The sequence below is a fragment of the Angustibacter speluncae genome (genome assembly GCF_054777815.1).
Genome location: NZ_BAAHAF010000054.1, coordinates 1 through 113,470 on the forward strand (window position 1 = coordinate 1; position 113,470 = coordinate 113,470).

General features: G+C 72.7%; 107 protein-coding genes, 1 tRNA gene and 2 pseudogenes. 81 read left to right on the plus strand and 29 right to left on the minus strand.

Annotation, left to right across the window (positions count from 1 at the left end; translation table 11 throughout):
* The 3 genes and pseudogenes from ACYVKY_RS06005 to holA all read left to right on the plus strand — a co-directional run.
* Positions 1–653, plus strand: a 653-nt coding sequence (locus ACYVKY_RS06005) for a helix-hairpin-helix domain-containing protein (protein WP_460434065.1), incomplete at its 5' end; no start/stop codon positions are given.
* Positions 654–1,339: 686 nt separating this feature from the next.
* A pseudogene (locus ACYVKY_RS06010) lies at positions 1,340–2,836 on the plus strand (ComEC/Rec2 family competence protein); the annotation flags it as partial.
* Positions 2,837–3,258: 422 nt separating this feature from the next.
* Complete coding sequence (holA, locus tag ACYVKY_RS06015; RefSeq protein ID WP_460434066.1) at positions 3,259–4,176, plus strand: DNA polymerase III subunit delta; 918 nt, start codon at positions 3,259–3,261, stop codon at positions 4,174–4,176.
* A gap of 83 nt (positions 4,177–4,259) precedes the next feature.
* Here the strand turns inward: holA and rpsT are convergent, their stop codons facing one another.
* The 5 genes from rpsT to ACYVKY_RS06040 all read right to left on the minus strand — a co-directional run bounded on the left by rpsT (position 4,260) and on the right by ACYVKY_RS06040 (position 7,761).
* Positions 4,260–4,520 carry a 30S ribosomal protein S20 gene (gene rpsT, locus ACYVKY_RS06020; protein WP_460434067.1) on the minus strand — a complete coding sequence of 87 codons (261 nt, stop codon included), beginning with the start codon at positions 4,518–4,520 and terminating at the stop codon, positions 4,260–4,262.
* A 205-nt stretch (positions 4,521–4,725) separates the two neighbouring features.
* On the minus strand, positions 4,726–5,301 hold the full coding sequence (locus ACYVKY_RS06025; RefSeq protein ID WP_460434068.1) for a type II toxin-antitoxin system PemK/MazF family toxin: 576 nt from the start codon (positions 5,299–5,301) through the stop codon (positions 4,726–4,728).
* A gap of 129 nt (positions 5,302–5,430) precedes the next feature.
* A complete protein-coding gene (locus ACYVKY_RS06030) occupies positions 5,431–5,682 on the minus strand; it encodes a type II toxin-antitoxin system antitoxin (protein WP_460434069.1) in 252 nt (83 codons plus the stop codon).
* 10 nt (positions 5,683–5,692) lie between these two features.
* Positions 5,693–6,673: an SPFH domain-containing protein gene (locus ACYVKY_RS06035; protein ID WP_460434070.1), complete on the minus strand. Its 981-nt coding sequence runs from the start codon at positions 6,671–6,673 to the stop codon at positions 5,693–5,695.
* Positions 6,674–6,759: 86 nt separating this feature from the next.
* The gene (locus ACYVKY_RS06040) at positions 6,760–7,761 is read right to left on the minus strand and encodes a phosphotransferase family protein (protein ID WP_460434071.1); all 1,002 of its coding nucleotides are present in this window, start codon (positions 7,759–7,761) and stop codon (positions 6,760–6,762) included.
* Positions 7,762–7,909: 148 nt separating this feature from the next.
* Between ACYVKY_RS06040 and lepA the strand changes: the two genes are divergently transcribed.
* From lepA to ACYVKY_RS06085, 9 genes are all read left to right on the plus strand, one after another.
* A complete protein-coding gene (gene lepA / locus ACYVKY_RS06045) occupies positions 7,910–9,763 on the plus strand; it encodes an elongation factor 4 (RefSeq protein ID WP_460434072.1) in 1,854 nt (617 codons plus the stop codon).
* A gap of 57 nt (positions 9,764–9,820) precedes the next feature.
* Entirely contained in the window at positions 9,821–12,718 is a 2,898-nt protein-coding gene (locus tag ACYVKY_RS06050; protein WP_460434073.1) for a Na+/H+ antiporter subunit A, read from the plus strand.
* Positions 12,718–13,161: an NADH-ubiquinone oxidoreductase chain 4L gene (locus tag ACYVKY_RS06055; RefSeq protein WP_460434074.1), complete on the plus strand. Its 444-nt coding sequence runs from the start codon at positions 12,718–12,720 to the stop codon at positions 13,159–13,161. Before ACYVKY_RS06050 ends, ACYVKY_RS06055 begins: the two co-directional genes overlap by 1 nt.
* On the plus strand, positions 13,158–14,849 hold the full coding sequence (locus tag ACYVKY_RS06060; RefSeq protein ID WP_460434075.1) for a monovalent cation/H+ antiporter subunit D: 1,692 nt from the start codon (positions 13,158–13,160) through the stop codon (positions 14,847–14,849). Before ACYVKY_RS06055 ends, ACYVKY_RS06060 begins: the two co-directional genes overlap by 4 nt.
* Before the next feature lie 10 nt (positions 14,850–14,859).
* Positions 14,860–15,468 (plus strand): Na+/H+ antiporter subunit E, encoded by a 609-nt coding sequence (locus tag ACYVKY_RS06065; RefSeq protein WP_460434076.1) that lies wholly within the window; start codon positions 14,860–14,862, stop codon positions 15,466–15,468.
* Entirely contained in the window at positions 15,465–15,752 is a 288-nt protein-coding gene (locus ACYVKY_RS06070) for a monovalent cation/H+ antiporter complex subunit F (protein ID WP_460434077.1), read from the plus strand. Before ACYVKY_RS06065 ends, ACYVKY_RS06070 begins: the two co-directional genes overlap by 4 nt.
* Positions 15,749–16,111 (plus strand): cation:proton antiporter, encoded by a 363-nt coding sequence (gene mnhG / locus ACYVKY_RS06075; RefSeq protein WP_460434078.1) that lies wholly within the window; start codon positions 15,749–15,751, stop codon positions 16,109–16,111. The genes ACYVKY_RS06070 and mnhG overlap by 4 nt, the downstream gene beginning before the upstream one ends.
* Before the next feature lie 93 nt (positions 16,112–16,204).
* Complete coding sequence (locus tag ACYVKY_RS06080) at positions 16,205–18,118, plus strand: AMP-dependent synthetase/ligase (protein ID WP_460434079.1); 1,914 nt, start codon at positions 16,205–16,207, stop codon at positions 18,116–18,118.
* Positions 18,115–18,786, plus strand: coding sequence for an MOSC domain-containing protein (locus ACYVKY_RS06085; protein WP_460434080.1), 672 nt, complete (start codon positions 18,115–18,117; stop codon positions 18,784–18,786). The genes ACYVKY_RS06080 and ACYVKY_RS06085 overlap by 4 nt, the downstream gene beginning before the upstream one ends.
* Before the next feature lie 108 nt (positions 18,787–18,894).
* Here ACYVKY_RS06085 and ACYVKY_RS06090 read toward each other — a convergent pair whose 3' ends face one another.
* The gene (locus tag ACYVKY_RS06090) at positions 18,895–19,467 is read right to left on the minus strand and encodes an NYN domain-containing protein (protein WP_460434081.1); all 573 of its coding nucleotides are present in this window, start codon (positions 19,465–19,467) and stop codon (positions 18,895–18,897) included.
* A gap of 49 nt (positions 19,468–19,516) precedes the next feature.
* Here ACYVKY_RS06090 and hemW point away from each other — a divergent pair, with 49 nt between their 5' ends.
* Positions 19,517–20,773, plus strand: coding sequence for a radical SAM family heme chaperone HemW (hemW, locus tag ACYVKY_RS06095; protein ID WP_460434082.1), 1,257 nt, complete (start codon positions 19,517–19,519; stop codon positions 20,771–20,773).
* Positions 20,774–20,775: 2 nt separating this feature from the next.
* On the opposite strand, the gene ACYVKY_RS06100 is transcribed toward hemW, so the two are convergent.
* Together ACYVKY_RS06100 and ACYVKY_RS06105 are read right to left on the minus strand one after the other, a co-directional pair.
* The gene (locus ACYVKY_RS06100; protein ID WP_460434083.1) at positions 20,776–21,348 is read right to left on the minus strand and encodes a DUF4870 domain-containing protein; all 573 of its coding nucleotides are present in this window, start codon (positions 21,346–21,348) and stop codon (positions 20,776–20,778) included.
* A gap of 74 nt (positions 21,349–21,422) precedes the next feature.
* Entirely contained in the window at positions 21,423–22,286 is an 864-nt protein-coding gene (locus ACYVKY_RS06105) for a DUF3097 domain-containing protein (RefSeq protein WP_460434084.1), read from the minus strand.
* Positions 22,287–22,378: 92 nt separating this feature from the next.
* On the opposite strand from ACYVKY_RS06105, the gene hrcA reads away from it, so the two are divergent.
* Entirely contained in the window at positions 22,379–23,398 is a 1,020-nt protein-coding gene (gene hrcA / locus ACYVKY_RS06110; RefSeq protein WP_460434085.1) for an HrcA family transcriptional regulator, read from the plus strand.
* Between the two features lie 9 nt (positions 23,399–23,407).
* Positions 23,408–24,523: a molecular chaperone DnaJ gene (dnaJ, locus tag ACYVKY_RS06115; protein ID WP_460434086.1), complete on the plus strand. Its 1,116-nt coding sequence runs from the start codon at positions 23,408–23,410 to the stop codon at positions 24,521–24,523.
* Between the two features lie 19 nt (positions 24,524–24,542).
* Here dnaJ and ACYVKY_RS06120 read toward each other — a convergent pair whose 3' ends face one another.
* Together ACYVKY_RS06120 and ACYVKY_RS06125 are read right to left on the minus strand one after the other, a co-directional pair.
* Positions 24,543–25,628: a Gmad2 immunoglobulin-like domain-containing protein gene (locus ACYVKY_RS06120; protein ID WP_460434087.1), complete on the minus strand. Its 1,086-nt coding sequence runs from the start codon at positions 25,626–25,628 to the stop codon at positions 24,543–24,545.
* Positions 25,625–26,164, minus strand: a complete 540-nt coding sequence (locus ACYVKY_RS06125; protein WP_460434088.1) for a SigE family RNA polymerase sigma factor — start codon at positions 26,162–26,164, stop codon at positions 25,625–25,627. Before ACYVKY_RS06125 ends, ACYVKY_RS06120 begins: the two co-directional genes overlap by 4 nt.
* Positions 26,165–26,289: 125 nt before the next feature.
* Here ACYVKY_RS06125 and ACYVKY_RS06130 point away from each other — a divergent pair, with 125 nt between their 5' ends.
* The 5 genes from ACYVKY_RS06130 (at position 26,290) to era (ending at position 30,524) form a co-directional block, all read left to right on the plus strand.
* On the plus strand, positions 26,290–26,631 hold the full coding sequence (locus ACYVKY_RS06130; RefSeq protein WP_460434089.1) for a histidine triad nucleotide-binding protein: 342 nt from the start codon (positions 26,290–26,292) through the stop codon (positions 26,629–26,631).
* 105 nt (positions 26,632–26,736) lie between these two features.
* Positions 26,737–27,825, plus strand: a complete 1,089-nt coding sequence (locus ACYVKY_RS06135; protein WP_460434090.1) for a PhoH family protein — start codon at positions 26,737–26,739, stop codon at positions 27,823–27,825.
* Positions 27,822–28,280, plus strand: coding sequence for an rRNA maturation RNAse YbeY (gene ybeY / locus ACYVKY_RS06140; RefSeq protein ID WP_460434091.1), 459 nt, complete (start codon positions 27,822–27,824; stop codon positions 28,278–28,280). The genes ACYVKY_RS06135 and ybeY overlap by 4 nt, the downstream gene beginning before the upstream one ends.
* 7 nt (positions 28,281–28,287) lie before the next feature.
* On the plus strand, positions 28,288–29,583 hold the full coding sequence (locus ACYVKY_RS06145) for a hemolysin family protein (protein ID WP_460434092.1): 1,296 nt from the start codon (positions 28,288–28,290) through the stop codon (positions 29,581–29,583).
* Between the two features lie 2 nt (positions 29,584–29,585).
* Positions 29,586–30,524 (plus strand): GTPase Era, encoded by a 939-nt coding sequence (gene era / locus ACYVKY_RS06150; RefSeq protein WP_460434093.1) that lies wholly within the window; start codon positions 29,586–29,588, stop codon positions 30,522–30,524.
* A gap of 257 nt (positions 30,525–30,781) precedes the next feature.
* Here era and ACYVKY_RS06155 read toward each other — a convergent pair whose 3' ends face one another.
* Positions 30,782–31,204, minus strand: a complete 423-nt coding sequence (locus ACYVKY_RS06155; RefSeq protein WP_460434094.1) for a nucleoside deaminase — start codon at positions 31,202–31,204, stop codon at positions 30,782–30,784.
* Entirely contained in the window at positions 31,201–32,079 is an 879-nt protein-coding gene (locus ACYVKY_RS06160) for a PhzF family phenazine biosynthesis protein (protein WP_460434095.1), read from the minus strand. The genes ACYVKY_RS06155 and ACYVKY_RS06160 overlap by 4 nt, the downstream gene beginning before the upstream one ends.
* Before the next feature lie 107 nt (positions 32,080–32,186).
* Here ACYVKY_RS06160 and ACYVKY_RS06165 point away from each other — a divergent pair, with 107 nt between their 5' ends.
* The 10 genes from ACYVKY_RS06165 (at position 32,187) to ACYVKY_RS06210 (ending at position 42,699) form a co-directional block, all read left to right on the plus strand.
* Positions 32,187–32,657, plus strand: a complete 471-nt coding sequence (locus ACYVKY_RS06165; protein ID WP_460434096.1) for a pyridoxamine 5'-phosphate oxidase family protein — start codon at positions 32,187–32,189, stop codon at positions 32,655–32,657.
* Positions 32,658–32,726: 69 nt separating this feature from the next.
* A complete protein-coding gene (locus ACYVKY_RS06170) occupies positions 32,727–33,758 on the plus strand; it encodes an aspartate-semialdehyde dehydrogenase (protein ID WP_460434097.1) in 1,032 nt (343 codons plus the stop codon).
* Positions 33,759–33,808: 50 nt separating this feature from the next.
* On the plus strand, positions 33,809–34,228 hold the full coding sequence (locus tag ACYVKY_RS06175) for a pyridoxamine 5'-phosphate oxidase family protein (protein ID WP_460434098.1): 420 nt from the start codon (positions 33,809–33,811) through the stop codon (positions 34,226–34,228).
* A gap of 226 nt (positions 34,229–34,454) precedes the next feature.
* Positions 34,455–35,735 (plus strand): M14 family zinc carboxypeptidase, encoded by a 1,281-nt coding sequence (locus ACYVKY_RS06180; protein WP_460434165.1) that lies wholly within the window; start codon positions 34,455–34,457, stop codon positions 35,733–35,735.
* 128 nt (positions 35,736–35,863) lie between these two features.
* On the plus strand, positions 35,864–36,604 hold the full coding sequence (locus tag ACYVKY_RS06185; RefSeq protein WP_460434099.1) for a class I SAM-dependent DNA methyltransferase: 741 nt from the start codon (positions 35,864–35,866) through the stop codon (positions 36,602–36,604).
* A gap of 317 nt (positions 36,605–36,921) precedes the next feature.
* A complete protein-coding gene (leuA, locus tag ACYVKY_RS06190; protein ID WP_460434166.1) occupies positions 36,922–38,625 on the plus strand; it encodes a 2-isopropylmalate synthase in 1,704 nt (567 codons plus the stop codon).
* Positions 38,626–38,811: 186 nt separating this feature from the next.
* The gene (locus ACYVKY_RS06195; RefSeq protein WP_460434100.1) at positions 38,812–40,380 is read left to right on the plus strand and encodes a GGDEF domain-containing protein; all 1,569 of its coding nucleotides are present in this window, start codon (positions 38,812–38,814) and stop codon (positions 40,378–40,380) included.
* Positions 40,381–40,460: 80 nt separating this feature from the next.
* Entirely contained in the window at positions 40,461–41,192 is a 732-nt protein-coding gene (recO, locus tag ACYVKY_RS06200; RefSeq protein ID WP_460434101.1) for a DNA repair protein RecO, read from the plus strand.
* Positions 41,193–41,209: 17 nt separating this feature from the next.
* On the plus strand, positions 41,210–42,010 hold the full coding sequence (locus ACYVKY_RS06205) for an isoprenyl transferase (protein WP_460434102.1): 801 nt from the start codon (positions 41,210–41,212) through the stop codon (positions 42,008–42,010).
* Between the two features lie 236 nt (positions 42,011–42,246).
* Positions 42,247–42,699, plus strand: a complete 453-nt coding sequence (locus tag ACYVKY_RS06210) for a DUF6069 family protein (protein ID WP_460434103.1) — start codon at positions 42,247–42,249, stop codon at positions 42,697–42,699.
* Between the two features lie 31 nt (positions 42,700–42,730).
* Here ACYVKY_RS06210 and ACYVKY_RS06215 read toward each other — a convergent pair whose 3' ends face one another.
* Genes ACYVKY_RS06215 through ACYVKY_RS06235 form a run of 5 tightly spaced genes read right to left on the minus strand, consistent with a single transcriptional unit; the run spans position 42,731 to position 46,259 of the window.
* On the minus strand, positions 42,731–43,144 hold the full coding sequence (locus tag ACYVKY_RS06215) for a Fur family transcriptional regulator (RefSeq protein WP_460434104.1): 414 nt from the start codon (positions 43,142–43,144) through the stop codon (positions 42,731–42,733).
* Entirely contained in the window at positions 43,141–44,142 is a 1,002-nt protein-coding gene (locus tag ACYVKY_RS06220) for a metal ABC transporter permease (RefSeq protein WP_460434105.1), read from the minus strand. Before ACYVKY_RS06220 ends, ACYVKY_RS06215 begins: the two co-directional genes overlap by 4 nt.
* Position 44,143: 1 nt before the next feature.
* Positions 44,144–44,953, minus strand: coding sequence for a metal ABC transporter ATP-binding protein (locus ACYVKY_RS06225; RefSeq protein WP_460434167.1), 810 nt, complete (start codon positions 44,951–44,953; stop codon positions 44,144–44,146).
* Between the two features lie 19 nt (positions 44,954–44,972).
* Entirely contained in the window at positions 44,973–45,944 is a 972-nt protein-coding gene (locus ACYVKY_RS06230; RefSeq protein ID WP_460434106.1) for a metal ABC transporter substrate-binding protein, read from the minus strand.
* A gap of 27 nt (positions 45,945–45,971) precedes the next feature.
* A complete protein-coding gene (locus ACYVKY_RS06235) occupies positions 45,972–46,259 on the minus strand; it encodes a hypothetical protein (RefSeq protein WP_460434107.1) in 288 nt (95 codons plus the stop codon).
* A gap of 14 nt (positions 46,260–46,273) precedes the next feature.
* On the opposite strand from ACYVKY_RS06235, the gene ACYVKY_RS06240 reads away from it, so the two are divergent.
* Genes ACYVKY_RS06240 through ACYVKY_RS06250 form a run of 3 tightly spaced genes read left to right on the plus strand, consistent with a single transcriptional unit; the run spans position 46,274 to position 49,051 of the window.
* Positions 46,274–46,624 carry an antibiotic biosynthesis monooxygenase family protein gene (locus tag ACYVKY_RS06240; RefSeq protein WP_460434108.1) on the plus strand — a complete coding sequence of 117 codons (351 nt, stop codon included), beginning with the start codon at positions 46,274–46,276 and terminating at the stop codon, positions 46,622–46,624.
* A gap of 59 nt (positions 46,625–46,683) precedes the next feature.
* The gene (locus ACYVKY_RS06245; protein ID WP_460434109.1) at positions 46,684–48,075 is read left to right on the plus strand and encodes a glycine--tRNA ligase; all 1,392 of its coding nucleotides are present in this window, start codon (positions 46,684–46,686) and stop codon (positions 48,073–48,075) included.
* A 10-nt stretch (positions 48,076–48,085) separates the two neighbouring features.
* A complete protein-coding gene (locus ACYVKY_RS06250; RefSeq protein WP_460434110.1) occupies positions 48,086–49,051 on the plus strand; it encodes a DMT family transporter in 966 nt (321 codons plus the stop codon).
* Here the strand turns inward: ACYVKY_RS06250 and ACYVKY_RS06255 are convergent.
* Positions 49,025–50,422, minus strand: coding sequence for a zinc-binding metallopeptidase family protein (locus ACYVKY_RS06255; RefSeq protein WP_460434111.1), 1,398 nt, complete (start codon positions 50,420–50,422; stop codon positions 49,025–49,027). The two genes, ACYVKY_RS06250 and ACYVKY_RS06255, sit on opposite strands and share 27 nt — an antisense overlap.
* A 119-nt stretch (positions 50,423–50,541) precedes the next feature.
* Positions 50,542–51,159: a GNAT family N-acetyltransferase gene (locus ACYVKY_RS06260; protein ID WP_460434112.1), complete on the minus strand. Its 618-nt coding sequence runs from the start codon at positions 51,157–51,159 to the stop codon at positions 50,542–50,544.
* Between the two features lie 74 nt (positions 51,160–51,233).
* On the opposite strand from ACYVKY_RS06260, the gene dusB reads away from it, so the two are divergent.
* The 6 genes from dusB to ACYVKY_RS06290 all read left to right on the plus strand — a co-directional run bounded on the left by dusB (position 51,234) and on the right by ACYVKY_RS06290 (position 56,867).
* Entirely contained in the window at positions 51,234–52,388 is a 1,155-nt protein-coding gene (dusB, locus tag ACYVKY_RS06265) for a tRNA dihydrouridine synthase DusB (protein ID WP_460434113.1), read from the plus strand.
* A complete protein-coding gene (locus tag ACYVKY_RS06270) occupies positions 52,389–52,982 on the plus strand; it encodes a YdcF family protein (protein WP_460434114.1) in 594 nt (197 codons plus the stop codon). It begins immediately after the preceding gene.
* Entirely contained in the window at positions 52,979–54,301 is a 1,323-nt protein-coding gene (locus ACYVKY_RS06275; RefSeq protein WP_460434115.1) for a deoxyguanosinetriphosphate triphosphohydrolase family protein, read from the plus strand. The genes ACYVKY_RS06270 and ACYVKY_RS06275 overlap by 4 nt, the downstream gene beginning before the upstream one ends.
* Positions 54,302–54,311: 10 nt before the next feature.
* On the plus strand, positions 54,312–56,228 hold the full coding sequence (dnaG, locus tag ACYVKY_RS06280; RefSeq protein WP_460434116.1) for a DNA primase: 1,917 nt from the start codon (positions 54,312–54,314) through the stop codon (positions 56,226–56,228).
* Entirely contained in the window at positions 56,228–56,719 is a 492-nt protein-coding gene (locus ACYVKY_RS06285) for a hypothetical protein (protein ID WP_460434117.1), read from the plus strand. The genes dnaG and ACYVKY_RS06285 overlap by 1 nt, the downstream gene beginning before the upstream one ends.
* Positions 56,720–56,794: 75 nt before the next feature.
* Positions 56,795–56,867: transfer RNA gene (locus ACYVKY_RS06290), tRNA-Asn, on the plus strand.
* 423 nt (positions 56,868–57,290) lie between these two features.
* On the opposite strand, the gene ACYVKY_RS06295 is transcribed toward ACYVKY_RS06290, so the two are convergent.
* On the minus strand, positions 57,291–58,169 hold the full coding sequence (locus ACYVKY_RS06295) for a helix-turn-helix transcriptional regulator (RefSeq protein ID WP_460434118.1): 879 nt from the start codon (positions 58,167–58,169) through the stop codon (positions 57,291–57,293).
* Between the two features lie 153 nt (positions 58,170–58,322).
* On the opposite strand from ACYVKY_RS06295, the gene ACYVKY_RS06300 reads away from it, so the two are divergent.
* Positions 58,323–59,210 carry an aldo-keto reductase family protein gene (locus ACYVKY_RS06300; protein ID WP_460434119.1) on the plus strand — a complete coding sequence of 296 codons (888 nt, stop codon included), beginning with the start codon at positions 58,323–58,325 and terminating at the stop codon, positions 59,208–59,210.
* A 103-nt stretch (positions 59,211–59,313) separates the two neighbouring features.
* Entirely contained in the window at positions 59,314–60,165 is an 852-nt protein-coding gene (locus ACYVKY_RS06305) for an aldo/keto reductase (RefSeq protein ID WP_460434168.1), read from the plus strand.
* A gap of 25 nt (positions 60,166–60,190) precedes the next feature.
* On the opposite strand, the gene ACYVKY_RS06310 is transcribed toward ACYVKY_RS06305, so the two are convergent.
* The 4 genes from ACYVKY_RS06310 to ACYVKY_RS06325 all read right to left on the minus strand — a co-directional run bounded on the left by ACYVKY_RS06310 (position 60,191) and on the right by ACYVKY_RS06325 (position 63,042).
* Complete coding sequence (locus ACYVKY_RS06310; protein WP_460434120.1) at positions 60,191–60,955, minus strand: SDR family NAD(P)-dependent oxidoreductase; 765 nt, start codon at positions 60,953–60,955, stop codon at positions 60,191–60,193.
* A gap of 61 nt (positions 60,956–61,016) precedes the next feature.
* On the minus strand, positions 61,017–61,592 hold the full coding sequence (locus ACYVKY_RS06315; RefSeq protein WP_460434121.1) for a cyclophilin-like fold protein: 576 nt from the start codon (positions 61,590–61,592) through the stop codon (positions 61,017–61,019).
* A complete protein-coding gene (locus tag ACYVKY_RS06320) occupies positions 61,589–61,996 on the minus strand; it encodes a cupin domain-containing protein (protein WP_460434122.1) in 408 nt (135 codons plus the stop codon). The genes ACYVKY_RS06315 and ACYVKY_RS06320 overlap by 4 nt, the downstream gene beginning before the upstream one ends.
* Positions 61,997–62,022: 26 nt before the next feature.
* Complete coding sequence (locus tag ACYVKY_RS06325) at positions 62,023–63,042, minus strand: zinc-dependent alcohol dehydrogenase family protein (RefSeq protein WP_460434169.1); 1,020 nt, start codon at positions 63,040–63,042, stop codon at positions 62,023–62,025.
* Positions 63,043–63,217: 175 nt separating this feature from the next.
* Here ACYVKY_RS06325 and ACYVKY_RS06330 point away from each other — a divergent pair, with 175 nt between their 5' ends.
* The 4 genes and pseudogenes from ACYVKY_RS06330 (at position 63,218) to ACYVKY_RS06345 (ending at position 66,218) form a co-directional block, all read left to right on the plus strand.
* Positions 63,218–63,589 carry a cyclophilin-like fold protein gene (locus ACYVKY_RS06330; protein ID WP_460434123.1) on the plus strand — a complete coding sequence of 124 codons (372 nt, stop codon included), beginning with the start codon at positions 63,218–63,220 and terminating at the stop codon, positions 63,587–63,589.
* Positions 63,589–64,317, plus strand: a complete 729-nt coding sequence (locus ACYVKY_RS06335) for a Rossmann-fold NAD(P)-binding domain-containing protein (RefSeq protein WP_460434124.1) — start codon at positions 63,589–63,591, stop codon at positions 64,315–64,317. Before ACYVKY_RS06330 ends, ACYVKY_RS06335 begins: the two co-directional genes overlap by 1 nt.
* A gap of 54 nt (positions 64,318–64,371) precedes the next feature.
* Positions 64,372–65,253, plus strand: a complete 882-nt coding sequence (locus ACYVKY_RS06340; RefSeq protein WP_460434125.1) for a helix-turn-helix transcriptional regulator — start codon at positions 64,372–64,374, stop codon at positions 65,251–65,253.
* Between the two features lie 35 nt (positions 65,254–65,288).
* Positions 65,289–66,218 (plus strand): annotated as a pseudogene (locus ACYVKY_RS06345) (aldo/keto reductase).
* Between the two features lie 784 nt (positions 66,219–67,002).
* Here ACYVKY_RS06345 and ACYVKY_RS06350 read toward each other — a convergent pair.
* Positions 67,003–67,659 carry a TetR/AcrR family transcriptional regulator gene (locus tag ACYVKY_RS06350; protein WP_460434126.1) on the minus strand — a complete coding sequence of 219 codons (657 nt, stop codon included), beginning with the start codon at positions 67,657–67,659 and terminating at the stop codon, positions 67,003–67,005.
* Between the two features lie 191 nt (positions 67,660–67,850).
* Here ACYVKY_RS06350 and ACYVKY_RS06355 point away from each other — a divergent pair, with 191 nt between their 5' ends.
* The 4 genes from ACYVKY_RS06355 to ACYVKY_RS06370 all read left to right on the plus strand — a co-directional run bounded on the left by ACYVKY_RS06355 (position 67,851) and on the right by ACYVKY_RS06370 (position 72,822).
* Positions 67,851–69,476: an AMP-binding protein gene (locus ACYVKY_RS06355; protein ID WP_460434127.1), complete on the plus strand. Its 1,626-nt coding sequence runs from the start codon at positions 67,851–67,853 to the stop codon at positions 69,474–69,476.
* Positions 69,473–70,252 (plus strand): enoyl-CoA hydratase/isomerase family protein, encoded by a 780-nt coding sequence (locus ACYVKY_RS06360; protein ID WP_460434128.1) that lies wholly within the window; start codon positions 69,473–69,475, stop codon positions 70,250–70,252. Before ACYVKY_RS06355 ends, ACYVKY_RS06360 begins: the two co-directional genes overlap by 4 nt.
* Positions 70,252–71,010, plus strand: a complete 759-nt coding sequence (locus tag ACYVKY_RS06365; RefSeq protein ID WP_460434129.1) for an SDR family oxidoreductase — start codon at positions 70,252–70,254, stop codon at positions 71,008–71,010. The genes ACYVKY_RS06360 and ACYVKY_RS06365 overlap by 1 nt, the downstream gene beginning before the upstream one ends.
* 111 nt (positions 71,011–71,121) lie before the next feature.
* The gene (locus tag ACYVKY_RS06370; RefSeq protein WP_460434170.1) at positions 71,122–72,822 is read left to right on the plus strand and encodes a CocE/NonD family hydrolase; all 1,701 of its coding nucleotides are present in this window, start codon (positions 71,122–71,124) and stop codon (positions 72,820–72,822) included.
* A 684-nt stretch (positions 72,823–73,506) separates the two neighbouring features.
* Here ACYVKY_RS06370 and budC read toward each other — a convergent pair.
* The gene (budC, locus tag ACYVKY_RS06375; RefSeq protein ID WP_460434130.1) at positions 73,507–74,280 is read right to left on the minus strand and encodes an SDR family NAD(P)-dependent oxidoreductase; all 774 of its coding nucleotides are present in this window, start codon (positions 74,278–74,280) and stop codon (positions 73,507–73,509) included.
* Between the two features lie 350 nt (positions 74,281–74,630).
* On the opposite strand from budC, the gene ACYVKY_RS06380 reads away from it, so the two are divergent.
* From ACYVKY_RS06380 to ACYVKY_RS06435, 12 genes are all read left to right on the plus strand, one after another.
* Entirely contained in the window at positions 74,631–76,364 is a 1,734-nt protein-coding gene (locus ACYVKY_RS06380) for a PEP-utilizing enzyme (protein WP_460434131.1), read from the plus strand.
* Positions 76,361–77,002 carry a GntR family transcriptional regulator gene (locus tag ACYVKY_RS06385; protein WP_460434132.1) on the plus strand — a complete coding sequence of 214 codons (642 nt, stop codon included), beginning with the start codon at positions 76,361–76,363 and terminating at the stop codon, positions 77,000–77,002. Before ACYVKY_RS06380 ends, ACYVKY_RS06385 begins: the two co-directional genes overlap by 4 nt.
* The gene (locus ACYVKY_RS06390) at positions 76,999–77,835 is read left to right on the plus strand and encodes a PEP/pyruvate-binding domain-containing protein (RefSeq protein WP_460434133.1); all 837 of its coding nucleotides are present in this window, start codon (positions 76,999–77,001) and stop codon (positions 77,833–77,835) included. Before ACYVKY_RS06385 ends, ACYVKY_RS06390 begins: the two co-directional genes overlap by 4 nt.
* Positions 77,836–77,849: 14 nt before the next feature.
* Complete coding sequence (locus ACYVKY_RS06395) at positions 77,850–78,692, plus strand: fumarylacetoacetate hydrolase family protein (RefSeq protein WP_460434134.1); 843 nt, start codon at positions 77,850–77,852, stop codon at positions 78,690–78,692.
* Positions 78,693–78,766: 74 nt separating this feature from the next.
* Positions 78,767–79,060, plus strand: coding sequence for a putative quinol monooxygenase (locus tag ACYVKY_RS06400; protein ID WP_460434135.1), 294 nt, complete (start codon positions 78,767–78,769; stop codon positions 79,058–79,060).
* Positions 79,053–79,721, plus strand: coding sequence for a histidine phosphatase family protein (locus tag ACYVKY_RS06405; RefSeq protein ID WP_460434136.1), 669 nt, complete (start codon positions 79,053–79,055; stop codon positions 79,719–79,721). The genes ACYVKY_RS06400 and ACYVKY_RS06405 overlap by 8 nt, the downstream gene beginning before the upstream one ends.
* A 7-nt stretch (positions 79,722–79,728) precedes the next feature.
* Positions 79,729–81,123: an NAD-dependent succinate-semialdehyde dehydrogenase gene (locus ACYVKY_RS06410; RefSeq protein ID WP_460434137.1), complete on the plus strand. Its 1,395-nt coding sequence runs from the start codon at positions 79,729–79,731 to the stop codon at positions 81,121–81,123.
* Between the two features lie 29 nt (positions 81,124–81,152).
* Positions 81,153–82,028 carry an MBL fold metallo-hydrolase gene (locus ACYVKY_RS06415; RefSeq protein WP_460434138.1) on the plus strand — a complete coding sequence of 292 codons (876 nt, stop codon included), beginning with the start codon at positions 81,153–81,155 and terminating at the stop codon, positions 82,026–82,028.
* A 12-nt stretch (positions 82,029–82,040) separates the two neighbouring features.
* Entirely contained in the window at positions 82,041–82,913 is an 873-nt protein-coding gene (locus ACYVKY_RS06420; RefSeq protein WP_460434139.1) for an FAD binding domain-containing protein, read from the plus strand.
* Positions 82,910–83,473: a (2Fe-2S)-binding protein gene (locus ACYVKY_RS06425; protein WP_460434140.1), complete on the plus strand. Its 564-nt coding sequence runs from the start codon at positions 82,910–82,912 to the stop codon at positions 83,471–83,473. Before ACYVKY_RS06420 ends, ACYVKY_RS06425 begins: the two co-directional genes overlap by 4 nt.
* A 41-nt stretch (positions 83,474–83,514) precedes the next feature.
* Positions 83,515–85,818: a xanthine dehydrogenase family protein molybdopterin-binding subunit gene (locus ACYVKY_RS06430; protein ID WP_460434141.1), complete on the plus strand. Its 2,304-nt coding sequence runs from the start codon at positions 83,515–83,517 to the stop codon at positions 85,816–85,818.
* A 767-nt stretch (positions 85,819–86,585) separates the two neighbouring features.
* Positions 86,586–87,575, plus strand: a complete 990-nt coding sequence (locus tag ACYVKY_RS06435; RefSeq protein ID WP_460434142.1) for an SDR family oxidoreductase — start codon at positions 86,586–86,588, stop codon at positions 87,573–87,575.
* 48 nt (positions 87,576–87,623) lie between these two features.
* Here the strand turns inward: ACYVKY_RS06435 and ACYVKY_RS06440 are convergent, their stop codons facing one another.
* Positions 87,624–88,346 carry an HAD-IA family hydrolase gene (locus ACYVKY_RS06440; protein ID WP_460434143.1) on the minus strand — a complete coding sequence of 241 codons (723 nt, stop codon included), beginning with the start codon at positions 88,344–88,346 and terminating at the stop codon, positions 87,624–87,626.
* A 264-nt stretch (positions 88,347–88,610) separates the two neighbouring features.
* Between ACYVKY_RS06440 and ACYVKY_RS06445 the strand changes: the two genes are divergently transcribed.
* The 11 genes from ACYVKY_RS06445 (at position 88,611) to ACYVKY_RS06495 (ending at position 101,178) form a co-directional block, all read left to right on the plus strand.
* On the plus strand, positions 88,611–89,597 hold the full coding sequence (locus ACYVKY_RS06445; RefSeq protein WP_460434144.1) for a LacI family DNA-binding transcriptional regulator: 987 nt from the start codon (positions 88,611–88,613) through the stop codon (positions 89,595–89,597).
* 23 nt (positions 89,598–89,620) lie between these two features.
* Entirely contained in the window at positions 89,621–91,099 is a 1,479-nt protein-coding gene (locus ACYVKY_RS06450) for an FGGY-family carbohydrate kinase (protein WP_460434145.1), read from the plus strand.
* Positions 91,096–92,733, plus strand: coding sequence for a fucose isomerase (locus ACYVKY_RS06455; RefSeq protein WP_460434146.1), 1,638 nt, complete (start codon positions 91,096–91,098; stop codon positions 92,731–92,733). The genes ACYVKY_RS06450 and ACYVKY_RS06455 overlap by 4 nt, the downstream gene beginning before the upstream one ends.
* A 23-nt stretch (positions 92,734–92,756) precedes the next feature.
* Complete coding sequence (locus tag ACYVKY_RS06460) at positions 92,757–93,737, plus strand: dihydrodipicolinate synthase family protein (protein ID WP_460434147.1); 981 nt, start codon at positions 92,757–92,759, stop codon at positions 93,735–93,737.
* Between the two features lie 271 nt (positions 93,738–94,008).
* The gene (locus tag ACYVKY_RS06465) at positions 94,009–95,298 is read left to right on the plus strand and encodes an ABC transporter substrate-binding protein (protein WP_460434148.1); all 1,290 of its coding nucleotides are present in this window, start codon (positions 94,009–94,011) and stop codon (positions 95,296–95,298) included.
* A gap of 77 nt (positions 95,299–95,375) precedes the next feature.
* Positions 95,376–96,323, plus strand: a complete 948-nt coding sequence (locus tag ACYVKY_RS06470; RefSeq protein ID WP_460434149.1) for a carbohydrate ABC transporter permease — start codon at positions 95,376–95,378, stop codon at positions 96,321–96,323.
* A complete protein-coding gene (locus ACYVKY_RS06475; protein ID WP_460434150.1) occupies positions 96,320–97,207 on the plus strand; it encodes a carbohydrate ABC transporter permease in 888 nt (295 codons plus the stop codon). Before ACYVKY_RS06470 ends, ACYVKY_RS06475 begins: the two co-directional genes overlap by 4 nt.
* Positions 97,207–98,145: a Gfo/Idh/MocA family protein gene (locus tag ACYVKY_RS06480; protein WP_460434151.1), complete on the plus strand. Its 939-nt coding sequence runs from the start codon at positions 97,207–97,209 to the stop codon at positions 98,143–98,145. Before ACYVKY_RS06475 ends, ACYVKY_RS06480 begins: the two co-directional genes overlap by 1 nt.
* Positions 98,142–99,239, plus strand: a complete 1,098-nt coding sequence (locus tag ACYVKY_RS06485; RefSeq protein WP_460434152.1) for a mandelate racemase/muconate lactonizing enzyme family protein — start codon at positions 98,142–98,144, stop codon at positions 99,237–99,239. The genes ACYVKY_RS06480 and ACYVKY_RS06485 overlap by 4 nt, the downstream gene beginning before the upstream one ends.
* Positions 99,236–100,066 carry a Rossmann-fold NAD(P)-binding domain-containing protein gene (locus tag ACYVKY_RS06490; RefSeq protein ID WP_460434153.1) on the plus strand — a complete coding sequence of 277 codons (831 nt, stop codon included), beginning with the start codon at positions 99,236–99,238 and terminating at the stop codon, positions 100,064–100,066. The genes ACYVKY_RS06485 and ACYVKY_RS06490 overlap by 4 nt, the downstream gene beginning before the upstream one ends.
* Entirely contained in the window at positions 100,060–101,178 is a 1,119-nt protein-coding gene (locus ACYVKY_RS06495) for a mandelate racemase/muconate lactonizing enzyme family protein (RefSeq protein ID WP_460434154.1), read from the plus strand. The genes ACYVKY_RS06490 and ACYVKY_RS06495 overlap by 7 nt, the downstream gene beginning before the upstream one ends.
* Before the next feature lie 49 nt (positions 101,179–101,227).
* On the opposite strand, the gene ACYVKY_RS06500 is transcribed toward ACYVKY_RS06495, so the two are convergent.
* Positions 101,228–102,466: a CaiB/BaiF CoA transferase family protein gene (locus ACYVKY_RS06500; RefSeq protein WP_460434155.1), complete on the minus strand. Its 1,239-nt coding sequence runs from the start codon at positions 102,464–102,466 to the stop codon at positions 101,228–101,230.
* Between the two features lie 217 nt (positions 102,467–102,683).
* Here ACYVKY_RS06500 and ACYVKY_RS06505 point away from each other — a divergent pair, with 217 nt between their 5' ends.
* Together ACYVKY_RS06505 and ACYVKY_RS06510 are read left to right on the plus strand one after the other, a co-directional pair.
* On the plus strand, positions 102,684–103,565 hold the full coding sequence (locus ACYVKY_RS06505) for a CoA transferase subunit A (RefSeq protein WP_460434156.1): 882 nt from the start codon (positions 102,684–102,686) through the stop codon (positions 103,563–103,565).
* Positions 103,566–103,576: 11 nt separating this feature from the next.
* Positions 103,577–104,404 (plus strand): CoA-transferase subunit beta, encoded by an 828-nt coding sequence (locus ACYVKY_RS06510; RefSeq protein WP_460434157.1) that lies wholly within the window; start codon positions 103,577–103,579, stop codon positions 104,402–104,404.
* A gap of 23 nt (positions 104,405–104,427) precedes the next feature.
* On the opposite strand, the gene ACYVKY_RS06515 is transcribed toward ACYVKY_RS06510, so the two are convergent.
* Positions 104,428–105,222 carry a DeoR/GlpR family DNA-binding transcription regulator gene (locus ACYVKY_RS06515; RefSeq protein WP_460434158.1) on the minus strand — a complete coding sequence of 265 codons (795 nt, stop codon included), beginning with the start codon at positions 105,220–105,222 and terminating at the stop codon, positions 104,428–104,430.
* A gap of 266 nt (positions 105,223–105,488) precedes the next feature.
* Between ACYVKY_RS06515 and ACYVKY_RS06520 the strand changes: the two genes are divergently transcribed.
* From ACYVKY_RS06520 to ACYVKY_RS06550, 7 genes are read left to right on the plus strand one after another with little or no spacing between them, the layout of a single operon-like run.
* The gene (locus ACYVKY_RS06520) at positions 105,489–106,421 is read left to right on the plus strand and encodes a 2-deoxy-5-keto-D-gluconate 6-phosphate aldolase domain-containing protein (RefSeq protein WP_460434159.1); all 933 of its coding nucleotides are present in this window, start codon (positions 105,489–105,491) and stop codon (positions 106,419–106,421) included.
* Between the two features lie 8 nt (positions 106,422–106,429).
* Complete coding sequence (locus ACYVKY_RS06525; RefSeq protein ID WP_460434171.1) at positions 106,430–107,809, plus strand: FGGY family carbohydrate kinase; 1,380 nt, start codon at positions 106,430–106,432, stop codon at positions 107,807–107,809.
* Complete coding sequence (locus ACYVKY_RS06530; RefSeq protein ID WP_460434160.1) at positions 107,806–108,600, plus strand: shikimate dehydrogenase family protein; 795 nt, start codon at positions 107,806–107,808, stop codon at positions 108,598–108,600. The genes ACYVKY_RS06525 and ACYVKY_RS06530 overlap by 4 nt, the downstream gene beginning before the upstream one ends.
* Entirely contained in the window at positions 108,597–109,556 is a 960-nt protein-coding gene (locus tag ACYVKY_RS06535; RefSeq protein WP_460434161.1) for a cyclase family protein, read from the plus strand. Before ACYVKY_RS06530 ends, ACYVKY_RS06535 begins: the two co-directional genes overlap by 4 nt.
* Before the next feature lie 46 nt (positions 109,557–109,602).
* Complete coding sequence (locus ACYVKY_RS06540; RefSeq protein ID WP_460434162.1) at positions 109,603–110,580, plus strand: alcohol dehydrogenase catalytic domain-containing protein; 978 nt, start codon at positions 109,603–109,605, stop codon at positions 110,578–110,580.
* A 30-nt stretch (positions 110,581–110,610) separates the two neighbouring features.
* Positions 110,611–112,047: an aldehyde dehydrogenase family protein gene (locus ACYVKY_RS06545; RefSeq protein ID WP_460434163.1), complete on the plus strand. Its 1,437-nt coding sequence runs from the start codon at positions 110,611–110,613 to the stop codon at positions 112,045–112,047.
* Positions 112,048–112,105: 58 nt separating this feature from the next.
* Positions 112,106–113,329 (plus strand): MFS transporter, encoded by a 1,224-nt coding sequence (locus ACYVKY_RS06550; protein WP_460434164.1) that lies wholly within the window; start codon positions 112,106–112,108, stop codon positions 113,327–113,329.
* The last annotated feature ends 141 nt before the right edge of the window (positions 113,330–113,470 follow it).

Genomic DNA, 113,470 nt, shown 5'->3' on the forward strand with positions numbered 1-113,470 from the left:
GGTGGCGTCCCTCGCCGGCCGCGGCCGCCGGCGCGGTCGCCGTGCTCGTGGTGCTCGCGGTCGCGCTGGCGCTGCGGGCGGGGGCGCTCGACCTGGTCGGCACGTCCGCTGTCCCCGACCGGCCGGCGGTCACCCGGGCCGGGGCCACGGGGGACCCGGCACCGTCGGCCGTGCCGTCGACCGCCCCGGCAGGTAGCGCGCCCGCCGCGGGCGGCGACGTCGTGGTGCACGTCGTCGGCGAGGTCGCCCGGCCCGGGCTGGTGCGGGTGCCGTCCGGCTCGCGGGTGGCCGACGCGGTGCAGCAGGCCGGGGGAGCCGGTCCGCTCGCGGACCTCACCCAGGTGAACCTCGCGCGACCGGTCGTCGACGGCGAGCAGGTCCGGCTGCCGCGGCAGGGCGAGACGGTGGTGGCGCCCGCGGCGCCGGCACCCGGGGCGCCGGCGACGGGCGGCGCGCCCGCCGGTCCGCTCGACCTCAACGCCGCCACCCTCGACCAGCTCGACGGCCTCGACGGCATCGGACCGGTGCTGGCGCAGCGGATCCTCGACTGGCGCACCGAGCACGGCCGGTTCTCCGCCGTCGACGAGCTGGGGGAGGTGGAGGGCATCGGCGACAAGCTGCTCGACCGGCTCCGCGACCAGGTGCGGGTGTGAGCGACCACCCGGCACCGCCGCCCGACCTGCGGCTGGTGCCCGCTGCCGGGGTCGCCTGGGCGGGTGCGGCGGCTGCCGTGGGGATCGACCCGGCGATCACCGGCATCGCCGGTGCGCTCGTCCTGGTCGCGGCCGCCGTGGTCGCGGGACCGGCCCGCGGGCGCTCCCGCTCGCGTCGGGCCACCGCGGTCGCGCTGGCGCTCGTCGTGCTGGGCGTCGTGCTCGCGCAGACGGCGGTGCGGGTGGCGGTCACGACCCACGGCCAGGTCGGCGAGCTCGTCCGGCAGGGCGCGAGCGTCGAGGCGGTGGTCGTCGTGCGCACCGACGCCGTCCGAGTCCGCCCCGACCCCGCCCGCCCGTGGCAGGACGAGGAGCGGTGGGTGGTGCGGGTGCTCGCCCGCGAGGTCGACGGCCGCGGAACGCGAGCGCCGTCCCGGGCGCCGCTGGTGGTGCTCGGCGGCGACGGCTGGGACGACGTGGCGCCTGACGAGACCCTGCGGGTGCGAGGGCGTCTGGCGCCCACCGACCGCGGCGACGCCGCGGTCGGGCTGCTGCTCGTCACCGGCCCGCCGGAGCGGCTCGCGCCGGCCGGCCCGGTCTGGGCCGCCGCGACCCGCGTGCGCGAGGGCCTGCGGACGGCGTGCGCGAGGCTGCCGCCGGACGCGCGCGGGCTGCTGCCCTCGCTCGTGGTCGGCGACACCTCGGGGCTGCCGGCCGACCTCGAGGACGACATGCGCACCACCGGGCTGACCCACCTGGCGGCCGTGAGCGGTGCGAACTTCACGCTGCTGTGCGGGGCCGCGGTGCTGGCCCTGACCGCCGCGGGGGCGCGGCGGCGCACCCGGGTCGCCGTGGCCGTGGCGGTCGCGCTCGGGTTCGTCGTGCTCGCGCGTCCCGAGCCGAGCGTGCTGCGCGCGGCGTGCATGGGGCTGGTCGGGCTCGCCGGGCTCGCGGGGTCGCGCCGCGCTGCCGGGGTCCCGGCGCTGTCGGTCGCGGTGGTCGTGCTCTGCGTGGTCGACCCGTGGTTGTCGCGCTCGGCCGGGTTCGCCCTGTCGGTGCTCGCCACCGGCGGGCTGCTGGTGCTGGCCGGCCCGTGGACACGCGCGCTCGAGCCGAGGGTGCCGCGCTGGCTGGCAGCCGCCCTCGCGGTCCCCCTCGCCGCCCAGGCGGTGTGCGCGCCGGTGACGGTACTGCTCGCGCCGCAGGTCTCGCTCGTGGCGGTGCCGGCCAACGTGCTCGTCGCACCCGCGGTCGCACCCGCGACGGTCGTCGGGGTGCTCGCCGCGGTGGTGGCGCCGGTCTGGCCGCAGGGGGCCGGGTGGCTCGCGTGGGTCGCCGGATGGCCGGTGCGGTGGGTCGCGGCGGTGGCGCGGACGGGTGCCGACGTCCCGCACGCCGCCGTGCCGTGGCCCGCCGGACCGGCGGGCGCCGTCCTGCTGGCGGCCCTCACCGTGGTCGTGCTGGTGGTGGCGACCCTGCTGCTGCGCCGGCCGGTGCGGCGGAGTCGGCTCCGGCTGCACCGCGTGGCCGCCCCGACCGCCGCCGGGGTCGCCGTCGTCGTGCTGGTCCAGGTGGGCGTCGCCGACCCGCTGCTCGGCCACCGGGCACCCGACCGGACGTGGCAGGTGGCCGCCTGCGACGTCGGCCAGGGTCAGGCCGTCGCCGTGCGCACCGGTGAGCGCTCGGCGCTGCTCGTCGACGCCGGTCCGGACGCCGAGCTCGTCGACCGCTGCCTGCGCCGGTTGGACGTCGAGGTGCTCGACCTGGTGGTGCTCACCCACTTCCACGCCGACCACGTCGACGGGCTCGCCGGCGCGGTGCGCGGTCGCGCGGTGGGCGCCGTCGCCGTCAGCCCGCTCGCGCTACCGGTGCGCGGGGTCGAGGCGTCGAAAGCCGCCGCGGCCGGGGCCGGTCTGCGGCTGCACGCCGTCGTCGCCGGGACGCGGTGGGTGCTGGGCCGCGACGTCGAGGTCGAGGTGCTGTGGCCGACGGCCGCGGCCGGCGCCCTGCACGACGACGGCGAGGAGGCCGTCAACGACGCCAGCGTCGTGCTGCACGTGCGCACCGGCGACGGGCTGTCGCTGCTCGCCACCGGCGACCTCGAGCCGCCGGGCCAGCGCGCCCTGCTGGCCGCGCTGGGCGGGCGTCCCGACCTGGTGCCCGTCGACGTCGTCACGGTCGCCCACCACGGGTCCGCCCACCAGCACCCGGCCCTGTACGACCTGGTCGCCGCCCGGGTGGCGCTGGTCAGCGCCGGCAGGGACAACGACTACGGCCACCCGGCGGCCTCCACGCTGGCCGACCTGGCGGCGACGGGGGCGCTCGTGCTGCGCACCGACACCGGCGGCGACCTGCTCGTCGGGGGCGGCGGCGCCTCGACCTGGGCGCGGGCCGGACGCTCGTCGGCGGCGTCCGCACGGGACGGCCCGCCCCGCCCGCCTCGCCCGACCGGACCGTCGGGGCGCCGTGGCAGGCTGTGCCCGTGCCCCCGTCCCGCCGCCGCGCCTCCTCCGGCGGGAGGTCGTGGCGCGAGGCCGCGCCCGCCCCCGTCGTCGTCGTCACGGGCGCCGAGCAGCTGCTGGCCTCGCGCGCGGTCGACCGGGTCGTGCACGCCGTCCGCGCCGCGGCCGCCGAGGGCGAGGCCGGCACCGCGGTCGAGGTCACCGAGCTGTCCGCCGAGGCGTACCAGCCGGGCTCGCTGGCGGTGCTGGCCAGCCCCTCGCTGTTCGAGGAGCCGCGGGTGGTGCTCGTGCGCGGCCTCGCCGAGGCCGACGACGCGCTGCAGCTCGACGTGCTCGCCTACCTCACCGACGTGCAGGACGACGTCGTGCTCGTGCTGCACCACGGCGGGGGGCCGAAGGCCAAGAAGGTGCTCGACACCGCGAAGGCGGCGCCCGGCGCCGTGTGGGTCGACTGCCCCGCGGTGAAGAACGACTCCGACCGGCTCGCGTTCGTCGCGGCCGAGTTCGCCGACCGGCGCCGCACCATCTCGACCCGGGCCGCCCAGCTGCTGGTCGAGGCGTACGGGTCCGACCTGGCCGAGCTGGCGTCCGCCTGCGCCGGCCTGCTCGACGACGTGGCCGGTGCGATCGACGTCGAGCACGTCCGGTCGGTCACCCAGGGGCGGGCCGAGGCCGACGGGTTCGAGGTCGCCGACGCCGTGGTCGCCCGCGACGCCGGCAAGGCCCTGCTGCTGCTGCGCCGGGCGCTCGACACCGGCGCCGACCCGATCCCGCTCGTGGCCGTCATCGCGATGAAGGTGCGCGCCATGGCCAAGGTCGCCGCCGCCGGACGGGGACCCGGTGCGGCCAAGGACCTGGGCATGGCGCCGTGGATGGTCGACCGCGCCCGCCGCGACCTCGCGGCGTGGAACGCGCCCGACCTCGCCGACGCCGTCGTCGCGCTGGCCGAGGCCGACACCGCGCTCAAGGGCGGCGTCATGGTCGGCCAGGTGAGCCGGGGCCGCACCGAGGACCGCGTCTACACGATCGAGCGGCTGGTGCTGCGGCTCACCCGCGGCTGACCGCCGCGACCCTCACCGGGCCAGGACGCGGACGACCCCCGCCACGCGGTGCGTGACGGGGGCCGGCCGGAGGTGCTGGGGGCTCAGAGCGAGCCGGCCACCTTGGCCATCGCCGACTTGCGGTTGGCGGCCTGGTTCTTGTGGATCACGCCCTTGCTGGCGGCCTTGTCGAGGCGGCGCGAGGCCTTCGCGAGCGCAGCGGCCGCGGCCTCCTTGTCGCCGGCCTTGGCGGCCTCGCGGAAGGCGCGGACGGCCGTCTTCAGCTCGGACTTGACCGCCTTGTTGCGCAGGCGCGCCTTCTCGTTGGTCTTGATCCGCTTGATCTGGGACTTGATGTTCGCCACGGGTGGTTCTCTCCACTGGTCTGGCTGCCGGACGCGCCGGCACGGTCGGGTGGGTCGGTGAGGGCTGCGTCACCGGACGCGGGACCCGTGGGGGAGGTCCGCAGCGTGGTGTCGCGGTGGAACTGGCGCCCGCACGACCAGCGGACACGCGTGGTCGAGGGTACCAGCCGGGGCACCGCGGACCCGAATCGGCGGAGCACGCCGGTCAGGTCCAGCCGTGCCGGTCCCGCAGGGCCGCCGCCACCTGCTCGAAGGTGCCGCGGTCCAGGCGTCCGCCCTCGCGCCGGATGCCGTCGGGGTCGAGGCGCAGCACGCGGTCGAGCCGGGCCTCGCTCGGGCGTCCGCGCGAGTCCCAGGCGCCCGTGCCGACGTCGATCCAGTCGCGGCCGTACCGGCGCTGCTGCGCCGCGTCCCGGTCGTGGTCCCTGCTGGTGAGCATGAGCGCCAGGACCCACCGGCCGTCGCGCCCGACGACGAGCGCGGGCCGGTCCTTGCCGCGGGAGTGGTCCTCCTCGAACGGCACCCAGCCCCACACCACCTCGCCCGGGTCGGCGTCGCCGTCGTCGTGCGGGTCGTACTCGACCCGTGCCGTCCCCGTGAAGTCGCCGGGGTAGGCACCGGTCGGCGCGGCGACGGTGCCGGAGGGTGCGCCGGCGCGGCGTCGCGAGGACGCCGGGCGCCGCGTCCCGCCGCCGGCGCGCTCGCGGACGGCGCCACGGGCCGCGGCCAGCAGCGCGTCGCCGACGGCGCGGGCGAGGGTGCGCACCCAGGGCCTGGTCACGCCCGCACCCTAACCAGCCGCCGACGAGCCCCGCCGAGTGTGAACCCGACGCGACGACACGCCGGCGTGTCCTGCGCGAGGCTCACACTCCGCCGGGAGGGCGACCGGCGGACGAGTCAGGCGACGGGGTCAGGCGGACGGTCGGCCGGGCCCTCGCGGCTCGCGCAGGCCGCGGGGGAGGCGCCCGGCGTCGGCCAGGGCCCGCCGGAGCAGGAACTCGAGCTGGCCGTTGACGCTGCGGACGTCGTCGGCCGCCCACCGGGCGAGCGCGGCGTGCACCGCCGGGTCGAGCCGCAGCAGCACGGCCTTGCGCTCGCGACCGGAGGGGGCGGGCTCGTCGTCCTCACCGGGGTCGTCGCGGGCGCCGCGACGCGGCGTCATGAGCGCGGGGTCACGAGTAGAGCGACCCGGTGTTCACGACCGGCGTCGCGCGCGACTCGCCGCACAGGACGACGAGCAGGTTGCTCACCATCGCGGCGCGGCGCTCCTCGTCGAGCTCGACGACCTGGCGCTCGGCCAGCCGCTCGAGCGCCATCTCGACCATGCCGACCGCGCCGTCGACGATGCGGGCGCGGGCGGCGACGACGGCCGCGGCCTGCTGGCGCTGCAGCATCGCCTGGGCGATCTCGGACGCATACGCGAGGTGGCTGATCCGCACCTCGACCACCTCGACGCCGGCGACGGCGGCCCGGGCGGCCACCTCGACGGCCAGCTCGTCGGCCACCACGTCGGTCGACCCGCGCAGCGAGGTGCCCTCGCCGTCGGTGTCGTAGGGGTGGTTGACGGCGACGTGCCGCAGCGCGGCCTCGGCCTGCACCTGGATGAACGCCAGGTAGTTCTCGACGGCGAACACCGACTTGGCGGTGTCGGCGACCTGCCAGACGACGATCGCCGCGACGTCGACCGGGTTGCCGTCGGCGTCGTTGACCTTGAGCCGCGCGGTCTCGAAGTTGTTCACCCGCACCGAGACGTTGCGGCGGGTGGTGAGCGGCGCCAGCAGCACCAGCCCGGTGCGCCGCACGGTGCCGACGTAGCGGCCGAAGAACTGCACCACCCGGGTCTGCCCCGGCTGCACGACCACCAGGCTGGCCAGCACCAGGACGCAGACCACCAGCAGCAGCACGCCCAGGACCGCGGCCAGCGCCGCGCCCGCGTCGGTGCCCTCGGACGAGCCCATCGTCGCCGCCGCCAGACCCAGCCAGCCGAGGACCAGCACCACGACGGCCAGCAACCCCCACCAGCCGCTCACCGACCAGGCGGCGCGCTCCTCGATCTCGACCCGGGTGCCCACGTGGCCCACGGGCGCGGGGCCCTCCTTCGTCGCGGTCGTCCCCTGCGGCCGCTGCACGCCGCTGCCCTGCTGCTCGCTCATGTCGCCCTCCCCGGTTCCGGCGCCCGTCCACCACGGGCACAGCAAAGTGATATCACATTGCTAGCGCGCCGCACCAGGGGCCGGCGTCAGACCCAGCGCCGCCGTTCGCCCAGCCAGTCGAGCAGCAACCGTCCCCAGCGGCGCTGGTGCACGCGCACGACCGCCGGCCCGCCGGGCCAGACCGGGCGGTCGGCGGACTGCAGCATGTACGCGGCCACCAGGGCGAGCCAGGCGTCCACCGCCTCCGGGTCGGCGTCGCGGGTCAGCGACGAGCGCCGCACCCACGCCTCGGCGTCGTGCCCGTCGGGTCGTGCGGTGGCGAGCACCGCCACCCAGTCGGTCCAGCCCGGTCCGGACATCACCCAGTTCCAGTCGACGAGCACGGCGCGGTCACCGTCGACCAGGACGTTGTCGGCGCGCACGTCGCCGTGCCCCGGCACGTCGCCGCGCAGCACGTCCGCGGCCACGTCGACGAGCGCCTGCAGCTCGTCCAGGCGCGAGCGCACCCAGGACGGCTGGCCGGACGTCAGTGGCAGCGACCCGTCGGCGAGCGAGCGGTACGTCGCGGTGAGCCCACCGGCGAGGAAGTGCTCGCCGACCTGCTCCGGCCACCGGTGCGCCAGCGGTCGCAGCGTCTCGCCGACCAGCTCGCAGGCGTCGTGCACGGCGGCGAGGTCGCGGTCGCTCCACGGCTGGGGGATGCGCCCCGGCAGCGCCTCGGTCACGAGCAGCTGCCACGGCTGGTCGTCGGCGACCCCGGCGGGCAGGTGCGCCGCCCCGAGCAGGGCGGGGGCGGGCGCACCCGCCGGCAGCGCCCGCAGCACGTCGGCCTCGGTCGCGTACGCCTCGACGAGGTGCGGGTTCGTCCCCGAGCCGGCCTTGGCGAAGACGCGCCGGCCGTCCGCGAGCCCGACGACGGCGGCGAAGCCGCCGGTGAACCCGCTGCCGGTCGGGGTCCCACCGTCCACGACGGGGGAGCCGGCGGCCTCGCCCACCGCGAGCCGCACCGCCTCGGGGAGCGAGGCCCAGGGCGGGCGCACGCACGTGCGCAGGTAGTCGACCTGCGGCAGGGGCTCCTCGTCGGTCACCGCACCAGGGTCGCCGCCGGGCCACCGGCCCGGCCACCGCGTTCCGCGTGGGACGATGGCCGCAGCCCCGCACGTCCCCGGGTCGTCCGCCACGGTCGTCCGAGCGGACGTCCGCCCGCCCCGAGCACCGAACGAGGTCACGCGCCCGATGTCCCCGCAGGCCCGCACCGCGCTGGTGCCCGCCGCCACGCCGCCGGCGCAGATCCGCAACTTCTGCATCATCGCCCACATCGACCACGGCAAGTCGACGCTGGCCGACCGGATGCTGCAGATCACCGGGGTCGTCGACGCCAGGGCGATGCGCGCGCAGTACCTCGACCGGATGGACATCGAGCGCGAGCGCGGCATCACGATCAAGTCGCAGGCCGTCCGGATGCCGTGGGAGGTCGACGGCACCACGCACGCGCTGAACATGATCGACACCCCGGGCCACGTCGACTTCACCTACGAGGTCTCGCGCTCGCTGGCCGCCTGCGAGGGCGCCGTGCTGCTCGTCGACGCCGCGCAGGGCATCGAGGCGCAGACCCTGGCGAACCTGTACCTCGCGATGGAGAACGACCTCGCGATCGTGCCGGTGCTGAACAAGATCGACCTGCCCGCCGCCCAGCCGGAGAAGTACGCCGACGAGCTCGCCGGCCTGATCGGCTGCGACCCCGAGGACGTGCTGCACACGTCCGGCAAGACCGGCGTCGGCGTGCCCGAGCTGCTCGACCGCATCGTGCAGGAGGTGCCGGCGCCCGTGGGCGACCCGGACGCCCCGGCCCGGGCGATGATCTTCGACTCGGTCTACGACACCTACCGCGGCGTGGTCACCTACGTGCGCGTGGTCGACGGCATGCTGCACCCGCGCGAGCGCATCGCGATGATGTCGACCAAGGCGCACCACGAGCTGCTCGAGATCGGCGTGAGTTCGCCCGAGCCCGAGCCCACCAAGGGCCTCGGCGTCGGCGAGGTCGGCTACCTCATCACCGGCGTCAAGGACGTGCGCCAGTCGCGCGTCGGCGACACCGTCACGAACGCGGCCAAGCCGGCGGCCGAGGACCTCGGCGGCTACCGCGACCCCAAGCCGATGGTGTTCTCCGGGCTGTTCCCGATCGACGGCTCCGACTACCCCGACCTGCGCGAGGCGCTCGACAAGCTCAAGCTCAACGACGCCGCGCTGGTCTACGAGCCGGAGACCTCGCTGGCGCTGGGCTTCGGCTTCCGCTGCGGCTTCCTCGGCCTGCTGCACCTCGAGATCGTCCGCGAGCGGCTCGAGCGCGAGTTCGGCCTCGACCTGATCTCGACCGCGCCGTCCGTGGTCTACGAGGTCACCCTCGACGACGGCACCGAGGTGGTCGTCACGAACCCGTCCGAGTACCCCGACGGCAAGGTGGGCGAGGTGCGCGAGCCGATCGTCCGCGCCACCGTGCTCGCCCCGTCCGAGTTCATCGGCACGATCATGGAGCTGTGCCAGTCGCGGCGCGGCTCGCTGCGGGGCATGGACTACCTGTCCGAGGAGCGCGTGGAGATGCGGTACACGCTGCCGCTCGCCGAGATCGTCTTCGACTTCTTCGACATGCTGAAGTCGCGCACGCGCGGCTACGCCTCGCTCGACTACGAGATGGACGGCGACCAGGTGGCCGACCTGGTGAAGGTCGACATCCTGCTGCAGGGCGAGCAGGTCGACGCCTTCAGCGCGATCGTGCACAAGGACAAGGCCTACTCCTACGGGACGATGATGGCCGGCAAGCTGCGCGAGCTGATCCCGCGGCAGCAGTTCGAGGTGCCCGTCCAGGCGGCGATCGGCTCGCGGGTGATCGCCCGCGAGACCATCCGCGCGATCCGCAAGGACGTGCTCGCCAAGTGCTACGGCGGTGACATCACCCGCAAGCGCAAGCTGCTCGAGAAGCAGAAGGAGGGCAAGAAGCGGATGAAGATGGTCGGCCGGGTCGAGGTGCCCCAGGAGGCCTTCATCGCCGCGCTCTCCTCCGACGACGCGGCGGGCGACAAGAAGAAGTAGTCCGCGCGACCACTAGACTGGGGGCTCGACCTCCCCCGACCGAGAGGCCGGCCCCCTGTGCTCCTGCTCGTCCTCGCCCACGTCGCGGCTGCCCTCGTGGCGCCGGCGCTCGTGCGGTGGCTCGGGCGGTGGTCCTTCCTCCCGCTGGCGCTCGCGCCGCTCGCGGCCACGGTCTGGGCGGTGGCGCAGACCGGCCGCGTGCTCGACGGCGAGACGGTCACCGAGGTGGTGCCGTGGGTCCCCGGGCTCGGGCTCGACCTCGCGCTGCGGCTCGGGACGCTGCAGTGGGTGATGGTGCTGGTGGTCGCCGGCGTCGGCGTCCTGGTGATGGCGTACTGCCCCTGGTACTTCACCGGCGACAAGCCGCTCACCGGGTTCGCCACCAGCTTCACCGCGTTCGTCGGCGCGATGCTCGGCCTCGTCCTGGCCGACGACCTGCTGGTGCTGTTCGTGTTCTGGGAGCTCACCACCATCTTCTCGTTCCTGCTGATCGGCTTCGAGCCGACCAAGCGGGCAGGACGGCTCGCCGCGCTGCAGGCGCTGGTGGTCACCACCCTGGGTGGGCTGGCGATGTTCGTCGGCATGCTGCTGCTCGGGCGCGAGGCCGGCACCTTCCGGGTCAGCGAGGTGCTGGCCGACCCGCCGACCGGCACCGCCACCACCGTCGCCGTCCTCCTGCTCCTGCTCGGCGCGATCAGCAAGTCGGCGCAGTTCCCGTTCCACTTCTGGCTGCCCGGCGCGATGGCCGCGCCCACGCCGGTCAGCGCCTACCTGCACGCGGCGTCGATGGTGAAGGCGGGCATCTACCTGGTGGCGCTGCTCGCGCCGGCCTTCGCGGTCGTGCCCGGGTGGCACCTGGTGCTGCTCACCCTCGGCGCGACCACGATGCTCGTCGGCGGTTGGCGGGCGCTGCGGCAGAACGACATCAAGCTCCTGCTCGCGTACGGCACCGTGAGCCAGCTCGGCTTCCTCATGACGGTCCTGGCGATCGGCAGCCGCACCGCGGCGCTCGCGGGCACCGCAGTGCTGCTCGCGCACGCGCTGTTCAAGGCCACCCTGTTCCTGGTCGTCGGCGTCGTCGACTCCGCCACCGGCACCCGCGACCTGCACAAGCTGTCCGGGCTCGGTCGACGGCTGCCGGTGCTCGCCGTCGCCGCGGCCGCCGCCGGCGCCTCGATGGCGGGCGTCCCCCCGCTGCTGGGCTTCGTCGGCAAGGAGACGGTCTGGTACGGGCTGCTCGAGCTGTCGCGGGGCGAGACCGCGGGCGTGCCCGCCTGGGCGGGCACCGCCGTGCTGGTCGCCCTCGTCGTCGGCTCGTGCCTGACCGCCGCCTACACCGCCCGGTTCCTGTGGGGGACGTTCGCCGTCAAGCCCGGGGTCGCCCCGACCGAGCTGCAGGAGGCGCCCCCGGCGCCGTTCTCGGCCGCGCCCGTCGTCCTCGCGGTGCTCGGCCTGGTGCTCGGCTTCGCCGGCTCGGCCCTGACCACGCTGCTGTCGCCGTACGCCGGGTCGCTGCCGTCCGGCGGGCACGAGGAGTACCTGGCCCTCTGGCACGGGCTCGGCGTCCCGCTGCTGCTGTCGGGGGTCAGCGTCGCGGTCGGCCTGCTGCTGTTCGTCGTCCGCGAACCGCTGTGCCGGTTCCAGGCGCGGGTCGCCGTCCCGGTCACCGCCGAGCAGGCCTACCGGCTCGCGGTGCGCGGCGTCGACCGCGCGGCCGTCGAGGTCACCGGCGCGTTCCAGCGCGGCTCGGTGTCGGTCTACCTCGCGGTCATCCTGACGGTCGTGCTGCTCGCACCCGGCGGCGCGCTGGTCGCGCAGCTGCTCGACGACAGCACGCCGCTGCGCGTCGTGGCCTGGGACCGCGCGGGTCAGCCGCTGGTCGTGCTGGTGGTCGCCGCGGCGGCGATCATGACCGCACGCTCGCGGCGGCGGCTGCGGGCCGTGGTGCTCGCGGGGGTCACCGGCTACGGCTGCGCCCTGCTGTTCCTGCTGCACGGCGCCCCCGACATCGCCCTCACCCAGGTGCTGGTCGAGACGGTCAGCCTGGTGGTGTTCGTGCTCGTGCTGCGGCGGCTGCCCGCCTACTTCACCGACCGGCCGCTGCGGGTCACCCGGTTCTGGCGGATGGGCCTGGCCGCCGGGGTCGGGCTCGCCGTCGCCGGCTTCGTGCTGGTCGCCGGCAGCGCCCGCACGGCGACGCCGATCTCGGCGGTCTTCCCCGAGGCGGCCTACGAGTTCGGGTACGGCCGCAACGTCGTCAACGTGACGCTCGTCGACATCCGCGCCTGGGACACCTTCGGCGAGATCTCCGTGCTGGTGGCCGCGGCCACCGGCGTGGCGAGCCTGATCTTCCTCGACACCCGCGGGTCCGGCATCCGCCGCGTGCACGAGATCCCGTACCCCGAGGGCGTCCAGAAGCAGCCGACGAGCCGCGGCCGGCGGGTCTGGCTGCCCGGACCCCGCACCCTGCGGCCGGACCGTCGCTCGATCGTGTTCGAGGTCGTCACCCGGCTGACCTTCCACACCGTGGTCGTCTTCTCGATCTACCTGCTGCTGGCCGGGCACAACCTGCCCGGCGGCGGCTTCGCGGCCGGCATGGTGATGGGCCTCGCGCTGATGATCCGCTACCTCGCCGGCGGACGGTACGAGCTCGACGAGGCCGCGCCCGTCGACGCCGGCGTGCTGATCGGCACCGGCCTGTTCGTCGCCGCGCTGGCGGGGCTCGGACCCACGGCGTTCGGCGGCCAGGTGCTGCAGACGGCCGACGTGTACGTCGACGTCCCGCTGCTCGGCGAGCTGCACCTGGTCTCGTCCGTCGGCTTCGACATCGGCGTCTACCTGGTCGTGGTCGGTCTGGTGCTCGACCTGCTGCGCACGTTCGGCGCCCGCCTCGACCGGCAGATCCTGCGGGCCGAGCGCGAGGCCGCCGCGCAGGGCGCGGGGGAGGAGGCCTGATGGACGTCAACCTCACGCTCGTCGTGGCCACCGGGGTGCTCGTCGCCTGCGGCGTGTACCTGCTGCTCGAGCGCAGCCTCACCCGCGTCCTGGTCGGGCTGGTCCTGATCGGCAACGGCGTGAACCTGGCCTTCCTGGCCGCGAGCGGCCCGGCGGGCGAGTCCGCGTTCTGGGGCTCGGCCGATCCGCAGGACATGGCCGACCCGCTCCCGCAGGCGCTCGTCCTCACCGCGATCGTCATCACCCTCGGCACGCTGGCGTTCCTGCTCGCGATGGCGCACCGCAGCTGGCAGCTGAACCAGCACGACGACGTGCAGGACGACGTCGAGGACGCCCGCATCCGCCGGCTCGCGCTCGACGACGCGACCTCCGACTCCTACGACCTCAACGACGGCGAGGACGGCGGCGACGACGACGAGCCGGGGGAGGAGGGTCGCCCGTGACCAGCCTCGTCCCGCTCCCGGTGCTGCTGCCGCTGCTCGGCACCGGCGCCACCCTGATGCTGTTCCGCCACCCGCGCGCGCAGCGGGCGGTCAGCGTCGTGGTGCTCGTGGCCGTCGTCGTGGTCGCCGCGATGCTGCTCGTGGCCGCCGACCGCGAGGGCCCGCAGGTGGTCTGGCTCGGCGGCTGGGACGAGCTCGGCATCTCGCTGGTCGCCGACCGGCTCGCCGCCCTGATGCTGCTGGTGTCGGCGGTCGTCACCCTCGCCGTGCTCCTCTACTCCGTCGGGCAGGGCGTCTCGGACGAGCAGGACGAGGCGCCGGTCTCCATCTACCACCCGACGTTCCTCACCCTGGTCGCCGGCGTCTCCAACGCGTTCCTCGCCGGCGACCTGTTCAACCTGTTCGTCAGCTTCGAGATGCTGCTGTTCGCGAGCTACGTGCTGCTCACCCTCGGGGGGACCGCCGCGCGGGTGCGGGCCGGCACGATCTACGTGGTCGTGAACGTGGTGTCGTCGATGCTGTTCCTGGTCGCGCTCGCCACCGTCTACGCCGCGGTCGGCACGCTGAACATGGCGCAGGTGGCCGAGCGGGTGGCCGACCTGCCGCCGTCGACCGCGCTGGTGCTGCAGCTGCTGCTGCTCGTGGTGTTCGCGATCAAGGCCGCCGTGTTCCCGCTGTCGCTGTGGCTGCCCGACAGCTACCCGACCGCGCCGGCGCCGGTGACGGCGGTGTTCGCGGGCCTGCTCACCAAGGTCGGCGTCTACGCGATCATCCGGCTGCAGACGCTGGTGTTCCCCGACAGCCCGCTCACCGACCTGCTGCTGTGGGCCGCGCTGCTGACGATGCTCATCGGGATCCTGGGCGCGATCGCGCAGTCGGACATCAAGCGCATGCTCTCGTTCACGCTGGTCAGCCACATCGGCTACATGGTGTTCGGCATCGGCCTGGCGACCGAGGCGGGCGTCTCGGGTGCCGTCTTCTACGTGGCGCACCACATCACCATCCAGACCGCGCTGTTCCTCGTCGTCGGGCTGATCGAGCGCCGGGGCGGCAGCACCTCGCTGCTGCGGCTCGGCGGGCTGGCCAGGCTCGCGCCCCTGCTCGGTCTGCTGTTCTTCGTGCCCGCGATGAACCTCGCCGGCATCCCGCCGATGTCGGGGTTCCTCGGCAAGGTGGGCCTGCTGCAGGCGGGCCTCGCGGACGGCTCGCCGCTGGCCCTCCTGCTCGTGGCCGGCGGCACGGTGACCAGCCTGCTCACCCTCTACGCCGTCGCGAAGACCTGGGCGCTGGCGTTCTGGCGCTCGCCCGAGCAGGCGCACGAGATGGCCGAGCTGGTGTCGGACGAGGACCCGCACGGGTCCGGCGAGCACGCCGCCGCGAGCCACCACCACGGCCACGTCCACGTGCAGGTCGGTGCCCTGTCGTTCGGCGCCAGCGAGGTCGAGGACGCCCGCCGGGTCGCCGACTCCGACGCCCCCGACCGCGACCTGCACCAGCTGCTCGAGGACGGCGCCCTGCCGACCCGCCTGCCCGCGCTGATGGTGGCGCCCGCCGCCGGCCTGGTGCTGGTGTCGCTGGCCATCACGCTGGTCGCCGGGCCGCTCGTCGGCTACACCGAGCGCGCCGCCCACGACCTGCTCGAGCGCACGCCGTACCTGGAGGCCGTCGACGCGAGGTGGTCGCCGTGAGGTGGGTCCCGTGAGCCCGTACACCCGCGTGACCCGCCGCGGTCAGGTGAAGCCCCGCCGCTACCAGGCGGTGCAGCTGCCGATGGTCGCGTGGCTGACCGCGGTGAGCTGGGTGCTGTGGGGCACCTACACCCCGCTGTCGCTGGTGGGCGGGCTGGTCGTGGCCGTCGGGGTGTGCGTGGTGCTGCCGCTGCCGCCGCTGCGCCTGGGCGTGCGCATCCGCCCGGTCGGCCTCGTCGTGCTCGTGTCGAGGTTCCTGCTCGACGTGCTCGTCGCGAGCGTGCAGGTCGCCCGCATCACGCTGGCGCCCCCGCGACCGCTGCGCAACGCGCTGGTCGGGGTGCGGCTGACCAGCGAGTCCGACATCGTCCTGACGGCCGTCGCCGAGATGGTGTCGCTGGTGCCCGGCACCGTCGTGGTCGAGGCGCACCGGGCGAGCCACACGCTGTACCTGCACGCCATCGACGCCCCCGACGAGGAGGCCGTGGTCGCGGTGCGCGAGCGGGTGCTCAGGCAGGAGCGGCGGCTGCTGCGCGCGGTCCGCACCCGCGAGCACCCGCGCGACGCCGCCGCGGACGCCGCCTCCGCCGCCGAGGCCTCGGACGGGAGGACCCCGTGACCGTCCTGGTCGGCACCGCCGCCGCGGTGCTCGCGGTCGCCGCGTTCCTGGTGCTCGCCCGGATGACGCTGGGGCCGACGATGCTCGACCGCGCCCTGTCCTTCGACGTGCTCATCGCCGTGGCGATCTGCGCCGTCGCGGTCGACGCGGCACTGCGCCGCACCGCCGAGAACCTGCCGCTGGTGCTCGTCGCGACCCTCCTCGGGTTCGTCGGGTCGGTCGCCATCGCCCGGTTCACCCCGGGCAGCGACGACGTCGAGGACGAGGAGGGCGAGGCCCTGTGAACGCCGTCCTCGACCTGGTGGGAGGCGCGCTCATCCTGCTCGGCGCGCTGCTGTCGCTGGTGGCGGCCGTGGGCCTGCTGCGCTTCCCCGACCTGCTCACGCGCATGCACTCCGCGTCCAAGCCGCAGGTGCTGGGGCTGATGCTCGTCGCCCTCGGGCTCGCGTGCGTGCTGCGCGACCTGTCGGCGAGCCTGCTGCTGCTGCTCACCGTCGTGGCGCAGATGGTGACCGCCCCGGTGTCGGGCCACATGCTCGGACGGGCGTCGTACCGCGCGGGCCAGGTGCGCACCGACCTGCTGGTGTCGGACGACCTGTCCGAGCACCTCGCGGGCGACGACGAGCACCGCGGCGCCCCGTAGGAGTTCGCAGGAACCTCCCCGCTGCGGGTGCTCGCCCCCCTAGGCTTGTCCGACCTCGGCGGACGGCCGAGGCCGACGAGGAGGTCGCCCCCGATGACCACGGCCGAGAGCCCCGCCCCCGCCGCCCCCGTGGGTGACCCGCGCTGCACGGCGCCGGCCCACGAGGCGGAGGCGCTGCGCCAGGCGCTGGCCGACGCACCCGCGTCGCTGGCCGCGATGTTCCTGGAGCGCGTCCAGCGCAGCGGGTCGTCCGAGGCGTTCCGCCGCCGCAACGTCAAGAAGGAGTGGGAGTCCTTCACCTGGACCCAGACCTCCGCGGCGGTCACCGAGATCGCGGCCGGGCTCATCTCGCTCGGCGTCCAGCCCGAGGACCGCGTCGCGATCGCGTCGAACACCCGGCTGGAGTGGATCCTGTCCGACCTCGGCGTGCTCTGCGCCGGTGCGGCCACCACCACGGTGTACCCGACGACCAGCACCGAGGACGTCCACCACATCCTCGGCGACTCCCAGTCCAAGGTCGTCATCGCCGAGGACACCTCGCAGCTGGCCAAGATCAACGCCTGCTGGGACGACCTGCCCGACCTGACCCACGTCGTGCTCATCCAGTCCGGCAGCCTGATCGCCGCGGGCACCGACGAGCGCGTCATCACCCTCGACACGCTGCGTCGCCAGGGCCGCCAGGCGATGGCCGCCAACCCGTCGATGGTCACCGACCGGGTCGCCGCCACCACCGGCGACCACCTCGCGACGCTCATGTACACCTCGGGCACCACCGGACGCCCGAAGGGCGTGCGGCTGACGCACGCGAACTGGGTCTACGAGGGCCTGGCGATCGAGGCCACCGACGTGCTCCGCGAGGACGACCTGCAGTACCTGTGGCTGCCGCTGTCGCACTCGTTCGGCAAGGTGCTGCTCACCGTCCAGCTGCGCATCGGGTTCGCCAGCGCCGTCGACGGCGACGTGACCGCCCTGGTCGAGAACCTCGCGATCATCAAGCCGACCTTCATGGCCGGTGCCCCGCGCATCTTCGAGAAGGTGTTCGCGAAGGTGACGGCCGGCGCGCACGCCGAGGGCGGCGCGAAGAAGGCGATCTTCAACCGCGCGATGGCCACCGGCCGCAAGGTCTCGCGGCTGCGCCTGCAGGGCAAGGAGCCGAGCGGCCTGCTCGCCACCGAGTACAAGTTCGCCGACAAGCTCGTCTACGCCAAGCTGCGCGAGCGCTTCGGCGGCCGCATCCGCTACTTCATCTCCGGCTCGGCCGCGCTGTCCAAGGACATCGGCGAGTGGTTCCACGCCGCGGGCATCACGGTGCTCGAGGGCTACGGCCTCACCGAGACCTCGGCCGGCACGTTCATCAACCGGCCGAGCACGCTGCAGTTCGGCACCGTCGGCCCGCCGTTCGCCGGCACCGCGGTCAAGCTCGACACCGACGGCGAGGTGCTGCTCAAGGGCCCCGGCGTCATGGACGGCTACCACAACCTGCCCGAGGACACCGCCGAGTGCTTCACCGCCGACGGCTGGTTCCGCACCGGCGACATCGGCGAGTTCACCGGTGACGGCCTGCTGCGCATCACCGACCGCAAGAAGGACCTGATCAAGACCTCGGGCGGCAAGTTCGTCGCGCCGCAGACGATCGAGTCGATGTTCAAGGCGACCTGCCCCTACGTCAGCAACATCGTCGTGCACGGCGAGGGCCGCAAGTTCGTCTCGGCCCTCATCACCCTCGACCCCGAGGCCGCGCAGGCCTGGGCGGCGCAGGTGCCCGAGCTCGGCGAGGGCAGGAGCTACGAGCAGATCGTCGGCTCGCCGGTAGCGCGCGAGATGGTGCAGGAGTACGTCGACCAGGTGAACGCCCGGCTCGGGCGCTGGGAGACGATCAAGCGCTTCGAGATCCTCAAGGCCGACCTGACCGTCGAGTCCGGCGACCTGACGCCGTCGATGAAGGTCAAGCGCCGCGTCGTCGAGGACAAGAACCGCGCCCTACTCGACTCGTTCTACAAGGAGTGACCGGGACGCAGCGGGTGACCGGGCGGCTGCTGGCCGTCTGCCGGGTGCACAGCCTGCACCTCGACCCGGGCGTGGTCGGGGTGACGGCGATCGACAAGCGTCCGCTCGACGAGCCGGTCGCGGTGCGCCGGCTCGGGCTGTACGGCGACGTCATCGCCGACCGCGAGCACCACGGCGGCCCGGACAAGGCGGTGTACGCGTACGCGCAGGAGTCCGCCGACCGCTGGGCCGGCGACCTCGGCGAGGACGTCCCGCCGGGGCGGTTCGGCGAGAACCTGCGCACCGCGGGGCTCGACGTCGACGGTGCCGAGGTCGGCGAGCGCTGGCAGGTCGGTGCCGAGGGCACCGGCCCGCTGCTCGAGGTGACGATGCCGCGCATCCCGTGCCAGACGTTCGGGCGCTGGCTCGGGCAGGAGCGCTGGGTGCGGCGGTTCACCGAGGGCGGGCTGCCCGGCGCCTACCTGCGGGTGGTGCGGCCCGGGCGGCTGGCGGCCGGTGACGCCGTCGACGTCGTGCACCGTCCCGGTCACGGGGTGAGCGTGGCGCGCTGGTTCACCGACCCCACGCCGGCCGACGCGCGCACCCTGGTCGAGGCCGACGAGGCGGGCGGCGTCGAGCTCGCCCCGGCGCTGCGGGCCTACGTCGACCGCGCCCTGACCCGCGCCTGACCTCGCGTCTGTCCGTTCACCACGTTCGGTTGGCGGCCTGCCACTCCACGTGGCGTGCACGCCACGTGGAGTGGCCGCTCACCAACTGAACGTGGTGAGCGGACGAGGTCAGAGGTAGCGCAGCGGGTCGAACTCGTCGATCGGGATGATCCGGACGCGCGGCAGCGGCGTGTTGAAGGCGGCGACGTCGCGCTCGAGGTCGAACACGTCGAGGCCCTCGGACGTCAGCCCGGCGAAGCCGGCGTTCATGAACTCGCGGAAGGCGAGCACGCCGACCCGGCGCTCGGTGCCGAGCAGCGCCTGCACCTGCGGCAGGAAGTCGCCGTCGTGGCTGGCGAGCAGGATGTCGCCGTCGCGGTCGGCCAGCGCCTCGAGCGTGCGCTGGATGCCGATGTCGACCACCTTCTGCCCGGGCGAGCCGGACAGCGGGATCGGCGTGTAGCTCATCGCGAGCAGCGCCTGCACGAACGACATCGGCAGCGTCTCGGAGTGGGCCGCCAGGAAGAACAGGCCCTTCACCGGCTGGCCGTAGCGGGTCTCGGCGAACTGGGCGACGCGCTCCCAGCGCGGCCGCTCGTCCGGGTTCGGGCGCCGCTGCAGCACGCTCGCACCCAGCGTCGCGTCGATGTTCTCGCCGTCGATCAGCAGGTACGTGTGCCGCCCGCCGGGCTGCTCGCTCATGCGCGTCACCCTAGTGGGGCCCGTCCGGACCGGTGGGAGACGATGGGACGTGCCCTCCGCCCTGCCCGACGGCGAACCCGTCCCGGACGACGGCGCCCTCCCGGCGTCCGCGGCCGAGGGCGCCGCCGACCGCGCGCTCGGGCTGTACCTGCACGTGCCGTTCTGCGCCACGCGCTGCGGCTACTGCGACTTCAACACCTACACCGCCCTCGAGCTCGGCCCGCCCGAGCTGCCGGGTGCCTCGGCCGCCGGGTTCGCGGCCACCGCCGCCGACGAGGTGCGGCTGGCCGCGCAGGTGCTCGAGCGGGCCGGGCTGCCCGCCCGCCCGGTCGCCACGGTCTTCGTCGGGGGCGGGACGCCGACGCTGCTGCCCTCGTCCGACCTGGTGGGGCTGCTCGACGTGACCCGCGCCGAGCTCGGGCTGGACGCCGGTGCCGAGGTGACCACCGAGGCGAACCCCGACTCCGTGACGCCGGACTCGCTCGCCGAGCTCGCCGCGGGTGGCTTCACCCGGGTCTCGTTCGGCGTGCAGTCGGTGGTGCCGTCGGTGCTGCGGACGCTGGACCGCACCCACGACCCCGAGCGGGTGCCGCAGGTGGTGGCGTGGGCCCGCGAGGCCGGCCTGCAGGTCAGCGTCGACCTCATCTACGGCACACCGGGGGAGACCGACGACGACTGGGCGCGCAGCCTGGCCGTGGCGACGGCGCTGGCCCCGGACCACGTCTCGGCCTACGCCCTGGTCGTCGAGGACGGCACCGCCCTGGCCGCCGCGGTGCGCCGCGGCCGCGTCGCCGCACCGGACCCCGACGTGCTCGCGACCCGCTACGAGCTGGCCGACGACGCGCTCTCCGCGGGCGGCCTGTCCTGGTACGAGGTGAGCAACTGGGCGCGTCGGGACGACGCCCGCTGCCGGCACAACCTCGGCTACTGGCGCGGGGACGACTGGTGGGGCGTCGGCCCCGGGGCGCACAGCCACGTCGGGGGAGTGCGGTGGTGGAACGTCAAGCACCCGGCGGCCTACGCGGGCCGCCTCGCCGCGGGGCGCTCGCCCGCGGCCGCGCGCGAGGTGCTCGACGCCGAGGCCCGCGAGGTCGAGGCCGTGCTGCTCGGCTCGCGCCTGCGCGAGGGGCTCGTCCGGGCGCTGCTGCCGGCGGCCCGCGCCGGCGAGGTGCCGTCGCTGCGCGCGGAGGGCCTGCTCGCCCCGGACGGGTGCGCAGACGGCTCGGCCGCGCCGGGTCGGCTGGTGCTGACCCGGCGCGGCCGGTTGCTCGCGGACCTGGTGGTCCGTCGTCTGCTGGGCTGGTGAGGTCAGCCGATCATGCGGATGTTGAACGGGTACCGGTAGTTCTCGCCGCGGTTGGCCGCGATGCCCGCCATGATCGCGAACACCAGGTGCACGACGTAGACGGCGAGCACCAGGATCGAGCCGAAGCCGAAGGTGATGAGCGCGAGGATCCACGTCACGACGTAGGCGATGATCAGCGTGATCTGGAAGTTCAGCGACTCGGCCGACTGCGTCTTCACGAACTGGCTGCGGTCCTTGTACATCAGGTACGTGACCAGCGGCGCGATCCAGCCGAGCAGGATCGTCCCGATGTGCGCGAGCATCGCCCAGGTGCGCTCGTCGGACGGGCTCATCGGGCCGCCGGCGCCGGGGCCGGGCGCGTAGCCGGGCTGCTGCCCGTAGCCCTGCTGCGGCTGCTGGCCGTACCCCTGCTGCGGCGGCTGCTGGCCGTAGGCCTGCTGCGGCTGCTGGCCGTAGCCCGGGGCGCCGCCCTGCGGCTGGCCGTAGGCCGGGGGAGCGCCCTGGGCGCCCGGGGGCGGGCCGGCGGGCTGCTGCGGCTTGTCGAACTGGGGCTGCTGCGGGGGCTGGTCGGTCATGGTTCCTCCGGTCGGGTGCTGCTGGGTCGGCGTGCGCCGTGGCGTCCCGGTTCCCCCCGGGGCTGGCGCACAGGCTACTGCTCGGTCGCGGGGGCGGTGACGAAGTCGATCAGCTCCTCCACACGGGACAGGAGCGCCGGGTCGAGGTCTGCGTACGTGCGGACGGTGCCGAGGATGCGCTTCCACCCGCGCGCCACGTCGGCCTGGTCGGCGTGCGGCCAGCCGAGGGCGTCCAGAGTGCCCTTCTTCCAGTCGGTCCCGCGCGGCACCACCGGCCAGCGCTCGAGGCCGAGCCGCTCGGGCCGCACCGCCTGCCAGACGTCGACGAACGGGTGGCCCACGACCAGGACGTGGGCCCGCCCGGGCGTGTCGGCCAGCGCCTGCTGCACGATGCGCGTCTCCTTCGAGCCCGCGACGAGGTGGTCGACCAGCACACCGACCCGCCGCCCCGGCGAGGGCGCGAAGTCGCGCAGCACCGCACCGAGGTCGTCGACGCCGTCGAGGGGCTCGACGACGACGCCCTCGACCCGCAGGTCGTCGCCCCACACCTGCTCGACCAGCTCGGCGTCGTGGCGTCCCTCGACCCAGATCCGCGACCCGCGCGCCACCCGGGCGCGCTGCCCGTGCACGGCGACCGAGCCGCTGGCGGTGCGGGTCGGACGGGCCGGGGCCGCCGGGCCGGTGGGGGCGACCAGCACGACCGGGCTGCCCTCGAGCAGGAAGCCGGCGCCGAGCGGGAAGGTGCGCCGGCGCCCGTGCCGGTCCTCGAGCGCCACGACGTGCATCCCGCCGCTGCGCTCGACCTGCACCACGGCGCCGCACCAGCCCGTCTCGGCGTCCTCGACCACCAGGCCGCGCGCGGCCTCGTGCTGCGGTGCGGCCTCGCGCCGGAAGGGCTGGGCGAGCACGTCGCTGCCGTAGCGGTCGTCGGGGCTCACCTCCCGCACGCTACCGGCGGAGGTCGTAGACTTGGCACTCCGACACCCCGAGTGCCAGACGCCGGGTGCCACACGTCCAGGACGGAGGCCGCATGAGCGAGGAACGCAAGCTGTCCGTGCTGCGGGCGATCGTCGAGGACTACGTCGAGACCCGCGAGCCGGTGGGGTCCAAGGCGCTGGTCGAGCGCCACGCCCTGGGCGTCTCGTCGGCGACGATCCGCAACGACATGGCCGCGCTGGAGGAGGAGGGGCTCATCGCCCAGCCGCACACCAGCGCCGGGCGCGTGCCCACCGACGCCGGCTACCGGCTGTTCGTCGACCGGCTCTCGCAGGTGAAGCCGCTGTCGCAGGCCGAGAAGCGGGCGATCAGCACCCTGCTCACCGACGCCGTCGACCTCGACGACGTGCTCGACCGCACGGTGCGGGCGCTGTCGACGCTGACCCGCCAGGTCGCGGTCGTGCAGTACCCCTCGCTGAGCCGCGCCAGCGTCCGGCACGTCGAGCTCGTCCCGCTGGCGCCCGGGCGCCTGCTGGTCGTGCTCATCACCGACTCCGGCCGGGTCGAGCAGCGCACGGTCGAGGTCGACCCGCAGGTCACCGACGAGCTGGTCGGCGAGCTGCGCGCCCGGCTCAACGCCGGCCTGGCCGGCAGGCCGCTCGCCGAGGTCGCGGTGCTGCTGCCGACCACCGCCGAGGCGTTCCGTCCCGAGGACCGCGACCTGGTGGCCTCGGTCGTCACCGCGCTGATGGACGCGCTGTCGTCCCAGCGCGAGGACCGCGTCGTGCTGGCCGGCACCGCGCACCTGGCGCGCTCGCCGCTGGACTTCAGCCAGTCGATCGGCCCCGTTCTCGAGGCGATCGAGGAGCAGGTGGTGCTGCTGCGCCTGCTCGGCGAGATGGCCGACGACCCCGCGAGCGGGGTCTCGGTGCGCATCGGCCACGAGATCCACCACCAGGGGCTGATCGAGACGTCCCTGGTCTCCAGCGGGTACGGCAGCGGAACACAGGTGGCACGCCTGGGCGTTCTCGGTCCGACCCGGATGGACTACCCGACCACGATGGCCGCCGTGCGCGCCGTCGCCCGCTACGTGTCCCGCATCATCGGAGGCTGATCCTCGACCGTGAGCGACCACTACGAGGTCCTCGGCGTCTCCCGCGACGCCACCCAGGAGGAGATCAAGAAGGCGTACCGCCGGCTCGCCCGCAAGCTGCACCCGGACGTGAACCCGGGTCCGGAGGCGGCCGAGCAGTTCAAGGACGTCTCGCGCGCCTACGACGTGCTGTCGAACCCCGAGAAGCGGCAGACCTACGACATCGGCGGCGACCCGAACGGCTCGGGCGGCGGCTTCGGCCCGGGCTTCGGTTTCAGCGACATCTTCGAGACCTTCTTCAACCAGGGGCAGTCGCGCGGCCCGGTGCCGCGCAGCCGTCCCGGCCAGCCGGCGCAGATCCGGCTCGACATCGACCTGCGCGAGGCCGTGTTCGGCTCCGAGCGCGAGATCAGCGTCGACACCGCGGTCGTGTGCGGCGTCTGCCAGGGCTCGTGCTGCCAGCCCGGCACCCACCCGTCGGCCTGCACCACCTGCGGCGGGCGCGGGCAGGTGCAGCGCGTCGCGCGGTCGTTCCTCGGCCAGGTCATGACGACCACGCCGTGCCCCACCTGCGGCGGCTACGGCACCGTCATCCCCTCGCCGTGCCTGGAGTGCTCCGGCGACGGCCGCGTCCGCACCCGCCGCACCCTGACGATCAAGGTGCCGCCGGGCGTCGGCACGGGCACCCGCATCCAGCTCGCGGGCCAGGGCGAGGTCGGCCCCGGCGGCGGCCCGGCCGGCGACCTGTACGTCGAGATCCGCGAGATGCGGCACGAGCTGTTCCACCGCGAGGGCGACGACCTGCACTGCACCGTCTCGGTCCCGATGACGGCGGCCGCGCTCGGCACCACGCTCGAGATCGAGACGCTCGACGGGCCGGAGAAGGTCGACCTCGCGCCCGGCACCCAGTCGGGCACCGTGCACCGGCTGCCCAGCTACGGCGTCACCGGCCTGCGCAGCGGCTCGCGCGGCGACCTGCACGTGCACGTCGACGTCACGACGCCCACGAAGCTCGACGAGCGGCAGGAGGAGCTGCTGCGCGAGCTGGCCTCCCTGCGCGGCGAGACGCGTCCGTCCGGGCGGCTCGCCAGCACCCACGGCGGCGGCGTGTTCGGCAAGCTGAAGGACCGGTTCGCCGGCCGCTGAGCACCCCCGGAGGCAGGGCTCAGCCGCCGACGGTGAAGGTGCGGGTCTGCTCGAACATCCGCGGCCCCTCCGGCGACTCGCCACCGGACTCGTCCGGCGCCCACACCGCGATCGTGTAGGTGCCGGGCGCGAGCTCGGGCGTGGTGATCTCGTACGGGGCGTACTCGGTCGAGCCGCCCATCGTGAAGCCGGTGCCGACGACCTCGGCGTCGTCGGTGGTGAGCTCCCAGCTCAGGGTCGCCTCGAACGACGTCGACACCCCGGTGACCGTGACGACGCCGGGGGCGACCTGCTGGCCCTCGGTGGGCGACTCGACCCACACCGGTGCCTGCACGTCCTGCTGCGGCGCCCGCGTCATCGCCCCGCCCAGCGCCACCGCGCCCCACGCGTCGTACGGCGCCCCGTCGACGAGGATCGTCACGGGCGCGTTCGACTGGGCGGCGGCCGTGGCCGTCCAGACGAGCTGCTGGATCGCCAGCTCGGCCTCGCGCGTGCCGACGCCGCCGCCGGCGAAGGCGTCCGCCGAGACGTCGATCAGGATGTTCTCGTCGGTCGTGACCTCCAGGCGCGACGGCGCGGACCAGGGTGTGCGGTAGTCGGGGTCGAGCGGACGCTCGCTCATCGCCGCCAGCACGGCCGTGCGGACGGTGCCCCCCTCGTCGGGGAGGGTGCGGAACTCGCGGTAGAGCCAGACGCTCGCCGTGCTGTCGCCGAGCCAGTACACCGGGACGCCCGTCAGCTCCGGCGCCGGCGGTGCCGACGTGGTGGTGGCCGACGGCGCGCTGGTCGTCGCCGACGGCGCGGGCGAGGTGCCGGTCGTGGCGGTCGTCGTCGCGGCGGCGGGGGGCGGGTCGTCGCCGCCGCCCAGCGCCACCACGCCGACCACGCAGGCGACCACGACGACGGGGGCCGCGGCGGCGAGCCACACCACGCCGCCCCGTCGTGCGCGCGGGTGCCGGTCGTCCGCGACCCGCTCGCGGATCGCGTCGTAGCCGTCGCCGGGTTCCACCATGTCGGCCTCCCTGGTCAGGGTCGCGCGCAGCAGCGCGGCGACCTCGTGGTCGTCGTCGTCGACGGGCGTCCGCGGCCCGGGCACGTCGTTCACGGCTGCACCTCCGTCAGCGCCACCCGCAGGGCGGCGAGCCCGCGGTGGGCGTGGGTCTTCACCGCGCCGCGGCTGATGCCGCACAGCTCGGCGATCTCGGCCTCGCTGGCGTCGGCGTGGTACCGGAGCACGAGCACCTCCTGCTGCCGCCGGGGGAGGCGCCGCAGCGCTGCCATCACCCGGGCGTCGTCGGCCGAGCGCGCGGCCAGGTCGTCGGGTCCAGCCGGCGCGGGTGGTGCCGGCTCGCGGTGCCTCTCCTCGACCTGCCGGTGCCGGTGCCACGACCGGGCGCCGTTCACGACGCTGGTGCGCAGGTAGCCGCCCGCCCGCTGCGGGTCGCGCAGGCCCGGCAGGTGCCGGTGGGTCGCCACGAACGCGTCCTGGACGACCTCCTCGGCGGCCGAGGTCGAGCCGAGCAGCAGCGCCGCGAGCCGCACCATCGGCCCCCAGTGGGTGGCGTAGAGCACCCGCAGCGCCTCGTCCGGGTCGTGGGGGAGGGCGTCGCGGCGCTCGTCCGCGTCCCTGCTCCTCGCCACCGTCCTCACCCCTCTCCCACGCGCGGCGGGGCCGGGAGGTTGACACCGCAGCGCGCCCAGCGTCCCGCACGCCGGGACGGGCGCCGCGCAGGCGCGGCCGTCCGCACTGGTCCTAGGGTCGGGGCATGAGCGAGGAGTGCCTGTTCTGCCGCATCGTCGCGGGCGAGGTCCCGGCCGACGTCGTCCGCCGCACCGAGCGCGTGCTGGCCTTCCGCGACGTCGACCCGAAGGCGCCGACGCACGTCCTGGTGATCCCGCTCGCCCACCACGCCGACGTCGGGGCGCTGGCCCGCGAGGACGGCGAGCTGCTCGCCGACCTGGGGCGCGTGGCCGCCGAGGTCGGGGAGGCGGAGTCGCCGGGCGGGTGGCGCCTGGTCTTCAACACCGGGGCCCAGGCGGGGCAGACGGTGTTCCACGTGCACGGCCACGTGCTGGGCGGCCGCGGATTGGGCTGGCCGCCGGGCTGACACCCCTCGGTAGACTGGAGCCCGGCCCCGACGCCCGTCGCGGCCGCGGCAGCCACCGCGACGCCGGTGGTCACGAGCGAGGAGCGAGCGGCACCCAGCCGGCCCATGACTGACGACACCACCTCGGCACCGCGCGACGGCGCGGCGGACGACGTCACCGGCCAGGCCGCCCCCGCGGCCGCGCGCAGCTCGCGCCACACGGTCGCCGTGCCGTCCAGCGTCCCGATGGTCTCCCTCCTCGGCAGCCGCGACGAGCTGCTCCGGGTGGTCGAGCGCGCCTTCCCGCGGGTCGACGTGCTGGTCCGCGGCAACGAGATCACCCTCGACGGGCCGGTCGGCGACGTCGCCCTCGTCGAGCGCCTGGTCGACGAGCTCGTCGCCGTGCTCGGCAGCGGCCAGCACCTCAGCCCCGACGCCGTCGAGCGCTCGATCGGCATGCTGCGCGCGTCGTCCGCCGAGCGCCCGGCCGACGTCCTCACCCTGAACGTGCTGTCGCACCGCGGCCGCACGATCCGGCCGAAGACGTTGAACCAGAAGCGGTACGTCGACGCCATCGACACCCACACCATCGTGTTCGGCATCGGCCCCGCGGGTACCGGCAAGACCTACCTCGCGATGGCCAAGGCCGTGCAGGCGCTGCAGGCCAAGCAGGTCAACCGCATCATCCTGACCCGGCCGGCGGTCGAGGCGGGCGAGCGGCTGGGCTTCCTGCCCGGCACGCTGACCGAGAAGATCGACCCCTACCTGCGGCCGCTGTACGACGCGCTGCACGACATGGTCGACCCCGACTCGATCCCGCGCCTGATGGCGTCCGGGACGATCGAGGTGGCGCCGCTCGCGTACATGCGCGGCCGCTCGCTCAACGACGCGTTCATCATCCTCGACGAGGCGCAGAACACCTCGCCCGAGCAGATGAAGATGTTCCTGACCCGGCTCGGGTTCGGCTCGAAGATGGTCGTCACCGGCGACGTCACGCAGGTCGACCTGCCCGGCGGCACGCAGTCCGGCCTGCGGGTGGTGCGCGAGATCCTCGACGACGTCGAGGACGTGTACTTCGCCAACCTCACCAGCACCGACGTCGTGCGCCACCGGCTGGTGAGCGACATCGTCGAGGCGTACGGGCGCTGGGACGCCCAGCGCTCGCGCGACGAGGCCCCGGCCCGACCGGTGCGCGGCCGGCCGCAGCGCCGATGAGCATCGAGGTCGACAACGAGTCCGGCGTCGCGGTCGACGAGCTCGAGATCGCCGCGCTGGCGCGGCACGTGCTCGACGCCATGCACGTGCACCCGCAGGCCGAGCTGTTCGTGCGGCTGGTCGACACCGACGCGATGAGCGACCTGCACGTGCGGTGGATGGACGAGGAGGGGCCCACCGACGTGCTGTCCTTCCCGATGGACGAGCTGCGTCCGGGCCGCGAGGGGGCGCCGAGCGACCCCGGGCTGCTCGGCGACGTGGTGGTCTGCCCGCAGGTGGCGGCCACGCAGGCCAAGGCCGCCGGGCACGCCACCGAGGAGGAGATCCTCCTGCTCACCACCCACGGCATCCTGCACCTGCTCGGCTACGACCACGCCGAGCCCGAGGAGGAGAAGGAGATGTTCGAGCTGCAGCGACGGCTCCTGCTCACCTTCCTCGGCACCCGCGCCGGCTGAGACCGCCGTGCCCGCAGGCCTGTTCGTCACCCTCGCGATCGTCCTGGTCGTGCTCGCCGGCGTGTTCGCGGCCGCCGAGACCGCGCTGGCGCGGGTCGGGCGCTCGGACGCCGCCCGGCTGGTCGGCGAAGGCCGCCGCGGTTCCGCGCCGCTCGCCGTCCTGGTCGAGGGCGGCGCGTCGTCGTTGAACGTCGCGATCTTCCTGCGCGTCACCTGCGAGGCGGCCGCCGCCGTGTGCGTCGCGCTCGCCGTCGACGCGTTCGTGCAGCGGTGGTGGGCGGTGCTGCTCGTGGCCACCGCCGTGATGGCCGCCGCCTCCTACGTCGTCGTCGGCGTCTCGCCGCGCACGATCGCCCGGCAGCAGCCCGAGCAGGTCGCGCTCGCGGTCGCGCCCACGCTGCGGGCCGGGGTGCGGCTGCTCGGTCCGGTCGCCCGCCTGCTCGTCGTGGTCGGCAACGTCGTCACGCCCGGCCGCGGCTTCCGGCACGGGCCGTTCGCGTCCGAGGACGAGCTGCGCGACCTTGTCGACCTGGCCAGCGAGTCGGACGCGATCGAGGCCGAGGAGCGGCGGATGATCCACTCCGTCTTCGAGCTGGGCGACACCATCGTCCGCGAGGTGATGGTGCCCCGCACCGACATGGTCACCGTGGAGCAGGCCACGGGGCTCGAGGACGCCATGCACCTGTTCCTGCGCTCCGGGTTCTCGCGCATCCCCGTGATCGGCGAGAGCACCGACGACCCGCTGGGGGTGCTCTACCTCAAGGACGTCGCGCGCCGCCTGCACTCCGGCCACCCCGAGAACGACGAGATGGCGGTCGAGCGCGCCATGCGTCCGGCCGTGTTCGTGCCCGAGAGCAAGACCGTCGACTCGCTGCTGCGCGAGATGCAGGGCGACGCCGCGCACGTCGCGCTCGTCGTCGACGAGTACGGCGGCATCGCCGGGCTGGTGACGATCGAGGACCTCGTGGAGGAGATCGTCGGCGAGATCGCCGACGAGTACGACCGCGACCCGCCGCAGGTCGAGGCGCTCGAGGAGGGCACCTACCGGCTCAGCGCGCGGCTGCCCATCGACGACCTCGCCGAGCTGTTCGACGTCGAGATCGACGAGGACGAGGTCGACTCCGTCGGCGGGCTGCTCGCCAAGGCGATCGGCCGGGTGCCGATCCCCGGCGCCACCACGACCGTGCACGGGGTCGTGCTCACGGCCGAGCGCACCGAGGGCCGCCGCAACCGCATCACCTCGGTGCTCGCCCACCGCGAGGCGCCCGAGACCCTGCACGACGACGCGCCGGGAGGCGACTGACCATGTCCGACAGCACGTTCCGCAGCGGGTTCGCCGCGCTGGTCGGACGCCCGAACGCCGGCAAGTCGACGCTGACCAACGCGCTGGTGGGCGACAAGGTCGCGATCACCTCGAGCCGGCCGCAGACGACGCGGCACACCATCCGCGGGATCGTGCACCGTCCCGACGCGCAGCTGGTGCTCGTCGACACCCCCGGGCTGCACCGCCCGCGCACGCTGCTCGGGGAGCGGCTGAACGCGCTCGTCGCCGAGACCCTGGCCGAGGTCGACCTGGTGGTGTTCTGCCTGCCCGCCGACCAGAAGGTCGGGCCCGGGGACCGGTTCGTGGCCTCGCAGCTCGCCGCGCTGCGCGAGGGCCCGGGCGGACGCCGGCGCGGGCCCAAGGTGGTCGCCGCCGTCACCAAGACCGACCTGGTCGACCGCGTCCGCACCGCCGAGCACCTGCTCGCCGTGCAGCAGCTCGGCGAGGCCTCCGGCGGGTGGGACGACATCGTGCCGGTCTCGGCGACGGCCGGTCACCAGGTCGACGTGCTGGTCGACGTGCTGCTCGGCCTGCTGCCGCAGGGCCCGCCGCTCTACCCCGAGGGCGAGCTCACCGACGAGCCCGAGCTCGTGATGGCGGGCGAGCTCGTCCGCGAGGCCGCGCTCGAGGGGCTCGGCGACGAGCTGCCGCACTCGCTCGCCGTCGTGGTCGAGGAGATGGTGCCGCGCGAGGGCCGCGACGACGGCATGCTCGACGTGCGCGTCAACCTGTTCGTGGAGCGCGACTCGCAGAAGGGCATCGTGATCGGCAAGGGCGGCACGCGCCTGCGCGAGGTGGGAACCACCGCGCGGCAGGGCATCTCGCGGCTGCTCGGCGTCCCGGTGTTCCTCGACCTGCACGTCAAGGTGGCCAAGGACTGGCAGCGCGACCCGAAGCAGCTGCGGCGCCTGGGCTTCTGACCCGTGCCCGTTTCGCTAGTTCAGTGTCGGAAGTGACACCGGAGTGGCGTCGCAACACGTGTGCCGTGCCAGGACGCCTCGCTCAGTGCAGGGCGACACCGGCGACGTGCAGCCCACGGTAGAGAGGGCGGCCCAGGCACGTCACCGCTCACCCCTGCGGACCACTGGACGAGGCAAGCTGGCGTGTCACGCCTGTCTTGATGCCACTCCGGTGTCACTTCCGACACTGAACTAGCGAAACGGACGGCGGCGGGCGGTCAGTGGCGGACGGCGGCGCTGCCCTCGTCGACGAGGTGGGGGCCGTCGCGGTGCAGCACCGTCCCGGGCGGGGACGGGCGCGCTGCGGCGAGGTCGGCCGACGACAGCGAGAAGACCACGCGGGTCAGGCCGACGCGCTCCATCGCCCACGAGCACATCGCGCAGGGCTCGCAGCTGGTGTACATCGTCACCTCGGCGACCTGCTCGGGCGCCAGGTGCCGTGCCGCCCACCGGGCCAGCTTGAGCTCGGGGTGCGCGCTGACGTCCGCGTCGGTGACGGTCGTGTTGGTGTCCTCGGCGAGCACCGTGCCGGCGGCGTCGACGAGCAGCGACCCGAACGGCGGGTTCCCGCTCGAGCTGGCCTGCACGGCCAGTGCGATCGCACGCCGCAGCAGGGCGGACGAGGTGTCGTCGAGGCTCACAGGAACAGCGTCCCCTCGGCCACGAGCACGCCGCTCCCGGACAGCTCGACGACGTCGCCGGCGACCCGCACCCGCAGCGTGCTCGCCCGCCCGCTCGCCACGCCCTGCAGCACCTGCACGGCGCCGTCGGCCGGCGCACGCCCGTCGCGGACGAGCAGCGCCGCCAGCGGCCCGGCGGCGGTGCCGGTCGCGGGGTCCTCGGCGATGCCCACGGTGGGGTTGAAGAACCGGGCGTAGGCGTGCGCGCCGTCGTCGCCGGGCTCGGTGCTGAAGACGTAGCAGCCCTCGGCGCCGGCCGCCGCCAGCACCGCGAGCAGCCGGGGCGTGTCGGGCACGGCCGCGTCGACGTCGCGGCGCGTGCGCACCTCCACCAGCAGGTGCTCGGCGCCGGTCCAGACCACCTCCGCGTCGGCCGGTGCCAGGTCGTCGACGTCGAGGCCGAGCGAGGCCGCCAGGGCAGGACGGTCGTCGGCCCGACCGAGGAACCGCGGCGCGGACTGGCGCATCGTGACCAGCGCGGGTGCGCCGTCCGGCCGGGTGACGGTCACCGGCAGCACGTCGTCGCCGATCTGCTGATGGAAGTCGCTGCGCTCCGGGTCGAGGCCGCCGGCGGTGGCCAACCAGATCCACGCGCCCATCGCGTTGTGCCCGGCGCCCAGCACCTCGACGCCGCCGGGGGTGAACGACCGCAGCCGCACGTCCGCGCCGTCGGCGCTGGGCGCGACCAGGAACGTCGTCTCGGACTGGTTCAGCTCGCGGGCCACGGCGGCCATCTGCTCGGTCGTCAGGCCGTCGGCCGACGGCACGAGGGGGAGCGGGTTGCCGGTGAGCGGCAGGTCGGCGAACACGTCGACCCACACGAAGCGCACGTCCACGACCGCGACGCTAGCGGTCGGCCGGCCCGCACGGCACCGATGAGTCGGGCGGTCGGCGCGCGTCCACCCTCGGACCACGACGGAGCACGACGGCCCCGGAGGCGACGATGGCGGCGCGGCAGGGCGCGACGACGACCGAGGTGCAGGACGAGGCGCGCCGGGTGCTGGCCACCAACCGGTACCTGACGCTGGCCACGGCCGACGCCGACGGGCGTCCGTGGGCGACGCCGCTGTGGTTCGCCACCGGCGACGGGCGGACGTTCTTCTGGCTCTCGCGCCCGGGCGCGCGGCACTCGCGCCACCTCGTCGCCCGTCCGTCGGTCGGGCTCACGGTCTTCGACTCGACGGCCGCCTTCGGCGAGGCCGCCGCGCTGTACGCCGAGGCCGCGGCCGAGGAGGTCCCGGAGCCCGACCGCGCGGCCGCGCTCGAGGTCGTCGCCGCCCGCGGGCGCGAGCACGGCCTCGGCGCCTGGGACGAGGACCGGGTCACCGGGACGGCGCCGTTCCGGCTCTACCGCGCCCGCGCCACGCGGGTCTTCGTGCTGGACGACCGGGACGGCCGGGTCGAGGTGCACTGAGGGCAGGGCGCGACCGTCCGCGGACCGGACGCGACCGCCCACCTGCTGGGACGGACGTAGGATCGGGGCATGCGCGTCGGAGTGTTCGGAGCCACCGGTCAGGTCGGGACGGTCATGCGCCGTCTGCTCGAGGAGCGGGACTTCCCGGTCACCGAGATCAGGTTCTTCGCCAGCGCCAGGTCGGCCGGCACGACGCTGCCGTGGAAGGGCACCGACGTCGTGGTCGAGGACTCCGCGACCGCCGACTTCAGCGGGCTCGAGCTGGCGCTGTTCAGCAACGGCAAGAAGGCCTCGCTCGAGCTCGCGCCCAAGGTCGCGGCGGCCGGCGCCGTCGTGGTCGACAACTCCAGCGCCTGGCGGATGGACCCCAAGGTCCCGCTCGTGGTGTCCGAGGTGAACGCGGCCGACCTCGACGACCTGCCCAAGGGCATCGTGGCGAACCCGAACTGCACCACGATGGCCGCGATGCCGGTGCTGAAGCCGCTGCACGACCGCGCCACCCTCACCCGCCTCGTGGTCGCCACCTACCAGGCCGTCTCGGGCACCGGCGGCGCCGGTGTCGACGAGCTCGACCGGCAGGCCAAGGCGGGAGCGGCCGAGGGGCCGGCCCTGGTGCACCACGGCTCGGCCGTCGACCTCGGCGCGCCGCAGGTGTACGCGGAGCCGATCGCCTTCAACGTCCTGCCGCTCGCCGGCTCGGTCGTCGACGACGGCAGCGGCGAGACCGACGAGGAGCAGAAGCTGCGCAACGAGTCGCGCAAGATCCTGCACGCGCCCGACCTGCTCGTCGCCGGCACCTGCGTCCGCGTCCCGGTGTTCACCGGCCACAGCCTCGCGATCCACGCCGAGTTCGCCGAGCCGATCTCGCCCGAGGACGCCACGAAGCTGCTGCAGGACGCCCCGGGCGTGGAGCTCGACGAGGTGCCCACGCCGCTCAAGGCGGCGGGCGCCGACCCGTCGTTCGTCGGCCGCATCCGCGCCGACCGGTCCGCGCCCGAGGGTCGCGGCCTGGTGCTGTTCGTCTCCAACGACAACCTGCGCAAGGGGGCGGCGCTGAACGCCGTGCAGGTGGCCGAGGAGCTCGTCCGCCGCCGCGCCTGATCGCCCGCTCGACCTGCACGCTGTCGCACCCCACCCGTAGCGTCCGGGACATGGCACTCGAACGCGACGACGCGCACGCCCTGCTCGCCGAGCCGTTGGTGGCGGTGATCGCCGTCGAGGAGGCGGGCAGGCCGCCGCTGGCCGTCCCGATCTGGTACGCCTACGAGCCCGGCGGCGACGTGTGGGTCATCACCGAGCGCGAGTCGCTCAAGGCGCGCGCCCTGCGCGCCGCCCGCACCTGCACGCTCGTGGTCGACGAGGTGCAGCCGCGCACGCGGTACGTCTCGGTCGCGTGCGACCTCCTCGACGAGCGCCCGGCGACGCCGGACGACGGCCGCGCCATGGCCGAGCGCTACCTGCCGCCGGAGGCCGTCGAGGGGTACCTCGAGTTCGCGGGGGCGAACATCGGCGCCGAGGTGGTGCTGACCCTGCGCCCCACCCACTGGCGCTCGGCCGACCTCACCGTCTGAGGTCGTCCCAGATCGTCGGTTGCGCACTCTTGTCCGGTTTGCTCCCAGCCTGATAGGAATTGTTCACCGGGCGGTGCCTCCCAGGGCGCCGGCAGCTGCACCGACCTCCGCGCCCAGCGGGGGTCCCCCTCACGACTCGGAGGAACCGCAGTTGCGTCCCACCCTGCCCTCGTCCCGACGACGCCCCGCGCTCGTCCTCGCCGTCGGGTCCGCCCTCACCGCGTCCCTGCTGGTCGGGGGCAGCGCCGTCGGCGCCACCGCCCCGGCGCCGGCCGACCTGCCCGCCTCGTCCACCGCGCTCGACCGGCCGCAGGCCGGTGACAGCGCCTTCCTGGCCGCCGCCCCCACGTGCAGCGAGACCCCGCGCGAGCTGCCGATCACCGAGTTCACCGACCACGCCGAGCTCGGGGCCGAGCTGCAGCGCATCGAGCGCGTGTCCGACGGCGTCGTCGACGTCGAGCAGGCCGGGCGCAGCAACCGCGGCCGCGAGATCTGGACGGCCCGCGTCGGCACCGGCCCCAAGGCGGTGCTCATCACCTCGGAGATCCACGGCAACGAGAAGACCGGCACCGACGCGATCCTCGACCTGCTCGACTGGGTCGGCACGTCCGACTCGCGCAAGGCGCAGCAGTGGCGCGACGAGCTCACGATCGTCGCCATCCCGAAGATGAACCCGGACGGTGCCGAGCTCGACCGCCGCGGCAACGACCAGACCTGGGCCGAGGTGCAGGCCCGGCACCCGCAGCTGCGGGGCGCCGAGCCGGCGTGGAACTACTACGACACCCCGCGCACCGGCGACGACTACGCCGCCGCACCCGGGTTCGACACCAACCGCGACTACCACCCCGACCTCGGGTACGTGCCGCAGGCGGAGGACTTCCCGGGCACCTCGGCCGACTACGGCTGGTACATCACGCCGGAGGCCTCGCTCGTGCGCGACGTGTACCAGGGCCTGACCGCGGAGTTCGGGGAGGTCGACACCTACGTCGACCTGCACCACCAGGGCGCCTGCTACGTCATGCCCGACGACCCGGACGAGTTCGTGACGCTGTCGATCTCGGGCAAGTTCGTGGCCGACCCGGCCACCAAGCCCGAGTACGCGGAGTACGCCGACCGCTACGACCTCGAGTACAGCAAGCAGCTCAACGTCGCGGTGAACCAGGCGCTGCAGGCCAAGGCGTCGCAGCGCCCGATCTTCGGCAACGTCACGCTGTACCCGCAGGACATCGACCTGCCCGGCACCGGCCTCGGGGCGTTCGCGCTGAACGGTTCCGGCGCGGTGCTGTTCGAGGTGCGCGGCCAGACCCAGACGCTCGGCCAGCAGTACCGGGCGGTGCTCACCAGGTCGGTCTACATCGGCCTCGACGGCATGCTCAGCTCGATCGCGTCCGGGCGGGTCGCCGACCTCGACCCGACCGAGTACGACGCCATCCCGCTGCGCGGGCCGAACATCGGCGCCGGTGAGGACGAGGACGCCCAGGTGCTGCGCGAGCAGCGCGCCGGCTGACCTCCACCCCCGTCCGACGGGCGGCGCGCCTCAGGCCCGGCCTGCGGCGCGCCGCTCGCGGCTGCTGGGCCGCCTCCTCCTGGCAACGCGCGCGACGCGACCGCATCCGCGTGGCTAGCGTCGGTGACGTGCCCGACGCGACCTTCGACGACCCGCGCCTCGCGGCGCTCTACGACCCGCTCGACCCCGACCGCAGCGACCTCGACGCGTACGCCGCGCTCGCGGACGAGCTGGGCGCCCGGTCGGTGCTCGACATCGGTTGCGGCACGGGCGTCTTCGCGATCCTGCTTGCCGAGCTGGGGCTGGCCGTCACCGGCGTCGACCCGGCCGGCGCCTCCGTCGACGTCGCCCGGCGCAAGCCCGGTGCCGACGGTGTGACCTGGGTGGTGGGGGAGGCCCGGGCCGCGCTGCCGCTGCAGGTCGACCTGGTGACGATGACGGCCAACGTCGCCCAGGTCTTCACCACCGACGACGCCTGGCGCGAGGTGCTCGCCGCCGCCCACGACGCGCTGCGTCCGGGCGGGCACCTGGCGTTCGAGACCCGCGTCGTCGGGCGGCGCGCGTGGGAGGGCTGGACCCGTGAGGCGAGCGACGACGTCACCGACGTCGCCGGCGTGGGTCCGGTGCGCACCTGGCACGAGGTCGTCCGCACCGAGGAGACCCCGGACGGCCTGCTCGTCACGTTCGACGCGATGAACGTGCTGCCGGACGGCACCGAGCTGGCCTCGTCGTCGACGCTGCGGTTCCCCACCCGCGAGCAGGTCGAGACCTCCCTCGCCGCAACGGGGTTCGAGCTCGTCGAGATCCGCGACGCCCCGGACCGCCCCGGCCTCGAGTGGGTGTTCGTCGCGCGCCGTCCCGCGGGCTGACCACACAGTCCGGCATCCGGGACGGCGGCACCGCCCGTGGACCGCGGCCGGGGACGTGGTTAGGCTGCTGCTGTGCGCGGACGCCTCCTCCTCGGCTGCCGCGGCGAGGGTCGCTGACCGACCGGTCCCCTCGTCGCGGAGTGCTCACCTGCCCGGTCGCCCCTGACGAGCCAGGAAGGCCCATCGTGAGCACCACCCCCGTCACCCCCAGCACCAAGCAGGCCGTCGCCCGCACCACCGGCGACCCGGTGCCGGCGCCGATCGAGGCGCAGCGCGGCAGCACCTACTGGACCGGCGCCCCGCAGCGTCCGTCGTCGATGCCCGCGCACCGGTACCTGCCGTTCCACGAGCAGATCGCCGTCGACCTGCCCGACCGCACCTGGCCCGCGAAGCGGATCGAGCAGGCGCCGCGCTGGTGCGCGGTCGACCTGCGCGATGGCAACCAGGCGCTGATCGACCCGATGAACGCCTCGCGCAAGCTGGCGTTCTTCCAGCTGCTCGTCGAGATGGGCTACAAGGAGATCGAGGTCGGCTTCCCGGCCGCGAGCCAGACCGACTTCGACTTCGTCCGGCAGCTGATCGAGGGCGACCTGATCCCCGACGACGTGCGCATCCAGGTGCTGACCCAGTGCCGCGAGCACCTGATCGACCGCACCTTCGAGTCACTGGTCGGCGCCAAGCAGGCGATCCTGCACTTCTACAACTCCACGTCGGTGCTGCAGCGCCGCGTGGTGTTCGGCATGGACCGCGACGGCATCGCCGACATCGCCACGTCGGGTGCGCGGTTCGCGATGAAGTACGCCGAGATCCACACGCCGCAGACCGAGATCCACTGGCAGTACTCGCCGGAGAGCTACACCGGCACCGAGCTCGAGTTCGCCGCCGAGGTGTGCGGCAAGGTCGCCGACGTCATCGACCCCACGCCCGACCGGCCGCTGATCGTGAACCTGCCGGCCACGGTCGAGATGGCGACGCCGAACGTCTACGCCGACTCGATCGAGTGGATGCACCGCAACCTGCCCCGGCGCGACTCGATGGTGCTGAGCCTGCACCCGCACAACGACCGGGGCACGGGCGTCGCGGCGGCCGAGCTGGGCTACCTGGCCGGTGCCGACCGCATCGAGGGCTGCCTGTTCGGCAACGGAGAGCGCACCGGCAACGTCTGCCTGGTGACGCTGGGGCTGAACCTGCTGAGCCAGGGCATCGACCCGCAGATCGACTTCTCCGACATCGACGAGGTGCGCCGCACCGTCGAGTACTGCAACCAGCTGCCGGTGCCCGAGCGGCACCCGTACGGCGGCGACCTGGTCTTCACCGCGTTCTCGGGCTCGCACCAGGACGCCATCAACAAGGGCTTCGTGCACCTGGAGGCCGACGCCGCCGAGGCCGGTGTGCCGGTCGACGAGTTCACCTGGCAGGTGCCGTACCTGCCGATCGACCCCAAGGACGTCGGCCGCAGCTACGAGGCGGTCATCCGGGTCAACAGCCAGTCCGGCAAGGGCGGCGTCGCGTACCTGATGAAGACCGAGCACCAGCTCGACCTGCCGCGCCGGCTGCAGATCGAGTTCAGCGGGGTCGTGCAGCACCGCTCCGACGACCAGGGCGGCGAGGTGTCGTCCGAGGAGCTGTGGAAGGTCTTCGCCGACGAGTACCTGCCGTCGACCGACCCCCAGGGCGGCTGGGGCCGGCTGTCGCTGCGCGGCACCCGCTCGACGAGCCAGGTCGACGGCGCCGACCGGCTCGAGGTCGACCTGGTCGACCGGGGGGTGGAGCGCACGCTGCAGGGCATCGGCAACGGCCCGATCGCGGCGTTCGTCGACGTCCTCGACTCGCTCGGGGTGCGGGTGCGGGTGCTCGACTACGCCGAGCACGCCCTGGGCGCGGGCGGCGACGCGCGCGCCGCGTCGTTCGTCGAGTGCGAGATCGGCGACCGGGTGCTGTGGGGCGTCGGCATCGACCACAACATCGTCACCGCCTCGCTCAAGGCGGTCGTCTCGGCGGTGAACCGCAGCAGCAGGTGAGGGGGCCACCGGGGCGGGTGCGGCGCCCGGGCGGTTCCTGCCACCCTGCGCAGGATCGTCCGGGATCCGCTCACCCGGTCGGACGCACCACGGGGGTCGGGTGCCGTCGATGCCACGGTGCGTGACGCGTCCGCGTGCGACACTTCGGACGGTAACCGGCACCCCGAGCAGGCCCCAGGAGCGAGCATGACGTCGACGTCGACGGCCCTGTGCCTCGTCGACGAGTTCGGCCCGTTCGACCTGCTCACCGACTGGGCGCACGGCCTCTACCTCGAGGGACGCCACGAGGAGGCGGTGCGCGCCGGCCGCGAGGCGCTGGCGATGGTCTCGTTGACCGACGACCAGATCTCGCCGCTCTACCTGCACTACATCATCGGCACGTCCCTGCACGAGCTCGGCCAGAGCGTCGAGGCGACGCTGAACGCCCAGCTGCTGCTCGCGCGGATCGACCCCGAGCGCCAGCCGTACTGGCGGGCGAAGGGGCTGTCGCTGCTGGCCGAGGCGTACATCCGCGAGGGCGAGATGGACCGCGCGATGGACGCCCTCGCCGAGGCCAGCGCGCTGCTGCACCGCTTCCCCTCGAACGCCTACAACCACATGTCGGCGAGCATGGCGGTCGCCCTGGCGATGCGGGCGATGTACGTCTACCGCGAGGCCGACGCGCTGCTGGTGGCGAGCATCGGCACCACCGCGGCCTCCATGAACCTGCTCGTGCTCGACGAGGCCTGCCAGTCGCTCCTGTACTGGGCCGCCAGCTGCGAGCTGGTCGGTCGCGACGCCGAGGCGCGCGGCCTCTACGTCGAGGCGCTCTCGCGCTGCCTCGCCACGCTGCGGTCGGCCCGCTCCCTCGACGAGCCCTTCATGGTGCTGCGCTCGCAGATCGTCGAGGCGTTCGTGCTGGAGCGGCTCGGGCACGGCGAGGTCGCCGCCGCCACCCTCACCCGCCTGCTCGCCGAGCACGACGTCCGCGACGAGGTGATCGACGGCCATCTGGCCCGCATCGCCCTCGCCCGGGTGCTCGCGACCCAGGGCCGCACCCAGGAGGCGCAGACCCACCTGCGGGCGGCGATCCGGTTCGCCGAGCGCGCCGCCCGCGACGTCTGGGCCGCGACCGCGGTGCTCGTGCAGGTCGAGGTCGACCGCATCGAGCACGGCGACCACCCGGGGCTCGACCGCACGGCCCGGGTCGCGCGGGAGTCGATCCTGCGGCTTTGGCGCGACCGGGAGAGCCGGTTCGCCGACATCCAGGCGCGCAGCCGGGTGGCCGAGCTGCTGCAGCAGACCGAGCGGATGGGCCAGGAGGTGCTCGAGGACCCCCTCACCGGCCTCGGCAACCGGCGGCGGCTGGTCGACGCCATCGCCGGCCGCACCGACGTGATCTCGGCGATCTTCGTCGACCTCGACCGGTTCAAGGACACCAACGACACCTACGGCCACGCCGTGGGCGACCGGGTGCTGCTGACCGTGGCCGACCTGCTGCGCACGAGCACCCGCTCGCAGGACGTCGTGATCCGCTACGGCGGCGACGAGTTCATCGTCCTGGTCGACTCCGACCCGGTGGCCGCGCACGCCGTCGCCGACCGCGTGCACCTGGCCGTGCAGCAGCACGACTGGGAGCAGCACCACCCGGGCCTGCAGGTGACGGTGTCGGTCGGCGTCGCCACCTCCCAGCGCGCCGACGCCGTGCTCGCCGCCGCCGACAAGGCGCTCTACTCGGCCAAGAGCCAGGGCCGCGACCAGGTCGTCCTGCTCTGATCCGCGTCCTGCGCTGATCCCGCGCGTCCCACGCACGCGTCCTCCACGGCGCGGTCGCGCGGCTGGGGGATGATGGACCGGTGAGCACCTTCCGGGACGACGCCGTCGTCCTGCGCACCCACAAGCTGGGTGAGGCCGACCGCATCATCACGCTGCTCACCCGCCACCACGGACGCGTCCGCGCGGTCGCCAAGGGCGTGCGGCGCACGTCGAGCCGGTTCGGGTCGCGGCTCGAGCCGTTCATGCTCGTCGACGTGCTGCTGTGGCAGGGCCGCAACCTCGACATCGTCAACCAGGTCGACGTCACCGGGCCGTACGGCGCGACGATCGCGTCCGACTACCGCCGGTACACCGCCGCGACGGCGATGGTCGAGACCGCCGAGCGGATGACCGAGAACGAGCGCGAGCCGGCGACCCAGCAGTTCCTGCTGCTCGTCGGCGGCCTGCGCACGCTGGCCTCGTCCGAGCACGACCCGGCGATGGTGCTCGACGCCTTCCTGCTGCGGTCGCTGTCGGTGGCGGGCTGGGCGCCGTCGTTCCGCGACTGCGCCCGCTGCGGGCTGCCCGGCCCGCACCGGGCGTTCAACGTCGCGAGCGGCGGCGTGGTGTGCGCGGGGTGCCGTCCGCCCGGGTCGGCCTCGCCCGCGCCCGAGACGCTGGACCTGCTCGCCGCGCTGCTCAGCGGCGACTGGGAGGTCGCCGACGCCAGCGACCCGCGGCACCGCCGCGAGGGCAGCGGGCTCGTCGCGGCCTACCTGCAGTGGCACCTCGAGCGCGGCGTCCGGTCGCTGCAGCACGTGGAGCGCGCGTGAGCCCCCGCCGGCGGAAGGTGGTAGCCGCACCGCGACGCGAGCCGGTCGCGCCGCCGCCGCACCCCACCGGCATCCGGCCCCCGGAGATCGCCGCCGACCAGCTGCCCGGGCACGTCGCCGTCGTCATGGACGGCAACGGCCGCTGGGCCAACCGCCGCGGCCTGCCCCGCACCGCCGGGCACGAGGCGGGGGAGCAGGCCCTGTTCGACCTGGTGGCCGGGGCGATCGAGGTCGGCGTCCCGTACCTGTCGGTGTACGCCTTCTCGACCGAGAACTGGAAGCGGTCGCCCGAGGAGGTCAAGTTCCTCATGGGCTACAACCGCGACGTGCTGCGCCGACGCCGTGACCAGCTGCACGAGTGGGGCGTGCGGGTGCGGTGGGCCGGACGCCGTCCGCGGCTGTGGTCGTCGGTGGTGAGCGAGCTCGCGATCGCCGAGGAGCAGACCCGCGACAACGGCGTGATGACGCTGACGCTGTGCGTCAACTACGGCGGACGTGCCGAGATCGCCGACGCCGCAAGGGAGATCGCCCGTCAGGCCGCCGCCGGCACCCTCGACCCCGACCGCGTCGACGAGCGCACGGTGGCCCGGTTCCTCGACGAGCCGGACATGCCCGACGTCGACCTGTTCCTGCGCTCGTCGGGGGAGCAGCGCATCTCCAACTTCCTGCTGTGGCAGTCGGCCTACGCCGAGCTCGCGTTCGTCGACACCCTCTGGCCGGACGTCGACCGCCGGCACCTGTGGGACGCCCTGCTCGCCTACGCGGGCCGCGAGCGGCGCTACGGCGGCGCCGTCGACGCCCCCACCGCGGCGGGCTGACCGCGCCCACCTCCCCGAATCGTCCGAGACCCGGCGTCCGGAGGACGGTTCCGGCCCCGACTCCCGGACGATCCGGGCCAGGGGGGCGGCCGTGACGGCCGGGTGACGCCCGTCGTGCGGGCGTCCTGAGACGACCTGACGAGGTCGTGACGGGTTGATGACACCCGTTGAGGTGCAGCCGGTCCTGTGCTGACGTGGAGAGGGTCACCAGCCTCGAGCAGGAAGGACGCCACGCCATGAGCGCGACCCTCGACCACACCGCCGGTGCAGCAGCGCAGGCCACCGCCGATCCCGAGCTGCCCTCGGTCGCGAAGGCGGCGACCTGGGCGCTCGGCGCGTGCCTGGTCGTCCCGATGGCGCTGTTCGCCGCGGCCTCGTTCGCCGGCACCCCCCTCGACGTCGTCCGCTCGGACGGCCGCGAAGTGACCGTCACGTCGGGCACCGTCGGCGTGACCGTCCTGCTCGCCGTCGGCGCCGGCACCCTGCTGCTGGCGACGGTCGGACGCCGGAGCCGCCGCGCCTGGCTCGGGGTCGCCGCGGCCGGCGCCGTCGTCGGGATCGCGTCGACCGCGGCCCCGCTCACCAGCACCGCCGCGCCGGTCACGACGGCTCTGCTGGTCGCGATGCACGTGCTGTGCGGCCTGGTCTGGACGACCGTCCTGGTCTCGCTGCTGCGCCGCGCAGGCTGAGTGCGCGGACCGGAGCCCGGCCGACCGCCCGCTAGGACGCGCCGCGGGCGCGGCAGTCGGCGCAGAGGCCGAAGACCTCGACCTGGTGCTCGACGTCGCTGAAGCCGTGCTGCTCGGCGACCTGCGCGGCCCACCGCTCGACCGGACGGTCCTCGACCTCGACGGTGAGACCGCAGGAGCGGCAGACCAGGTGGTGGTGGTGCCGCGGGGTGCGGCAGCGGCGGTAGACGGCCTCACCGTCCTCGGTGCGCAGCACGTCGACGTCGCCGTCGGAGGCCATGCCCTGCAGCGTCCGGTAGACCGTGGCCAGCCCGATGCCGGTGCCGCCCTCGCGCAGGGTGGCGTGGATGTCCTGGGCGCTGCGGAAGGTGTCCTGCTCGTCGAGCAGGTCGAGCACCGCCGCGCGCTGCTTGGTGGGCCGACGGGCCGGCCGGGTCTCGGTCACGCCCGTTCTCTCTCGCTGGTCACGGGGACATCCTGCCCGTGCTGGTGCTCGTGGTAGTGCCCGACGTGCGCGGCGTGGCGGTGGCCGTCGTGCAGGTAGTCGACGTGGTCGCCGTGCGGGACGGCCGGGTGGCCGCACTCCTCGCCGTGCTCGTGCGGGTGGTAGTCGACGCGTGGCGCGAGGCGACGGGCGAGCCGCGCGCGCACCTGCACCACGACGACCGCGACGAGGAACACCGCGATCGCCAGCAGCACGATCGTGCCGCCGGACGGCGTGTCGGCGTAGTACGACAGCGTCGCCCCGCCCACACCCGACAGCACCCCGACCACCACGGCGACGAGCACGGTGCCGCGGAAGGTGCGCGAGACCTGCTGCGCCACCGCGTTCGGCACGATCATCAGGGCGCTGACCAGCAGCAGCCCGACGACCCGCATCGCCACCACGACGGTGACGGCGGTGAGCACGGCCAGCAGCAGGTTCATCGCCAGCACGGGCAGGCCGGCGGCCCGCGCGTACTCCTCGTCGTTGCTGACGGCGAACAGCCGCTGGCCGAGCACCGCGACGCAGCCGAGCACGACGACCGCGAGCACCGCGAACGCCACCAGGTCGGACGGCGAGGTCGTCGTCAGCGAGCCGAACAGGAAGGCGGTGAGGTTGTTGGCCGAGCCGCCGGAGGACCGGCTGATGAGCACGACGCCGCCGGCGATGCCGCCGTAGAACAGCACCGCGAGCGCGACGTCGCCGCTGGTGCGGCCGGTGCGCCGCAGCAGCTCGACGAGCACCGCGCCGGCGACGGTCGCGACGAGCGCCGTCCAGACCGGGCTGGTGCCGGTGAGCAGGCCGACGGCGACCCCGGTGAGGGCGACGTGCCCCATGCCGTCGCCGACGAGCGCCAGGCGCCGCTGCACCAGGAACGTGCCGACGGCCGGGGCGGTCAGCCCGACGAGCAGCGCGGCCAGCAGGGCCCGCTGCATGAACTCGTACGACAGCAGCTCCACGTCAGCGCGTCCTCGGCTCGGCGACCCAGCCCGGGGCGTGGTCGTGGTGGTGCTCGTCGAGGTGGTGGGCGTGGTCGTGCACGTGCAGCAGGTGCTCGGCGAGGGGGCCGTCGTGGGTGACGCGCCCCTCGTCGAGCACGACGCAGCGGTCGAGCACCGGTGCGAGCGGCCCGATCTCGTGGGTCACGACGAGCAGCGTCACCTGCCGGTCGGCGAGCGCGCCGAGGGCGCGGGCGAGCGCCACCTGCTGCGAGGCGTCGACCCCGGCGGTGGGCTCGTCCATGACGAGCACCTCGGGCTCGGCAGCGAGCGCGCGGGCGACCAGCACGCGACGCTGCTGCCCGCCGGACAGCTCGGCCACGTTGCACCCGGCGCGGTCGGCGAGGCCGACCACCTCGAGCGCGCGCTCGACCGCGTCGCGGTCGGCCGGTCGCGAAGGACGCCACCACCGGCGGCGGGCCAGGCGCCCGGACGTCACGACCTCGCGCACGGACGACGGCACCGGGCCGCCGACGGTGTGCCGCTGCGGGACGTACCCGACCCGCCAGCGCTGGGTGAACCGGGCCAGGGGGACACCGAACAGCTCGACCGAGCCCGCCTGCGCGTCGGCGAGCCCCAGCAGCCCCTTCACCAGGGTGGTCTTGCCCGACCCGTTGGCCCCGAGCAGCGCGACGGCCTCGCCGGCGTGCACGTCGAGGTCGAGGTCGCGCACGACCCGCGACCCGCCGTAGCCGATCGCGGCGTGGCGGGCGCGCAGCACGGGGGCGCCGTCGACGGTGTGCACGTCGCCATCATCGCGCCTCGCGAGCAGGTCGGTCACCGGCGGACCCTCACGAGCAGCCGAGGCCCGTCTGCAGGCTCGCCAGGTTGGCGTCCATGACCTCGAGGTAGTCGGCGCCCGCGCTCTGGTCGTTCAGTCCCTCGATCGGGTCGAGCACCGCGGTGCCGGCACCGGTCTCGGCGGCGACGACCTCGGCGACCTCGGGGCTGACCAGGGTCTCGGTGAAGATCGTGGTCACCCCGTGCTCGCGGACGAACTCGGTGACCGACGTCAGCTGGCCCGGGCTGGGCTCCTGCTCCGGCGAGATACCGGTGACGCCGACCTGGTGCAGGTCGTAGCGGTCGGCCAGGTAGGCGAACGCGGTGTGCGCCGTGACCAGCTCGCGCGAGGTGCACTGCGCCAGGCCGTCGGCGAACCGCGCGTCCAGGTCCTCCAGGTCGGTGCGCAGGGCGGCCGCCCGCTCGGTGAACGCGTCCGCCTGCTCGGGCGAGCGCTCGGCCAGGGAGGCCGCGAGGGTGTCGGCCGCGTCGGCGAGCCGGGTCGGGTCGAGCCAGAAGTGCGGGTCCTCGTCGCCGTGGTCGTGGCCCTCGTGGCCCTCCTCGCCCTCGTGGCCCTCCTCGCCCTCGTGCGCGTGCTCGCCCTCCTCGGCGGCGAGCAGGTCGACGTCGGCGGTCAGGTCGAGCACGCCGGCGGGGTCGCGCTCAGCGGCCGCGTCGTCCAGCGCCGGCTGCAGGCCGGGGACGACGAGCACGAGGTCGGCGTCGACCACCTGGCCCACGTCGCGCGGGGCGAGCTCGAGGTCGTGCGGCTCCGCGCCGGGCGGCGTCAGGTTCACCACGTCGACGGCGTCGCCGCCCACGCGCTCGGCGACGAACTGCAGCGGGTACGCGCCCACGACCACGGACAGGCCGTCGCCGCCGTCGGCCGAGGCGGAGCCGCAGGCGGCCAGGCCCGTGCCGCCCAGGGCGAGCAGGAGGGCGGCGGCGAGCGGGCGGGACCGGAGCAGGGGGGAGCGCGTCACCCCGTCAGCATCAGTTGAGAACGATTGTCATGTCAAATCGAGCCGGGCCGCGACGGTGGCCGCGAGCAGCCCCAGGACCAGGATCCGCAGCGCGCGCCCGGGCACGGTCAACCGGTGCCACGTGGCCAGGGTGAGCGCGGCGAGGGCCACCACGACCAGCCCGAGCAGCAGGGCCGACACCCAGCCGTCCAGCAGCAGGCCCGCGAGCGTGGCCACGCCGACCGCGGCCACGACGAGGGCCATCTGCACGCGCGAGGGACCGCGCGGGGCGGAGGGTCCGGGTGCGGGGGAGGCGGGTCGGCCGGGACGGGGCATGGCAGCATCCTGCCGTGCCGACGTCCGACCGCTTCGTGGTGGTGAACCGCTACCGCGTCGAGCCCGCCGACCGCGCCGAGTTCCTGGCGCTCGCCGACCCCGCCCTGCGCGCGCTCGCCGCGCGCGAAGGCTTCGTGTCGGGGGAGGTGGCGGCCAACGTCGACGACCCCGACCTGCTCGCGATGCTGACCCGCTGGCGCGACGTCGGCTCCTACCGCCGCGCGCTGTCGCACCACGAGGTGAAGGCCACGGCGGTCCCGCTCATGTACCGCTGCGTCGACGAGCCCGGCGCCTACGAGGTCGTGCTCGACGTCCGGGACGGCGAGGTCGTCGCCCACGCGAGCGACCGCGCCGACGAGCACTGACCGGCGACCACTAGCCTGGGACGCTCGCCCGCCGACACCCAGCCGGATGGAGATCCACCGTGGCCGCACCGTCCCGTCTCGACACCGTCATCAGCCTCTGCAAGCGCCGGGGGTTCGTGTTCCAGAGCGGTGAGATCTACGGCGGGACGCGCTCCGCGTGGGACTACGGCCCCCTCGGCGTCGAGCTGAAGGAGAACATCAAGCGGCAGTGGTGGCGCACCGTCGTCACCGGCCGCGACGACGTGGTCGGCCTCGACTCCGCGATCATCCTGCCGCGCCAGGTGTGGGTCGCCTCCGGCCACGTCGGCGCGTTCACCGACCCGCTCACCGAGTGCACCTCGTGCCACAAGCGGTTCCGCGCCGACCACCTGCAGGAGGGTGTGGCGGAGAAGAAGGGGATCGAGAACCCCGACGAGGTCGAGCTCTCGACCATCGCGTGCCCCAACTGCGGCACCCGCGGCCAGTGGACCGAGCCGCGCGACTTCGAGATGATGCTGAAGACCTACCTCGGCCCGGTCGAGGACGAGTCGGGCCTGCACTTCCTGCGGCCCGAGACCGCCCAGGGCATCTTCGTGAACTTCAAGAACGTCGAGGCCAGCGCGCGCAAGAAGCCGCCGTTCGGCATCGGCCAGATCGGCAAGTCGTTCCGCAACGAGATCACGCCGGGCAACTTCATCTTCCGCACCCGCGAGTTCGAGCAGATGGAGATGGAGTTCTTCGTCGAGCCCGGTACCGACGAGACCTGGCACCAGTACTGGATCGACGAGCGCACGAGCTGGTACACCGACCTCGGTATCGCGCGCGAGAACCTGCGGCACTTCGAGCACCCGCAGGAGAAGCTGTCGCACTACTCCAAGCGCACCGTCGACATCGAGTACCGGTTCGGCTTCCAGGGCTCGGAGTGGGGCGAGCTCGAGGGCATCGCCAACCGCACCGACTTCGATCTCGGCACCCACTCCCAGCACTCGGGCACCGACCTGAGCTACTTCGACCAGGCGAAGAACGAGCGCTGGACGCCGTACGTCATCGAGCCCGCAGGTGGTGTGACCCGTTCGCTCATGGCCTTCCTCGTCGAGGCCTACACCGAGGACGAGGCGCCGAACGCCAAGGGCGTGATGGAGAAGCGGATCGTGCTGAAGCTCGACCACCGGCTGGCCCCGGTGAAGGCCGCCGTCCTCCCGCTCTCGCGGCACGCCGACCTCTCGCCCAAGGCGCGCGACCTCGCGGCCGCACTGCGGCGCAGTTGGAACGTCGACTTCGACGACGCCGGTGCGATCGGCCGCCGCTACCGGCGCCAGGACGAGATCGGCACGCCGTTCTGCATCACCGTCGACTTCGACACCCTCGACGACGACGCCGTCACCGTGCGCGAGCGCGACTCGATGACCCAGGAGCGCGTGGCGCTCGGCCAGGTGGAGGGCTACCTGGCGCAGCGCCTCCTCGGCTGCTGACGGCGCACACGTGGTCCGGTCGCAGCCGGGGCCCGCGTGGGTCGTCCCGGTGCTGTTCGCCGCCCTGGGCGTGCTGTGGGGCATCCCGTACCTGCTGATCAAGGTCGCCGTCGGCGAGCTCGAGCCGGCGGCGATGGTGCTCGGGCGCACGGCGACGGCGGCCGCCGTGATGGTGCCGCTGGCGCTGTGGCGCGGCGAGCTGGTGCCCGTGCTGCGGCGCTGGCGCCCGGTGGTGGCGTTCGCCCTGGTCGAGATCACGGTGCCGTGGCTGCTGCTCGCCCGGGCCGAGGTGCACCTGTCGAGCTCGCTCACCGGCCTGCTGCTCGCGGGGGTGCCCGTCGCCGGGGTCGTGCTGGGCCTGGTGCTGCGCACGTCCGAGCGGCTCGGTCCGGTCGCGCTCGGCGGCATCGCGCTCGGGCTGGTGGGTGTCGCGCTCCTGGTCGGGGTCGACGTCGGGGTGCTCGGCGGCGGTGGGCGCGAGCAGTTCGTGGCGGTGGCCGAGGTGGGCCTGGTGGCGGTGCTCTACGCGGTCGGGCCGGTGATCATGGTCCGCTCGATGAGCGACCTGCCGTCGGTCGGCGTCATCGCGGTGGCGCTGCTCGTCGCGACCACCGTGGTCGCGGTGCCCGGGGTGCTCGTCGCGCCGTCGTCGCTGCCGTCGGCGCCGGTCGTGCTGTCGGTGGTCGCCCAGGCGCTGCTGTGCACCGTGCTGGCGTTCCTGCTGCTGTTCGCGCTGGTCGCCCGGGTGGGGGCGGTGCGCGCGACCCTCATCACCTACCTGAACCCGGCCGTCGCCGTGCTCGCCGGGGTGCTCGTGCTCGGCGAGGCCCTCACCTGGGCGACCGTCGCCGGGTTCGTCCTCGTCCTCGCGGGCTCGGCGCTCGCCTCCCAGCGGCGCCCGGTGCCTCCGCCGGACGCCGCCGTGGTGGCGGACGCCGTGCCCGAGGCCTCAGCCGGCGAGCTGCGCGACCGCTGAGCCGACGATCTCCATGCTCACCTGCAGCCGCTCGGCGCTGATGTTCTTCGCGATGGTGTCTTCGGGCGAGTGGTACGGCGGCTCCAGCAGCGCCGGGCTGGCCTCGCCGCGCCAGGAGAAGTTGCCGCTGGCGATGCCGACCTCCTGGAACGACTGGTGGTCGCTCGCGCCGCGCGTGGTCACCGGGCTCACGTCGTAGCCGAGCCGGCCCGCCACCTCGCCCACCGTGCTCGTGACCACGTTGTCGACGCCGTCGAAGGACAGCCGCCAGTAGGTGACGGCCGGGTCCCACGAGGTGGCGACCATGTCGTTGTTCACGACGCCGACGATGCGGTCGCGCTCGGCTTGCGGCAGCTGCGCGACGTGGTACCGGCTGCCGATCAGGCCCTGCTCCTCGCTGCCCCAGAGCATCACGCGCATCGTGCTGGTCGCCGACTTCAGCGGCCGCAGCACGCGCGCCAGCTCGAGGCACAGAGCCGTCCCGGAGCCGTCGTCGTTGGCGCCGGGTGCGCCGATCACCGAGTCGTAGTGGGCGCAGAAGCCGACCACGGGGGCGTTCGGCTGCGGGCGGCCCTGCGGGCCGCGCTCGCCGATCACGTTGCGGCTGGTCAGGTTCCGGTGCGCCGTGGTCGAGACCGTCACGGTGTGCGGACGGACGGCGATGCCCTCGCGCAGCCGCTGCTTCTGCACCTGGGCGACGCCCACGACCGGGACGGCGACCGCGACGGTCAGCGTCGGCGACGAGGCCGAGGTGCGGCGCGGGAACACCGAGTCGGTGCGCAGCAGGACGACCGCGGCGGCGCCGGCGGCCACGACGGCCTGCACGCGCGCGGTGCGGCCCGGCACGTCGCCCGGGTCGTCGACCAGGACGACGGCACCCGGTGCCGCGGCCACCCAGGCGCCGGCCGGGTCGGCAGCGCCGGCGTCGACGAGCGCGCCGGTGACGGTGGTGTCGAGCGCACCCTGGGGCGAGGCGCCGACCTGCCAGCAGACGTCGTCCCCGAGGGACGGCGTGGCGGCCAGCTCGCCGAGGAACTTGTCGGCGACGGGGAACGGCTCGAGCCGCACCGTCCAGCCGAACCGGTCGAGCTGGCCGGCGATGTAATCGGCGGCGCGCGACTCCGAGTCGGTGCCGCCGATGCGCGGGCCGATGTCCTCGCTGAGGATCCGGATGTGCTCGATCGCCCGGCCGATCCGGATGCGCTCGACGACCTGCTGGTCGAGCGGGTTCAGGGCGGCGGTGCGCGCGGTGCCGGGCCGGCGGCCGTCGACCGCCCAGGCGGGCATCGGCAGCAGCGCCGCGGCGCCGGTGCCGGCCAGGGCGGCGAGCGCGCCACGGCGGGAGAGGGGGGACGAGGTGGGAGTGGTCACGGGTGGGTCCTCCGCTGGGTGACCGGCCGTCGGGGTCGGGCGGTCGGTCACCGGATCCCATCACCCGGGACGCCCGGTCCACAAGCATCTGTCCTGGTTCGGGCAGTGTGCGCCGCTCGTCACGACCTGGCAGGCACCTCGATCGCCATCACGCAGTTCTTCAGGCCCTTCGGCCGGACGTACGCGAAGCCGAGCCGCTCGTAGAGCCGGCGCGTGCCGTTGTAGAGGAACGAGGCCGACATCTTCTTCGTCTGCTCGGTGAGGTCGTGCGGGTACGACTCGACCAGGCCGCCGCCCTGCCGGGCGATCAGGTCGAGCGCTCCCCGGATCGCGGTCTCGGTGACGCCCTGCCGGCGGTAGCGCCGGTCGACGAACACGCAGGTGATGCGCCAGTCGGGGTCGCGGTCCTTCTCGGCGTCGTACTGCTTGCGGTGGTGCAGGTTCGGCAGCTCGGCCGGCGGTCCGAACTGCGCCCAGGCGACCGCCTCGTCGCCGTCCAGCACGAGCGCCGCGTGGGCCCGACCCTGCTCGACGAACCGGCGCTTGGACTCGCGGCTGCCTTCGGCGCCTGGGCCGCGCTCGGGGTCGTCGGGGTGGAACCAGGTGCACCAGCACCCGCCGAAGATGCCGCCGTGCCGCTCGACCAGCGCGTCGAAGGCCGGCCAGGTGGAGGTGTCGAGCGGGCGGACCTCGAGGGTGGCGTCGTCGACGGCCACGCGGTCCCTGGGCGGGGTCATGGGGCCACCGTAGGAGCGCACCCGGACGATCGGCGTCCGGATCGGATTCGGGTCCGGCGCGGGCGGCTGCGAGAATGCCTCCCGTGACCCAGCCGCTGCGGATCGGACCGCACACCGCCGCGATGCCGGTGGTGCTCGCGCCGATGGCCGGCATCACGAACCAGGCGTTCCGCGCGCTGTGCCGCCAGTTCGGGCCCGGCGGGATCTACGTGAGCGAGATGGTCACCTCGCGCGCCCTGGTCGAGCGGACGCCGGAGTCGATGCGGCTGATCCGGCACGACGCCGACGAGTCGCCGCGCAGCGTCCAGCTCTACGGGGTCGACCCGGCGACGGTGGGGGCGGCGGTGCGGATGCTCGTCGACGAGGACCGCGCCGACCACGTCGACCTGAACTTCGGCTGCCCGGTCGCCAAGGTGACCCGCAAGGGCGGGGGAGCGGCGCTGCCGTGGAAGACCGAGCTGTTCCGCGGGGTCGTGCGCGAGGCCGTGCGGGCCGCGTCGCCGGCGGGGGTGCCGGTCACGGTGAAGATGCGCAAGGGCATCGACGCCGACCACCTCACCTACCTCGACGCGGGGCGCATCGCGCAGGACGAGGGCGCGTCCGCCGTCGCCCTGCACGCCCGCACCGCCGAGGAGTACTACGGCGGCGAGGCCGACTGGTCGGCCGTCGCCAGGCTGAAGGAGGTCGTCACCGACGTGCCCGTGCTCGGCAACGGCGACATCTGGTCGGCCGACGACGCGGTGCGGATGGTGCGCGAGACCGGGTGCGACGGCGTCGTCGTCGGCCGCGGCTGCCTCGGCCGGCCGTGGCTGTTCGCCGACCTGCTCGCCGCGTTCGCCGGTGACGCGACCCGGTTCCGGCCCACGCTCGGCCAGGTGTCGGCGGTGCTGGTGCGGCACGCCCGGCTGCTGGTCGACCACTACGGCGACGAGCTGCGGGCACTGCGCGACCTGCGCAAGCACATGACCTGGTACCTGAAGGGCTACCCGGCCGGATCCGAGCTGCGGGCGCGGCTGGGCATGGTCGAGTCGCTCACCGAGCTCGACGACCTCGTCGGCCGGCTCGACCTCGACGTGCCGTACCCGGGCGTGGCGGCGGAAGGCCCCCGCGGGCGCACCGTCGGCGCCAAGCGCGTCGCGCTGCCCGACGGCTGGCTCGACGGCCGCGCGCTCAGCGGCGCCTCGGCCGCGGTCGTGCGCGAGGCCGAGCTGTCCGTGAGCGGTGGCTGAGTGAGGACGCTGGGCCGGCTGGTCGGTCGCCTGGTGTGGCTCGTCGTGCTGGTGCTCGTGGTCGTCGTCGCGGTCACCGCCGTACGCGTCGTGCTCGCGGGCCGTGACGACGGGGCGCGGGCGAGCGACGTGCTCGTCGTCCTCGGTGCCGCCCAGCTCGACTGCGAGCCCGGCCCGGTGCTCACCGACCGGCTCGAGCACGCGCTCGCGCTCTACCAGGACGGCGTCGCGCCGGTCGTCGTGACGACCGGTGGGAACCGGCCCGGCGACCGCTGCACCGAGGCGGGTGCCGGGCGCGAGTGGCTGGCCGCGCGGGGGGTGCCGCAGGACGCGCTCGTCGCCGTCGAGTCCGGCGACGACACCGTCACCAGCCTCGAGGACACCGTCGTCGTGCTCGACGAGCGCGGCTGGCGCTCGGCGGTCGTGGTCACCGACGGACCGCACGTGCTGCGCTCGCGGACGATGCTCGCCGACCTCGGCATCGACACCGTGGCCTCGCCCGCCCCCGGCGAGCGGGACGGCTGGCACGAGACGCGGTACGTCGCCCGCGAGACGCTCGCGTACCTGAGCTACCAGCTGGGACGGCTGCGATGACGCCCGCGACGGAGGGGTACGGCGACGCCGACCGCGAGCGGTGGGTCGACGAGCCTCCGAAGCGCACGGCGAGAGGCGATTTCGCACGCGACCGCGCTCGCCTGCTGCACTCGTCGGCGCTGAGGCGGCTGGGTGGCAAGACCCAGGTGGTCGGCCCCGGCAGCGACGACTTCGCCCGCACCCGGCTCACCCACAGCCTCGAGGTGGCGCAGGTCGGGCGCGAGCTGGCGTCCGAGCTGGGCTGCGACCCGGACGTCGTCGACACGGCGTGCCTGGCGCACGACCTGGGGCACCCCCCGTTCGGGCACAACGGCGAGACCGCTCTCGACCTGGTGATGGCCGACCACGGCGGGTTCGAGGGCAACGCCCAGACGCTGCGCCTGCTCACCCGGCTCGAGCCGAAGGTGCACCACCCGTCCGGCGCTCGCAGCGCCGGGCTGAACCTCACCCGGGCGAGCCTGGACGCCGCGACGAAGTACCCGTGGCGGCGCGGTGAGCACCCCTCGGGCGCAGCGAAGTTCGGCGTCTACGACGACGACCTCGAGGTGTTCGGCTGGCTGCGCACCGGTGCAGACGACGGCCGCCGGTGCGTCGAGGCGCAGGTCATGGACCTGGCCGACGACGTCGCGTACAGCGTCCACGACGTCGAGGACGCCGTCGTAGGTGGCTGGCTCGACCCGTCGCTGCTCGACGACGCGGGCGTGGTGCGGGAGGTCGCCGAGGTGGTGGCCGGCTGGTACCTGCCGGGAGCGGGCGCCGACGACGTCGCGACGGCCCTGGTCCGGCTGCGGACGGGCACGCCGTGGGTGGGCGGCTTCGACGGCAGCCGCCGCTCGCTCGCGGCCTGGAAGGACCTCACCAGCCAGCTCATCGGCCGGTTCAGCCGGGCGGTCGAAGGGGCGACGCGGGAGCGCTTCGGCGGGGGCGCGCTGACGCGGTACGCCGCCGAGGTCGTGGTGCCCGAGGCCACCGAGGTCGAGATCGCGACGCTCAAGGGCGTGGCCGCGCACTTCGTGATGACGCGCGACCTGCGCGGCCCCGAGTACGACCTGCAGCGCGCGGTGCTCACCGGGCTCGTGGGCGGGCTCGCCGAGGCGGGACCGGACGCCCTCGAGCCCGCGTTCGCCGACGACCTGCGGGTCGCGCGGGACGCCGGGGACGACAGCCTGGCGCTCCGGGCAGTGGTCGACCAGGTCGCGAGCCTCACCGACGCCCGCGCGGTCTGGTGGGCGCGCTCGCTGGGGGTCGCCGCCGCGGCCGAGCTGGAGGCGAAGCGTGGGCGGGACGTCCCCGCCTCCGGTGTCGGGCGCACGACGTAGGCTCGGGCTCGTGCCGGGCCGGATCCGCAAGGAGGACATCGACGCCGTGCGCGAGCGCGTGCGCATCGACGAGGTGGTCGGCGAGCACGTCACCCTGAAGTCCGCCGGGCTCGGGTCGCTCAAGGGGCTGTGCCCCTTCCACGACGAGCGCACGCCGTCGTTCCAGGTGCGGCCGCAGGTGGGCTTCTACCACTGCTTCGGGTGCGGCGAGGGCGGCGACGTCATCAAGTTCCTGATGACGCTCGAGCACCTGTCGTTCGTCGAGACGGTCGAGCGGCTGGCCGCCCGGGTCGGCTTCCAGCTCACCTACGAGGAGGGCACGGGACCCGACCGCGCAGAGACCGGACGACGGCAGCGGCTGCTCGACGCGAACGCCGCCGCCGAGGTGTTCTTCCGCGAGCAGCTCACCTCGCCCGAGGCGGTGACCGGCCGCGCGTTCCTCCACGAGCGCGGCTTCGACCAGGCCGCGGCGCAGCAGTTCGGCGTCGGCTACGCGCCGAAGGGGTGGGGTGCGCTGCAGGCGCACCTGCGCGGCCGTGGGTTCCGCGACGACGAGCTCGTCACCGCGGGGCTGCTGTCCACCGGCAACCGCGGCGCGTACGACCGGTTCCGCGGCCGGCTGATCTGGCCGATCCGCGACATCACCGGCGCCACGGTCGGTTTCGGCGCACGCAAGCTGTACGACGACGACCAGGGCCCGAAGTACCTCAACACCCCGCAGACGCCGGTCTACAACAAGAGCGCGGTGCTCTACGGCATCGACCTCGCCAAGCGCGAGATCGCGAAGGCCAAGCAGGTCGTGGTGGTCGAGGGCTACACCGACGTGATGGCGATGCACCTGTCGGGTGTGCCCACCGCGGTGGCCACCTGCGGCACCGCGTTCGGCGCCGACCACATCAAGATCGTCCGCCGCCTGCTCGTCGACGACGATGCCTTCACCGGCGAGGTCGTCTTCACCTTCGACGGCGACGCCGCCGGCCAGAAGGCCGCGCTGCGCGCCTTCCAGGAGGACCAGCGGTTCGTGGCCCAGACGTTCGTGGCCGTCGAGTCGTCGGGCATGGACCCGTGCGAGCTGCGGGTGGCGAAGGGGCCCGACGCCGTGCAGGCGCTGGTGCGCGGGCGCGAGCCGCTGTTCGAGTTCGCGATCCGCTCCAGCCTCAAGCAGTTCGACCTCGACCACGTCGAGGGACGCGTGCAGGGCCTGCGCGCCGCCGCGCCGGTCGTCGCGCAGATCCGCGACCACTCGCTGCGGCCCGAGTACGCGCGGCGCCTCGCCGGCTGGCTCGGCATGGACGTCGACGAGGTGCGCCGGCAGGTGGCCGCGGCCGTGAGCCGCGCGGGTAAGGACGGCGGGCAGCCCGACCGCCGCGACGCCCTGCGCGACGACCGGCGCGACGACCGGCCCGAGGACCGCGACGCAGGTGGTCCGCCGCCGCAGACCGGTCCGCCGCCGCTGCCCGCGCCCGACCTGCGCGACCCGGCGGTCGTGGCCGAGCGGCAGCTGCTGCAGGTGCTGCTGCAGTACCCCGGCGACGTCGACGCCGAGCAGGTCGCCGCGATCGAGGGCGTGGCCTTCACCGCGCCCGCGCACCGCGTCCTCTTCGACGCCGTGCGGGCGTGCGGAGGGCCGCAGGCGGCCGGGTCCGACTGGGCGTCCGTGCTGTCGGAGGCCGTGCCCGACTCGCTGCGCCCGCTGGTGGGGCAGCTGCTGGTCGCCCCGCTGCCGGTGTCGAAGCCCGAGCAGGTGCGGGTGGTGGCGTCCGGGCTGGTGAAGGACGCCCGCAAACGAGAGCTGTTGCGCGCCAAGGCCGATCTGTACTCGCGCCTCCAGCGGGCCGAGGCCGGCGGCGACGCCGCGACGATGGCCGAGGTGAACGCGCAGCTGATGGAGCTGCAGCGCACCGAGCACGAGCTGCGGACGTCCTGATGGGTCTGTTCTCGCGCCGGCCCACCACCCGGCTGCCGCTCGACAGGGGCGAGCGGGTGCTGGCGGTCGCCGAGGTGGGGGAGACCTCGCAGGTGGTCGCCACCAGCGCCCGGCTCGCGGTGCTCACCGACGACGACACCTGGCAGCGGCGGTGGGTCGAGGTCGACGCCGCGTCGTGGCGCGACGAGGAGCGCGAGCTCGAGGTGCGCGACGTCGCCGGCGGCGGCACGACCCTGCACTTGCCCGATGACGAGCACCTCGTGCTCGCCCGGGTGGTGCGCGAGCGGGTGCAGGCGACCCTCGTGACCTGGACCGCGGTGCCGGTGCCGGGCGGCCAGGTGAAGGTGGCGGTCCGCAAGGACGGGGACCGGCTCGTGCTGCAGGAGGTGCCCGGCGCCCGCGCCGACGCCTCGGGCGACGAGGCGAGGGCCGCCGTGCGGCGAGCCCGGCGGGAGCTGGCGGCCTCGGTCGGCCTGGTCGACGCCGACTGACCCCGGCGTGCCGCGGAACCTGGTCACGAGCACCGCTCCTGCTTTGCTACGCTTTCCGGGCCCGCGAGGGCGCCATCCCGCGTAGCTCAATTGGCAGAGCATCCGACTGTTAATCGGACGGTTATTGGTTCGAGTCCAATCGCGGGAGCACTGTCTGACCTGCGGGTATGCCTCTTGGGCATACCCGCTTCGTCGTTCGTTATGTCGGGTGCGCTCACGGTGCGCTCACCCCGGAACCCAAATCATCGTCCGCGTGCTGCCGGGACGTGCTGTCCGACGTCATCGCGTGCGTTCGCTCGCGCTGTGGCGCGTGTCCTGGTCGTCGTGAGGGGACTCGCGTCGTGCTGGGCCGTATCGGATCGTGCCGGCTCATGCCTGGTGGTGCGGGCGACGACGACCATCCGATTTCGCGTCGGATGTTGTTCAGGGGGCGTTGCTTGTCTGCCACGACCTCACGACATTGCGGCGTGTTCCGCGGATCTGGACGACTCGGCCTCACTCCTGCGACCGCGAGCCGTCCGCCGCATCGACGAGGCGGAGCGATCCCGGCCGGAACAGTTCGCTGACGGGATCAGCGCGACTCTGTGGCCGCCGCGGGCGCCGGCGGGTGCGTGGTGGCCGCCCAGCTCGCCAGCACGCGCAGCTTCTCGGTGGCCGGCGTGTCCGGTTCTGCGGTGTAGACGGTGAGGGTCTGGCCGCGCTCGGCGGGCAGCTCGAGCGCGTCGAAGAACAGCAGGATGTCCCCGACGACGGGGTGCGTGAAGCGCTTGCTGCCCTGCTGGTGCAGCCGGACGTCGTGGCGTCCCCACCGGACGCGGAACTCGTCGCTGCGGGTGGCGAGCTCGCCGATCAGCTGGCTCAGCGACCTGTTCGACGGGTCGCGTCCGGCCTCGGTGCGCAGCAGGGCAACCGCACCGTCGACCACGGTCTCCCACTCGGGGTAGAAGTCACGGGCGCGGGGGTCGAAGAAGGCGAACAACGCGAGGTTCGCGGGACGCTGTCCGCCGTCGAGCGCGGGGGAGTACAGGGCGTGGCCCAGCGCGTTCGTCGCCAGGACGTCCAACCGGCCGCTCACTACGAGCGCCGGCGCCTCGGTCATCGAGTCCAGTACCCGCTGGATGCTGGGCCGCACGCTCGAGCGGGCGGGCTTGCGCGGGCTCTTGTCGGATCGGGCGGTGCGGGCGAGGTCGAACAGGTGGGAGGACTCGGCGTCGTCGAGGTGCAGTGCACGCCTCAGTGCGTCCAGGACGATGTCGGACACGCCGCTGGTGCTGCCCCGCTCGAGTCGGGTGAGGTACTCGACCGACAGGCCGGCCAGGACCGCGACTTCCTGGCGGCGCAGGCCCGGCACCCGACGGTTGGTGCCGTACGACGTGAGCCCTGCCTGTTCGGGTGTGATCCGCGCGCGCCTGCTCGCGAGGAACTCACCCAGCTCCTTCCGGCTGTCCATGCCGTCCAGCGTAGGTGCGGGGCACCGGACCTGGGGGGCCCTGCTGGTACCACCCTCGGCCGGGACTCCCACCTGACGCCCGATCCGCGTTCGATGGGTGCTGAGGCATCCCGCCGACCGGCGGTGCAGGCCGAAGCACACGAGAGGATCGGCATGACGCAGACGACCATCACCCTGAACAACGGTGTGACCATGCCCGCCGTGGGCCTGGGGGTGCTGCAGAGCGAGGGTGACCATGCGACCACGGCGGTGTCGACCGCGCTGCGCTCCGGTTACCGGCTCGTCGACACCGCGGCGGCGTACTTCAACGAGCGCGAGGTCGGTCAGGGCATCAGCGACTGCGGCGTCGACCGCGCCGAGCTGTTCCTCACCACCAAGCTGTGGATGACCGACTACGGCTTCGACAGCGCACTTCGGGCGTTCGACACCAGCACCGCCAAGCTCGGCGTCGACTACGTCGACCTCTACCTGCTGCACTGGCCCTGGCCCGCGGACTTCGACCGCACGGTCGCCGCCTACCGGGCAGCGGAGCGTCTGCTCGCTGAACGTCGCGTGCGTGCCATCGGCGTGGCGAACTTCAAGCCCGCACACCTCCGCGCGCTCGCGGACCGGACCGATGTCGTCCCGGCTGTGAACCAGGTCGAGCTGCACCCGAACTTCCAGCAGGCCGGCCAGCTCGCAGCGCACCGTGAGCTGGGCATCCACACCCAGGCGTGGTCACCGATCGGCGGGGTCTACGGCTGGGCCGGTGAGAACGGCGCGGTGCCACCCCTGCAGAACGAGACGGTGCTCGCGGTGGCGCGCGCGCACGAGAGGACGCCGGCGCAGGTCATCCTGCGCTGGCACCTGCAGGAGGGCCGCAGCGTGGTCCCGAAGTCGGTGCGGCCCGAGCGGATCGTCGAGAACGCCCAGGTTTTCGACTTCGAGCTGGACGCCGACCAGATGCGGGCCCTGACCGACCTCGACACCGGCAAGCGCGGAGCGGTCGACCCGGACGTCGTGACGCCCGAGGTCATCGACCTCAGCATCGACGCCGCCTGAGCGTGGCCGACCACAGCGAGCCGCGCGCCGCGATCCCGCGCCATCACCTCACCCCCTGGGAGACACCGTGAACCAGCCCCTCACCCTCAACAACGGCGTCCAGATGCCCGTCATCGGCCTCGGCGTGTTCCAGAGCGCCCCGGAGGAGACCGCGACCGCCGTCGAGATCGCCCTCGCGGCCGGCTACCGGCACGTCGACACCGCCGCGGGCTACGGCAACGAGCGGGAGGTCGGCGAGGGCATCCGTCGCTCGGGCCTCGACCGCGACGACGTCTTCGTCGAGACGAAGGTCTGGGTCAGCGACTACGGCCACGACGAGACGCTGCACGCGTTCACCAAGAGCGCGACCAAGCTCGGTCTCTCGCACATCGACCTGCTGATCCTGCACCAGCCGATGCCGCAGCACTTCGAGCGCACCATCGCGGCCTACCAGGCCCTGGAACGGCTCCTGGCGGACGGCAAGGTACGAGCGATCGGCGTCAGCAACTTCATGCCCCACCACCTCGCCGCCCTCCGGGAGGAGACCGACGTGGTGCCGGCGGTCAACCAGGTGGAGCTGCATCCCTACTTCTCCCAGCCGGCGGTGCAGGAGGCCGACGCCGCCCTCGGCATCCTCACGCAGGCGTGGTCGCCGATCGGCGGCATCACCTTCTACCCGGGTTGGGGCGAGGACCGCAGGAGCGTCCTGGAGGACCCCGTGATCGGGGACGTCGCCCGGTCACACGGCAGGACGCCCGCGCAGGTGATGCTGCGGTGGCACCTCCAGCGGGGGCGGTCCGTGATCCCCAAGTCCACGAACCCGGTCCGGATCGCCCAGAACCTCGACGTCTTCGACTTCGACCTGGAGGCCGACGAGCTCGCGCGCATCGACGTTCTCGACCGGGGCGTGCGGGGCGGCCCCGATCCCGACGCGGTCGATCCCTCGACGTGGGACGTGCAGATCTCCGAGCCCTGAACCCCGTGCGAGTCGCCTGTCGGGCTCACTGCGCGGTGTGACCGCCGTCGACGGGCAGGGCCACGCCGGTGACGTAGCTGGCGGCGTCGCTGGCGAGCCACAGGACGGCGGCAGCGATCTCCTCGGGCCGGCCGAGGCGGCGCAGGGCGACGCCGGCGGCCGCGGCATTCCGGTCGAGCTCACCGCGCGCGGCCATCTGGTCGACCATCGGGGTTTCGACGGTACCAGGGCAGACGGCGTTGACGCGGATCCCGAGCGGGCCGTACTGCAGCGCCACGCTCTTGGTCTGGCCGATGACGCCGTGCTTGGTGGCGTGGTAGGTCGCTCGGCCGTCACCGCCGACGAGCCCGCCGAGCGAGGAGCAGTTGACGATCGCGCCCGATCCCTGCCGGCGCATCTGCACCAGCTCGTGCTTCATCGCAGCCCACATGCCGCGCAGGTTGACGGCGACGATGCGGTCGAACGCCTCGGCGGTCTCGTCGGCGGAGTCGACCGGCGGCATCATGATGCCGGCGTTGTTGAAGGCCATGTCGAGCCGACCGAAGGCCTCGACCGTCTGCCGCACAGCGGCTTCGACATGGGCCTCGTCGCTGACGTCGCAGCCGATCCCGATCACGCGGCCGTGCCGGCCGTCGATCTCGTCGGCGAGCGCCCGGGCGCCCTCCCCGTCGAGGTCGAGCACGGCGACGGCAGCGCCGGCCGCGGCGAAGGCGCGGACGGTGGCGGCTCCGATACCGGTGCTGCCGCCGGTGACGAGGGCGACCCTGCCGGAGAAGTCATAGGTGAGCATCGTGGTTCGTGGCCTCTCGGTCGGTGACGGGTGGGAGGTGCGTGCGGTGGTGGGTGCGGTGTCAGGGGACGACGTCGACGGTGACCCGCTCGCCCTCGAGCAGGGCGAGCTGGTCCCGGTCGGCCTGGTACGTGCCCAGGTGCAGTGTGGCGTCGGAGTAGTCGACGCCGCTGGTGTCGTAGTAGAAGCCGAGGTTGCCCCAGGGGGTGAAGTAAATGAGGTCTCCGTCCTCGGGGTCGGACCCTGCGGTGCCCTCGTAGGCCAGTTCACGGGGTAGGTAGGCGATCTTCTCCGCGCCGGCGTACTCCTCCACTCCGAGCTCCAGCGGCAGCATCGACAGGAAGTCGCGCGTCGCGGGGCTGTCCTCGCCGATGGTGACGTCGACGCTGGTGCGCTCGGAGGTGAACCGCACGACCGTCCCGACGACCTGGTCAGGCGAGGCATCCGCCGTCGAGGTCGGCGCGGGGACCGAGGTCGTGGGCGGGGCGGCGACGGGCGACGTCGACGGTGCCGCCGGCTTGCTACCTGAGGTGACGGCCGCCGGCTCGGTGCCGCCGGCGCATCCGGCGAGACCAACGATCAGGGCGGCGGCGGCCGCCCGCAGCCCGAGCCGACGGACCGCACCGGGAGTCCTCATGCCTCACCCCCTGCGGTGTACTCCTCGTTCGTGACGTGCCGCAGCCAGGTGACGACCTCGCCGTCGTCGTCGGCCTGCTGCATCGCGACGTGCGCCATGAACCGGTCGGGGGTGGCGCCGTGCCAGTGCTCCTCGCCGGATGCGATGTGCACGACGTCGCCGGGTCGGATCTCACGGACGCCGTCCGCCCTCGTGGCGACCAGCCCGATGCCGTCGGTGACGTAGAGGGTCTGGCCCTTGGGGTGGGTGTGCCACGCGGTGCGGGCGCCGGGCGCGAACCGCACGTGGGCGCAACCGACCGCGGAGTCGTCGTCGGGGGTGCGGATGCCGTCGACGAGCACGGTGCCGGTGAAGTTGTCGGCCGGGCCCGGCGTCGTCTGCCCGCTGCTGGTCGTGAGTCGCACTGTTGTTCCTCGTCTCTCGTGATCGGTCAGTGGGTGAGTAGGACCTTGGTGGCGCGGCGCTCGTCCATGGCGCGGTAGCCCTCGGCGGCGTCCTCGAGGGGGAGGGTGAGGTCGAAGACCCTGCCGGGGTCGATCTCGCGGTCCCAGATGCGCCGGATCAGGTCGGGCAGGAACCGGCGGACGGGTGCGGGGCCGCCGTGCAGGTGCACGCCGGAGAAGAACAGCTCCTGGCCGTCGAGCGAGACGTCGTGGGAGACGCCGACGAAGCCGACGTGGCCGCCGGCGCGGGTGGCCTGGATCGCCTGCGTCATCGCCTCCTGCGTGCCGACGGCCTCGATGGTGCTGTGGGCGCCGAGGCCGTCGGTGAGCTCCTTGATGCGGGCCACGCCCGCCTCGCCGCGCTCCTCGACGACGTCGGTGGCGCCGTAGTGGAGGGCCAGGGCCTGCCGGTCGGCGTGGCGGCTCATCGCGATGATCCGCTCCGCACCGAGCTCGCGGGCGGCCAGGATCCCCAGCAGCCCCACCGCGCCGTCACCGACGACGGCGACCGCCTTGCCGGGCCCGACCTCGGCGGCGACGGCGGCGAACCAGCCGGTGCCCAGGACGTCGGACGCCGCGAGCAGCGACGGGACCAGGTCGGGGTCGGGGTGCCCTGGCGTGGCCACGAGGGTGCCGTCGGCGAGCGGGACGCGGACGTACTCGGACTGGGCGCCGGTGGCGGCGCCGGGCTGGCGGTTCACGCAGTGCGTCTGGTAGCCGGAACGGCAGATCTCGCAGGTGTTGTCGGAGGCGAAGAACGAGCCGACGACGAAGTCGCCGACCTGCACCGTGCTGACGTCGGCGCCGATCTCGGTGACGACGCCGACGTACTCGTGGCCCATCGGCTGGTCCTCGACGGGCTCGGCGCCGCGGTAGGGCCACAGGTCGGATCCGCAGATGCACGAGGCGCTCAGGCGCACGATCGCGTCGGTGGGCTCGACGACGGTGGGGATCTCGCGGTCCTCGACGCGGACGTCGCCCGGGGCGTGCATGACGACCCCGCGCATGGCGGACGGGCGGGGCTCGGTGGTGGTGTCGGTGGTCATGGCACCACCCTGCGCGGGTCGCGCGCGCCCCGGAAGTCCCTGCCGTGGGGTGTACCAGCAGGGCACCCCTCGGCGTTCGGACACCGCCTACCGTCGTGATCGGAGCCCGGAGGTCGGGCGGGATGTGGGGTGGGTCGTGGTCGCGGTGCGATTCGTGTCGGTGCTCGACCGACCCGGCGACTTCGGTGGGACGCTGGACGAGGACGACCCGGTCGCAGCGGCAGTCGCCGCGCGGTTGCCGCTGCGGCTGAGCCTGCGCGACCACGGCGGCGTCGAGAAACTGTCCGTCCTCGACCCGCCGCTGGTGGTGCCGGGTGCACAGCGCAGCGACTCACCCGGTCCCGGCGACATCGGCTACTACGCGCCGGGACGATGCCTGGTGCTCTACCACGGTCACGTCGGCAGCTGGCCCGGGCTGTACCGGGTCGGCCGGTTCGACCTCGACCCGTCCCTGCTCGCCCAGGTCGAGGACGGCACCGTCCTCGACCTGACCCACGGGCGGTCCTGATGGCGCGGGTGCTGGTGACCGGCGCGGCGAGCGGGCTCGGGCTCAACGCCGCCACCGACCTGGCCGCGCAGGGCCACGACGTGGTCGTCCACGTCCGCGACCGGTCGCGGCGCCCCTCTGACCCTCCGGGGCTCAGGTGGGCGGACGTGGTCACCGGCGACCTGTCCGACCTCGACCAGGTCGCCGACCTCGCGCGTCAGGCGGACGCGTCGGGCCCGTTCGACGCCGTCATCCACAACGCCGGGGTGATGGAGCCGCACGACGTCGCCACCGTGAACGTGCTCGCCCCGTACCTGCTGGTCGCGTCGAGTGCGCCGCCCGGACGGCTGGTGTTCCTGAGCAGCGGGATGCACCGCGGCGGGTCGACCGACGTGCGCCGGCTGGCCTCGGGTGCAGCGACCTACTCCGACACCAAGCTATGGGTCACCGCCCTCAGCCGCGAGCTCGCTGAGCGCAGGCCCGGCACCGCCAGCCACGCCGTCGACCCCGGTTGGGTGCCGACCCGGATGGGCGGGCCCGGCGCCCCCGACGACCTGCGGGCCGGCCACCGGACCCAGGTGCGGCTGGCCGTCGGTACCGACCTCGACCCGGCCACCGGCGGCTGCTGGTACCACCAGCGCACCCAACGGCCCCACTCGGCGGTCGAGGACGTGGCGTTCCGTACCGAGCTCGTCGACGAGCTCGCCCGGCTGACCGGCGTCACGCTCGAGGCGTTCGTCGCGGCGTGAGGGGTGCCACCGCAGGGAACCCCAGGCCACGGGACCGCGACCTACGCTGAGCGCGTGGACAACCGAGCCGAGGTGCGCGAGTTCCTGATGACCCGTCGTGCCCGCCTCACGCCCGAGGCGGCTGGCATCGTCGGGGGAGCGAACCGGCGGGTGCCCGGGCTGCGACGCAGCGAGGCCGCCCAGCTGGCCGGCGTGAGCGTGGAGTACTACGCCAAGCTCGAGCGCGGCGCGATCGCCGGTGCCTCCTCGTCGGTCCTCGACGCCGTCGCGACCGCGCTGCAGCTCGACGACACCGAGCGGGCGCACCTGCTCGACCTGGCCCGCGCGGCCGACGGCATCCCCACCTCGGGACGGTCCCGCCGCCGCACCTCGCGTCCGACCCCACCGCGTCCGAGCCTGCAGTGGGCGCTGTCGGCCGTCACCGACGGCATCGCGTTCGTCCGCGACCCCCGGCAGAACCTGCTGGCCGTCAACGACCTCGGCCGCGCCTTCTACTCGCCGGTGATCGGCGACGGAGGACGCACGCCGAACCTGGCTCGGTTCCAGTTCCTCGACCCGGTCGCTCGCGACTTCTACCCGGACTGGGACCGGTTCGCCGAGATGTGCGTCGCCGTCATCCGCGCCGAGGCCGGACGCGACCCGCACGACCGCGGCATCCAGGACCTGGTGGGCGAGCTCTCCACCCGCAGCGACACCTTCCGCACCCTCTGGGCGCGCCACGACGTGCGCACCCACGGTGCCGGCACCAAGCGGTTCCACCACCCCGTCGCCGGTGAGCTCGTCCTCGCCTACGAGGAGCTCGCCGTCACCGCCGAACCCGGCAACGTCCTGCTGGTCTACACCGCCGAACCCGGCTCACCCTCCGCTGAGCGCTTGCGCCTGCTGGGATCCTGGGGCGCCGAGCGGCAACCCGCCGGGGTCCCGGTGGTGGGCTGATGCGCTACGCCAGGCTCGGTCAGACGGACCTCGAGGTGTCCCGGATCTGCCTGGGCACAGCGACTTTCGGGGTCGCACCGCTCGCCCGGGACGCCGAGCGGATGGTCGGCGCCGCGATCGACCTCGGCATCACCTTCGTCGACACCGCGGACGTGTACGGGCACATGCCGACCTTCGACCGGCCGGGCGCGCCACCGGCGGCGCAGCGGGAGCCGGCAGAGCTGATCCTCGGCCGGGCCCTGCGCGGTCGTCGCGACCAGGTGGTCGTCGCCACCAAGTCGGGCGAACCCACCGGTCCCGGACCGGACGAGCGCGGCCTGACGCGTCGCCGCGTGGTGGCCCAGGCCGAGGAGAGCCTGCGCCGCCTGGGCACCGACCGCATCGACGTCTACTACGCACACACCCCCGACGCCACCACCCCGCTCGAGGAGACCCTCCTCGCCTACGACGACCTGGTGCGGGCGGGCAAGGTGCGGCACGTGGCCCTGTCCAACCACCCGGCGTGGCAGGTGGCGCACGCCCTGTGATCGCCGACACCACCCACCGTCCTGCACCCGTCTGCGTGCAGGTGAAGTACAACCTGGTCGACCGGACCGCAGCGCGAGCTGGTGCCCGCCTGCACGCGTCTCGGGCTCTCGGTCATCCCCTTCGCGCCGCTGCACGGTTGGTTGCTGGCCGGCGCCCCGGGACTGCGAGGGGTCAAGGGCGATGCGAGATTCGGAGGGGCCGGCTTCACCGACGCGGAGCGCGGAGTCGGTGAGGCCGTCCAGGGTCTGGCGGACCGGTGGGGCCTCGCCGCTCCCCAGGTGTCGCTGGCGTGGCTGCTGTCACGGCCGGCGGTCGCCTCGGTGATCGTCGGTGCCGAGAACCTCGAGGAGCTCAGCGCCAACGCCTCTGCCGCCGACGTGGCACTCGAGGCGGCCCAGATGGATGCCGTGTCGACGCTCAGCGCGGGCGGCGTCTAGCGTCAGCACGACGCGACAGCAGTGACGTCGGGACGGCAAGGAGATCGTTCTGCGACCCTGCTCTTCGCGGCCTGGCAGCCAGTTGCTGCATGACCCGAGGCGCTCACGGTGCGCTCACGGAAGTCCCGGCACGACCCGGTAAAAGGCGGAGGAGGCGACACGCCCCGGACAGTGTTTCCGCAGGTCACGGCCTTACGCGGCTCTCGACGGTACGAGCCGGACGGTCTGCGTGTTGGCTGTCAATCGGACGGTTACTGGTTCGAGTCCAGTCGCGGGAGCCCGTCTGAACTGCAGGAATGCTCCGTCGGCCATCGCTGGCGGGGTTTCCTTATGTCGTGTGCGCTAACACGTGCTCACATCCGGCCGTCCCGCGCGCCCGTCGGGCGTGCCGCGCCGTGTCATCTGGTGCCGTCGCGTGCAGCCATTCGACGTTGGCCAGCGTCCCGGTGGGTGGGTCATGTGCTTAGTCGTGGTGGCAGGTGCCGGGCGGTGCCGGGACTCCGCATCGCGTGCGGCCGACGACCGTCCGATTTCGCGTCGGGTGCACGTGAGGGGCCGGCGAGCGACACGCGGTCACCACTTCCTCGACCGTGTTCGCGATCGCCGGCCCGCCCTGACGTCTGGCCAGGAGGTGGCAAGACCCAGCTACTCCTCGACCGCATGCTCGTCGCCGCTGGGCTCCCGACGGAGGAGGACCCCGGACGGGTCTGGGCCAGCCACGCGACGAAGTAGAAGGGACGACGACGCGCGGGGCCGCGCCGCAACGGCAGGTCGTCAGGATCCGTCAGGGATCGGGCGCCGTCGGTCCCGCTGCCAGGCCGTGCATGAGAAGGTCGGCCATCTCGGTGTAGGCCTGTCCCGCGCTGAGTCCGGTCGGGCTCAGCAGGGCGCCGGATTGGATGCCCTGGATCGCCAGTGCCACCAGCTGTCCGGCGAACGTGCCGTCGACCGCGCGCATGGTGCCGGTCTGGACGCCGGCGTCGATAAGCTCTCGTACACGGCGGGCTGCGGCGTCGGAGTTGGTGGCGTAGACGATGGCGGTCGGGGCGTAGCCGACCATGTCGGCGTAGAAGGCGGGGGAGCACCGACCCATCGCGGTGCCGACCCCTGCGAGGTAGGTGGAGATCCGGCGCCGTGGGTCGTCCACGGCCGCCACGGCCCGTTCGACCTGCTCGGTGGACTGCTTGAAGAAGCGCTTGGTCAGGGCGATGACGAGCTGCTCCTTGCTGCCCGCGACGCTGTAGAGAGTCGCTTTCGAGCAGTGCAGGCGACGAGCCATGTCGTCGACGGTGAGTGCGGTGAAGCCCTCGAGCAGCACCAGGTCCTCCAAGGACGACAGCAGTTCTGCGCGTCGCTCCTGGTCCACTCGACGTCGGCGCACCGAGGTCCCCGGCCCCCCGTGGGGTGGCCGGGGCCTGACCGAGCCGCCCGCGGTCACCATGGCCTCCCTCATCGGTGCGTCACCGGGACACGGTAGCGAGCAATCGGCACTTCATCCTGCGGCTCGCTGTCCAGCAGGGTATTGACATGGGTACGAACGTACTGCGTATCGTACCCATAACATCGAGTTGCCGAGCGTCCACCGAGGAGCGTCCAGTGCCGTCATCTGCGCCACCGTCCAACGACGCCGCCGTGGCGGCTCGTGTCCTCGAGCTCCGCGACCGGTTCGCCGACCTGACTGCCGACGTCGCAGCGCTGGTGTGCGACGACCACCCCGCCGCCGGCGTCGCGCTCACTGTCGTCGGCCAGGACCTCACCCCCACCGTGCTGACGTACGGCGAGCTCGCCGAGCGTTCCACCCGCCTCGCCCGCGCCCTCTCAGACCTCGGGGTGGGTCGCGGCGACCGGGTGGCGTCGCTCATGGACAAGAGCGTCGACCTCGTGGTGCTGATCGTGGCGACCTGGCGACTGGGCGCCGTGTACGTGCCGCTGTTCACCGCGTTCGCCCCGCAGTCGATCGCTATGCGCCTGGAAGGATCCGGCTGTCACGTCGTCGTCGTCGACCCCGGCCAGCGTGACAAGCTCGTCCCCGGTCCGGACCTGGCGGAGGACGCCCAGCGCCGGATCCTCGTCACAGGCCATGGCGCACCCGAGCACCCTGGCGATCTGCTGCTCACCGAGGTGATCGGTGCCGCGTCGTCGGAGCCGCTGCCCCGGGTGGCCGTCGGCGGGGACGGCCCGCTGGTGCACATGTTCACGTCGGGGACGACGGGCAAGCCCAAGGGTGTGGTGCATCCGGTGGCCTACCTGGCCGGCTGGCAGGTCTATCTCGAGCTCGCGCTCGGGGTCACCGAGGAGAGCACCTACTGGTGCGCTGCCGACCCCGGGTGGGCGTACGGCCTGTACTCGGCGATCGCCGCGCCGCTGACGGCCGGGGTGGCGACCATGTTGGTGTCCGGCGGGTTCTCCGTCGAAGGCACCTGGAAGGTGCTGTCCGACCACCGGGTCACCGACTTCACCGCCGCACCCACCGTCTACCGCGCGCTGCGCTCGTCCTCGGTGCCCGTTCCTGCGGGTCTCACTCTCGCGCGGCTCTCGAGCGCCGGCGAGCCATTGACCCCCGAGGTCAACGAGTGGGCCGGTGCCGCGCTCGGCCTGCAGGTCCACGACCACTTCGGTCAGACCGAGGTCGGCATGGTGCTGGCCAACTGCCACCACCCTGACCTAGCACGGCCAATGAAGGCAGGCTCGATGGGCCGCGCCATCCCCGGCTGGGAGCTCACGGTGCTGGCTGAGGAGTCGGACGAGCCGGCAGGTCCAGGGGTGCTCGGGCGGGTGGCCGTGGAGGTCGCGGCGAGCCCGGCGATGACCTTCACCGAGTACCAGACGCCGGGGCAGGCCGACTCCCGGTTCACGGCCGACCGCCGCTGGTACCTCACCGGGGACGCCAGCCGGGTCGACGCCGACGGCGACTTCTTCTTCTCCTCGCGCGACGACGACGTCATCATCATGGCCGGCTACCGGATCGGGCCGTTCGAGATCGAGTCGGTGCTGTCCCAGCACCCTGCCGTCGCGGAGTGCTGTGTGGTCGCGGCCCCCGACGAGGTCCGGGGTGAGGTCATCGAGGCGCACGTGGTGCTGCGGGACGGTGTCGCCGGCGGTCCTGAGCTCGTGGTGGAGCTGCAGCAGCTAGTCAAGACCCGCTACGCCGCGCACGCCTACCCCCGCACGGTGCACTTCCGCGACGCGTTGCCCAAGACCCCCAGCGGGAAGGTTCAGCGGTACCTGCTGCGCAACCGTCGAGCCACCACCTCATGACCGCGTCACCCGTGCTCGTGGAGCAGCGCGGCGAGGTCCGGTGGTTGACGCTGAACCGGCCGGCCCGGCGCAACGCGCTGGACGGTCCGCTCATCGCCGCCCTCGACGAGCAGGTGACCGCCGCTGACGCCGACCCGCACACCGCGGTCGTCGCGGTCGCCGGGGCCGGCCCGAGCTTCTGCGCCGGGGGGGACTTCCACCAGTTCCTCGCGCTGGACCGTGATGGCACCCACCCCGTCCGGTTCCTCGAGGCGGTGTCGCGTTGCTTCACGCGCATCACCACCGCAACCACGCCGTGGGTCGCCGTCCTGCACGGGCACGCCGTCGCAGGCGGGCTCGAACTGGCCTTGGCGTGCGACCTGGTGGTCGCCGCGGACACCACCCTCATCGGCGACGGGCACCTGCGCCACGGGCTGCTGCCCGCCGCCGGGTCCAGCGTCCGGCTGCCCGCCGCCGTCGGCCACGCCTTGGCCCGCCGCCTGCTGCTCACCGGCGAGCTGCTCCCCGCCACCGCCTTCACAGCCAGCGGCTGGCTGGACCAGGTCGTGCCCCGAGCCGAGCTGGAGGACACCGCGATGCGGGTCTGCCGGCAGCTCGCCGCCACCGCCGGCCCCGCCCAGTCCGCCCTCAAGGGCCTTCTGCGCGAGATCGCCGGCACCGGGCCGGAGGTCGCGCTGCGGGCCGAGCTCGACGCGTTCGCCTCCAACTGGAGCACCCAACCGGTCAGCGCGGCCCTGGAGGCGTTCCTGACCCCCAGCACTCCCGGAGGACCGTGATGACGGCGCGCTACGAAGGCAGAGTGGTCGCCGTCACCGGGGCCGCCCAGGGACTCGGTCTGGCGATGGCGCAGCGGTTCGCTGCGGAGGGCGCCACGGTCGTCCTGGCCGATGTCAGCGAGCAGGCACTCGCCATCGCCGGACAGGGCATCCGGAAACAGGGCGTCACGGTCCGCACCGACGTCCTCGACGTCACCTCCTCGGCCGGCGTCGACGCCTGGGTCGTCGCGGTACAGGCCGACACCGGCGGTATCGACGTGCTGATCAACAACGCCGGCATCATCCGGGACAACCGCATCGAGGACATCACCGACGAGGACTGGCGTGCGGTCCTGGACGTCAGCCTCGGCGGCTCGTTCTACTGCGCCCGCGCCGTCTTCCCCGGGATGAAGGAGCGCGGCTACGGCCGGATCGTCAGCTTCTCCTCCATGTCGTGGCGGGGGAACTTCGGCCAGTCCAACTACGTCGCTGCCAAGGCCGGCATCGTCGGCCTCACCCGCACCCTGGCTCTGGAAGGCGCCCGGCACGGCATCACCGCCAACGCCATCGCCCCCGGCCTCATCGAGACGCCGATGCTGGACTCGATGAACGGCCCCGCCCGGGACAAGCTCACCGCCAAGATCCCGATGCGCCACACCGGCCGGCCGGCCGACATCGCTGAAGCCGCAACGTTCCTCGCCTCCGAAGCCGCCGGCTACATCACCGGCGTCGTCCTCGACGTCGACGGCGGCATCTCGATCGGCTCTTCCATCCGCTGATCAACCCCCAGCACTGCCGGCACGAGAACGGTCCCGACACACCCCCAGTCGCACCAGTGATTCTCAACGAGGAGAGACCTGATGACTTATGTCTACGAGCGCAACGTCCCCATGACCACACGGGACGGGGTGACCCTGCGCGCCAACGTCTGGCGCCCACTGGAAGGGAAGGCACCCACACTTCTGGTCCGCCATCCTTACGACAAGGAAAGCGCCCAGATGGCCGGCGGCCCGACCAGCTCGGTCCCCTCCCTCCTGTCGTTCGTGAACGCCGGCTACGCGGTGGTCGTCCAGGACGCTCGTGGCGCCTTCCAATCCGATGGCGATTTCACTCCGAAGGTGAACGAGATCGCCGACGGGGAAGACGTCATGGCGTGGCTGGCCCAGCAGGACTGGTACGACGGCGCTGTCGGCGCCTACGGCGCCTCGTACTTGGGCATGACTCAATTCGCCCTCGCCCTCGGTAGCAACCAGGGCCTGAAGGCGATCGCGCCCACCGAGACGTCGGCCAACTGGTACTCAGGACTCTGGTACTCCCAGGGCGGCGCGCTCTGCCTCAGCCTGATGACCTTCTGGAACGCCTTGATGTTCGCGAACGCCGAGCAGCGGTCTCTCCAGCGTGGCGAGACGTCCGACCCCGCGACGCTGATGCGCATCGGCGGAGCCATGCTCGACCTGATGGCGCTCAACGACCCGACCCCGGTGGCGTCACGACCGGTGCTAGGCACCGGTCGCTGGCTCGACGACTGGCTGGCTCACCCCGACTTCGACGACTACTGGAAGGCCCAGGACTGGTCCAGGCGGCTCAGCGAGATCACGGTGCCGGTGCTGGAGATCGGCGGCTGGTACGACCTCAAGGTGCACGAGCAGGCCGCCGACTTCGTCCGCATCCGAACCTCCGCCGGTTCCGAGGACGCCCGGGATCGGTCCCGGCTGGTCATCGGCCCCTGGGACCACATCAACCTCACCGGCCAGTACCCCGACCGTTACTTCGGAATGCTCGCTGCCGAGGACCTGGGGCCCGTGCACATCCAGTTCTTCGACCAGCACCTCAAGGACGCGCCCCCTGCAACACCGGCCCCCCGGGTGCGCATCTTCGTGATGGGCATCGACCAGTGGCGTGACGAGACCGACTGGCCCCTGCCCGACACCCAGTACACCGACTACCACCTGACCAGCGGCGGTTCCGCCAACACCCGGGACGGTGACGGCAGCCTGCAGCGGGACGCCCCAGGCACCCAAAGCAGCGACGAGTTCCGGTACGACCCCCGGGACCCGCTGCCGACCGCCGGAGGCGCGCTGCTGCCGCCGCTCCCGGGTCTGGTGGGCCCGGTCGACCAGCGCGTGGTCGACGGGCGCGCCGACGTCCTCTGCTACACCGGCCCGGTCCTCACCGATCCCGTGGAGGTCACCGGGTTCGTCGAGCTGAAGGTGTTCGTCTCGGCCAGCACCGTGGACACCGACATCACGGCCAAGCTCGTCGACGTGTTCCCCGACGGCCGTGCGATCAACCTGTGCGACGGCATCCTCCGGCTGCGCTACCGCAACAGCCTGTCCGAGCCTGAGCTCATGACACCTGGGGAGGTGTACGAGGTGACCGTGCCGATGTCGGTGACCTCGAACGTGTTCCTGCCCGGCCACCGGATCCGCCTCGACGTGTCGGGCAGCAACTTCCCGCACTACGACCGCAACTCCAACACCGGCGGGCTCATCTCCTCCGAGGCACTGGAGGACATGGTCGTCGCCGACACCACCATCCACCACGGTGGTGCCCGGCCCAGCCGGCTGGTGCTCCCGGTCATCGACCGCTGACCGCCGCTCGCCGCCCCTCGCGGGTCCTGCTCCCACGCGCGGACCCGCGGGAGGCGATGGGGGAGGTGCAGCAACGGGCCCCAGATGTCTGGCAGTTGTCGGCTCGAGGAACGCGGCGGATGGTCGGTATGGCTCATGCGCTCACAGTGCGCTCACGGCAGTCCTGGTACGAACCCGTAGAAGGCGGCGGGGGTGACACGCTCCGGACGGTGTTTCCGCAGGTCACGGCCCTGAGTGACCCATAGCGGCACGTGCCGGACGGTTCGCGTGCTGGCTGTTAATCGGACGGTTATTGGTTCGAGTCCAATCGCGGGAGCCCGTTCTGACCTGCAGGTATGCACCTCAGGCATACCCCTACCGACCGCCATGACGTCAAGTGCGCTCACATGCGCTAACGAACGACGTTCGCCCGGCAGCCCGTACACGTGTCGGGTCATGCCATCTCATGCCGAATTGAACCGATGAGTTCGCCGCCGCCGCCGCTCGCCATGTGGCTCGCGGTACGTGATGGGGCGCCTCGTGTCGCTTCGTGCCAGACGGCTACACGTCGTTCGGGCGGTGGCCGTCCGATTTCGCGTCGGATGCCGTTCAGAGCGTGGTGTCTTCTGACCACGACATCGTTCGGTGCGAGGCGGCCCCGCCCGCACGGGTGCGAGCGGACGGTTCGTCGAGGACGCTGGCAGGTCAGCCGTGCGGCTGGCCGGTGGACGCACTGGTGCCGCCGTCCACCGGCAGCACGACGCCGGTCACGTACCGGGCCGCTTCACTGGCTAGAAACAGCACGGCCGGGGCGATGTCCTCGGGCCGACCCGGCCGTCCGAGTGCGATTCGGTCGAGGAAGGGGGCCAGCGACTTCTCGTCGCGGCCCATGTCCGCGGTCATCTCGGTGAGGGTGAAGGCCGGTGCGACCGCGTTCACGCGCACGCCGTCCGAGCCCCAGTCCAGGGCGAGAGAGCGGACGAAGTTGGATACGGCGGCCTTGGTGGCGTTGTAGGCGGCCTGGCCCCAGTCCCCGCGGTCCCCGGACACCGAGGACACGGCGACCAGGTTGCCGCCGGAGGCAGCCAGGTGCGGCAGTGCCGCCTTGGCCAGGTGGAAGAACGCGTCGACGTTCGTGGCGCGCATGGCCTCCCAGTCGTCGTCCTCGAGCTTGGTGATCGGGCCCGAGGTGTGCACGCCTGCGTTGCTGACCACGACGTCGATGCGTCCGAACCGCTCGACGACGTCGGCGATCACCCGGCGGACCTGGGAGCCGTCGGAGAGGTCCGCCGGCAGGGCCATCGTCCGGTCGGCGGGGTGGTCTCGGAGAGCCTGCTCGAGCCGTTCGCGACGGCGTCCTGTGATGGCCACGCTGGCGCCGGCCTGCAGGAAGGCGGCGGTGATCGCACCTCCGATGCCCGAGCCGCCACCGGTGACCAGGACGACGGCGTCGGTGAAGTCGAATCGCGCCTTCTTCATCTGAGTGCTTCCTGTTCAGGGGCCGGGGCGTGCGGGGGAGGAGTCGACGGGTGACCGTGTGGGCGCGTCTGCGGCGGCCCGGCACGCCTGTCGGCAAGGACGTGGCGGTCTGCTCGACAGAGCCTGCCCGCTCGTCCGCGTCCGTGCCCGCCAGGAGGGTGGCAAGGCACCTGCAGGACGTTCACCCACCACGGAAGGGAGCTAGCGCCTGTATCTCCTTCAGGTCGACGACGAGGGGGACGGTGTGCCGGCGGCGCGCCGCGGTTCGGAGGGGTTGACAGCGCCCCACCTTCACTAGATTATCGATAATCTAGTGCCGCAGCGAGGCGGCCAGGGTCGAGGAGGATCCGATGGGCCAGACGACGATCGCCACCTTCTTCGGTGACGACGAGTTCCCGGTCGAGTTCGAGGACGGGCAGCGCGAGCTGCTGTGGGTGCACGACGACCTGCACATCCCGAACCCCGTCTCGCCGATGTACGCCGACATCGGCGGCTGGTGGCTCAAGTGCGACTACATGTTCCGCCGGTTCGGAACTCCGTTCGCCTCGGACTGGATCTCCAAGATCATCAACGGCTACGTCTACACCGCGGCCATCCCGGCCGAGCCCGGGCTGAGCGCCGAGACCTCGGAGTACGGCGCCCGGTACACCCCCCGCACGCCGATCGACGAGAGCTACCCGGCCGAGATCGGCGGCTACCTGGGCTGGACGCTGCCGTACTACGCCGAGAACTTCCTGCACTGGTGGCGCGAGCGTCTGGTGCCCGAGATGACCCGCAACTTCGAGCGGTTCGACGGCTACGACTACGACGGCGCGTCGCTCGTCGAGCTCGCCGTCCTGCTCGAGGACGCCATCGACATGCACGACCGGCACTGGTCCATCCACTGGGTGCTGAACTTCGCCCAGTTCTCCTCCACGATGGGACTGAACGCCGTCATCGCCGAGGCCAAGGGCGAGGGCGACCACAGCGCTCTCATGGGTCGGCTGCAGTCATCCACGACCAACCGCAACTGGGACTCCATCGAGGAGCTGTGGAAGATCAAGGAGAACATCAAGGCCGACCCCGACGGCGCCGTCGCCGCCGCGTTCCGCAAGCCCACCGCCGCTGACGTCGTCAGGGAGCTCGAGTCCACCGACGCCGGCCGCGCCTTCCTCGCCGAGGACATCGAGGGCTACTCGAAGGAGTTCGGTTACAAGTCCATGTACGCCCACGAGTTCTCGTTCAAGACCTGGCGCGAGAACCCCGCGCCGATCATCGAGGGTGTGCGCGGGTACCTGGAGGCGGACTACGACTACCCGGCCGAGATCGCCGCTGTCGCCGAGGACCTCGAGGCGGCCAAGGCAGAGGTGCTCGCGGGCGTCGCCGACGGCGAGGTCAAGGACCGCCTGGTGCAGGCGCTCGACCTGAGCCTGCGGATGAACCCGCTGACGCCCGACCACCACTTCTACATCGACCAGGGCACCAACGCCCGCGTCCGGCTGGTCCTCGTCGCCATCGGCCGCAAGTTGGTCGAGCAGGGCAGGCTCGGTGACCCCGAGGACGTCATGTACCTGCGGTACAACGAGCTGCGGGTGCTCATGGCCGGCAGCAACTCCTTCGACGCGGAGGACCTGGTCGGCGACCGCCGGGACGAGCGCGAGACCGCCTACGAGCTGCGGCCCCGCGACTGGGTCGGCACTGCGACCGAGGAGAACGTCGCGTTCCCGTACCTGTCGCTGTGGGCCTTCCCCGAGAAGCTGCACCGCAAGCCCTCGACCACCGAGGGCGAGGTGCACGGCCTGGCGGCGTCGGTCGGGGTCGTGGAGGGCACCGCCCGGGTCGTGCTCTCGCCGGAGCAGTTCCAGGAGGTCCAGGCCGACGAGATCATCGTGTGCCGCATGACGAGCCCGGCCTGGGTCGTGCTCTTCACCAAGATCGGCGGTCTGGTCACCGACGCCGGCGGCATGGCCTCTCACCCGGCCGTGGTCTCGCGGGAGTTCGGCATCCCGGCCGTGGTCGGCACCTCCGACGCGACCCGGCGGATCAAGACCGGCGACCGCGTCCGCGTCAACGGCGCCACCGGCGTGGTGCAGGTGCTGACGTGACGCTCGAGCGCACGGTCATGCGCGAGCAGATCCGCGACCTGATCATCGAGCGCATCCTCGACGGCACCTACAAGCCCGGCGACCGCATCGTCGAGCTCCAGCTCGTCAACGAGCTCGGCGTCAGCCAGGCACCGGTCCGCGAGGCGCTGCGCGACCTGGAGGCGATGCGCTTCGTGGAGTCGCAGCCCTACAGGGGTGCCCGCGTACGGGCGGTGTCGATGGACGAGCTGGCACAGACGTACCCCGTGCGGGCGGTGCTGGAGGAGCTCGCGGGTCGACTGGCAGCACCGCTGGCAGGTCCGGAGCTGATCAGCCAGCTGGAGGTCGAGGTCCAGGGCATGCGACGGGCCGCTCGCGGCCGCGACCAGCACGGCCTGCTCGTGCACGACGCGCGCTTCCACGAGCTGATCGTGGAGGCGGCGGCGAACGAGGTGCTGCTCGACACGTGGAGCGGGCTGCGGATCGAGGCCTTCACGCTGGTGAGCGTGGTGACCTCCCACCTGGACCTGTCGGCGATCGCCGCCACGCACGTGCCGATCCTGGACGCGCTCCGCAGCCGCGACGCCGAGCTCACCGGCAAGGTGCTGCGGGAGCACATCACCTCGTTCGGCGACCTGCTCACCGGAGGACAGCCATGACCGACCAGCCCGGCACGCAGCCGGTCGTCCTGGCGTTCGACGACGAGCGCTGCCGCGACGTCGACCTCACCGGAGGCAAGGGCGCCAGCCTGGCCGGCATGACCCAGGACGGGCTACCCGTACCGCCCGGATTCGTCATCACCGCCGCCGCGTTCCGTGACGCGGTGGACTCGGACGCCCTGCTGCAGCACATCAAGGCGCAGGACCTCGAGGCCGCCCGAGCCGTCGTCAAGGCCTCCCAGCCACCGGCCGAGGCCATCACCGAGGCCTACCGCGCGCTGCCCGCGGGCCCTGTGGCCGTGCGGTCCTCGGCCTGCGCCGAGGACAGCGAGGACGCCTCGTACGCCGGGCAGCAGGAGACGTACCTGTTCGTCCAGGACCTCGACGACGTCATGGTCAAGGTGGTCGACTGCTGGTTGTCCTTCTTCAGCGAACGGGCACTGTTCTACCGCGAGCACAAGGGTTCACTCGACGACCTCAACATGGCCGTGGTCGTCCAGCAGATGGTCGACGCCACCAAGGCCGGTGTCATGTTCACCGTCGACCCGGTGAACGGCCGTCGCGACCGCGTCATCGTCGAGGCCGCTCCGGGTGTCGGCGAGGCCGTCGTCTCCGGCGAGGTCACACCCGACTACTACGCGCTCGACCGCAAGGGGCACGTCAAGAAGTCCCGCATCGTCGACCAGCCGGTGCTGTCCGACGACGAGCTGGTGCGCCTGGTCGAGATGGGTCTGCGGCTGGCAGAGCTCAACGGCGGCCCGCAGGACATCGAGTGGGCCTACGACGACACCGGTCTGTACATGCTGCAGTCCCGCCCGGTCACCACCGTCTGAAGGGGAGCTTCCTGGTGAAGTACGTGACCTACGACCTGCCCGGCCAGTCGGCGCGCGTCGGCTTCCTGGACGGCGACCGGGTCGTGGACGCCGGGTTCGACGGCGACATGGTCGAGTTCATCGCCGCCGGCGCGCCCGAGGCACCAGGCGGCGGGACGATCGATGGCGCGAGGTTGCTCGCGCCACTGCGGCCACGCACGCTGCGGGACTTCCTGACGTTCGAGGGGCACCTGAAGAACGCCTTCGCCGGCCTGGGCAAGGAGATCCCGCCGGAGTGGTACGAGGTCCCCGCCTACTACAAGGGCCTGCCCGACACGGTGATCGGCCCGGACGCGCAGATCCCGTGGCCCCGCTACACGGCCAAGCTCGACCACGAGCTGGAGCTCGCGGTCGTGATCGGCACCGAGGGGCGGGACATCGACGCCGCCGACGCCGACCGCCACGTGTTCGGGTACACGATCTGGAACGACATGTCCGCTCGCGACGTGCAGGTGCGCGAGCTGCCGATCGGCATGGGGCCGTGCAAGGCCAAGGACTGGGACGGGTCGAACGTCCTGGGCCCGTGCATCGTCACCCCGGACGAGCTGGACCCCACCGACACCCGACTCACCGTCCGCGTCAACGGCGAGCAGTGGGGGAGCGACACCACGGCCCACATGCACTTCGGCTTCGGCGACCTCATCGCCTACGCCTCGCAGGACCTGATGCTGCGCCCCGGCGAGGTGATCGGGTCGGGCACCGCCGCGGGCGGGTCGGGCCTGGAGCTCGACCGGTGGCTGCAGCCCGGCGACGTCATCGAGATGGAGGCTGCCGGTATCGGTGTCCTGCGCAACACGATCGGACCGCGACCGCACTAGCGGCGCCGCCCGGGGTCCATCGAGCACGACCGGTCGCCGTCCGGCGCCCGGCACCACGAAGAAGGAGCATGGACATGGCGTTCGTCGTCGCAGCGATCTGGAAGGCCAAGGAGGGCGAGCAGGGCCGCGTCGAGGAGGTCATCAGGAAGATGACGCCGCTGTCGCGGGCCGAGGAGAAGAACCTGTACTACCAGGCGCAGGTGTCCCCCGAGGACCCGCGCACGTTCTTCCTCTACGAGCAGTACGTCGACGAGGCCGGCTACGAGGAGCACAAGGCCACCCCGCACTTCCAGGAGAACGTGTTCGGCTACATCATCGAGTACCTCGAGGAGCGGCAGGTCTCCACGTACCAGACGATCGATGTCTGATCCGGTCACGCTGCTGCTGCTGCGGCACGGGGAGGTCGCCTCGCACCGGGGCGACGTCCCCGTGATCGCGGCCGGCCGTGCCGCCGCCGAGGACGCGGGTCGCGCCCTCGCCAGCGCCGCAGGTCCGGTGTCGCTGCTGTTCGGCGGCACGCGTCGGACCCGCGAGACGGCGGAGAGCCTGGCGGCCGGGCTGTCGGCCGGTGGTGCCACCGACCTCGTCGGACCGCAGGACTGCTTCGCCCTGCGCAACCCCGACCTGTACGTGGCCGGAACGCGGGTGTCCATGGTCAGCTCGGCGCCGGCACTGGCCGAGCAGGTGCCCGGGATGAGCGCGGAGGAGGCGGCGCGGCACCCGTGGTTCGAGGCGTTCTTCGGCTCCGAGGACCGCATCGGCTGGTGGATGCGCCACCCGGCGCCGCCCGGCGAGACCGCCGACCTGCTGGTCACCCGGTTCCGCCACTTCGCCGCCAGCCTGCTGGACGACGGCCCCCACCGAGACCGCACCGTCGTCGGCGTCACCCACTCGCCGGCCATCCGGGCCGTGCTGCACGCGAGCACCGGACGCGACCCGGGCGAGCCCGGCTACGTGACCGGCGCCCGCCTGCGCATCACCAGCCCGACCGAGATCGACGTCAGCGCCTTCGACCCCCAGCGCACCTGAGGACACCGTGACCGCCACCCCACCCACCACCATCACCACGACCAACCCTGCGACCGGGGCCCGGCTCGCCGAGTACACCGCGATGACCGCCGAGGAGCTCGACACCGCGGTGCAGCGCGCCTCCGACGCACAGGCGGACTGGGCGCGGCACGACCTCGCCGACCGCTGCGCCGTCCTCACCCGGGCCGCTGCGACCCTCCGCGAGCGGGCCGAGGAGCTGGCCCAGCTGGTGGTCGCCGAGATGGGCAAGCCGGTCACCGAGGCGCGCGGAGAGGTCGAGAAGTGCGCCTGGGTGTGCGACTACTACGCCGAGCAGGCGCCCACGATCCTCGCCGAGGAGGTGGTCGAGGCCGCCGGATCACGCAGCTTCACCAGCTACGAGCCCGTCGGCACGGTCCTGGCGGTGATGCCGTGGAACTTCCCGCTGTGGCAGGTGCTCCGGTTCGCCGCCCCGGCGCTGGTCGCCGGCAACGCGGCGCTCCTCAAGCACGCGCCGAACGTGACCGGCACCGCCCTGGCGGTCCAGGAGGTCCTGGGGGCCGCGGGGCTGCCCGACGGCGTGTTCACCACGCTGCTGGTCGCCGAGGCCGACGTGCCCGACGTCGTCGCCGCCCTGGTGGCGGACCCGCGCATCCACGCCGTCACCCTGACCGGCTCGAACCGGGCCGGAGCCGGTGTCGCCGCCGCCGCCGGCACCAACATCAAGAAGACGGTTCTGGAGCTCGGCGGGTCCGACCCGTTCGTGGTGCTGGACGACGCAGACCTGGACGTCGTCGTCCCCAAGGCGGTGACCGCGAGGTTCATCAACAGCGGGCAGAGCTGCCTGGCCGCCAAGCGGTTCATCGTGCACCGCAGCATCGCCGACGAGTTCGCCCAGCGACTGGCCGAGGCCGCCGCCGCCCTCGTCGTCGGCGACCCCACCGCCGAGACCACCCAGGTCGGCCCGCTCGCCCGCCCCGACCTGGCCGACGCCCTCGACGCGCAGGTGCGCCAGTCCGTCGCCGACGGCGCCCGCGTCCTGACCGGAGGGACGGCACACCCCAACGGGCCCGGCTGGTACCAGCCGACCGTCCTGGCCGACGTCCGCACCGACATGGCCGTGATGAGCCAGGAGACCTTCGGCCCGGCCGCGGCCGTGATCGCCTTCGACACCGACGACGAGGCGGTCGCGCTCGCGAACGCCACCGAGTACGGGCTGGGGGCCAGCGTCTGGGCGACCGACGTCGACCACGCACTGCGCGTCGGACGCCGCATCCAGTCCGGGGCCCTGTTCGTCAACGCGGTCGTCGCCTCCGACCCGCGGCTGCCCTTCGGCGGCGTCAAGCAGAGCGGCTACGGCCGCGAGCTCGGTACCGCCGGGGCGCGCGAGTTCACCAACCTCCGCACCACCGTGATCGCCTGACCCGATCGCCCGACCCGAGAGGACGACAGATGCAGACCGACATGCAGCAGGTCACCGAGAACGTGTGGACCAACACCAAGCTGCGCGGGTGCAACCCGAGCCTGGTCCGGACGAGCGACGGGGTCGTCGTCATCGACACCCCCCAGCTGCCGACCCGCGCCGCCGCCATGCGAGCCGACGCCGAGGCGCTCGGACCGATCCGGTACGTGGTGAACACCGAGCACCACGTGGACCACATCTTCGGCAACTACTGGTTCCGAGGAGCCGGCCCGATCGTCCACCACCAGGGCGTGGCCGACAACTTCATGGAGGTCACGCCCTCGCTGGACTCCTTCGACTACGCCCACGAGGCCGTCCCGACCGACGACCCGGACGGGGAGGCCATCTTCCCCGACCGCGACACGTACTTCGCCGACCCCGGGCGCGCCGACATCGTCTTCACCGGTGACCTGACCCTGCAGGTGGGAGAGCACACTTTCGAGCTGCTGCACACCCCCGGTCACACCCCCGGGCAGGTCGCCGTCCACGTCCCGCAGGAGCGGGTCGTGTTCACCGGAGATACGATCTTCTCGGAGTGCCAGACCTGGCTGATGGGATCCAACGTCACCCAGTGGCTGACTGCCCTCGACCGGATCGCCGGCCTGGACGTCGACTGGGTCGTCCCCGGCCACGGCGAGGTCGTCACCATCGCCTACCTCGCCCGCCAGCGCAGCAACCTGATCGACTGGGTGCAGGCCGTCGCCGACGCCGTCGCCCGCGGCTGGAGCCGCGAGGAGACCGTGGCCAAGGTCAACTTCGCCGACCGCTACCCCGTCGACATCGGCCAGGGCTACATGATGGACCACATCCAGACCCTCAACGCCGGTTCCCTGTGGGACAAGCTCACCCAGGCACGACCGGCCTGACCCCTCACCCAGATGCAGACCTTCGACCTCGTCCGCCCCGCGGCCCTCGACGACGCCGTGTCGACCCTGACCCGGCACGGCGACCAGGCACGCGTCCTGGCCGGCGGTACCGACCTGGTCGTCGCCCTGCGGCACCGCACCACCGCGCCGCGGGTGGTCGTCGACCTCAAGACCGTCACCGACCTCAGCGACGGCGTCCGCACACCGGCCGGCCAGGTGCTGGTCGGCGCCACGCAGGTCATGACCGAGGTCGCCGAGCAGGACGAGGTGCGGCGCCACTTCCCCTCGCTCATCGACGCGATGGACGTCGTCGGCTCCCTGCAGATCCGCAACCGGGCCACGCTCGGCGGCAACATCTGCAACGCCTCCCCGGCTGCGGACACCGTCCCGACACTGCTCACCCTGGACGCGATCGTCCACCTCGTCGGCCCCCACGGACGACAGAGCCTGCCGCTGAACCACTTCCTGCTCGGCCCGGGTGAGACCGCGCTGCGCCGTGGTGAGGTCGTGGTCGCCCTCACGCTGACCGTGCCACAGCGGCCCACCGGCACGGCGTTCGCCCGCATGACCCGGCGCCGCGGCGTCGACCTGGCCACGGTGAACCTCAGCTGCTCGGTCGACGACGCCGGGCGCGTGCGCCTCGCCTACGGGGCGGTCGGCCCCCGCGCGTTCCTCGTCGAGGACACCAGCGGCGCCCTCGCCGACCCCAGCACCCCTGCGTCGACGCGGGACAACGTGCTGGACACGCTGATCTCGCGCGCGGCCCCGATCACCGACATCCGCGGGAGCAGGGAGTACCGCCTCGCCATGCTGCGGGTGCTGACCCTGCGTGCGCTGGGGCGGGCCTCCCGGCGCCTCGCGACCGCGACGAAGGACCAGCCATGACCTGGCTCCGCCTGACCGTCAACGGCAGCGCCCGGACCATCGACGCAGCACCGTTCCGCCCGCTGCTCGACGTCCTGCGCGACGACCTCGCCCTGACCGGCGCCAAGGAGTGCTGCGCCGTCGGCGAGTGCGGCGCCTGCACCGTGTTGATGAACGGGGTGACCGTCAACGCCTGCCTCGTGCTGGCCGGTGAGGCCGACGGCGCCGACGTCGTGACCGTCGAGGGACTGGCCGACGAGGACGGCGCACCCAACCGGCTGCAGCGCGCCTTCGTCGACCACGGGGCCGTCCAGTGCGGCTTCTGCATCCCCGGCATGGTGATGTCGGCGCAGAACCTGCTCGACACCGACCCGCACCCCGACGAGGCGACCATCCGAGAGGCATTGTCCGGCAACCTGTGTCGCTGCGCCGGGTACAACCGCATCATCGCCGCCGTGCAAGCGGCCGCCACGCCCGATCCGGACCCCTCCGACGGCCACGACGCCGAACGGGGCTGGAGCGGTGCCGCGGACGAGGACGCGGTCGAGGCCCACGTGGCCGGTGGGCAGGTGGACCAGTGACCACGGCCCCCGACACACGCACGCGGGACACGGGCACCCCCGTGACCAGGACTGGTCAGGTCGGCACCCCGGCACCTCGCCGCGGCGGGCTCGAGCGCGTCACCGGGCAGCAGGAGTTCCTCGCCGACCTGCGCCTGGAGGGGATGCTGCACGTCAAGCTCGTCCACCTCGACTGCGCGCGAGCCCGTATCGACGGCATCGACAAGGCCGCCGCGCTGCGGGTACCGGGCGTGCTCGACGTGGTCGACGCCACCGACCTGCCTCAACCGGTCCCGCGGTTCGGGCCGATGTTCGCCGACCGGCCGGTGCTCGCGGTCGGGGAGACGAAGTACCACGGCGAGGCAGTCGCCGCCGTTGTCGCCACCACGCGCGACGCGGCCGAGGACGGGGCGGCAGCCGTCGTCGTGCACCACGAGGTCCTCCCGGCCGTCACGACCGTTCAAGCGGCGCTGGCCGACGACGCCCCGGCCGTGCAGGACCGATCGGACGAGACACCCGGCCACCCCAACGTCCTCAAGGAACGACACTACGGTTGGGGTGACGTGGACTCGCTGACAGCCGATCTCGTCATCGAGAACACCTACACCTTCCCGATGGTGACGCACTTCGCGATCGAACCGCACGGCGCCATCGCCCACGCCCACCAGGACGGGCTGACCTTCTTGAGCCCCGTCCAGCACCCCTACCTGCTCCAGCGCATGATGGCCGACCTGTTCGAGCTGCCCCTCACCGACGTCCGAGTCCTGGCACCGGACCCCGGCGGCGCGTTCGGAGGCAAGCAGAACCCCAAGTTCGAGCCGTTGCTCGCGCTGCTGTCCCGCAGGACCGGACGACCCTGCCGGCTGGTCATGACCCTCGAGGAGACCTTCCAGGCCGTCCGTCGGGCCGCCGCCACCGTCAGTGTGCGCAGCGGGTTCGCCGCCGACGGACGGATCCTCTTCCACGACATCGAGAGCGACTACCTCATCGGCGCCTACGCGGACATCGCCGAGCGGGTCGTCGCCAAGGGGAACTACCTGGCGTGCGGGCCGTACCGCGTCCAGGCCGCGCGCATCCGGGCTCGGTCGGTGCTCTCCCACACCACTCCCAGCTGCGCCTTCCGCGGATTCGGCACCCCGCAGATCAACTGGGCCGTCGAGTCCCAGCTCGACCAGGCCGCGCGAGAGCTCGGCCAGGACGGCCTGCAGATCCGGTTGACCAACCTGCTGCACAAGGGCGAGGACGTCGTCCCCGGCGACGTACCCGCGGACGGGCACTGGGAGCAGACCGTCCGCAAGGCCGTCGAGGCCGTCGGGTGGGACGAGCCGCTGCCCGCCGGGCGTGGTCGCGGGATCGCCTGCGGCATCAAGTCGGGCGCGACGACGGGGCTGTCCTACTCCACCGTGCGACTGCTCTTCGACGGCAGCGTCATCGTCTACGCCGGCACCTCGGACATGGGCCAGGGCGCACGAACGATCTTCGCCCAGATCGCCGCCGACGAGCTCGGCGCCACCCTCGACGACGTCCGCGTCGTCATGGGCGACACCGCCACCGTCCCCTTCGACCTGCAGACGTCCGCCAGCCGCTCCACCGTGTTCATGGGCAACGCCATCCTCGGTGCCTGCCGCGACGTCCACGCCCAGCTCGCGGAGCTCGCGGCCGACCTGCACGGCGTGGCAGCGGAGGAGGTCACGGTCGGTGGGGGAGTGGTCCACCTGCCCGACGGGTCCACCTCGCCCATCGCCGAGATCGTCCAGCGCGCCCTGGGCCGCCTGCGCGGCGAGCTCATCGGCAACGGCCAGATGCGCAAGACCGACATGCCCGACCACCCCCTCGGTGGCTCGGCCGCGTTCTACGAGTTCAACTGCACCGCCTTCGAGGTGGAGGTCGACACCGACACCGGCGAGATCCTCCTGCACAAGCACGTCACCGTGGGCGACGTCGGCAAGGCGCTCAACCCGCTGCAGGTCGAGTCCCAGGACGAGGGCGCAGCGATCATGGGTCTCGGACACTCGATGATGGAGCACATCGTGCTCGACGACGACGGCCGCATCCGCAACCTCGGGGCCCTCGACTACCGGATCCCCACGACGAAAGACCTCCCCCTCACCATGCACGCCCTGATGGTCGAGAACGAGGACGGTCCCGGTCCGTACGGGTCCAAGGGCGTCAGCGAGGGCGCCCTGCTGTGCACGGCCCCGGCGCTCGCGGCAGCCGTGACCCAGGCGACCGGAGTGGTCATCCGCGACCTGCCACTGACCCCCGAGCGGGTCTGGAGCGCATTGCACCTTGCCCATCCCGGAAAGAGGACTGACTCGCGTACGACGCGCGAACACCCGGACGGCCCGGCTTTCGGACGGCCATGAACCCGCCGACGCGGTCGTCCTGTCGTCTGCCGAGCACGCGCTACTAGGTCCGAGCGCGCTCACGGTGCGCTCACGGAAGACCTGGCACGAGACGGCAGGAGGTGAAGGACACGACACGCCCCGGACGGTGTTTCCGCAGGTCACGGGCCTGCGCGGCACCGGGCGGCACCGGCCGGACGGTTCGCGTGTTGGCTGTTAAGCGGACGGTTATTGGTTCGAGTCCAACCGCGGGAGCCCGTCTGACCTGCAGATATGCACCTCAGGCATACCCCTGCCGACCGCCATTACGTCAAGTGCGCTCACATGCGCTAACGAACGACGTTCGCCCGGCACCCCGAACCCGTGTCCGGTGATGCCATCTCATGCCGGATTGAGCCGATGAGTTCGCCGCCGCCGCCGCTCGCCATGTGGCTCGCGGTGCGGCATTGGGCGCCTCGGATCGTTTCGTGCCGGACGGCGCCACCACGTCCGGCCGATGCCCGTCCGATTTCGCGTCGGATGTCGTTCATGGGGCGTGCCCATGACGACCTCCGCACGGTGCGACGTGTCCGCGGATCACGATGACTCGACCTACGACCTGCCGAGCGCGAGCGGCCTGGTGGAGACGAGGGTGCGATCCCCCCCAACCCGACCGCCGGTCGGGGTGTGCGGTACCTGGCGGCACTAGTCAGAGGTCGCGGTTGGCTGCCGTCGACCTCGTCCCAATCGTTGGTGGACGGGGACCACCCGTACCAGCCTCGGCAGCGCGCAGGACCTAGCGTGGGGGCATGAGCGGCCTGCGGACCCTGTTCATCGGCGGCACCGGCATCATCAGCTCGGCGTGCTCGCGCCTCGCGGTGGAGCGTGGACACGAGCTCTACCTCCTCAACCGGGGCACCGGCAGACGGGACGTGCCCGACCAGGCCACCGTCCTGCGCGGTGACGCCCGCGACCCGGACTCGGTGCGTCAGGCGTTGGGCTCGCTCGAGTTCGACGTCGTCGTCGACTGGGTGGCCTTCACGCCCGAGCACGTGCAGACCGACCTCGACGTGTTCCGCGACCGCGCCGGGCAGTACGTGTTCATCAGCTCCGCCTCGGCGTATCAGACCCCGCCCTCGCGCCTGCCCGTCACCGAGTCCACGCCGTTGCGCAACCCGCACTGGCGGTACTCCCGCGACAAGATCGCCTGCGAGGACCTCCTCGTGCGGGCCTACCGCGAGGACGGGTTCCCGGCGACGATCGTGCGCCCGTCGCACACCTACGACCGCACGCTCGTGCCGTTCGACGGCGGGTGGACGGTGGTGGAGCGGATGCGGCGGGGCAAGCCGGTCGTGGTCCACGGCGACGGCACGTCGCTGTGGACGCTGACGCACCACGAGGACTTCGCCCGCGGCTTCGTCCCCCTCCTCGGGCATTCGCGGACGGTCGGCGAGGCGTTCCACATCACGTCCGACGACGTGCTGACCTGGGACCAGATCGCCCACTGCCTCGGCCGGGCAGCCGGTGTCGAGCCGCGCATCGTCCACGTGCCGTCGGACGCCGTCGCGGCGGCCGACCCCGGCTGGGGGGCGGGCCTGCTCGGCGACAAGGCCCACTCGATGGTGTTCGACAACGCCAAGCTGCGGTCGGTCGTCCCGGACTACCGGGCGACCATCCCGTTCGAGCAGGGCGCTCGCGAGATCGTCGGGTGGCACGACGCCGACGCGTCACGCCGCGTGGTCGATGCCCGGCTGGACGCGGTCATGGACCAGCTGGTCGAGGCCCACCGGCTGCGCTGACGCGCCGACGCGAGGCTCCACGTCCGAGCAACGGCCGAACGGGAGGTCTCAGACGCCGAGTTGCCGGGCCAGGTCGATGATGTCGCGCGCCACCCAGTCAGCCTCGGGACGCGGCTCTGGGTCCGGCGACGGGGAGCCGGCCCACTCGTCCGGGCGGTGGATGAAGGCGGTCCGTAGCCCGTTGTCGTGAGCGGCGACGAGGTCGTTGTTGTGGGTCGTCGCGAGAACCACTCGCGCTGGTGGGACGTCGAGCCACCGGCACGCGTTCGCGTAGGAGTCGGGTGCCGTCTTGTAGACGCCGGTGAACTCGCAGGAGAAGATCGCGTCCCACTGCACCCCGTTCAGGCGCGAGGACCCCACGACCGTACTCGTGCGGAGGATCGTGAACGAGGCGACAATGAAGCGCGTTCGGAGCATGGCCAGACCCTCGGCGGAGTCAGGCCAGGCCGGCATGCGGCGCCAACCACGGACGAGCGCGTCGGACTCGCGGGCCATCCCGGCGACCCGATGCTCCGCGAGCGTGGTCGCCAGGGTCGCCCGGAGGACGTCGTCCATGTCCTCGTCCATGCGGCCGTCGCGCTCGGTGGTCACGGCCTTCACGTGGTCGGTCGAGGAACGGCGCCAGGTCCTGGTGATCGCCGGCCAGTCCGCCTCGACACCACACCGGGCCCCGGCCTCGGCGAGAGCGGCGGTGACACCGCTGTGCCAGTCGAACACAGTGCCACCGGTGTCGAAGACGATCGCGTCGACGTCGGTGGGTGCGCCGTTCACGCGGCACCGCTCGGAGCGGTCCGCGACGAGGTGGTCGGCCTTCGAGCTGTGTGGCACGGTCCCGCGGCCGGCCCGTCGGTGTGATGGCGAGGCGTTCGACATGGCGACACCACATCAGAAATCGATTACCGTTGCAACGGTCGATGGGAGGGGGTCGGACGCGCGAGCAAGCCGACGCAGTCTGCGCTTGAGCCCGCAGGAAACGGGGTGAGCGAAGGACCGCCTCTAGACTCGAGTCCCGAGCTCGGAAGGGGTGCGACGGAGATGGCGACGATCAGCGAGGTCGCCCGTCGGGCAGGCGTGTCCACCGCCACCGTGTCGCGGGTGCTGAACGACAAGAAGGTGGCTCCCGAGTACGTCGCGGCCGTCCGGGCCGCCGTGGCCGAGCTCGGCTACCAACCCGACCGCACCGCGCGTTCGCTGCGCCGCCGCTACAGCGACGTCGTCGCCCTCGTACTGCCGGACATCGAGAACCCCTTCTTCACCGCGTTGGCCCGGGGGGTGGAGGACGTCGCGCAGGACGCCGGCTTCTCGGTCGTGCTCTGCAACTCCGACGACGACCCGCGCAAGGAGGCCCGCTACCTCGACATCGCGATCGGCGACAACATGGCTGGTGCCATCCTCGCCCCGGCCAGTGCGACCCCCGACCTTGGCGGGCTGCTGGAGCGCGGCCGGGTCGTCGTCGTGGTCGACCGACCCGTGCCCGACGCCGTCGACCAGGTGTCCTTCGACAACGTGGGCCTCGGGCGCGAGGGCACGGCCCGCCTGCTCGCGTCGGGCCGCACCCGGGTGGCGTGCGTGACGGGGCCCCGCGAGGTGGTCACGGCGATGGAGCGCGTGCACGGGTGGCGCGAGGCGATGGCCGCCGCCGGTCTGGCGGCCGGGGACGAGCTGCTCGTCCACGCCAACTACCGGGTCGACGGCGGGCGGGAGGCGCTACGCCGACTGCTCGCGCTGCCGTCGCCGCCGGACGCGGTGCTGGCGACGAACAACCTCGTCGGCGTGGGTGTGCTGCAGGAGCTGCACGCGCCGTCCGCCGGCGATGCGGACGTCGGCGTGGCGGTGATCGGCGACCTGCCCTTCGCGACCACCCCGGCCGACGCACTCGTCCTGCTCAAGCTCCACCCGCGCGCCGTCGGCGAGCGGGCCGCGCGGATGTTCTTCGAGCGGCTGGGCGGGACGGACGCGGCCCCCCGGCACGTCGTGCTACCACTCGACCATCTCGACGACACCGGTTCGTTGCGTAAGTAATCGATTACTGACAGAGTGGCGGCGTGCAGCGCTGCCACTTCGGGTTCGACGTCGGGACGTCCAGCAGCAAGGGCGTGCTGGTCACCGACGACGGCGTGGTCCTGCGCACCGCCGTGCGCGAGCACCAGGTCAGCCGACCGGCGATCGGGCACGTCGAGGCCGACCCGGACCTGTGGTGGCGCGAGCTGCAGGACGTCGCGGCCGAGCTCACCGGCGCGGGCGACGTCGAGGTCGTGTCCGTCGGCGTGAGCGGGATGGGGCCGTGCGTCGTCCTGACCGACGATGCCGGGCAGGTGCTGCGCCCGGCGGTGCTCTACGGCGTCGACACCCGGGCGGGGGCGCAGATCGAGGAGCTCGACGCCGAGCTGGGGCGCGAGGCGGTGCTGCAGCGATGCGGGTCGGTCCTCACCAGCCAGGCGGTCGGCCCCAAGCTCCGCTGGCTGGCCCGGCACGAGCCGTCGGTCTGGGAGGCGGCGCGGCTCCTGCTGATGCCGGCGTCATTCCTGGCACACCGGCTCACCGGCGCGTACGTGCTCGACCGGCACTCGGCCAGCCAGTGCACGCCGATGTTCGACAGGTGGACCCAGGAGTGGGCACCGGACTGGGCGCCCCTGGTGGCCCAGCACCTCGAGCTCCCCGCGCTGCGGTGGGCGGGGGAGGAAGCAGGCGTCACCCGCGAGGCGGTCGCCGCGATCCCGGCGGGCACCCCGGTCACGGTCGGCACCGTGGACGCGTGGTCGGAGGCGCTGAGCGTGGGTGCGGTGCGTCCCGGCGATCTGATGCTCATGTACGGCACCACCATGTTCCTGGTCGCGACCGTCGAGGAGCCGATCAGCAACGAGACGATGTGGGGGACCAGTGGTGTCCTGCCCGGAACTCGTTGCGTCGCAGGAGGTATGGCGGCTTCAGGTGCGCTGACCGCGTGGGTGCGCGACCTTGCAGGTGGTGTCCCGTACCCGTCCCTGCTGGCGGAGGCGGCCGCGTCCGGCCCCGGGGCCCGCGGACTGCTGGCGCTGCCCTACTTCGGTGGCGAGCGCACACCGGTCGACGATTCGGACGCGCGCGGGGTCGTGGTGGGGCTCGACCTCACCCACACCCGCGGCGACCTGTACCGGGCGGTGCTCGAGGCCACCGCCTACGGGGTGCGGCACAACGTCGAGACGATGCGGGACGCCGGCGTCGACGTCCGCCGCGTGCTGGCCGTCGGCGGCGGCACGCAGGGCGGTCTCTGGACCCAGGTGGTCTCGGACGTCACCGGGCTCGAGCAGGTGCTGCCCAGCCAGACCATCGGGGCCGCGTACGGAGCGGCGTTCCTGGGCGCCGGCCTGGTCGGTTCGCCCGACATCGACAGGTGGAACCCGCCGGCGAGCACCTGCGTACCGGACCCCGAGGTCCGCGAGCGCTACGACCGCCTGTACGACCTCTACCGCCGGCTCTACCCGGCCACCCGCGACATCTGCCACGAGCTCGTCGATCTCACCCACTCCCGAGGAGAGTCATGACCTACACCGTCCCGGTCCCGATCGTCCGGCCCGAGGCCGCTGAACGCACCGTCTACCTGGTGGCGTCCGGCGACCTGCGGCACCCGGCGAACGTTGCGGGCTGGTCGACCCAGCTGGAGCTCGAGCAGATGGTCGCGGACGCCCTCGCCGAGCACGGCTGGCGGGTGCAGCGGGCGCACCAGTTCGACGAGAGCGTGGGGCACGGTTTCGTCTTCAGCCAGCGGATGGGGCTGGACGTGTTCTCGCAGATCCCGCTCGACGCGCCGCTGGTCGTCGCCGAGGCGATCTGGCAGTACAGCCACCACGTCCTGGCGGGTCTGCGCACCCACCGTGGCCCGGTGCTGACAGTCGCCAACTTCTCGGGCCAGTGGCCGGGGCTGGTCGGACTCCTCGGTCTGAACGCCGGGCTGACCAAGATGGGCCGGGAATACTCCTCGCTGTGGACCGTCGACGGCACCGACGCCTGGTTCCGGGACGGCATCGCCTCCTGGCTCCGGACCGGCCGGGTGGAGCACGACGCGAGCCACGTGCGCGACCTGCCGGTCCTGGGAGCGAGCCCGGAGCGCGAGCTCGGCGTCGCGCTCGCGGAGCAGCTGCTCGACCAGAAGGCCATCATCGGCGTGTTCGACGAGGGCTGCATGGGCATGTACAACGCGATCATCGACGACGAGGACCTCAACCGGCTCGGCATCTACAAGGAGCGGCTGTCCCAGAGCGCGCTCTGGGCGCAGATGCAGGAAGTCGGCGACGACGAGGCCGACGCGGTGGGACGTTGGCTGACCGAGGCGGGCATGACCTTCCGCACCGGCACCGACGAGGCCACCGAGCTGACCGAGCAGCAGCTGCGCTGGCAGTACAAGATGTACGTCGCCGCCCTGCGCATCAGCGACGACTTCGGCCTCGACGCCGTCGGTATCCAGTACCAGCAGGGGCTCAAGGACCTCAGCCCCGCTAGCGACCTGGTCGAGGGGCTGCTCAACAACGTGGACCGGCCGCCGGTCACCAGCCGCGACGGCTCCCGGGTGCTGTACGACGGCGACGCGCTCCCGCACTTCAACGAGGTGGACGAGGGCGTCGCGGTGGACGCGCTGGTCACGCACCGGGTGTGGAAGGCGATGGGGCTCGACCCGGCCAACACCCTGCACGACGTGCGCTGGGGAGAGGACCACGACGGCCGCTTCGTCTGGGTGTACGAGATCTCCGGCTCGGTACCGCCGTCGCACCTGCAGGGCGGCTACACCGGCGCAGAGGGGTGGCGGCAGGGTCCGATGTTCTTCCCTGCCGGCGGGTCCACGATCAACGGCGTGTCCAAGGCCGGCGAGATCGTGTGGTCGCGCCTCTACCTCGACGACGGCGTGCTGCATCTCGACATCGGCCGCGCGAGCGTGGTCGAGCTGCCCGAGGAGGAGACCCGGCGGCGCAAGGAGGCGACCAACCCCGAGTGGCCGATCGCGCACGTGGTGCTGCACGGTGTGACTCGGGACCAGTTCATGGCCCGGCACAAGGCGAACCACGTCCAGGTCGCGTACGGGAACGACGCCGTCACTGCCGATGCTGCGCTGGTGGCGAAGGCTGCGTTGTTCGATCGGCTCGGCGTGCAGGTGCACCTGTGCGGCGACGTCACGCTGACATGAAAAGCCCGGGAGAGGCACCTGAGATGACCACACCCGCTACGGACGGATCGGCCGCGAGGCGCTTCGCCGGGGTGCTGACCCCGATCTGCACCCCGCTCACCGACGACGGCGAGGTCGACGTGGACTCGCTGGGGTCCTTGGTCGAGTTCCAGCTCGCCGCCGGAGCGAGCGGGGTGTTCGTCCTCGGCAGCAGCGGGGAGGCGATCTACCTCGATGACGGCGCGCGTCGCACAGTGGCCGTCGCCACGAGGGAGGCGTTGGACGGACGCGGGCACCTCGTCGTGGGCGCGTTAGCCCCTACCGCGGACCGGGTGGTGCAGCAGCTGGAGCTACTGGCCGACGTCGGCGCGGACGCCTTCGTCGTCACACCGCCGTTCTACGCGGTCCCGTCGCCGCGGGAGGTGGTCGCGCACTTCCGACAGGTAGCGGCGGCGGCCGGCTCGATGCCTCTGTTCGCCTACGACATCCCGGGCAACGTCGGATACAAGCTGGACCCCGCCCTCGCGGTGCAGCTCCTCGGCGAGGGTACGGTCGTCGCGCTCAAGGACAGCTCCGGCGACCTGGACGCCTTCGCCCGCGTCGCGGCCGGCCTGGGCCCCGATCGGCGCTGCGGGCTGCTCAGCGGCGCCGACACCACGGCGGTGCAGGCGCTCGACCGTGGTGCGGACGGGCTGATCGCCGGCCTCGCCAACGTCAGGCCGGATCTGTTCGTCCGGTTGATGGACGCCCACCGCACCGGAGCGCAGCGCGAAACCGCCTCGCTGCAGGGGACGATCACGGCGTTGAACGACCTGTTCGCGGTCGGGCGCCGCCACGGCCTGGGGCGGCACGCCTCCGAGATCGGTGGCCTCAAGCACATCCTTCGCGGATTGGGTGTCATCGCATCCGCGCGCACCGCGCGCCCGCTCGAGCCGTACCCACCGGCAGCGGCCGCAGAGGCCGACGCGCTGTGGGCCGAGCTGCCCACCGCGCAGCGTCCGGTTCGTCCCACCTCCGCCACCTGACGGCACCTCGGGCAAGTACCGGGGGTTGACACCCCCACTCCGTCGATCTACCGTCAGTAATCGATTACTCATTGCTTGGCCCTGGTCGGAGGTGCGATCCCACCCAAAACCATTCCCGCCGGACCCACATGTGACGCAGGCTTTCGCAGGACTAGTACGACTGCGTAGTACGGCCTATCGTGTGGAGACCAACACAATCGCAACCTCGACGCATGACAGCGCAGACCAGGGGTCCGGGACGTGTCCTCGGTCAGACTCAAAGGAGAGTTCCATGGCTAGCTCGCGCAAGACCCGGGGCGTGGTGGGAGTGGTCGCTGCCGCGGCGCTCGTCCTCGCCGGCTGCGGCGGTGGAGGCAACGACGACTCGTCGGCAGCCGAGCCCGAGGACCTCGCCGGCACCGAGATCGAGTACTGGTACTGGCAGGACGACACCACCGACACCACGATCCAGGACCTCGCCGACCAGTTCGAGGAGGAGACCGGGGTCACGGTCAACATCTCCGACGACGTCGCGCAGCCCGACTTCTTCGACGCCCTGGTGAACGGCGTCGCCGCCGGCAACGCGCCGGACGCCACGCACCTGAACACGAACATGCTCGGGCAGCTGATCGACGCCGGCGTGCTCGAGGACCTGAACGAGGAGATCGAGGGCTGGGACGCCTCCGGCGAGGTGACCGAGACCCTCTGGTCCTACACCGAGAACGCGGACGGCTCGGTCCGCTACGCGGTCCCGAACAAGTTCCTGATGTTCTACATGTACTACCGCGCCGACCTGTTCGAGGCGGCCGGCGTCGAGGTGCCCGAGACCCAGGAGGAGTTCGTCGAGGCGGCTGCCGCGATGGCAGCGGCCGGCCAGGGCGCGGAGCAGTACGGCTTCGACCTGCGCGGCGGCCCGAACGGTCAGGACCAGTGGGCTGCTTTCCTCGTCGCCGGCGGAGCCCGCTTCGTCGACGACTCGGGCGAGGTCGCGCTCGACTCCGACGAGGCCCGCACCGCGAACGAGCTGTACGCCAGCACGTTCGAGTCGGCCCCGCCCGGCTCGATCAACAGCGGCTTCCCGCAGATCGTCGCCAACTTCCAGGCCGGCACCGCGACGATGATCGTGAACCACCTGGGGTCGTCCAAGGCCCTGGTCGACGCGCTCGGGGAAGAGAAGGTGGGCGTGGCCCTCATCCCGTCCGCCACCGGTGACCCGGAGCAGACCGAGTACATGGGGACGATGAACATGAACGGCGTCCTCGCCAGCAGCGAGAAGAAGGCCGCGGCGTTCGCGTGGATCTCCTACCTCGCCGAGGCCGACGCCCAGCTCGCGATCGCCCAGTCGCCCAACGGGTACCTGCCGGTGGTCACCTCGGTCGCCGAGGATCCCGCGTTCGCGGACAACAAGTACTTCCAGACCTCGATCGAGGCCTCGCAGAACGGCACGGTGGCCTGGCCGGCCATCCCCGGCACCACGAGGGCCACCCAGCAGGTGTGGCAGCCTCTGTTCCAGGGTGCGCTGCTCGGTGAGAACGACGCCGACGAGGTGGTGTCCGGCGTCGCCGAGGCGCTCGGCGAGTAGGCACCCCAGACGTCCAGCCGGCGCCGGGCCCGAGCCCGGCGCCGGCCGGACCCCCACTGACCCGTCAAGGAGGCCCGATGGCCACCACCGTGTCCGAAGCGCCGCCCCGTGCGACGCCGCCCAGCACGCGGAGCAAGAAGCCCCGCAGCTCGCTGAACCCCGGGTGGCTACCGTGGATCATGCTCGCTCCGGCGATCATCCTGCTCGGCGGCGTGATCCTGTACCCCGCGGGGAACGCGCTCTGGTTGTCGCTCACCTCGACCAACCTGCTGAACACCGCGCAGCAGCAGTTCATCGGCCTGGACAACTTCACCGAGGTCTTCGCCGACGACGAGTTCTACCGGGCGCTGCGCAACACCGCGATCTGGACGGTGGGCAGCGTCGGCGCCCAGCTGGCGCTCGGCATGGCGGGCGCGCTGATCCTGAACAGCCGGATCCGCGCCCGCGGTGCCGTCCGCGGCCTGGTCCTGATCCCGTGGGCGACGCCGAGCGTCCTGGTCGCCCTGATGTGGATGTGGATGCTCGACCCCAACCTCGGGATCATCAACCACATCCTGCAGCTGGTGGGTCTGCAGGAGAACGCTTACGCATGGCTCGCGAACCCCGGCACGGCGCTGCCGACCCTGATGTTCGTCGACATCTGGCAGGGGGTCCCGTTCTTCGCGGTCATGATCCTCGCCGCGCTGCAGGGCGTCCCGCACACGCTGCTGGAGGCGGCCAAGATCGACGGGGCGAACGCCTGGCAGACCTTCTGGCGGGTCGTGCTGCCGCTCATCGGCTCCACGATCCTCATCACCACGATCCTGCGGCTGATCTGGACCGCCAACTACTTCGACCTGATCCTCATCCTGACCAACGGCGGGCCGGCCAACGCGACGCTGACGCTGCCGCTGCTCGCGTACCACACGGCGTACCGGGGCTTCGACTTCGGCCTGGCGGCGGCCTTCGGGGTCACGCAGGCCGTGATCCTGGCCGTCCTGGTCGTGTTCTACGTCCGTCAGGTGAGGAGGAACGAGCTCGTATGACGACCTACTCGATCCCCGCCCGATCCGTGTCCGCCGAGGAGCCGACCCCGGCCGTGCCCGCCCGCAGGCCGTGGTTCCGACCGATCTACCTGCTCGTGCTCGCCTGGTTGGTCGGTGTCCTCGGTCCGTACCTGTGGATGTTCGTCACCTCGATCACGCCGCCCAGCGAGCTCTCCCAGGCGGCGGAGAACATCGTGCCGCGCTCGCCGTCGATGCAGTCGTACGTCGACCTGCTGACGGGGACCTCGTTCCTGCGCTACGCGTTCAACAGCCTGGTGGTCGCGGTCGGGACGGTCTTGCTCACCACCACCATCGCGATGATGGCGGGGACGGCGCTGTCGCGGTACCGCTTCCGGGGCCGGACGGCGGTGCTCTTCGGGGTGCTGCTCGTGCCGCTCTTCCCGACCGTGATGCTGATCGTGCCGCTGTACATCTCGCTCAAGGGCGTCGGGCTGCTGGACTCCAAGCTGGGCCTTGTCATCGTGTACAGCGCCTTCGCGCTCTCGTTCTCCACCTGGCTGATGAAGGGCTTCATCGACCAGCTCCCTGGTGAGATCGAGGAGGCGTCGTACATCGACGGCTGCTCGCGGTTCCAGACCTTCATCTACATCATCCTCCCGCTGTCCCGTCCCGGCATCGCCGCCGCGGGCACTTACGCGTTCATCTACTCCTGGAACGAGTTCCTGTTCGCGCTCACCTTCACCTCCAGCGAGCAGGCACGCACGATCCCCGTGGGGCTGCGGCAGTTCATCGGCGAGAACCTGATCCGCTGGGAGTGGCTGACGGCCGGCGGCGTGCTGGCGGCGATCCCCATCCTGATCGGCTTCATGTTCGCCCAGAAGGCGCTGGTGTCCGGTCTCGCGTCCGGGGCGGTCAAGGGGTAGTGCCGTCCCTCCGCTGGGGCCTCGTGGGTACCGGGACGTGGGCCCGGACCGTCCACGCGCCCTCGCTCGCCACGGCTGCCGGCGGCGGCCGCCTCACCGCGGTGTGGGGCCGCGACCCCGACCGCGCGGGTGCCCTGGCCGCCGAGCACGGTGCCGCGACGGCGACGTCGTTCGACCACCTGCTGGACGCCGTCGACGCCGTGTGCCTCGCGGTCGCCCCGGACGCGCAGGTCGCCCTGGCACGTCGCGCCGTCGAACGGGGCCTGCCGCTCCTGCTGGAGAAGCCGGTCGCCACCGAGGCCGCCGCCGTCCAGGACCTGGTGCGGGTGATGCCCGGGGGGTCGCGCGCCGTGGTCTTCCTGACCCGGCTGTTCGAGCCCGCGCGGTCGCGCTGGGTGCGGGAGGCCGCGCGGGGGAGCTGGACCCGCGCGGAGGTCGTGCACGCGTCCGGCGCGCTCACGGCCGGCAGCGCGTACGCGGGATCGCTGTGGCGTCACGGTGCGGGCGGTCTCTGGGACCTGCTGCCCCACGTCCTGTCCCAGGTCGTCCCCGTCCTCGGCGACGTGGCCGACGGGACGGTGGTGCCGTGGCCCGACCACGACGGGTTCCTCGTCGACCTCGCGCACGTCGGGGGAGCGACCACCCGCGTGCGGATCTCGCTCACCGCCGCGCCCGAGGACCGCGAGGAGTGGATCCGGTTCGACGGACCGGGAGGCTCCACCCGCTCTCCGGCAAGGGCCCTCGACTTCGTCGCCGCGCACGCGGCGGCGGTGCAGGTGGTCGAGGGCGCGACCGACCCGCGGCACGACCCACTGCTGCGGATGACCACGGTCGAGGCGGCGCTCGCCCCGACCGCGTTGATAGCGGACCTGGTGGCCCAGCACGAGGGCCGCCGGATGCCGGCAGACGACACACCACCGACAGTGAGGCAGACGTGAAGATCGAGTCGATCGAGCTCCAGCTCTCTCGGATCCCGCTGCCGCGCGGGCCGTGGGGTGACCAGATCCACAAGGTCACCCACATCGAGATCATCCTGGCGGACATCACCACCGACACCGGGCTGACCGGAACGGGTTTCAGTCACACCTCGGGTGTCGGCGGCCGGATGATGATGGCGGCGCTCGAGGAGCTCGTGCCGGTCCTCATCGGTCAGGAGGTCAACCCCCAGGCGCTCTGGCGCACGTCGTGGCAGCACCTGCGCGACAACGGTCCGGGCGGCACGACGACGCTCGCCATCGCCGCCGTGGACATCGCCCTGTGGGACCTGCTCGGCAAGCACTACGGCGTCCCGGTGCACCGTCTGCTCGGACAGGTGCACGACCGGATCCCGCTGTACGCGTCGGGGATCAACCTGAACCTGACCGCCGAGGAGGTCGTGGAGCAGGTGGTGGGATGGCGCGCCGAGGGGTACTTCGCTGCCAAGGTGAAGGTGGGCAAGCCCGACCTCGAGGAGGACGTGGAAAGACTCACCAGGATCCGCGAGGCGGTGGGGCAGTTCCCGCTCATGATCGACGCCAACCAGGGATGGACCTACGCGCAGGCCGTCCAGGCGGCCGAGCGCTTCCGGCACCTGAACCTGTACTGGGTCGAGGAGCCGCTGCGGGTCGACGACGTCGTGTCGCACGCCCGGCTCCGGGCACGGTCGGGCATCCCGATCGGCCTGGGCGAGAACGTCTACACCCTCCAGCAGTTCAACCAGTACCTCGTCGCCGACGCGTGCGACTTCATCCAGGCCGACCTCGGCCGGGTCGGAGGCATCACCCCCTACATGGACATCGCGGCGCTCGGCCGTGCCTTCAACGCACCGATGGCGCCCCACTTCGTCATGGAGCTGAGCGCCTCGGTGCTGTGCGCGGTGCCGAACGCGCTGTGCGCCGAGATGACAGACGGGGGGACGATGACCGAGCTGCGCGTGATCGAGCCGCAACCGCCGCAGGAAGGCTGGTTCGTGCCGCGCGACGTGCCTGGTACCGGGCTGGAGTTCGACCGCCCGTGGCTCGGTCAGCACTCCGTCACCGGGGACGCCTCGTGAGCCGCGACCTGTTCGACGTCACCGACCGCGTCGTGCTCGTCACAGGCGCGCTGGGCCAGATCGGTACCGAGTTCGTCCGCGAGTTCCACGCGCGGGGAGCTCGTGTCGTCCTTGCCTCGCGCTCGGCCGACGCCACGGCCGTCGACGCCGCGTTCCCCGACCTGGCCGGCGACGACCGGCTGCTCGCCGTGGCCGTCGACATCACCGACAAGGCCTCCATCGAGGCCGCCCTCGACACGGTCGAGCAGCAGTGGGGCCGCTGCCCCGACGTGCTGGTCAACAACGCCGGCATCGACACCCAGCCGAGCGCCCCGCCCGAGGTGTCGGGTCCGTTCGAGACCTTCCCGGAGGAGGTGTTCCGCGAGGTGGTCGACGTCAATCTGGTCGGGACCTTCCTGGTCATACAGGCGGTCGGTGCGCGGATGCGGCGGGCAGAGGTGGCCGGGTCGATCGTGAACGTGGGGTCGATCTACGGACTGGTCTCGCCCGTGCAGGACATCTACGCCTACCGGGAGGAGCGCACCGGCGTCCCGTTCGTCAAGCCGGTTGCCTACTCCGCTGCGAAGTCCGGGGTCTACAACCTGACCCGGTATTGCGCCACCTACTGGGGGCGGCACGGGATCCGGGTGAACACGCTCACGCCCTCCGGGGTCCGACGCGACACCCAGGACGAGACGTTCCAGGCCAACTACACGGCCAGGATCCCCATCGGACGGATGGCGGAGGCGGACGAGTTCAACGGTGCTGTGGTGTTTCTCGCGTCGGACGCCTCGCGCTACATGACCGGCGCGGATCTGGTCGTCGACGGGGGGTGGACGGCGTGGTGACCGCCGCAGAGCACCGGATCACCACGGTCGACGTCCACCTTGTGTCGGTCGATGTCGCCGGCAAGTTCGCCGACGCGACCCGCACGGTCGAGACGCTGGGCTACGCGATCGTCCGCGTGCGCACCGACACGGGTCTGGAGGGAGTCGGATTCACCTACCACGAAGTGGGCGGTGAGGCCTTGAAGACGATGGTGCTCAAGGACATCGCCCCTCGCCTGAGCGGCGCGGATCCCTTCGGCACCGAGGTCATCTACCGCGACCTCGTGCAGTACCTGCGCGGAGTGGGCCGTAAGGGCCTGGCGTTCTGTGCCCTCAGCGCGGTCGACACCGCCCTGTGGGACCTCAAGGGCAAGGTCGTGGGACTTCCGCTGTACCGGCTGCTCGGCGGCAACCGTGCCGACGTGCCCGTGTACGCCAGCGGCGGCTGGACCTCCTACGACGACCACGAGCTCGTCGCCGAGGTGGTCGGCATGGTCGAGCAGGGCTATACCCAGGTCAAGTTCAAGGTCGGCGTGGACGGCGGGACGAACCTGCGCCGCGACGTGCGACGGGTGGCGGCCGTCCGCGACGCCGTTGGCCCCGAGGTCGGGATCATGCTCGACGCCAACAACTGCTGGGACGCCGCGACCGGTGTGCAGTTCGCCAACCGCGTCCGCGACCTCGACATCATCTGGCTCGAGGAGCCGGTGCCGGCTGACGACCTGCTCGGCCTGGCCCGGTACAAGCGCGGCACGGACGTGCCGCTCGCCACCGGCGAGCACGAGTACACCAAGTACGGCGTGCGCGACCTGCTGGTGCACGAGGCGGTCGACGTGCTGCAGGTCGACGGTGCGCGCTCCGGTGGCTACACCGAGATGCTCAAGATCGCGGCGATGGCCGAGGCGTGGAACATCCGCTTCGCGCCTCACGCGATGGAGTACCTGCACTGGCACCTGGTGAGTGCCGCCCCCAGTGGCCTGGTCCTCGAGCGGCTCCTGGCGTTCGAGGACATCACCGCGCGTATCTTCCCCGCTGCGCCGTTGCCGGTCCAGGGGACGCTGCACATCCCCGACCTGCCGGGCCTGGGCCTTGAGCTCGACATGGACTTCGTCCGCGCCCACGACGAGACCTGAACCACCGGCCGTGTGCCCAAGTCGGGAACGGCCGGTGGCGGCCCTCCTGTCAGACGACCTTCTCCTCGTGCAGGCGGGCGATCTCGACGTCGTCGAGACCGAGCACCTCGCGCAGGACCTCGTCCGTGTGCTCGCCGAGGACGGGCGGGGCGTGCCGGAAGGTGACGGGGCTGCCGGAGAACTTGGCGGGGTACCCGACGAGGACCAGCTCGTCTCCGTCGGTGTCGCGGGCGCGGAACAGCATGTCGCGGTGCCACAGCTGGTCGTTGCGGGCCGCAGTCGCCACGTCGGCGACTCGCGAGCACGGGATTCCGACCTTCTCGAAGACCAGCTCGACGTCCAGGCCGGTACGGGTGCTTGTCCACTCGGTGACGATCCGCTCGATCTCCTCGACGTTCGCCATCCGCGCCGGCGTCGAGGAGAACCGCTCGTCCGTCACGAGCTCCGGGCGCCCGAGGATCTCCGAGCAGAACCTGCTCCAGAAGACGGCCGTGCCCGCGTGCAGGTAGACGAAGCCGTCGAGGACGCGGAAGGCGTTGGCGGGAGCATTGAACTCGTCGCGGTTGCCCGAGTGCCGCGCCTCGTCGCCGAACATCAGGTTCGCCGGCAGCGAGGTCCCCAGCGCGGCCACCAGCGAGTCGAGGACGGCGATGTCGACGACCTGGCCCTGCCCGGTGCGCTCGCGGTGGAACAACGCGGCCAGGGCGGCCGAGGTCGCCTGCGTGGCGGCCAGGGTGTCGGCCGGGAACATCTTGGTCAGTCGCGGCGTGCCGTCGGGGCCCGCGTTCATGTCCATCAGCCCGGACATGGCCTGGGCGATGCAGTCGAACAGGACGCGGTCGCGGTACGGGCCGTCCTGGCCGTACCCGGAGATCGACACCACGACCAGACGCGGGTTGAGGGTCTCGAGCGTCTGGGTGTCCAGGCCCATCTTGTCGAGGGTGCCGGGGCGGAAGTTCTCGACCAGGACGTCGGCCCACGAGACCAGACGCGCGAGCAGCTCGCGGCCCTCCGGGGCCCGCGCGTCGAGGGTGATAGCGCGCTTGTTGCGGTTGTAGAGCATGGTGTAGAGCGCCTTACCGCGGACGGCGGGGGAGTTGGCCCGTGCGTCCTCTCCGCGCAGGCCCTCGACCTTGACGACGTCGGCACCGAGGTCACCCAGGTTCTGGGCGCACAGGGGCCCGGCGATGAACCGCGACAGGTCCAGCACCCGGATCCCGTTCAACGCGCCCTTCGCCTCGGGATCCCAGCGGACCTCCGGACGCTCTGCACCGACCTCGTCGATCACGACATCTCCTCGTCGAGTTCTGCCCATGTGGATACACATGGGTCTGTGTGGCACTCGCACAGGAGTGTAGCGGGTACGGCCTGCGCAGCGACGCGTGCGGCGATCGACGCTGAGTGCAACATGGGGCGAGGCTTGGGGGCCGTTGCATCGCACTACCTGTGTGTGATTGTGTGGACTCGCACTTCTGACGTCGCCGTCCTTCCGGAGAGGATCCCCCGTGAAGTCGAAGCTGGTGGACCTGCCCACCGCGGCCGCGCTGATCCCGAGCGGTTCCTCGCTCTCGATCGGCGGTAGCATCATCCGGCGCTCGCCCGTGGCCTTGGTCCGCGAGCTGATCCGCACCGGGAAGGGCGGGTTCACGGTGCTGGCGTACCCGGCGGGTTTCACGACCGACCTGCTCGCCGGCGCCGGCGCCGTCGACCGGGTCGAGGCGGTCTACGAGGGGCTGTTCCAATTCGGGTTCGCCCACAACTTCCGGCGTGGCGTGGAGCAGGGGCGGATCGACATCCGCGACTTCTCGGAGGTCGCCATGGCGGCCCGGTTCCGGGCGGCGGCGAGCGGGGTCCCGTTCCTGCCCACCGATGCCATGCTGGGCACCGGTATGGCGGCGCACAACCCCGAGCAGGTCAAGGAGATCACCTGCCCGTTCACCGGGCGCCTCCTGCACGCGGTCGAACCCGCGCTGAGCGACTTCACCCTGCTGCACGGGTACACCGCCGACGAGTACGGGAACGTCCAGTTCCCGGTCGCCCGCGACGCTGACGACCTCGACCCGGTGATGGCGAAGGCGGCTCAGCGTCTGATCGTGACCGTCGAGAAGATCGTGCCGCACAGCGAGATCACCAAGAACCCCAACCTGACCTACATCCCGCACACCTGGGTCGAGGCGGTCGTCGAGGTCCCGTTCGGTGCGCACCCGCTCAGCTGCGACGGCTACTACGACGAGGACGAGACCCACATGCGCGAGTACCAGGAGCTGATGCAGCACGACCGGTTCGCCGAGTACTCGGAGCGTTACGTCTCCGGTGTCGCCGACCACGCCGCCTACCTGTCCGCCGCTCTGACGCCGGCCCGCGTCTTCGAGCTCTCCGTCCGGTGAGGACCGACACGATGACGACCGACGACAACGTGGAGCACGGCACCGGGTACTCGGTGAACGAGCTGATGGTGGTCGCCGCCGCGCGCGAGCTGCAGGACGGCGACCTGATCTTCATCGGCGTGGGTACGGCAGGCCGGGCGTTCACCCTCGCCTGCGGGATCCCCATCGCCGCAGCGCGCCTGGCCCAGGAGACGCACGCGCCGCATCTGTCGATCTACTGGAACAACCTGCTGAGCCCCGACCTGAGGCAGATCCCGGAGCAGCTGACGCAGCACAACCTCACGGTGTGGCCGACGTCGGCGCAGCTGCACAACTGCAGCGACAAGAACGACATGCTGTCCCGGGGGATGTTCGACGTCTCGTTCGACTCGGCGCCGCAGGTCGACCGTTTCGGCAACCTCAACATCACCGCGATCGGCGACTACCGCAATCCCAAGGTCCGCCTGATCGGGTGCCTCGCCCAGACCGACCACTTCGCCTATGTCCGAAGGCCTCTCATCCTCACGGACCTGAAGCGCCGCACCTTCGTGGAGAAGGTCGACTTCGTCACCAGCGTCGGGCACCTCGACGGCGGCACCACGCGGACCGACGCGGGCCTGCGTCCCGGAGGGCCGAGCCGGGTGATCACCGACAAGGCGATCTTCGGCTTCCACGAGGAGACCAAGGAGATGCAGGTGCTCAGCGTGCACGCCACGTCCACGATGGACGAGGTCCTCGCGGAGATGACCTTCTCGCCGCGCGTGGACGACGAGGTGCCGACGACGGTGCCGCCGACCGCGGAGGAGCTGCGCCTCATCCGCGACGTGATCGACCCCCGTCGGATCCTGCTGACGCACTGACCCGGCAGGATCGAGGCGACCTGTCAGGCCAGGTGGACTGTCAGGCCGGCCGCGCGAACCTTCCTGATCTCGTCTGCGTCTGCGTTGCGGCCGGTGACCAGGACGTCGATCTCGTCGACCTCCGCGCACGTCGTCAGGTGCTGCGACCCGATCTTGGACGAGTCGGCGAGCACGACGACGCGGCGGGCCGCGGCGACCATCGCCCGCTTCACCTGCCCGTCCACCTGGTCCGATGTGGTCGCGCCGCGTTCGGCGGAGAAGCCGGAGCACCCCAGGAACACGATGTCCGCCCGGATGTTCTCCAGTGCTCGGACGGTCCAGGAGCCGCCCTCGGACCAGGTGCGCGGGCTGACCTCACCGCCGAGGGTGTGCACGACACCGGACGGTCGCTCGAGCAGGGTCGTGGCCACCGTCAGGGAGGGCGTGACCACCGTGGTGGCCCGGTCGAGCGGATACACCTCGGCGAGTGCCTTCGCCGTGGTACCTCCGTCGAGGAGTACGAGGGCCGCCACGGGCACCAGTGCCGCAGCGGCCTCGGCGATGAGGGCCTTCTCCGACGTCATGAGCGACGCGCGCTGCTTGACGTCGGGCACGAGTCCGCGGTGGGTCTCCAGCACCGCGCCACCGTGGACACGACGCAGGCTGCCGGCCCGCTCGAGGCTGATCAGGTCGCGACGGATCGTCTCGGTCGACAGGTCGAACTCCGCGGCGAGGGCGGCGACCGTGATGCTCCCGTCGGCCCGGAGCCGGTCGAGGATGCGCGCGCGTCGCTCGACGGAGAACGTGCCGGTATCCGTGGTGCCGGTGTGCTTGGCCACAAGTGCCCCCTGGTGCGCTCGGCCTGTGCGTCAGTCTGCAAACGCATGCTACTGCACGTCGTGAGGCGCTTGACGATGTCAGCACCCAGCTGTTCCGCGCCGCCGGCGCTCCCGACGCCGAGCCGGAGCGGAGCACGGTTGGCGTTGTCGCACAAAGGAGTCCAGCCGCGAAGAGCCAGTGTTGTGGTAACGTTTGGATTCCAACACAACCACAAGTCCTGTCGCTGTGTTGGATCGGACCCGACCGCCCGAGGAGCCTTCCGCCCATGACGCCGGACGACGCACCGACGCGCACGCGCGCGCCGGAGCCGCTCTACATGCTCGCCTTCGACCACCGTCAGGTCCTGCGCGACCTCTACCCGAGCGCGACGACCGAGGACCTGGTGCACGCCAAGCACACCGTGCTGGACGCCCTGGGCGTGCTGTCGGGGGAGGTGCCCGCGCGCTCGCTGGCGTTCCTGGTCGACGAGGAGTACGGCGGCTCGGCCGCCCAGCGGGCGCGGCGGCAGGGGTTGTACGTGGCCATGCCGATCGAGGCCAGCCGGACACCTTCCCTGCAGTTCCAGTACCCGGACGACTACGAGGAGCGGTTCGCCCGTGACGACCCGCAGTCGGTGAAGGTCCTGGTCTTCCACAACCCCGACGACGCCGAGGACCGGCAGCAAGCGCAGTTCGAGCTGTTGCGCCGAGCAGGTGACCTCGCGCGCGCCCAGGGCCGCGACTACCTGCTCGAGGTGCTGGTCACCCCGACCGCCGAGCAGCTGCGTGAGTGCGGGGACGACAGGGGCGTCTTCCGCACCCGGCTGTTCCCTGCTCTGCTCGTCGAGTCGATCGCGCAGATGCAGCAGGCGGGCATCGAGCCGGACCTGTGGAAGGTCGAGGGCCTGGCGACGGTCGACGACACGGCTGCGGTCGCAGAACAAGCCATGAGCGGTGACCGCGGGCACGTGCGCTGCATCGTCCTCGGCAGCGGTGAGTCGCCCGCCACCGTGCACCAGTGGCTGGCGAACGCTTCTGCGGTTCCCGGGTTCTCGGGCTTCGCCATCGGGCGCACTGTATGGCACAGGCCCCTCGCGGGTCTGCTCGAGGGCACTCTGACCAAGGAGGCCGCAGTCGAGGAGATGGCTCGCTCCTTCGCCGAGCTGGTCGCGGCCTTCGGTCGGGAGCCGACGGCGGTGAGGGCAGGCCGCAGCGCGTGACCACGCTCATGGGAGTGGATCTCGGCACCTCCTCCTTCAAGGCATGCGCCTTCGGGGTGGACGGTCGCCCGATCGGTTGCGTGCGTCGTCCCACCCCGTGGAGCCGGTCGAGCGGCAACGGGGAGCTGGACCCGGGCGCCTTCGGGCAGGCGGTGCGGAGCCTGGTGGACGAGTGCGCGGCAGAGCACGGCGCCGGACAGGTCGTCGGCGTCGGGGTCACAGGGATGGCCGAGACCGTGTTCGTGCGGACGCATTCGGCGCAGGTGCTGCCGGCCCGGGCGTGGAACGAGCGCGACCACGACGCCGCCGCCGAGCCGGACGCGTCGGCCTTCGCCCGGACCGGACTGATCGACCTGTCCCGGGCCACGGCCGTCCGTCTGCGTCGCCTGCGGGACACCGGGGTAGCGATCGCCGGTTGGAGCGGGCTGCCCGAACAGGCCGTGCAGCTGCTCGGAGGGGAGCGGGTGCAGGAGCGCTCACTCGCCTCACGTACGGGCCTCGTCGACGTCGTCCGCGGCGGCTGGGACGAGGAGCTGGTCGCGTGGGCCGGCGTCGAGGACGCGCTACCCCACGAGGTCGTCGCAGCCGGGACCGCAGCCGGCGTGGTCAGGGAGGGCGTCGCCGCTGGCGCGACCTTGACCGTGGCCGGACACGACCACGTCGTCGCCGCGATCGGCGCGGGTGCCTACGGCGCGGCCGACGTGTTCGACTCGATCGGGACAGGAGAGGCAGTGCTGACCCAGATCGCCCGTCATGGTGCGGATCTCGACGTGTCAACCGTCTCCCGACTCAGGTCGCTGGCGATCAACGTCGGCCTCGGCCTCGACGTCGACGACCGCATCGCGCTTGCCGGACTCGGTACGGGCAACCGCTTCAACGTCCTGCTGGACGCGCTGGAGGAGGCAGGTTTCGCCCGCCCCGACGTCGTGGCCGCCGAGGGAGCACCCTCCGCGACCGAGCAGGAGCACGTGCTCGTCGGTCTCCCGACGGCGCTCGGCGCGGTCGTCTCACGTCTCTTCGGACCCGACTGGCAGGAGCTGCGCCGGACGGGCGAGGTCGGTGCGGCCGTCGCCGCCGCCGTCACCGACCTGGCTGCGGCACGGGCGGTGTGGTGGGCTGCGGTCGTGCACGCCAGCCGCAACGCTCGCGCTGCCCTGAACGCCCTGACCGCACCGGACGGCGCGCACCCGCGCCTGGTGGCGGCAGGTGGGTGGCTGCGCAACGCAGGTCTCGTCGCCGTCCGCGCACGCGAGCTCGGCCACTTCCACGTCCCGGATGTCGACGAGTGCGGAGCCCGCGGCGCCGCCCTGCTGGCCGGTCTCGCCGCGGGGGTGTACTCCTCACGCCAGGACCTCCCTCCCATCGCCGAACCCAGGAGCACACGATGACGATCACCGGCCGCACCCGCGTGTACGCCCACATCGGCCACCCGATGGGTCACGTCCGCGCCCCCGAGGTCTTCAACCGGCTGCTCGGCGAGCGCGGGGTCGACGTCGTCGTCGTCCCGGTCGACGTCGCGCCCGACGACCTGCCGTCGATGGCGCCGGCGTTCCGGGCATGGCGCAGCCTGGCCGGTGTGGGGGTGACGATCCCGCACAAGGAGACGATGACCGCCATCGTCGACGAGCTGACCCCGATGGCGCGGCTGTGCGGGGCGACGAACGTGATCCGCCGCGACCCCGACGGGCGCCTGGTCGGCGGCCAGTTCGACGGGCTCGGGCTCACCCAGAGCCTGCTCGACGCCGGGCACGTGCTGGACGGAGCGCGCGTGCTGCTCGCGGGCGCCGGAGGCACCGCGCGGGCCGTCGCCTTCGCCCTCGCCGACAGCGGCGTGGGCCGGCTCGAGCTGACCAACCGCACGACCAGCAAGGCGGCCGCGATCGCCGACGAGGTGCGCACGGCCTACCCGGACTGCGACGCGGTGCTGCGCGAGGGCGCGGTCGAGTTCGACCTGGTCGTCAACTGCACCAGCCTGGGTATGGGTGCCGACGACGCGTTGCCGGTCGACCCCGTCGTGCTCCGCGAGGGGGTCGTCGTGGCCGACGCCGTGATGGCGCCGCCGGAGACCGCGCTGCTGCGGGCCGCTGCCGAGCGCGGGTGCCTGACGCACCCCGGCCTGCTGATGCTGCACGCCCAGTTCGACCGCACGCTGGACTTCCTGGGGGTCGACGCCCGATGAGCGCCGACCGCGACGGGGTCCCGACCTACGACGAGCTCCTGGCGACCGGGACGCCTCCGGGGACGTCGTGGGGCGTCTTCGACAACGACCTCGGCACGCTGAACTTCCTCACCCCGCACGCGGTCGCGCGCGCCGCGAGCGGGGTGCGGCGTGGTGCCGTGTTCTCGCTGAACCTGCCGGTGACCGAGCCGGGGCCGCCGATCCTGGGGCGGCGCGCACCCGCCCACCACCGGGTCGCGCTCGACGGCGGCGGGTACGACGACTACTACGACTCCTTCTACCCCCAGGCATCCAGCCAGTGGGACGCGCTGTGCCACGTCGAGCACCCGCAGCACGGCTTCTACAACGGCCACGACGTCGCCGCCGTCACCGACCCCGACGCCCCGGCGCTGGGCATCGAGCAGTGGGCCGCGCGGGGCATCGCCGCGCGCTTCGTGCTGGCCGACGTGGCAGGCCACCTCGCGGCCGCCGGGACGCCGCTCGACCCGTCGACGTCGTTCTCGATCACCACCCACCTGCTCGACGAGGTGCTCGGCGCGCAGGAGGTCGAGGTCCTGCCCGGCGACGTCCTGCTGGTGAACACAGGCTGGCTGGCCTGGTACCGGGCACTGCCGGTGCAGGAGCGGGAACGGCTCGGCGGCGCGGGGCTGTTCCCCGCCCCGGGGCTGGACGCCGCGGAAGACACTGCCCGGTGGCTGTGGGACCACCGGGTCGCCGCAGTCGCCTCCGACTGCCCGGCGCTCGAGTCGATGCCGTTCGACAAGTCGCACGACGACGGCTTCCTCCACCTGCGCCTCATCCCCAAGCTCGGGTTCGCGGTCGGCGAGCTGTTCGACCTCGAGCAGCTCGCGCGCGACTGCGCCGAGGACGGCCGCTTCGACGGGATGTTCTGCGCGGCACCGCTGCACACGCCGGGCGGTGCCGGCTCGCCGGCGAACGCGTTGGCCCTGAAGTGACCCCGACGGACAACAGGAGGACCTGCTGATGCGAGCGGTGCAGCTGGTGGCGGCCGACCAGCTTCACGTGGCCGACGTGCCTGAGCCGACGCCGCGCGAGGACGAGGTGGTCCTCGACGTGGCCGGGTGCGGTGTGTGCGGCACCGACCTGCACACCGTCTCCGGGGGGAACCCGCTGGTGAGATTCCCCGCGACCCCGGGGCACGAGTTCGGCGGCACGGTGGTCGCGCTCGGCGCCGGCGTCAGGTGGCTGGCTGTCGGCGACCGCGTCGTGGTCGATCCCTCGCGTTCCTGCGAACACTGCGAGCACTGCCTCGGCGGGCGGCCGAACCTGTGCCCGGACAAGGGCGGTCACGGATCGCGGTTCCCCGGCGGCTTCGCCGAGCAGGTCGCGGTGCGCGCCACGTCATGCGTCCGGGTGCCCACGTCGATGCCGTGGGAGGTGGCGCTGCTCGCCGAACCGCTGGCGTGCGTGCTGCACGGTGTGGACCGCCTCGGCGCTGCGATCGGGACCGACGCGGTGGTGTGGGGTGCCGGGCCGATCGGTCTGCTGACGGCGGTCGTTCTGCGGCACAAAGGAACCGACGTGCACGTGGTCGAACGCTCCGAGGCCCGACGCGAGGTCGCGGCCGGACTCGGCCTACCCGTCGTGGCAGACGCCGCCGCCCTGCCCGGGTCGGACGCAGCCGTCGTCGTCGACGCGACCGGCGTTCCCGCGGCGATGGAGCAAGGCTTCGATCGGCTGCGACGTGGTGGCACGCTGCTGATGATGGGGGTGGCCGCGCCAGGGTCGACCGTCTCCCTCGACCCGCACCGGATCAACTGGCACGAGCTGACCATCCTCGGGTCGATGGCGGTGCAGAGCTCGTTCGAGCGGGCGGTACGCCTGCTCGGCCGGATCGGCGACCAGGTGCGGCCCTTGGTGACGCACGACGTTCCGCTCGAGTCCTTCCCGGAGGCTCTCGACCTGATTCGCTCGCAGGGCGCCCTGAAGGTGCTCGTGCGCCCGAACCGCTCCCGCTAGCACCCACCCCCCACCTCAGCCGGAGGAACGATGACGACCACGCACCGCATCACCCACCTCGTCGGGGGCGAGTGGACCGACGACGATCCCGTCGACGAGCGGGTCAACCCCGCGGACCCCGCCGACACCGTCGCCATCGTCGCCGCGGCCGACCCGGCCCTGGTCGACCGGGCTGTCCGATCCGCGGCGGCGGCGCAACGGTCCTGGGCGTCGATGACCGGGCCGGCGCGCGGCACCGTCCTCTCCGACGCCGCGCACCTGCTCCGCGGCCGAGTCGACGAGATCGCGCGCGACCTCACCCGCGAGGAGGGCAAGACCCTTGCCGAGGCCACCGGTGAGGTACGTCGCGCGGCCGACGTCCTGGCGTTCTTCGGCGCGGAGTGCTGGCGCGCGGACGGGTCGACCCTGCCGTCCGGCGTCCCGGACACCCAGGTGTGGACGAGGCGGGAGGCGCTCGGCGTCGTCGGCCTGATCACCCCGTGGAACTTCCCCATCGCCATCCCGGCGTGGAAGCTCGCGCCGGCGCTGGCGGTCGGCAACGCCGTCGTGATGAAGCCCGCTCAGCTGACGACGGTCTCGACGATGCACCTGGCCAACGCGCTGGTCGAGGCGGGGCTGCCGCCCGGCGTGCTGACGCTGATCCACGGCAAGGGCTCCGTCGTCGGCGAGGCGATCGTCCAGCACGAGCTGGTGCGGGCCGTGTCGTTCACCGGGTCGAACGCCGTGGGTCGGCGGATCGAGGGCCTGGCGGCCGCGCGAGGCGTGCGCGTGCAGCTGGAGATGGGCGGCAAGAACCCGGTGGTGGTGCTGGACGACGCCGACCCGGGACGCGCTGCCGACATCATCGCCGCCGGCGCCTTCGGGCTCACGGGGCAGGCCTGCACCGCGACCAGCCGGGTGATCTGCACGCCCGGGATCCACGACGCCGTCGCCGAGGCGCTGGTCGAGCGCGCCCGTGACTACGCCCCTGGCAACGGACTGACCGACGGCGTGCGGATGGGCCCGGTGGTGAGCCAGGCGCAGGTCGCGACCGACGCGGAGTACGTCGAGGTGGCCGTCGACGAGGGCGCGACCGTCCTCACCGGAGGCGGACGCGACGGTCTGCTGTTCGAACCGACCGTGCTCTGCGACGTCGCGCCCGACCACCGCGTCGCGCGCGAGGAAGTGTTCGGCCCGGTGGTGGGTCTGCTGCGCGCCCGCGACGAGGACCACGCCATCGAGCTCGCCAACGACACCGAGTTCGGGCTGTGCGCCAGCCTGGTGACGCAGCGGCTCTCCTCGATCGCCAAGTTCGTGGACCGGATCCAGGTCGGGGTGGTCAAGGTGAACCGGCCTTCCAGCGGAGTCGACCTCAACGTCCCCTTCGGTGGCGTCAAGGGCTCGTCGAACAACGCGTACCGGGAGCAGGGCAGCCAGGCCCTCGACTTCTACAGCTGGACCAAGGCCGTGTACCTGGGTGCCGAGTAGGTTGGGGACCGGTCGGGCGCCGCAGGCACCCGACCGGACCCCTGCCACGCCGGGCGTCGTGCGAGGGGGCCTGCTCCCGTTCGTCGCCCTGATCGCGGTAGGGGCCTGCCTGCGGACGCCAGTGGCCTCGTTGGCGCCAATCGCTGACGAGCTCGGCGACGCGCTGCGGATGAGCGCACTCGACTACAGCGTGCTCAGCACCGTCCCCGTGTTGTGTTTCGCGCTCGCGGGGTTCCTCACCCCCGGGCTGGTACGGAGGCGGGGTGTCGTCGTCCCCACGCTGGCGGCTCTGGTGGCCATGCTGGTGGGCACTGCCGGACGCGCCGCTGTATCGTCGTTCGAGCCCTTCCTGGCACTGAGTCTGACGATCTACCTGGGCATCGGCGTCGGCAACGTGATGGTCGCGCCCCTGGTGAAGCGCTACTTCCCGCACCGGGTGCAGTCGGTCACGATGGTGTGCTTCGTCGTGATGTCGATGAGCACGTTCGTCCCGCCGCTGCTGTCGGCGCCGCTGGCGGACCTCGGGACGTGGCGGTTGTCGGTGTCGGCCTGGGCGGTCCTCGTAGCCCTCGCCCTTGTGCCCGTGATCTGGTTGCGTTTCCGGTCCCAGGGTCGTGAGCCGCGGTCCGTCGCGCCGAAGCCACGCCGGACCCGCCGCGCGGGCGTTCTCCTGAGCGGGCGCGCGTGGGCCCTGGCGATGTTGTACGGCGTCACCACGTTCAACGTGTACGCCTTCTTCGCCTGGCTGCCGCAGATCCTCACCGGCACCTTCGGGTGGTCGGTGAGCCAGGCCTCGCTGCTGCTCGGGCTCTACTCGGCGCTCGGACTGCCACTCGCTGTACTCGTCCCCGCCCTCGCCACACGCATGCGCCGCCCGGCCCTGCTGGCTGTGGTCGCGGGCGCACTCACCAGCGTCGGCAACGCCGCTCTCGTCATCGGACCGACCACAACGGCTTGGATCTGGGTGTGGGTCTGCGTCGCAGGTGCGTGCCAGCTGCTCTTCCCGCTCGGGATCACCCTGCTCGTCACGATGAGCGCCGACGAGCACGAGGCGGCGTCGCTGGGTGGGTTCGCGCAGGGCACGGGATACCTTCTCGGCGCTGCCGGCCCAATGACGGCGGGCATGCTCTTCGACGCATCCGGCGCATGGAGCTGGACGCTCGTGATGCTGTGCTCGTCGGGCTCGGTGGCCGCGGCCGCCGGCATCGCGCTCGTGGTGATGTCCTCACGTCGTGCCGAGATCAGTCGCCCACCTGCGTCGATCGCACCACCTGTTCCGTGAGACGAACGCTCTTGATCGGGTAGGCGGACGGTCAGGGCAGGCGGGAGGCGAGGAGCTGGGCGAGGGTGGTGGACGGTGCGTCGGCGAGGTCGGCGACCTGGGTGCGGCAGGAGAAGCCGTCGGCGAGCAGGACGGTGCCGG

What these genes read in the sequence shown, in the direction of transcription:
- ACYVKY_RS06135 (WP_460434090.1), top strand. Translation starts at nt 26,737, where the DNA reads ATGACTGACGACACCACCTCGGCACCGCGCGACGGCGCGGCGGACGAC.
- ACYVKY_RS06195 (WP_460434100.1), top strand. Translation starts at nt 38,812, where the DNA reads ATGACGTCGACGTCGACGGCCCTGTGCCTCGTCGACGAGTTCGGCCCG.
- ACYVKY_RS06400 (WP_460434135.1), top strand. Translation starts at nt 78,767, where the DNA reads ATGGCGTTCGTCGTCGCAGCGATCTGGAAGGCCAAGGAGGGCGAGCAG.
- ACYVKY_RS06315 (WP_460434121.1), bottom strand. Translation starts at nt 61,592, where the DNA reads ATGAGGACTCCCGGTGCGGTCCGTCGGCTCGGGCTGCGGGCGGCCGCC.
- ACYVKY_RS06405 (WP_460434136.1), top strand. Translation starts at nt 79,053, where the DNA reads ATGTCTGATCCGGTCACGCTGCTGCTGCTGCGGCACGGGGAGGTCGCC.
- ACYVKY_RS06460 (WP_460434147.1), top strand. Translation starts at nt 92,757, where the DNA reads ATGACCACACCCGCTACGGACGGATCGGCCGCGAGGCGCTTCGCCGGG.
- ACYVKY_RS06465 (WP_460434148.1), top strand. Translation starts at nt 94,009, where the DNA reads ATGGCTAGCTCGCGCAAGACCCGGGGCGTGGTGGGAGTGGTCGCTGCC.
- ACYVKY_RS06360 (WP_460434128.1), top strand. Translation starts at nt 69,473, where the DNA reads ATGACCGCGTCACCCGTGCTCGTGGAGCAGCGCGGCGAGGTCCGGTGG.
- leuA (WP_460434166.1), top strand. Translation starts at nt 36,922, where the DNA reads ATGCCCGCGCACCGGTACCTGCCGTTCCACGAGCAGATCGCCGTCGAC.
- ACYVKY_RS06175 (WP_460434098.1), top strand. Translation starts at nt 33,809, where the DNA reads ATGGCACTCGAACGCGACGACGCGCACGCCCTGCTCGCCGAGCCGTTG.
- ACYVKY_RS06365 (WP_460434129.1), top strand. Translation starts at nt 70,252, where the DNA reads ATGACGGCGCGCTACGAAGGCAGAGTGGTCGCCGTCACCGGGGCCGCC.
- ACYVKY_RS06235 (WP_460434107.1), bottom strand. Translation starts at nt 46,259, where the DNA reads ATGCCCCGTCCCGGCCGACCCGCCTCCCCCGCACCCGGACCCTCCGCC.
- ACYVKY_RS06530 (WP_460434160.1), top strand. Translation starts at nt 107,806, where the DNA reads ATGACGATCACCGGCCGCACCCGCGTGTACGCCCACATCGGCCACCCG.
- ACYVKY_RS06425 (WP_460434140.1), top strand. Translation starts at nt 82,910, where the DNA reads ATGACCTGGCTCCGCCTGACCGTCAACGGCAGCGCCCGGACCATCGAC.
- ACYVKY_RS06055 (WP_460434074.1), top strand. Translation starts at nt 12,718, where the DNA reads ATGGACGTCAACCTCACGCTCGTCGTGGCCACCGGGGTGCTCGTCGCC.
- ACYVKY_RS06370 (WP_460434170.1), top strand. Translation starts at nt 71,122, where the DNA reads ATGACCACACGGGACGGGGTGACCCTGCGCGCCAACGTCTGGCGCCCA.
- ACYVKY_RS06470 (WP_460434149.1), top strand. Translation starts at nt 95,376, where the DNA reads ATGGCCACCACCGTGTCCGAAGCGCCGCCCCGTGCGACGCCGCCCAGC.
- hrcA (WP_460434085.1), top strand. Translation starts at nt 22,379, where the DNA reads ATGAGCGAGGAACGCAAGCTGTCCGTGCTGCGGGCGATCGTCGAGGAC.
- dusB (WP_460434113.1), top strand. Translation starts at nt 51,234, where the DNA reads ATGCCTCCCGTGACCCAGCCGCTGCGGATCGGACCGCACACCGCCGCG.
- ACYVKY_RS06090 (WP_460434081.1), bottom strand. Translation starts at nt 19,467, where the DNA reads ATGAGCGAGCAGCCCGGCGGGCGGCACACGTACCTGCTGATCGACGGC.
- ACYVKY_RS06335 (WP_460434124.1), top strand. Translation starts at nt 63,589, where the DNA reads ATGGCGCGGGTGCTGGTGACCGGCGCGGCGAGCGGGCTCGGGCTCAAC.
- ACYVKY_RS06310 (WP_460434120.1), bottom strand. Translation starts at nt 60,955, where the DNA reads ATGCTCACCTATGACTTCTCCGGCAGGGTCGCCCTCGTCACCGGCGGC.
- ACYVKY_RS06445 (WP_460434144.1), top strand. Translation starts at nt 88,611, where the DNA reads ATGGCGACGATCAGCGAGGTCGCCCGTCGGGCAGGCGTGTCCACCGCC.
- ACYVKY_RS06165 (WP_460434096.1), top strand. Translation starts at nt 32,187, where the DNA reads ATGGCGGCGCGGCAGGGCGCGACGACGACCGAGGTGCAGGACGAGGCG.
- ACYVKY_RS06260 (WP_460434112.1), bottom strand. Translation starts at nt 51,159, where the DNA reads ATGACCCCGCCCAGGGACCGCGTGGCCGTCGACGACGCCACCCTCGAG.
- ACYVKY_RS06455 (WP_460434146.1), top strand. Translation starts at nt 91,096, where the DNA reads ATGACCTACACCGTCCCGGTCCCGATCGTCCGGCCCGAGGCCGCTGAA.
- ACYVKY_RS06285 (WP_460434117.1), top strand. Translation starts at nt 56,228, where the DNA reads ATGGGTCTGTTCTCGCGCCGGCCCACCACCCGGCTGCCGCTCGACAGG.
- ACYVKY_RS06435 (WP_460434142.1), top strand. Translation starts at nt 86,586, where the DNA reads ATGAGCGGCCTGCGGACCCTGTTCATCGGCGGCACCGGCATCATCAGC.
- ybeY (WP_460434091.1), top strand. Translation starts at nt 27,822, where the DNA reads ATGAGCATCGAGGTCGACAACGAGTCCGGCGTCGCGGTCGACGAGCTC.
- ACYVKY_RS06170 (WP_460434097.1), top strand. Translation starts at nt 32,727, where the DNA reads ATGCGCGTCGGAGTGTTCGGAGCCACCGGTCAGGTCGGGACGGTCATG.
- ACYVKY_RS06535 (WP_460434161.1), top strand. Translation starts at nt 108,597, where the DNA reads ATGAGCGCCGACCGCGACGGGGTCCCGACCTACGACGAGCTCCTGGCG.
- ACYVKY_RS06520 (WP_460434159.1), top strand. Translation starts at nt 105,489, where the DNA reads ATGACGCCGGACGACGCACCGACGCGCACGCGCGCGCCGGAGCCGCTC.
- ACYVKY_RS06415 (WP_460434138.1), top strand. Translation starts at nt 81,153, where the DNA reads ATGCAGACCGACATGCAGCAGGTCACCGAGAACGTGTGGACCAACACC.
- ACYVKY_RS06080 (WP_460434079.1), top strand. Translation starts at nt 16,205, where the DNA reads ATGACCACGGCCGAGAGCCCCGCCCCCGCCGCCCCCGTGGGTGACCCG.
- ACYVKY_RS06100 (WP_460434083.1), bottom strand. Translation starts at nt 21,348, where the DNA reads ATGACCGACCAGCCCCCGCAGCAGCCCCAGTTCGACAAGCCGCAGCAG.
- ACYVKY_RS06305 (WP_460434168.1), top strand. Translation starts at nt 59,314, where the DNA reads ATGCCCGTCATCGGCCTCGGCGTGTTCCAGAGCGCCCCGGAGGAGACC.
- ACYVKY_RS06350 (WP_460434126.1), bottom strand. Translation starts at nt 67,659, where the DNA reads ATGGTGACCGCGGGCGGCTCGGTCAGGCCCCGGCCACCCCACGGGGGG.
- ACYVKY_RS06030 (WP_460434069.1), bottom strand. Translation starts at nt 5,682, where the DNA reads ATGACGCCGCGTCGCGGCGCCCGCGACGACCCCGGTGAGGACGACGAG.
- ACYVKY_RS06475 (WP_460434150.1), top strand. Translation starts at nt 96,320, where the DNA reads ATGACGACCTACTCGATCCCCGCCCGATCCGTGTCCGCCGAGGAGCCG.
- ACYVKY_RS06210 (WP_460434103.1), top strand. Translation starts at nt 42,247, where the DNA reads ATGAGCGCGACCCTCGACCACACCGCCGGTGCAGCAGCGCAGGCCACC.
- ACYVKY_RS06295 (WP_460434118.1), bottom strand. Translation starts at nt 58,169, where the DNA reads ATGGACAGCCGGAAGGAGCTGGGTGAGTTCCTCGCGAGCAGGCGCGCG.
- ACYVKY_RS06390 (WP_460434133.1), top strand. Translation starts at nt 76,999, where the DNA reads ATGACCGACCAGCCCGGCACGCAGCCGGTCGTCCTGGCGTTCGACGAC.
- ACYVKY_RS06510 (WP_460434157.1), top strand. Translation starts at nt 103,577, where the DNA reads ATGACGACCGACGACAACGTGGAGCACGGCACCGGGTACTCGGTGAAC.
- ACYVKY_RS06380 (WP_460434131.1), top strand. Translation starts at nt 74,631, where the DNA reads ATGGGCCAGACGACGATCGCCACCTTCTTCGGTGACGACGAGTTCCCG.
- ACYVKY_RS06545 (WP_460434163.1), top strand. Translation starts at nt 110,611, where the DNA reads ATGACGACCACGCACCGCATCACCCACCTCGTCGGGGGCGAGTGGACC.
- ACYVKY_RS06525 (WP_460434171.1), top strand. Translation starts at nt 106,430, where the DNA reads ATGGGAGTGGATCTCGGCACCTCCTCCTTCAAGGCATGCGCCTTCGGG.
- ACYVKY_RS06130 (WP_460434089.1), top strand. Translation starts at nt 26,290, where the DNA reads ATGAGCGAGGAGTGCCTGTTCTGCCGCATCGTCGCGGGCGAGGTCCCG.
- lepA (WP_460434072.1), top strand. Translation starts at nt 7,910, where the DNA reads ATGTCCCCGCAGGCCCGCACCGCGCTGGTGCCCGCCGCCACGCCGCCG.
- ACYVKY_RS06300 (WP_460434119.1), top strand. Translation starts at nt 58,323, where the DNA reads ATGACGCAGACGACCATCACCCTGAACAACGGTGTGACCATGCCCGCC.
- ACYVKY_RS06325 (WP_460434169.1), bottom strand. Translation starts at nt 63,042, where the DNA reads ATGCGCGGGGTCGTCATGCACGCCCCGGGCGACGTCCGCGTCGAGGAC.
- budC (WP_460434130.1), bottom strand. Translation starts at nt 74,280, where the DNA reads ATGAAGAAGGCGCGATTCGACTTCACCGACGCCGTCGTCCTGGTCACC.
- era (WP_460434093.1), top strand. Translation starts at nt 29,586, where the DNA reads ATGTCCGACAGCACGTTCCGCAGCGGGTTCGCCGCGCTGGTCGGACGC.
- ACYVKY_RS06275 (WP_460434115.1), top strand. Translation starts at nt 52,979, where the DNA reads ATGACGCCCGCGACGGAGGGGTACGGCGACGCCGACCGCGAGCGGTGG.
- ACYVKY_RS06420 (WP_460434139.1), top strand. Translation starts at nt 82,041, where the DNA reads ATGCAGACCTTCGACCTCGTCCGCCCCGCGGCCCTCGACGACGCCGTG.
- ACYVKY_RS06035 (WP_460434070.1), bottom strand. Translation starts at nt 6,673, where the DNA reads ATGAGCGAGCAGCAGGGCAGCGGCGTGCAGCGGCCGCAGGGGACGACC.